The organism is Fumia xinanensis (assembly GCF_014384905.1).
Taxonomy (GTDB): Bacteria; Bacillota; Clostridia; order Oscillospirales; family Ruminococcaceae; genus Fumia; species Fumia xinanensis.
In genome coordinates this window covers 229827-345169 of the sequence record NZ_JACRSV010000001.1, presented here as the reverse complement: position 1 = coordinate 345169, position 115343 = coordinate 229827, and the positions used below count along the sequence as shown (strand labels likewise).

The window sequence follows — 115343 nt, the reverse complement described above, 5'->3', positions numbered from 1 at the left end:
ACGGTGTAATGGGCCACCATCGAATCAATGTTTCCCGACGTGACCATAAAGGCGTATTTTGGCCGGCCCAGCTTTGTGAAGTCCTTCTGGGACCGCCAGTTCGGCTGGGCGATAATCCCCACTGTGTACCCTTCCGCCTCAATGACGCGGGAGATGATGGACACCCCAAAGCTGGGGTGATCCACATAGCTGTCCCCGGTGACGCAGATGAAATCCAGCTGTTCAATCCCCTTTTGTTCCATATCTTCCCGGCAGACGGGCAAAAATTCGTTCATACAGTCTCCTTTATGATAGGCCCCATTACGGGGCAATACACATCTGTTTCAATTCTTCCAAAGCACCGTTAAAAACGTTTCGGTCGATAAACGGCTCCCTTCCATAGTAGCCCTTCATCCGATGGCGGGAGGAATACTGCCAGAAGGCCCATTCCCTCCCACCCGGCAGATTGGGACAGGAAAACACATCCCGAATCCAGATGGGGTATTCTTCGTATCCGCTATCTAAATACTCCCGGTAGGATTTCATCGTCGCATATAATACGGGTTTCATGCCGTAATAGGCTTCCAACTCGTCCAGCAATACATCGAGAATTCCCGCCGTCTCTTCTTTGGAGGGCCGGTTTTGCTCCCTATCCCCGTAAAACTCAATATCTACCACCGGCGGAAGCGTCCCCGTCGTTTTGGGAACAGCGGCAATAAAATTCTCCGCCTGGGTTTTACCTTCGCTGTCAAAGCTGAAAAAATGGTAAGCTCCAGTGAGAATCCCGGCCTTTTGGGCGTTTTCCCAGTTAAAAGCAAACTGCCTGTCCTGAAAAGAACTCCCCTCGGTTGCTTTCAGATAGGCAAAGTCTACCCCTTGCCCTTTGAGCGCCTCCCAGTCGATATTCCCCTGATGGGCGGAAACGTCCACTCCCTGAACAGGAAATTGAATCTTGGATGGATTGTTGAAATGGAGGATTCCCCTGTGCAGCAGGAAAATCTCAACGCCGCCCGCCAACAGGCAGAGAAGAAGCGCCGCCGGTATCCAAACCCGCTTTTTCATCTTCATCCCGTTCCCCTCAAAAGAAAACTCAGGCGGTTTGTCCCGCCGCCTGAGTCAAAGTTTTTTTGTAAATATCAGCTCCAAAGGTTCACCGGGAGGCGTAAAGCTCCCTACCGCAGTATATCCGAGCTTTTGATAGAAATATTGGGATGTTTCGGCAGAAGAAGTGGAGGTCATCAGCACAGAATACCCCTGCTTTTGCATTTCCCCTTCCCAAAAGGCCATCATTTGAGAGCCGAACCCTTTGCCTCGGTACCGAGGCAACAAGTGCATCATCGAAAGAAAGGGTGTGTTGTCCCAGAAAAGCCCCCACCGGAGCCATCCGGCAAAGGCGCCGCCATCGATACAGACTGCCGCTTCTCCCCGCTCGATTTTCCCAGAGAGAACATCTTTTGCAATCCACCGGTCATGGGCAAGGATTTGAGGTAAATCCTCCGCCTGCGCTAATCGGATTTCCATCTGACCGTCCCTTTCCCGTAGGCAGACCGGCTCCCGACCTGCTTGTCTTACCGATCCAAAATTAAATATCCCCTGCGTTCCGGGCGGAAATCTCCACCCACTGCTGTCTGGTGATGAGCACCTCACGGGGCTTGCTTCCCTCCAAAGGCCCGACGATGCCCCGGTCCTCCAGCTCATCCACCAGCCGTGCCGCCCGGGCGTAGCCCACCTTCAAGCGGCGTTGGAGATAAGAGGTAGAAGCTTGTCCGGCATCCAGCACGCAGTCCACCGCGTCGTTGAAGAGGGGGTCAGAATCCCCCATATCTTCGCCGCTCGCCTTGTCGCCTTTCTTCTTTTCCATGACGGCCTGGCGCTCGATTTCTTCCATAATCTTATCGTCATATTCCGCCGGCTGCTGCTTATTCTTGATAAAGTCCACTACCTGCTCCACCTCGGTATCGCTGACGAAACAGCCCTGGACGCGGACGGGTTTCGGATACCCGACGGGGTAAAACAGCATGTCGCCCCGGCCCAAAAGCTTCTCTGCTCCGCCGCCGTCTAAAATCGTTCGCGAGTCCACCTGTGACGAAACCGAAAAGGCGATTCTGGACGGGATGTTGGCCTTGATGACGCCGGTGATGACGTCGACCGACGGCCGCTGGGTGGCAATGATGAGGTGCATTCCCGCCGCCCGGGCCATCTGAGCCAGACGGCAGATAGAATCCTCTACCTCGTTGGGGGCAGCCATCATCAGGTCGGCCAGCTCGTCGATGATGACGACAATCTGGGGCATGGGGTCCATCCCCTCGGTCTTGCTGGCCAGTCGATTGTAGCCCTTCAGGTCACGAACATTGTTGTCGGCAAAAGCTTTATACCGGTTGAGCATTTCAGTGACCGCCCAGCCGAGAGCCCCCGCCGCCTTCCGCGGATCGGTGACCACCGGCACCAATAGATGAGGAATCCCATTGTAAATACCCAATTCTACCACCTTGGGGTCAATCATCAAAAACCGGACTTCCTCCGGTGAGGATTTATACAGCAAACTGATGATAATCGAGTTGACACAGACCGATTTACCGCTTCCGGTGGCGCCGGCAATCAGCAGATGGGGCATCGAGCCGATGTCACCCACCGTGATGTTTCCGGCGATATCCCGTCCCAGGGCCATGGTGAGCTTGCTTTTGGCCCCTCTAAACTCTTCGGAATCGACGATTTCCCGGATGGACACCACATCGGTTTTGCGGTTTGGCACCTCGATGCCCACCGCCGGTTTATTGGGGATAGGGGCCTCGATGCGGACTCCCGCCGTCGCCAGATTCAGCGCGATGTCGTCGGCCAAACCGGTAATCTTGCTGATTTTCACTCCCGCCGATGGCTGAAGCTCATACCGGGTGACTGTGGGACCTCGGCAGATGTCGATGATTCTGGTCTGAACGCCAAAACTCTTTAAGGTGTCGACGAGTTTCGCCGCATTGGCTTTAAGCTCCTCGCTCACGTCCAGGTTGCCGCTGCTCTTAGGCTGCTTTAAAAGACTGACAGGTGGGAAATGATAGATATTCTCCACAGGTGCTTCCACTGTGATATCCATGGGGATGGGAGCCTGTTTTTTCGGGTCTGGTTGGGCCTGAACAGTCGCTTCTCCCTCAGGTGCCGTCTGCTCCGCCATACCACTTCGTTCCACCTTTTCCGGCGGGGTCTTAAAGTCGTCTATGGCTTTGTTAATAAGGGCGTCCAAAGGCGTGTCGTCCTTCACCGTCTCCCCAACCGGCGCCGCGTCCACTTTGAAAATATCAGGATCGATATCCGGCGTATTGTCCTGTGGGCCGTTTTTGAGTATTTCGTCGATGACCTCCCCTGTCCGTGTATCCACCACCACTTTGTCAGGAATCGGGGCTTCATCCTCAAACACCGCATTAGGCGAGGATACAGGATGCTCCGGCATAGGCGGGTCTTCATCCAAAGGTACGTCAATGTTAAATCGGGATTTCCGCTTTTCCTCCCGCTGTTCCTTGAATAAGACGTAGCTTTCCTCCATCTGTTTGACCGGCTTGGCGCAGGTCTTGAAAAATCCCATCAAGGTGGAGCCGGTAATGAGCATCAAAAACACAAAGGCCGCCAGCAGCAGAATAATCGCCGCACCCGCCGTGCCGCAGTAACGCAAAAGAGGCCAGCCTAAAATGGCCGCCAGCACGCCGCCGCTTTGCAGAGAAACGCCGTCAAGGTATAGAGACGAAAACTGCCCCCAAAATCCTTCCCCTTGAGGCAAGCCGTAGAAAATCTGGGAAAATCCGCACAGCAGCACGATGAGCACTGCCGTCTGCCAGACCTTGTGGCGCACCTCCACATGCTCTTTGTCCACAGTGATAATCACCGCTGCCCCCACAATGAGCGGCCCTACCACGTAGCAGATCGGCCCGAAAATTCCCCGCAGACAGTCGTGTAAAAAGCCCCAGACAGCCGGGCCGTCGATGAGGCTCACCGCCACGAGAAAAAGCCCGATGGCGAACAGAATAATCGCATAAAACTGCTTTTTTCGCTGTTTTTGAAGCTGTGCCTTACTGGGTGCTCTGGAAGTTTTCGGTTTTGTCTTCCCCTTGGTTGTTGCCATTTGAAAATCCAATCCTTTCAAAACGCCTTTTTCTCTTTTTATTATCTGGAAAGTACTGTTTCCTTTATTTCGCAAAATACTGAACGATATTCATCCCCACAACATGCTCAAAAATGCCGATCCCCACGACCAAAACGCCCAAAATGGCGGTGTAAATCATGAAAATACGGAATTTATCGCTCTTGATGAGCCAGTTGACCAGTTTGATGGCCAGAAATCCCACCACCGCAGATACGACTACGCCGATGAGAATGGGAAAAATCCCGATGGAAAGGTCAGCCGGAGTCACGTCCAAAATCTCGCTGAGGCTGCCGCCCAAAATGGCGGGAATCCCTAGGATGAAGCTGAACTGAACAGCAGTCTCCCGGTCAAACCCGGCGATGAGCCCGCCCGCAATGGTGGAGCCGGAACGGGAAACCCCCGGCAATGGCGCCACCGCCTGCAAAAGTCCGACAATCAGCCCATCCCGGGGCTTGATGTCACCGGGACCCTTATGCCCTTTCACGCAGCGGTCGGCGATGAAGAGCAGCGCCGCCGTAATCAAAAAGCAGACGCCCTCCACAACAATGTCGTTGTCCGCCGCAATCCCGGTGTAAAAATCCTTGAACACCAGCACAAAAATCATGGGAATGCAGGCCACAATGAGCATCACCAGCATGTTCCGGTAAGGCCCCCGCTCCTTCCACTTGAATTTTCCCCGCAGAAGGTCCCAGATCATGCTGAACAGTTCCAAAATCAGCTGCCAGATCGTATGTCGAAAGGCAATGAACACTGCGATAAGAGTTCCCAGATGGAGCATCAGGGAAAAGAACACCCCCGATTCCCCGCTCTGCCCGGTGAAATGCTGGAAAAGGGACAGGTGTCCCGAACTGGACACCGGCAAAAATTCGGTCAGGCCCTGTAAAACGGCCTGCAAAAACGCTTCTATGTAAGACATGTCTTTATTCTCCTATTGCTATGTAGCCGCGGATTTGATCCGCGGTAAATCAGAATGTTTTCGGTTTCGTGTTGAGCATCGCCCCCGGCGCAAACCGGGGGTTGAGGTAGTCGTTTAGATCGGTAGAGATAATTCGGTCTATTCTGCACTCGGCCCCCTGTCCCCTGCATGCGCAGAGGCGGCCTTCAATCCGCCGGTACTGAGTGTTATTTTCTTGCGGCTGCATCATGACTTCCATCGGATCCACTATGGTGTGCAGAATCACAGCACTTCCCCTCCTTTTCAGGAGCGTCCTGAGGCGCGTCCAGCCCTCCTCTACACCCCTCTTCCTCCTCCTGCTCCTCAATCATGCGGTAGAGACATTCGATGGCGTCGGACAATCCACCTAATTCGTCAATCAATCCCTCTTTCACAGCAGTTTCCCCGTCAATGGAAGTACCTACATCCATGGCCAGCTCACCGGTTTTCATCATCAGTTCCCGAAACCTGTCTTCCGAAATGTCAGAATTTTGGGTCACAAACCGAACAATGCGGTCCTGCATCTTATCGAAGTAGGAAAACGATTGGGGCACGCCCAAAACAAGGCCGTTCATCCGAACTGGATGAATGGTCATAGTCGCAGACGGAACGATAAAAGATTTTTTCGCCGACACTGCCAGCGGCACACCAATGGAATGGCCTCCGCCCAATACAATGCTGACGGTAGGAGTCTGCATCCCGGCGATTAGCTCAGCAATTGCAAGTCCCGCCTCCACGTCGCCGCCCACCGTGTTCAGCAGGATGAGCAGGCCTTTGATCTCTTTGCTCTCCTCAATGGCCACTAGCTGAGGAAGTACATGCTCGTATTTTGTCGTCTTATTCTGAGGCGGCAGAATGTAATGTCCCTCGATTTGCCCGATAATGGTTAGGCAGTGAATGAGGTGCTTCCCATCCGCCGTCACTGACCCCATATCAACGATCTGCTTCTGCTGATTGTCCTGTTCGTTATCATTATCGTTACTATTATCGTTGTCGTTTTGTTCGGATTCCTGCTGGTCCTGTGCTTTCAAATTTTCTTCTGCCAAACCAATTCCTCCTGCTTTTTCATTTGGAATTAGTTTGCGCCTACGAGTTTCAAATATTCTACGGAAACCATATTACCCATTTCTTTGGTTTCTGAGTGAGTTAAAGACCATTTGTTTCTTCTAACATTATATACGCTGCTCTGAACCTTGTCAAACCTATAAAAAGTTTTCCACATACAAGGAAAGCCCTATTTTTCTGTCAAAACAGGCAATTATAGAACACTTATTCCCTGCTTTCTCCCGGATTTTGAACTATTATACCGTTTGTAATCATTTTTGGTGAGTATGCAGTCAAAAAGGTGGGGAAAACATGCGGACAAGTTTTCCTCTTCATGTGGAAAACTCGGTGGAAACGGTGGATAAATGCCCTGTTTTTGGTAATTCCGGTTTCCACATTGACAGGATTCGACAAATGGCTACTCCTTGTATAACCATTTTTGACCCAAACTTTATTCAAAATGGAAGAATTTTACAATTGCTTTACGGGTCGGTTCTAAAATCCCGGGCAGACAGCAGCGCTACCGCCCGCTCGATAGAATCTCTGGAATTTCCCCAGTCAGCATCCTTGCCGGAATTGCGGTAATCAAACATTTTGCAAAAGTGAGAAACATCTCCCAAAACCGCCTGCAGATGCTTATCGGCAAGTTCAATGGCCGCTTCGGTGAACTCCGGCAGCGCCTTCTTCGGCATTTCTTCCTCCGCCGCGCAAAGGATCGTTTCCAGATGAGGAAGGCAGAGATATTCCTGCTCTGAAAAGAGCTTTTTGAAATCGGCATCCACCTGATACTGCCGCAAAATGGTTGTTACCATGTTTCCCATTGCCCATTGAATGGTATTGCAGACGTAACAGGTATCATTGACCGTTTTGACACCATCCCGCTTTGCCTTTTTAGTCTTGGCCTTTTTCCGTATATCGCCGTATTTTCCCTTTTTCAGCTCCGTCAAGTGGCTTTCCAGCATCAGGGCCAGGGAAAGCCGGTTTTTAAGCTTTAACATCATCTCATAATGGTCGACGCAAAAGCCCTGTTCGTTTGTCTTGATACGGATATCCGGCTCCATCATGGCGGCCCCCATGATATAATCGATACATCGCTGCTCCAATGTATCCCGCAGTCGGCAGAGAGGACAATCAGATCTAGGCTCAAACACTTCGCTGACTGGTATGGTGTAGATGCTTTCTTTCATATACAAATCTCCGTTTCAAAAGAATTATTGTTTACAAAACAGCTGTTTAAATTATACCATAAAACTGCTATAATGGAAAGAAAAATGAGCATTTTTAGGCAGAAAGGAAAATTTATGACGATCACTGAAACAAGCGGCGGTATTCTCGTCCGTCTTCCATATTTGTCTTTGGCCGACACCTTGGACTGCGGCCAGTGCTTCCGGTGGGAAACAAGCGACAACTGCACCTTCCGCGGATGTCACAACGGGCATTTTCTCACCGTCAGTCAGCTAAAACTGGGCGCACCACAGGACGAATCGGCAATCTTTCTGCACCGGACCACTCGCAAACAATTTGAAACCATTTGGCGGCCCTATTTCGATCTGGATACCGATTACCACGCCATGCAACAGATTTTCCGAAACGACCCCACTCTTGCGCTGGCCTGCGATTACGCTGGAGGCATCCGCATTCTCCGCCAGGAACCATGGGAAGCGCTCTGCTCTTTCATTATTAGCCAGAACAATAACATTACTCGCATCAAGGACATCGTCACAAGACTTTGCGAAACATTTGGCAACCACACTGCAGACGGATACACCTTCCCCCGCCCCGAGCGGATCGCCAGCCTCTCCCTCGACGATTTATCCCCTCTACGGGCAGGATTTCGGGCTAAATACATACTGGACGCCGCCCAAAAGATCGCCGGCGGGGAAATCGACCTGCCCGCCGTCGCCGCCATGCCCATCGACGAGGCGAGAAAAGCCCTCCAAACCATCTGCGGAGTCGGCCCCAAGGTGGCGGAATGTGCGTTGCTGTTCGGTTTCTACCGTCGGGAGGCCTTTCCTATCGACACTTGGATCAAAAAGGTGCTGAATATTTACTATCCCAACGGCTTTCCCGATTTTGCCGTACCAGACGGCGGCGTGGCCCAGCAGTATCTCTTTCATTATGTCCGCAACCATCCGCTGCCAGCATAGCAGAAACCTCCGCTGTGCTATTCACTGCGGAGGTTTCTTTCCAATCAAAATCTTCTGTTTCAAATATGTGTATACGTTCCTTCCATCTGTTTTACAAAGCCTAAAAGAAGACGACCAATAAAAAACGGACGGTTAAACCGTCCGTTTTTTATTCTCAGCCCGCGTCCTCGTAAGAGCCGTCCCCATCATAGGATTCTTCATAAGTATCATCCTCGGCTGCCTCCACCTGCTCAAATCGAACTTTTTCTTCCATTTCCGCAGCGGTCAATTCCAAATTGTACGGGCCGTTCAAATCCATGGAACCGTAGTATTTGTCCCCATCGAAGTTGAAGCTCACATGCTCCAAAGGTATCTCCAGCACTTTTACCCGGTCCAAAATTTCCTTGCAGGATGCTGTAAAGGCTGCCTTATCGGCGTACCCACCTCGCAGGTTTACATGAAGGTTCACGTTATAATCCTTGCCATCCCGAATTTCCTCATAGGTGGGGACCTTGGAAAAATCGCCTTCTATACGGTTCCACCCGGCATAACGGTAGACGTTCACGTGGATGCTGTCAATAGTTTTCAGGTCTTTAGTCGTCTCGTAGATGGAATCTTCTATGTCGTCGTCCAGCCGTTCCTCAATCTGCGCCCATCCGACGGTGGCCCGAAAAACAGTGGGCACCATAGTGCCGATGATACTGCCGATAATTAGCAAAAAGCAGACGAACATACTGAGAAAGTCGTATTTGACCTTGTTTCCTTCACTGCGAAAATACCCCACGATCATCTCGATGCCCACTAGAATCAGGATAGCGGGAGAGAATTTTGCGATGGTGGCCACACTGAAGGTGGGTTCAAATAATGCCCAGATGAGCAGCGCTCCCACGACAATGAGCACTATTCCAAGCGTCACCGTTCCCACCCGGCGAATCTTCGGCTTGGAAATGGGCGTGTTGTCATAATTGTGAAAAGTATTCCCGCTAAAATCGCCGTTCTTAGGTTCCGACTGAGCCCCACGAGAAGGCTCTCCATAAAATGCTTCCGCCTGAGGCTCGCTGTAATCGGAAGGCCGGCTCCACTGTGCGGATTCTTCGGCGGGATTCTCCTGCGGGCCGTCGTTTACGGGTTCCATATCTGGGATCTGGTTGTTATCGTCCATGTCAATTTTCCTTTCTGAAGTCACACCGGCCCAACCGGCGCCGCGGTTCCTTAGTCAGCCGCAGCTACCCTGTAGAGATGGGCAGTTCCCATTTATTTTCCTTCATGGGAATGGGTCTCACCTTCCCCAATATAGAATTTCACGTCCTCTTTGCCGTCGCCGCTTTTCTTATCCCCGACAATAAACCTCACACCCAGGATGATGATGATGGCCGCAATGAGAATCTGAGGGATTTTACGATAAAGCTCATAGAGCCAGCTTCCCTGAATGAGGAATACCTCTTCCAAAAAACTGACGAGCTGGTACCCAAAGGTACTGTAAATGGTAGCGGCGCCGACTAAAATTAGTCCCCAGCCCAGCCAAAGATTTTTCTTTTTGAACCAGTCTTTGTGCTTGTTGAGACTGCTGTCCTCGCTGAACCATCCGAAAGCCCACTCGTCAGGCGCTCGCTCCAAAGAGCCGCTGTCCATGGCAGAAAGGTTCAGGCAGTCAAAAAAGGCGTAAAACCAGATAATTGGAAGTGCAAAAAGCGGCAGGGCAAAGCCCATGCTCCCACTGACACCGATGAGGCCCCAAAAGAGTATCATCAGGGTGAGCCCCCGCCTCATTTTTCCAAGATACATGTGTCCCGCTCCGGGCAGGAGTCCAAAAATAATGGCCAAACCCCTGTTTTTCATTGGTAGGATCATTCCTTTCGTCTATTTAAAAGTTATTTTTTCTCTTTGAGATTATCCCCTCGCAGGAAGGCGTTGAAGCTACTGAAAATCTGGTCGAGGCCCTCGTTGGCCCCCTGAAATGCCTGTTGGAGAGAGAAGGTCTTCTGATTGGTCGGCCCGAAGTTTCCTTTATCAGGCTGGACAAATCGAAGCTGAGACGCACCTCCCACCCAAATAATTAAGGCGAGGCAGGCCGCGATAGATACCCTTGCCGTCCGAGACAGAATGACCATCCGGGCACGGTGTTTCAGCTTTTCCATCACGCCTGGCGCAATTTCTTCCCGGGGAACCATCAGGCTGCTATCAGTGAGGAAGTCGGTGTACCGTTCTACGCAGCGGTCGCAAAAATCGAGATGCTCCGCCAGCTCGTAGCGCGGCGTTTCGTCCAGTTCTTCATTTACAAGCATCTGAAATGCCCGGTCGGTGATATGCCCTTCCGTATCAAAATATTTTTGCATCATGACAGTCCCTCCTTTATAATTTGCTGAAGTTTTAGTTTTGCGCGGTATATCTGCGTCTGCACCGTCTTTTTGGGGCGGTCCAGAATTGCCGTGATCTCTTCCACCGTTTTCTCCTCCAGGAAAAATAACTTCGCCACCTGGTGGTAGGGTTCTTCGAGATCCAGTATTTTGTCCCGTATGAGCCGGGCCGTATCCTGAGAAATGGCGAGCTGCTCTGCGGAAGTAGAAGTAGAGGAAATTTTGTTTTCCATTTCGTCGGTGGTATCCACTTTTCGAAAATAAGCGGATTTTAGGTAGTCTTTTGCTTTGTTGGATGCAATTCTGACGAGCCAGGGCTTATAGTTGTCACCCTGGTAGGCGTCGATGTGTGTGTAGGCGGAAAGGAAAGTCTCTTGTGTAAGGTTTTGTGCTTCGTGGTAGTCTTTCACCAGTTGGTAGCATACGGTGAAAACCAGTTTTTCATATTGCCGGACAACCGCCTCGAATTCCTGATCCTTCATCCTTCTGCTACCACCACCTTTTTCTTTCCTCTACGCTCATTAAAACGACGCTGTTTTTCCCATGACTTCAAGAAAAAACATTTTTTAAAGAATTCTTTTTTAGAAAATCATTCCATTTCAAATCAATTAGGGTTTGGCAGTAATAGAATACCCGGCATTTAGATTCTCATGATTGGATTTTACCATAATGCAGCTGCTTTTACAAATTTTAGCCAGTTACATTTGCCAGATTACCAGCTGTCAAATACTTTTCCTGCTTTTTTCCTTAAAAAGTTGACTAAAACAGGGAATTCATGTAAAATATATTAGATATGGTAAAAAGAGCCTGATAACCAAATAAGGGCTTGCATAAAAGAGGAGTTTTCCTCTCAAGAAAGGACATGGGTTACTATGAAACGGTTGGAACTTGCCGCCCTTTATAGGGATTTTACCGTTTACGCGGCAAAAGAAGTCACCGTCTGCGGATGGGTCAAAACGATCCGCGACAGCAAGGCATTGGGATTCATCGAATTGAACGACGGGAGCACCTTTAAAAATTTGCAGGTCGTTTTTGAAGAGAGCAAAATAAATAATTTTAAGGAAGTCACAAAATTCAACGTGGGCTCCGCTGTCATTGTCACAGGCACTGTAGTTTTGACTCCTGAAGCGAAACAGCCCTATGAAATTCACGCTGCCCAAATCACGCTGGAGGGTGCTTCCACCCCCGACTACCCTCTCCAGAAAAAACGCCACTCGCTGGAATTTCTTCGTTCGATTTCCTATCTGCGTCCCCGGACCAATACCTTTAACGCCGTGTTCCGGGTGCGGTCGGTGACCGCTTACGCTATCCATAAATTTTTTAACGAGCGCGGCTTCGTCTACGCCCATACCCCCCTCATCACCGCCAGCGACTGTGAAGGCGCCGGCGAGATGTTTAGAGTCACCACCCTCGACCCCGTAAATCCCCCCCTCACCGAGGACGGCCGGGTGGATTTCTCCCAAGATTTCTTCGGAAAGCCCGCAAACCTCACTGTTTCCGGCCAGCTGGAAGCTGAGTGCATGGCTATGGCCTTCGGTAATGTCTACACCTTTGGCCCCACCTTCCGTGCCGAGAAATCAAACACCACCCGCCATGCGGCGGAGTTTTGGATGGTCGAGCCGGAAATGGCCTTCGCCGATCTGGATGATGATATGCGCATTGTTCAGGAGATGATGAAATACGTCATCCGCTATGTGCTGGACACCTGTCCCGATGAGATGGCTTTCTTTAATCAGTTCTACGACAAAGAGCTGATTGCCCGCCTGGAATCTTTGGTGGAAGCGGATTTTGCCCACGTGACCTACACTGAGGCCATCGAGCTTTTAGAGCAGCACAAAGACCAGTTTGAGTACCCTGTTTTCTGGGGCTGCGATTTGCAGACCGAACATGAGCGTTACCTCACCGAGCAGATTTTCAAAAAACCGGTCTTTGTCACCGACTATCCCCGGGAGATCAAGGCCTTCTATATGCGCTTAAACGATGACCAAAAAACCGTCGCCGCCATGGACTTATTGGTTCCCGGCATCGGCGAAATCGTCGGCGGAAGCCAGCGTGAAGAGCGTCTGGATGTGCTTCTAAAGAGCCTCGAATACTTTAAGCTCGACCCCAAGGACTACTCTTGGTATCTGGACCTTCGGAAATATGGCGGCACCAAACACTGCGGCTTCGGCCTTGGGTTTGAGCGGCTCGTCATGTACATGACCGGCGTCTCCAACATCCGGGATGTGCTCCCCTTCCCCAGAACCACTGGTTCCGCGGAATATTAAGAAATTGTAAGCAGGCGGAACAATTTTTCCGCCTGCTTTTTTCATTAACATGGCAGAAAGGATTTTTCCATGGATGACAGAAAACTCACCCCTGCGGAAGAAAAGCGAAAAACGAAATTCAAAGCGCTGTCAGCTGAGCTAGAGCAGCAGGGTTACCAAAAAACCGATCTCTGTTTCAGCGTAACCAAGGCAAACGTCCTGGCAGTCGCTGTAACCTTTCCGATTTTGATTGCAGGCATCCTTTTATTTTTCTGGAAAAATGGCGGCTCTAACTCATTTTCCCTCAGCGGCTGGCGTTTTCTGCTCTTTCTCATTACTTTTTTGGCTGGAATTGCCGTCCATGAGTTGATTCACGGCATCACCTGGTCCATCTTTGCGAAAAAAGGTTTCAAAGCAATCGACTTCGGGTTCATGGCCAAATATTTGACCCCGTACTGCACCTGCGGGGAACCCCTGCCCTTCTGGAGCTATGCCACCGGTATCCTGATGCCCACTCTGATATTAGGCGTTGGCGTGTACCTTGTTGGACTGTTTGCGGAAAGCTACGCCTGGGCCCTGTGGGGACTATTAAACATTTTCGCGGGCGGTGGAGATTTAGCCGTCCTTTGGCGTATCCGAAAGCGCCGGAAATCCCTGCTCCTCGACCACCCCTATCAGATAGGATGCGTCGTCTTTGACAAAAACTAGTAAACCCGTACGCAGATGATTTACAGATAAATTTATCCCCTCACCGGACGTTTTTGCCGGTGAGGGGTTGCTTTTATTACGACAATTTTCTTTTCTGCGCCAACAGCGCCTGATACTCCGCCTCCAATTTCTCTCTGTCTGGTACGCCCGGTATGGAAAGCCGGGAAATCACCTCAGCGAGCTTTAACTCCAACAGCGCCTTTTCCGAATCGTCCGGCCGTTTTGCTTTCTTTTTGGAAGGCGCGCCTCCCTGCTCCAGTATTTTTCCGTTTTCTATCGTCAGCTTTCGGGTGGCTACAGAATCGCAAAACGTCCTGTCGTGAGAGATGAAAAGCACCGTGCCCTCGTATTCCCGCACCATCTCCTGCAACACCTCAATAGAGGAAATGTCCAGGTAGTTTGTCGGCTCATCCAAAAGCAGGATGTTGCAGGCAGAGCCGAAGAGCTTTGCAAAGCTGAGTTTTACCCGTTCCCCGCCGCTTAAAACTCCCGCTTTTTTGTAAACGTCGTCACGACGAAACAGCAGCCGCGCCAACAAATTCCGCATGGTCCGCTCCGTCTGGATCGCCTCGGCCATGGCGTTTTCGAGAACGGTTTTCTCCAAATCGAGCTGAGTGAAATCCTGCCGAAAGTACCCGATCCTCCCCTTTGGTGCAATACGGATCTGCCCGTCTCCTCCAACAATCAACTGAAACAAGGTGGATTTCCCCACCCCGTTTTTGCCTAAAACTGCTGTCTTGCTCCCGCCCGCGATCTGGAACGCGGCGCCGTCGAATATCGCATGGCTCTTTGCCCCCTTCCCGTAGGCAAAGGAAAGTGCCTCACTCTCGATGACGATTTTATTTCGCGGCGGGTCAGTCAGCGAAAAGTCAAAGGAAACCCGGGGCGCGTTTTTTGGCCGCTCCTTGGATTCCAGCTGGTGTATTCGAGATTCCAGCGCCTTGCGGGCATTGTGGATTTTCTCCTGTTTTTCAAGCGCCGCTCGCTTGTGGAGCCGCGCCTCAGAGTTTCCCATCCGAGACGGCGCTTTTTTCACTGAGTTGGCCTTTCGCTCCCGGTCGATAAGCGCCTCTGTAAGCCGCTTTTTCTCCCCGACATACTGCTCGTATTCGAATAACTGCCGCTCCCGTATCTGTTCACTCTGCTCCTTGTAGGAGGAATAGTTTCCGCTGTAGCAAGTAATTTGTCCGTCTTTCACCTCGACGATTTTGTCACATAGGGTATCGAGCAGCCAGCGGTCGTGGCTGATGAGCAAAAAAGTCTCAGTTCGTTGCAATTGACCGGACAACAGCTTCACTCCCTCCGCGTCCAGGTTGGAAGCCGGTTCGTCCAAAAACAGTACCGGCTTGTTTCCGCCAAAGGTCTCCGCCAGGCGAATCCGCACGTTTTCGCCGCCGCTGACTGTGTCCCGTCCGTCCAGTTCTAGGCTTCCGGCAAACCTTCTCTCCCCATCCGTCTCGGCGCACGCATCCCCGAACTGAGCAAAACAGGCGATTTCGCAATTTCTGCGCACCACGCCTTCGTCGGGCTGAAGCTCCCCTGCCAAAATGTTCAAAAAGGTCGTTTTCCCGCTCCCGTTCAAACCGACCACACCAACATGGTCACCTCTCAGCAGCTTGAAGTTTTGGCATTCCAGCACCTTGCGGTCAGCATAATATTTCACGATATTCTGTGCTTCCAGTAAAATTTCAGACATTTAAAAACCTCCCGTCCAAAACAAATTTGTTTTGTGCCGGAAGGCGCATCTACCCTGCTATTTTCCCATCATGCAGAAAAAACTCACGCAATGATAAGCCTCATCAATTGGGGCCTGCCCAAAAATGGACAGTAAAAAATACAGGTCGGCGCACTTTACCAATCCAACACAAAACAGAGCGTCTTATACGCCCCAAACAAACTGTTTTTGTGTTCAGACTAGCAAATTCTCATGAGCCTCGTACCTGTACCTTTCTTTCAATCTATCGGGTAGTATAGCATACCCTTTTGTTTTCGTCAAGATGTCATTTTTCCTCCTGGTTCCGATGGTGGTCCGGCGCGATTCCCAAATCGTTTTTGAGAATCTGGGCATAGGAAATGGAACCATGGCCGTATTTCCCCCGAATGCCGTCCACAGCCTGCTCCAGGCTTTTTTGCCTCTCGTGCTGGGCCCCGTTTTCCTCTTGCTCGAAAAGAGATAGCTGCCGTCCCCCTTCTCCTTCTCCGAAATGGGAGGCGGTTACAGTAATAGCCCGGATAGGCTTCTGAACGTCCCAAAAAGACAGCAAAAGCGCCATAGAAATATCGTAGATATCCTTGGTCAGATCGGTGGGGCTGTCTAAGGTAGTCTGCTTCTGCACTGTGTGAAACTGAGGATCCTTTACGGCAACGGACACCGTCCGGCACTGATACCCATATCGCCTCAGCCGCGCCGCCACCGAATCAGCGAGGTACAGCACCCCCGGCCGAATATCCTCCATCCCCAGGAGATTCCGCTTAAAGGTCATGCCGTTGCCCACCGATTTGGCCTCCTGTTTTTCGTAGACGGAGGCGACGGGACTATGGTCCTCCCCATTAGCGTAGGTATGGAGCTGTGCTCCGATTTTCCCCAGCTTTGCAGTGAGCACTTCCTCGCTTGTCGCCGCCAAATCACCGATGGTGCGGATGCCGAGTTTGCGAAAAACCTCCTGGGAAGCTTTTCCCACATACAAAAGCGCCTCCACCGGTAGCGGCCAAACGAGACTTTTATAATTTTGCCGGCTGACGATGGTGGTGGCGTCGGGCTTTTTGTAGTCGCTTCCCAATTTCGCAAACACCTTGTTGAAGGACACTCCCACCGAAATGGTCAGCCCCAGTTCCCGCTTGACTGTGTCCCGCAGCTCATCGGCGATCTTTTTGCCGCTCCCGAACAGCATTCGGCTCCCCGTCACATCCAGCCAGGATTCATCGATGCCAAAGGGCTCCACCTGCTCAGTATACCGGGCATAGATGGCGTTCATCTTTTTCGAAAACACCTGGTAAGCGTCGTGATGAGGCCTGACGAGCACCAAATCCGGACATTTTTTCTTTGCCTGCCACACCGTCTCGGTAGTGGTGACGTTAAACTGCTTGGCCAGCTCGTTTTTGGCTAAGATGATCCCCTTGCGGCTCTCCGGATCGCCGCAGACCGCCATGGGGACTTTGCGAAGTTCCGGATGGAAGACGCATTCCACTGACGCATAAAACCCGTTGCAGTCGCAGTGCAAAATGGTGCGTTCCATCGCCGTCCCCCCTTTTTTCAGCCTCTGTTACAGCCACTCTACAAACGCCGTTTCTCCCTCGCTGCTCAGTCCTGCCCGCTCGTAAAACCGCAGGGTGCTGTCCTTTTTGGTTCCGGTAATGAGCATCCGCTTGTAGCAGTTTTCCCTAACGCACAGCTCCCAGGCGTACCTAAGTACCGCGCCGCCGCAGCCTCGCTTCCGGTATTCGCCGTGGGTCACCACGTATTCGATAAGTCCAAACGGACGCAGCCCATGGGTGAGATTCCGCACGATGAGCAGCGTACAGGATGCTGCCACTTTTCCGTCTATCTCCGCCACAATGACATGGTGGTTAGGGTTTTTTAAAATCTCCATCCACACCTTTTCCGCCTTTCCGTCAATAGACGGAACCGACTTCTCATGCAGGTGGGTGTACAGCTGCAATAGTTCCTGAAGGTCCTCATACTGTGCTTCTCTGACTGTCATAATGTTCCCCGCCCCTCTCAAAATGTCGATACCGATTCCTATGCGGGACGCTTCCGGATCAGACCTTGCCTGCCAGCATCCCCAACACTTTTTTGAGCAGCTTCCATAACCTGAAGCAAGACTCCAGGTCCAAATGCTCGTTGGGGGTGTGGAAATCGTAAATAGCAGGGCCGGTTGATACGATATCGAGAACCGGCTTCTTCGCCTTGATGAGCCCGCATTCCAGCCCGGCGTGGATGGCCTCCATTTTCATAGTGCTGCCGTTCAGCTCCCGGTAACATTGAGCAAATACCTCCCGCAGCTTGGACTGAGGCTCGTACTGCCAGCCGGGATACCGGCTGTCGTGGCAATAAGAGCAGCCAAAAATTTTTGCCAGAAGCTCAAGCTTTAGCTGTGTGTCGTCCTGCAGGCTCTCCACTGAGGAGCGAGGGGCAAAGGTCAGCGTGACCTCGCTTCCCTCGGTGACGATTACCCCCAAATTGCAGGAGGATTCCACCAGCCCTTCCATTCGCGGACTCATGGTCAGAACCCCGTTGGGCGCCAGGTTCAAAAGGGCGATGAGCTCTTTTGAATCCCTGCTGTCCATCATTCCGGAAGGCATATCGCAGCTTTCGCAGCTCAAACGAACCCCGCCGTCCTTCACTCCCAATTCCTCTTTTATAATCGTCTCGAGATTCCCCACTATCCTCTGCACTGCCTCTGGATCAGCTGAGGCAATCACCGCATCGCATTCCCGAGGGATGGCGTTGTCCTTTCCGCCGCCGCAGATAGAAGCCAGACAGATTGCCGTTTCCTCTGACAAGTTCAGAAGCACCCGTCCAATGAGCTTGATGGCATTTCCCCTGCATTTCCCGATGTCGTCTCCAGAGTGTCCGCCAGCTAAGCCCCGAACCGAAATGCGCAAAGCTTCTCCAGAAAACGGGACGCAAGCAAACGTTTTGGTCAGATGGGTCCGCATTCCACCGGCGCAACTGATGAGAAGGGTGTCATCCGGGCCGGAATCCAGGTTGATCATCAGCTTAGCCCGGATGGGCGACGCGTCAAACCGCTCCGCTCCGATGAGCCCCGTTTCCTCCTGAACAGTGAACAAACACTCCAAATCAGGATGGAGCAAACTGTCATCGTCAAGGATCGCCAGCATATAGGCCACCGCCACACCGTTGTCAGCCCCAAGGGTCGTCCCCTGAGCGTAGAGAAAACCGTCCCGCTCCACCAGTTTAATGGGATCTTTCATAAAGTCGTGAACTGTTCCCACATTTTTTTCACATACCATATCCATGTGGCCCTGAATCAGTACCGCATCATCTACACGTGCCGATGCAAATGCCGGTTTGCGGATCAAAACATTCCCCACTTTGTCTCTGGTGCACTCTAGATTGTGGGAAAGAGCAAACCCCACCAGATAGTCCCCCAACGCCTTTTCGTTACCGGAACCTCTTGGAATGGCGCTGATTTCCTTGAAATATCGAAAAAACGCCTTAGGTTCCCGATTGAGCAAATCGCTCATAATCATCATCTTCCTTTCTGCTGTGCACCGCAATCAGTGTCAGCCAAACCGTTAAGGCGTCTAACTCTCAATGACGCCGATTTGCATGCATGATAACGCTATTTTTTGTTAAAAATAACGGAAATATACTTTTAACCGTAATAACTGCGTGACTTTTCAGAGACGCAAACTTTTCATCGCTGTTCGTCCAAGCTCTGATAGAATGCCGGAATGAAATGTTCTATAAAAAACTCCACTTCGGGAAGCCCCAATCCGTGAAGCGTATTCAATTGGCATTGTAGGGCATTTTTGAACTCACGATTTCCGGACTGTTCTTCCTGAATGCACTTAATAAGGGCAGAGAGCTTATCCGCCCCCTTGATATAAGGCCGATAAACGCTATCTTCTCCCTCAGAGGAAAATATGCTTGCATACACCTCCCGCATTTCCTCGGGAAGTTTTTGCAGCAGCTCGCCCGCCGCTTCCTTCTCCACATCTTTATAAAGCGCCCGCAAATTTTCGCTGTAATATTTGACGGGAGTCGGCATATCCCCAGTGATAATTTCGCTGGCGTCGTGATAAAGCGCCAAAACGGCGCAGCGCTCCGCATCCAGTTTTTTTCCGCAATAAGTGTTCCCGATTACGCAAAGGCAGTGGGCAATCACCGCGGTGTCCAGGCTGTGCTCCGCTAAGTTGTCGCTGAAGGTGTTGCGCATCAGCCCCCACCGGTCAATATGCTTCATTCGCAAAATAAGAGCAAAAAAACTGCTGTCCAGCATGTAAATCAACATTCCTTTCCGAAGGTTTTGACTGGTTTTGCACAACAAAATTGCCGCCGTGAATTTTGCGGCAAAGTCGCAAAACTTCATATTTAAAAGTGAACTTTCAAACGAATTCCCCTAACCTCTTCTACATTTTCCTGAAAAAAGGTGAATTTGCAAGAGAGACGGAACTTTTTTTAGTTTTTTGCCTCTGTTGATATGAAATGCTTACCACTTATTGTTATTTTATCAAAAATTATCACGAAAGTCCATTTTATTCAAAGGCAATGTGTGCTATAATATCCACAAATAGCACATCAGGTGTGCTATGCGCCTCTGGCGCGAAAGTTTTTGAGCATAAAAACTTTTTATGAATGATTATCACCACAACCAAGTCGCTTACAGGCTGTATTTATCTTTCAGATATTTTGCACATTTTTCCGGGTACGATACCCCATTATCAAACAAGAGGTGTATAGTAATTGGTTAATCTTCGACAGAAGGCAGTCAAGCAGTATTTTTGGGTTTTTGGGCTGGGACTGCTCACAAGTTTACTTTTCTTTCTCCCTTTCCTCATTATGGACAAGGGCCTTTTCGTCTATTACGGCGATTTTAACGTCCAGCAAATCCCTTTTTACCAGATGTGCCACGACGCTGTCCGCAGCGGGAACCTATTCTGGAACTGGACCACCGACCTGGGTGTCAACTTTCTCGGCTCCTACTCCTTCTATAACATCGGAAGTCCTTTTTTCTGGCTGACCATTCCTTTCCCCAGTGAGGCGGTTCCCTACCTCATGGCCCCGCTCCTCATGCTCAAGTTCGCGACTGCGTCCGTCACCTCATTTGCATTCCTTAAGCGTTTTGTGAAAAATCCGAACTACGCCCTCATCGGCGCCTTGCTTTACGCCTTCTCTGGATTTTCCATCTACAATATCTTTTTCAATCACTTTCACGAAGTCATCGCCTTTTTCCCGCTCCTGCTACTTGCGCTGGAAGAAAACGTCGTTAACCGTCGGAGGGGTGTTTTCGCCCTGATGGTCGCTTTGAGCGCCGTAATCAACTACTATTTCTTCTTTGGCGAAGTGATTTTCGTCACCATTTACTTCTTTGTCCGCCTTATTTGCGGAGGAGAGTTCAAATTAAACGTCAAGCAGTTCTTACTGCTGTTTTTTGAAGCGGTACTGGGCGTTTTGATTGCCGCATTCCTGCTTCTGCCATCTGTTCTGGCCATTTCCGGCAACCCCCGAACCGACAATTTTCTCCTTGGCTGGAACGGCCTTCTTTACAGCAGCGTTCAGCGTTATGGCCTCATCCTCCAGAGTTTTTTCTACCCGCCCGACATCCCCGCTTATCCAAACTTTTTCCCCGACTCCAACGCCAAATGGTCATCGGTTTCCATGTTTCTGCCGCTATTCAGCATGACCGGCGTATTCGCCATGCTGAAATCCCGAGAAAAGCATTGGACAAAGCCGTTGTTTTTCCTGTCTTTGGTCATCGCCTTCATCCCCTTTCTCAACAGCTCCTTCTCGGCATTTAACAACTCCTATTATGCCCGCTGGTTTTATATGCCCATCCTCATCATGTCGGTCATGACCATCGTGGCCCTGGAAAAATACCGGGAGAACTTTAAGTTCGGCGTCAAATGGACTGCCATTGTCGCCGGAGCTTTTCTCGTCATCAGCTTTTTCCCCTCCTATAAGGACGGAAAGATCGTATTTGGGCAGCTTCCCAAATATCAGGACCGCCTTTGGGCCTATGTGATGGTAGTGGTCATGGGGCTTATCCTCTCCTACGTTCTCACCCGCCTCACCAAAAAGGCCTTTTTCCGGGCGACGACTATCGCCGTCTGTTTTATGGCGATCCTCACCTCCATTTTGATGATGGCGCTGGGCAAGGGCAATTCCCTCACCACCCACCGTGTGGTGGAAATGGGCCTTCACGGCCGGGACAAGCTGACTTTCCTGCAACAAGACAAGGACGAATTTTATCGTATCGATATGTACAACAACGTAGACGACGACAAAAAATGCATGGACAATTTCCCCATGTATTGGCAGGTTCCCACTATCCAGGCATTCCACTCCGTCGTCCCCGCATCGATCTTTACCTTCTATGATTCCATCGGTTTTGACCGCGGGGTCGGTTCCCGGCCCGACGTGAAGTACAGGGGCGTCCGGGCGCTGACTTCAGTCAAATACCTTCTGACCTACGCTGGCGAAAAAGACGCCGACACCGAAGGTTTTTCCTATCTGACCACCGAAAACGAATTTGACATTTACCGAAATGATAACTACGTCCCCATGGGCTTTACCTATGATTACTATGTAAATGACAAGATGTTCGACGATTTCTCCGAAAAAAGCCGTGACCGGCTGATGCTGTCTGCTATCCACCTAAACGACGAACAGATTGACCGGTACGGCGACATTCTCGCAGAGCTTCCCCTCACCGAATACCCCATCATCAGCATGGAAGGCCTTCAGCAGGACGCCGCCAACCGTCGAAAAAACACCTGCTATTTCTTTGAAACTGACAACCTGGGTTTCACCGCCAAAATCGACACTCCTACCGACGAACTGGCCTTTTTCAGCGTGCCTTGGGAAGCGGGATGGACCGCCACCGTCAACGGCGAGCCTGCTATCGTCGAAAACGTCAACAACGGCTTTATGGCGGTCCGGGTACCGGCAGGGGATTCCACCATCCGCTTTGATTACATGACCCCCGGTCTGAAAACCGGTTTTCTCATCACACTGGGCGGACTGTTTCTTCTAATTGCCTATGTCATTATGATGAACCGAGTGGCCAAACGCCGTCCGGAATGGCGGCTCAATCCTTACGCCCATCAAAACCGGGAAGCTACCCTATCCCGCATCGCCGCTGGCGACGCTTACGCCGCCACAATCTCCCGCAAGGTACGGAGTATCCTTCATCCCCTGCCCTCTCTGGACAACCCGGAGGAAGAAATTCCCGACTGTTCCGACGAGCCGGAAGAGGAGACGGAAATCGTCATCCCCAAAAGCGAGGAAGACGAGCCTCCTGCTGAGCATCCGCTCCCAAAGGCGGAGGAAAGGGAACACCCCCTGCCCCAGCCAGACGAAGAGCAAACCGACGGTACTACTGAAAAATAAGCCAGACAAACTTTAAGATACAGAAAGGCAAATATCATGAAAACTCTCTATTTGGTGATTCCCTGTTACAATGAGGAGGAGGTCCTGCCGGAAACCTCTAAGCGCCTTTTGCAAAAAGTACACCACCTGGAAGCGCAAGGCCGGATTTCCCCACAAAGCCGCATCCTCTTTGTGGACGATGGAAGCAAAGACAACACCTGGACGCTCATTTCCGACCTCCACCGGCAGGATGAGCATTTTGCCGGGCTCAAGCTCGCCCACAACCGGGGCCATCAAAATGCCCTGCTGGCCGGGCTCATGACGGCGAAGGAACACTGCGACATCTGCATTTCCATGGACGCCGATTTGCAGGACGACATTGAGGCGGTGGACAAAATGCTCGACGAAAACGATAAAGGTAGCGAAGTGGTCTATGGCGTCCGCAGCAGCCGCAAAACCGATACCTTCTTCAAACGCTTTACCGCCCAGGGTTTTTACAAGTTCATGAAGCTCATGGGAGTGGACATCGTCTACAATCACGCCGACTACCGCCTACTCAGCAAAAACGCCCTGGAGGGCTTGGCGGAATACAAAGAAGTAAATCTTTTTCTTCGCGGCATCGTCCCCCTCATCGGATACAAAAGCTCGTCCGTCACTTACGAGCGCAGCGAACGGTTCGCCGGCGAGAGCAAATATCCCCTTAAAAAGATGCTCTCCTTCGCCTTTGACGGCATTACCTCCTTTTCGGTGAAACCTATCCGCTGGGTGACGATTTTGGGCTTCCTCATCTTTTTGGCCAGTATCATCGCCATCGTCTATACCCTGATTTCCAAGATCCTCGGCCATGCGGTGGCCGGTTGGACCGCTACCATGCTGTCCATCTGGATGATCGGCGGCATCCAGCTCCTTTCCCTGGGTGTAATCGGCGAATACATCGGTAAAATTTACACCGAAACAAAAGCCCGCCCCCGCTATCGCATCGAAGCGGTGGAACTGACGCTTGACACCGAAAAAGACACGTAATTTTCATAATGATTCTAACCTTTAAAAGCCTCGGCAAACCGTTTTGGTTTGCCGAGGCTTTTTTCTATGGGGAAACCTTTCACTACCGGAAAAACCGATGCCCTTCCAGTTCAAAAAGGTAATCGAGCTTGTTTTCAAACCAGGACGCCGTTTTCTCCGCCGTCCATCTGGGAGCGTAAAAATAGAGCGCCCCCTGGGACAAATCCTCGCACCGGCGGTTCAGCACTTCCTGTACCGCCCGCTTGGTGTCCTCGTCCGGTGGGTATTTCCGGTTATAGTAATTTTGCGCCGATGTAAACTGCCCTTTCTGAAACAGCACACCTTCCAAGGTATCGGGAAAAGAATCAGAATTGACCCGGTTGACGATGACATTCGCAATGACGCGCTTGTGTTTCAGGGAAGCGCCACGCACTTCCTGTTGGATGATGTACTCCATCATCGTCACTTCCTCGTCGGTAAAGGCACAGGCCCGTCTCGCTTTTGCTTTCTCGGCTTCCGCTTTTGCCTGTTCTTCCGCCCTTTTCTGCAAAGCGGCAGACGCCTTTTCCGCCTCGGTACGGATTCGGTGCCACTCGGCCACCGGCGTTTCCAGCAGAATAGGAGACTGGGCGTGTACCGCCTCTATGGTTGCGCTGTATCCCATTCCGGTCATCAGAACTGACGACAGCGTGACGGCGCAAAGGGCCAGCGCAATTTTTGATTGATGTTTCATTGATAATCCTCCTGTTTTTTGCGAGTCCACGGCTTGTCCGCAAAGAAAGAATATGTGAGGGACTTGCAATTCATTCCAGATTGGTTACTAATTTTTTCCATGGCAGTATTCTGGACCGGTTTTTAAGCCTTCATACAAATTAGAAAAAATATTTCTTTTTCGCCCTTTCAACTGGATTCCGCATATTCCGGCCGGAACAACAAATACCAATACAAAATCCCGATTTGTTGGAGAAACGCCATGAAAGTCAATGCTCTCAAAGTTTTAAAGATTTCCGCTGCTTGCTGCATTGCTATTTTTTTAGCAAATCTGCTGGGCCTGAAAAGCAGCACTTCAGCTGGGATTATCACCCTACTGAGTATACAGGACACCAAAAAGGCCACCTTTCAAATTGCAGGAAAGCGCCTTTTGGCTTTTGTTCCCGCCGTGCTGTTTTCCCTGCTGATTTTTTGGACGGTGGGTTTTCACGTCTTTAGCTTCGGGATCTTTTTATTCATTTTCATCCTCTTTTGCTATTTTGCAAAGCTCCACGAGGGCATCACCACCAACACCGTCCTCATCAGCCATGTCTTTGCCGCCAGCTCCCTTCACTACACCTTGGTGCTCAATGAATTTATCCTGCTCTGCATAGGGGTAGCCATCGGCGTTCTTGTAAACCTCTATATGCCTCAGATGACAAAACAAATCCGCCAGGATCAGCAGGAAATCGACGGCTGTTTGAAATGCATCATCGGTAGATTGGCAGAAAAGCTCCTAGGAAAGGAATCCGACCTCACCCCAAATTTTCAGACTCTGCAAAAACGGGTGGACGCCGCTCTCACCCGCTCTTACGACAACGCTGACAACTACCTTCGTACCGATATGCGCTACTATGTACGGTATTTCCAGCTGCGGATGGGACAGATTTCCCTGCTCCAGCGAATAGATGAAAGCATCCAAAAGCTTCGTTGCATCCCCGAGCAGGCAAATGCCTTAGCGGAATTTCTCAAAAAGGTATCGGACTCCTTTCACGAATACAACAACGCCGTCTCCCTCCTGGACGCCTTTGCCAAAATGCGCGCCGGGTTCAAAAACAGCCCCCTTCCGCAAAACCGGGAGGAATTTGAGGCCCGGGCGGTACTCGTCCAAATCGCCCACGACGTCGAAAACCTGCTGATGCAGAAAAAAGAGTTCGCCCTTTCCCTTTCCGAGGAAGAGGTGCAGCGATTTTGGAAAAATTAATTATTTTTTAAATTATATTTATACTGCAAACCGCTTCCCACTGGAAGCGGCTCAATCGATATTTTTACAAAAACAAAACCGTCGTCAGCGATAGAAATAATCCCGGAAACGCCGGTATTCTTTCAGGCGACTGGCCGCTTTCTGCGCACCGCCTGCCGCCTTGACATAATCCTCGCCAAAAACTCTCTGAAGCAACGCTATATTCTCCTTAGGCAGTTCACCGTTCGATAGCTCATAGGCGTAGGCCCGGCTGAAAATCCCCGACCAGTAAATTTTGTGGTACTGAAATTTCTTTCCGTTTGGGTCGTCGTTTAACCGGCTGAAATTTTTCAGCGCATTGACCACGTCGATATAGGAAAGCGCCTCCTTGCGATAGGACCGCAGCAAAAACGAGCTGTCCTTATACCGGAAGAAAGTCAGATCGGCGCTGTGAAAAGGGCGATAGTATCCTTCCGCATCCCGGTATTCCCGCACCTCCGGCATCACGGACTCCGGAAGAGCAAGTACCTCTCCCCGGCCGGGCAGATAGATCTCATCTCTCTCGTCAGATACATCTTGTTTGCGGATGCCGCAAATCTCTGGATTTTCTACCCCAAACCAACTGAGATACACCATCATCTTGACCGACTGATACACCGAACTGTCCTCTGTACCTGCTAAGTCCAGCATCATCTGCATCTCGTCCTTCAAATTCTGGAAAGTGGGAAAATAAGACTGCTTATACACTCCTGTCAAATCAGTGTCTTCATAGCCAATCTCCTTTAAAATCCCCAAAGGCGTTTTTCTGCCCCGGGCTTCTGCCCATTGCAAATAATCGGTCACAAAGCTTTTTAAAACCGAAAAACCATTTGCCACTGTGTTGGTAAACGACTGGAACAACCTTAAAAAGTCTTGCCGTTCAAATTGATACAGACTTTTTTGCAGCTCTTGTTCCAACGCCCCGATCTTGTTGAAACGGCGGACATAAATCAACATGGATTTGTCTGACATATTCCTGTACCGATCCAGTAAAAACTGTATTTTATCTTCTCTTTCGGGAACAGGACTCATCTTTTCTTCCACTAACTGCCGCATTTGCATCCATATCACCTCTTAGGGACAGTATAATCCAGAAGTAAAAACAAGTCAACATTATTTGTTAAATTATGTACACATACTATTTAAAAAACAACCGCAACCCATAAGCTGACAGGATCTTCCAGACCTTCCAATACTGTTCATCCTCCAATTCTTCACAGACAAAGGCGTTTAGAAGGCGTCTGCTCTCCAGTCCATACAGTCCAATGGAAAAGGGGGCTATTTCGTCGAGAGAAACGCTGTAGTAAACCGTCGTCTGCTCGAAAAAAGCCGTTTTGCAGCGGTCGAGAATTGTCCGCAAAAATCCTTCATATCTTATTTTTTGTCTTGGATTCATCCAACCAAGCTTATCTTTGTCAATAAGGACAACCGCTTCTCCATGTGCCAAAAAGCTTTTATCCCAATCAAAATACTCCGGGTCTGCCAGCGAATATACATCAAATTCTGCTAAATCACACATCTTTTCCATTTTCCGCCGAAGCCCCTTTCTAAGGAAGAAACAATTGTTCACAAAATCTTCATCAAATATTTGTTCTGCAAAGCTTGACAAATTATAATTTGTCTGATATGATTTGTTTACAATCTTTTTTATGTGATTACACTATATCACAATTTTTGTACTGTGTCAATACTCCATAATATACAATTTATATATTGTATCGAAAGGATTGGTCCTCAAATGGCATTTGGAGATAAATTGAAAGAAATCAGAGAGAAGCAAAACCTCAGTCAACTGGACGTAGCAAATGCTTTAGGGGTCTCCGACCGCACCGTCAGCGTCTGGGAGCGGAACCTAAAGATGCCGAATCTGGAATCCGCTATCCGGCTTTCCCATTTTTTAAATGTCTCGTTAGACCTGCTCATCGACGAGCAGGACGAATTTATTATGAAATCGGAAGCGGCCTACGGTTTACACGGCAAAAAACAGGCGGAGCAAATTTTGAAACAAGCGCAAGGACTCTTTGCCGGAGGTGAGCTGGACGAAGAAGACAGGGACGCTTTCTTCCGGGCCATGACCGATATCTATTTTGACGCCAAGGAAAGGGCCAAAAAGTATACGCCTAAAAAATACCGGGAAAAGTAGAGGGTTTTGTCCATGACAGATTACATTTTAGACACCGTGCATCGCCTCCAGAAAAAGCTTCGGACCAAAGATCCGTTTGAAGCCGCTAGAAATCTGGGGATTCACGTGCTGTACCGGAATCTGAACAACCTCAAAGGCTTTTACACGCTGCGCTGCCGGGAACGGTATATCGTCATCAACGAAAGCCTTTCCCAAAACGAACAAAAAATTGTCTGCGCCCATGAGCTGGGCCACGACCGGCTTCATCGGCATTTTGCTCAGTATACCCCCCTCCAGGACCTGATGATCTACGATATGACTCTCAAACCAGAACGGGAGGCGAACATGTTCGCCACAGAATTTTTGCTCTCCGACAGCGACATCCTGGACAACGCCGATAAAACCGTGGAGCAACTGTCCAGCTTTTTTGGTGTGGACGAACGTTACATTCAGCTCAAATTACAGCTTATGCTGAGGCGGGTTTGAAAAACCGCCGCTAAAAATTACAAAAACCGTCTAAAAGGCGGTTTTTAAATACAATATAATTTAAAAAATAATTAAAAGGATGTGATTTTATTTGCTTTTCGATTTAATCGGTACAAACACACCATAAATGGGTTGTTTCCCGTACCGAAATCCAGCCGCTTATGATTTTTGATTGGCCTGTTTGAAGCCTTCTTCAGAGAATAGGCTTTCGAATCTTTTATTACTGTTGCACATAGGTCAATCCAACACGAAGTACAAGATTCCAATGGCAGGAGACCATTCTTTCCTCCAAAGGACGGGGCCTTTCCCCTAAGATTCTGGAGTGATGTCTTCTGTCCAAAAAGCTTTATTTTAATTGGAGGTAACAATATGGCAAATCTCAAAAAACTCACTGTCTGCAAACAAAGTGTTCTGACGAAAATTTTAGCTTCTCAGTCCATCACTTCCCTGCTCAACGGCGGTACTCCCCCCGCCGACCCTCAAACTCTTCTCTATCAGTCTGTTTATCCCTATCTTTACGCACCAGAAGGCCCGGATGCTGCTCCGGCAAGCTTTCTGTGCTGCGACGCCACTTCCCCCCGCCCCGTCAACAAAACAGTGCTGGAAGTAAACATCACCCTCCTCGTTTACGCCCACACAAGCAAAATTAAGTTGGCGGACGGCAATTTGATTGACAAAATAGCCGAAAAAGCGGACGAACTTTTACAGGGATGCGGCATTGGAGCCGGCAAGTTGGATCTGATTTCCTCGGTTCCTTATTCGCCGGAAAAGAACTTCTTTGGAAAGATGCTGACCTATAAAACGACGATTCTAAACGGATAAACAGGTGATATCATTGGAAAAAATGAAAAGCCTTCTCATTGCCCGCAGTGTCCCCATCACCGACTTCTTATCAATTTACATCCCTACCGTGGGAGAGATTCTCTCCTCCGACGACCGGGAGTACTATCAAATGGTCACCACCTTGACCTCCTCTCCTTACGACCTGATGGTGCAGCTGGACGACATGGGGATCGACTACGAACAGATTACCGATTTCGAGCTGTTTATGCTGCTGTTTCAAAGTTTGCAGAACAAAGATTTATCCTTGATTTTTCCAGGGCTTGATCCTTCCCTGCTGAAGCCGGCAAAAAACAACGAAAACGGTCAGATTGTCCTGTGGGACGCCGAAAACGGAATCGTCATCGACGAGCTGATTTACAACGAAATCTGCGACGCTCTGAGAAAGATACATTTCACCGAAAAGCCTAAATACAAGGCGGGCAACAAAGAAGCAAAGGAATTTTTAATCGAACGGACGCGCCTCAAACAGAAGCGGCAGGCCAAAAAGCCCTATCGTTCCTTTTTAGAGGACTTGGTGGTGGCCATGGTCAACACCGAGGAATTCAAGTACAACTATGAGCAGACCATGGATCTGACCATCTACCAGTTTAACGCCAGCGTGCGTCAGATCCAGCGAAAAATCAACTACAATCATGTCATGAGCGGCTGTTACTTCGGTACGGTTGACATAAAAAAGATTGACCAGAGGGAACTGAACTGGCTCACCCAGGAGTAATCAAATTTACCGAAAGGTGAGCCGGCCCAGTCCCTAAAAACAAAATTTTAGGAGGAATTTTAAATGAGCACAATCAACACCGAAAAACTTTCCATCACAAGCGTAGAACTAATCCACGGCTACAACCTCGCCGGCGAGTGCGAGTTCATCCTGGACGAGGTCCAGAGCGCCACTGTTTCGAACACCGAGGAAAAAGTCAACATCACCGGTAAAGGCGGCCGCGTTTTGGGCTCCCTCAAAAAGAACAAAGCGGTCAAAGTCACCGGTTCCAACGGACTCATCTGCGGCGGCATGATGGCAGCCCAGACTGGCGGTGAAGTGATCAACAGCGAAACCAAAATGATCGTCCGCGCCACTGAAATCCTGGCCGTCGCTTCCACTACCGCCACCTTGACTTCGACTCCCGTAAAAACCGAGTCCGTCAAAGTTTATATCAAAAACAAAAACGGTACTTTGGGCACCGCTTTGAAAGCCGCTGCAGCAGAGACTCCCGCAGCAGGCGAATACAAACTGGCTGACAAGACGATCACTGTTGCCGCAGACGCTGCCGGCAGCGAGCTTGTTTGCTTCTACGACCGCGAAGTCACCGCAGCTAAGGTTTCCAACGCTTCCGACTCCTACTCCAAGACCCTGTCGGTTTACATGGATTGCCTGGCTTCCGATCCCTGCGGCGAACTGTACCGCGTCCAGTTCGTCTTCCCCAGAGCAGACTTCACCGGCAACTTCGACCTGGCCATCGGCGAGAATCCCGCTGTCCATTCCTTCGAGTTTGAGTCTGTCGCAGGCGGCTGCGGCGGCAGAGCAAACCTTTGGGATTGCATCATTTTCGGTGACGGAGCGGACGAATAATCCCATTCCCCTTTGGCCTCATCGGCCGTGAAAGGAAATGACAGCAGATGGCTGACAAAAAAATCCCCTGCAAAGTCTGCGGCAAGCTTTTTAGGCCCTGCCTCAGCTGCCAGGCACAGCAGATGCGCTCCTGGCGCACCTTTGCCTGCTCTCCCCAGTGCGGGCAGGAGTACTTCCGCAGAGAAATGGAGCAGAAAAGCAACCCAAAACCTTAACTTTGTTTTGAACCTACGATACCAATAACAGGGGAGGTGGAGAAACTTCTCCCCTCCCCTTATTTTTTATCACGAGACAGCAAGGAGGTGGCAAGCGGATGGACAAGGACCAGCAAAGACGAAGCTTTGACGGCATCGTGTTTGACAGCATTCTGGAAATGCGGTTCTACCGCGACGTAATCCGGCCGAAAATGGCGAGCGGCGATATCATCACCTGTCAGCTGCAAAAGGAATACGTCCTGCAGCCCATGTTCACCTACAACGGAAAAGTGGTGCAGCCCATTACCTATGTGGCAGATTTTTACCTCGTCTACAAAGATGGCCGGGAGGAAGTCATCGACACCAAAGGCTCCCCGTCCAGCACCGCCGTACTCAAGCGGAAGCTTTTCTGGCTGCAGTACCCCGAAATCACCTACCGCTGGTTGTCTTACACACAAAAAACCGGATGGATCTCTTACGACGAGCTGAAAAAAATCCGCCGGCAAGACAAAAATCGACAAAGGAGACAAAACCACTATGAACCAGAAAAAAACAGCAAGGAAAATCGGCGCCAACCGGTTTCAGGAAATCTATGAGCGCCAGAATCTCCCGGAAACGGTTACCTGCCGGTGCTGGGACGGAGAAGACGCCCCCGAAATGACCGTGAAAGTCCGACTGAGCCTCCAAGAGGCCGTCGACTTCGTGGCGGAGGCCGTCTCTCAGTGCGTGGACGCCGAAGACGGCGCCTACCTCCCCATTTTAAAAGAATTCGCCGTAAAGAGAAACCTTCTGCGCTACTACGCTTCCTTTAAGCTCCCCACCGACGCCCACAAACAGTACCGCCTCATCTACGGCACCCATGTCTGCCGCCGGGTTCTCGCCCTCATCGACTTGGAGCAGTATGAGGAAATCCTCGCCGCCATCGACAGCGGCATCGCCTTCGAGCAGCAAAAAATCCTCTCCGGCGAGCGGGCGGAGCTTACCCGGTTTATCCGGCAGATGGAGTCGATGAACGCCTACTTTGAGCAGACTTTTGGCAACGTAGATGTGCAAAACCTCGTGAAAAATCTGGGCCAAATCAAGGATATGGACGAGGAGAAATTGAAGGAAGTTCTAAAAAATTAGAAAAAGCCGCCCCTACGAGCGGCTTTTTTGAGCAGAATCAAACCCAGTTCATCTTCCACTTTAAAAGAAACGGAGGAATAAGATGAATGACAATCAAACGATTAACGTAACAGCACAGCTGGATACCACTGAAATCAAAAATTCTTTAAATCAACTTGAAGTAAGCATCAAGCCAATTAAACTATCCGTCGAAGTAGATCAGAAAGGGGTGTCCAGCGTTCAAACGCTGATAAACTCCCTTAAAAATCTGAACGGTGTTGGGAAAGAAACACAGCAAACACTGGGTATACTTTCGACAAAATACCAACTTTTTACAACCAGCGCTACAAAAGTAGTAACAAGTATTAATAATATATCTACAGCTATGTCCGCCTTTGAGAAAATAGGTAATAAAATATATGCCCGCTTTCCTCAAGCAGCCTAGTTGCAAGAGGGAGGTTGTACGATTTTCAAATTGCTGGAACAGGCCAAAGCCCGCCCGCCAAAACAGAGCCGGAAACGGCAGATGGACACGGAGGGAAAACCCGGAAAAAAGGGGCGGGATGGCGCAGGGTGAAACAAAAGCGATGAGTTTCCATCGTCCTAAACGCCGCAGTCCCCGGCTTGTGAGTTTACCGGGGCAACGCCCAATCAGCAGCCAAGCCCCTTCCCCGCATTTCGCGGAATGGGGAAGGTTCAACGACTGTAAGGAAATCCCGGCGGGATTCCTCGGAAATCCCGATGGAAATCCGATTCCCCCGCCGGTAAGAGACAGTCTGAACTGCGGGGAGAGCCCGCAGAGTTGTATTCAAGGATTGCCAGACCTTGAATACAGCCACAGTCATAGTATTAAATCATCTACCACTTGTATCCGCAGTTATTGCACTCAAACTGCTTACGTACGCAATCATAGATAGAAACCAATCCGCTTTCATATACGGTCGATATCCCTATTTCAGGCGCTTTCCTGATATCCGGGGAACCACAGGTGGGGCATTTGGGGATGTATCGGGTGTCTTTCAAGCTCTTTTCCACCGCCTCTATTCTTTCCTGACGTTTTAATTCCTGTTCGATTTCTTTTTGTTCTTCGGCTTCCTTTTGGCTTTGATTCCATTCTTCCAGATATTCTTGAACACTTTTTTGATACTTGTCATACCACTCAGCATTATAAGCAGGGTTACTAGTCGGGCAATAAGTCCTTCTAAGCTCTTCTCCAATTTTTACAGAATCTTCCGTTAAAGCGTATCCTATCCTTGTCGGTCCAACCACAATCATAGGCTGATAGCCGCAAAAGGGACATACTTTCTCTGAAATATCGTCATCATCCACACAACCACATCTGGGGCATACCCGATCGACAATCTGCACTTTGTTTTCCTCTTTTTTCCACTTTCCAAACATAAAAGTCACTCCCCTTGCCGTTCATTTTAAAATTTATGCACTACCACTGATATCCGCAGTTATTGCACTCAAACTGCTTACGTACACAATCATAGATAGAAACTAATCCGCTTTCATATACGGTCGATATCCCTATTTCAGGTGCTTTCCTGATATCCGGGGAGCCACAGGTGGGGCATTTGGGGATGTATCGCGAGTCTTTTACACTTTTTTCTATCTTCTGCATTTTCTCTTGCCACTCCAATTCTTTTTGAATTTCTTCTTGCTTTTGCTGCTCCTTTTCTTTTTGGTCAAGTTCAATTAAGTATTCCTGAATCCTCTTTTGGTACTTAGCAGCCCATTCTGCATCATAAGCAGGGCTATTCGTCGGACAATAAGTTGTTCTAAGTTCTTCACCCATGCTTAAAGTATCTTCCATTGTATCACAATAGAATACTTTAGCGGGCCCGACAATTACTACAGGACTATAACCGCAAAAAGGACAATTTTCTTTTGGTAAATCTGAATCTACCCATCCACATCTGGGACATACCATATCGACTTCCTGAACTTTTTCTTCTTTTTTCCGCTTTCCAAACATAAAAGTCACTCCCCTTTTTGATATTGTAACTTCATTATAGACAGGAAAAATTTCCCTGTCAATTGCATTTATTATGACTGTGTAACACACTGATATTTACTACTAATGAAAAAACTGGCAAAATGAACTTTTTTGGCAGGACGTTTGAGGACATCCAGAAAACCAAGGCGGCCCTCAAAGACCTGACCGGCAAAGGTTCTACCCTCAAAGGTATCACCACCGATTTATCCCAGCTGGAAAAAATAAAGGAAATCAACGCCCAGGATGAAAAAATACTGGAAACCTTTTTGTCCTCCCGTAAAGATCACGGAGATTGGCAGAAGCTTATCAATAATGAAAATGCTTCAAATATTTTGAAAGATTATGCCAATGAAGCCAAAAGAGCTGGTGTCTCGATGGAGGGGTTCCAGGAGGTCCAGAAAAAAGCCAACGCATCTTTGGTTGCCACTGCAAAAAGCGCTCCGGCAGCGGCAGCCGGCATGAAACTTTTATCCGCCGCCGCCCAGTTCGGCGTCATGCTGGCGGTTTCAATAGCTTTTGAGGCCATTGTTACCCTTATCACCAACATCGCCACCGCCAGCCAGCGGGCCATCGACAAAGCAAACGAAATTACCGAGGCCTATAAAAAAACCACCGAGGAAATCCAAAATAATATTTCCTCTCTGGAAGGCATGCAGTCGGAATTCAACCAGCTTTCCCAAGGTGTTGACGAATACGGAAACAATGTCTCCCTTTCCACCGAACAGTATGAACGCTATCAGGAGATGTTACAGGAAATCCTGAAAAACAATCCCTCCCTGATTGCGGGCTACGACGAAGAAGGCAAAGCCATTGCCAATAAAAACGGTCTGCTGGAAGAAAGCATCAGACTGCTGAAAGAAGAACAGGATTTGGCGCTAACCAGTCATGTTAGTTATGAAAACACCAAGACCATAGCCAAAGGGACTATTGAAAACTTTGAAAAAGAGGGAAACCGGGCAAAAAAAGAACTGGATATGCAGAGGGATTCTGCATATGGACGTATAGACGCGGCCGTTTTCCAGGGAGAAATGGATGATTACCTTGAAAGTAAATTAAGCAACCTATTTGGTCTGGACGATTTACGACATGAAGGTGAATCTCTAGGGGCTGCTTTCGTCAACAATATGGGCATAGCCTCGATGAATGTAGTTCGTAACGCAGAGCAAATCCGTGAGCTTCTGCCCATTGAAGCGGCGGAAGAATTGATAAGCGCCGCAAAAGACTACAACACCGCTGCCGAAGTGTATAATATGACCCTTGACAAAGCGTCTAAAGGCTTTAATGAGCACATGCTGTTAGCCGTATCCGACGCAGAAGGATACGACAAATTGACTGGTAAGCAAAAGGAATTTATGGCCAATTTTGTCAATGGATTCCGGATTACCGGGCAGGAAACAGATGAGGAACTCGCCAGAATTACCGACAGTTTTGTACTTTTTACCGAGCGTCTCGCTACAAGTCCCAAAGCTGCGTCTCTAGTAGAAGAACTCATGGCTTTAGATCCAAATTCTATGAACGCTGATGAATGGGAAACACAGGCGAATGAATTGGTTGACCAAATAGACGAGATCATGAATCTGTCAGAGGAAGAAAAAGCATGGCTAAAAATTGGCTTGAATATCGTAGTAGAACAAGACGGAAAAAACTATGACACGACACAAATCAAGGATGCCATTTCTGCACAGCTTCCAAATATCAGCCAAGGTTTATTAGATGCGCTTACAACTGAAGACATCCGTATTGCGTTTAACCTGCTTCCTACACTTAACGTTGAAACAGATAATAATGCCTTATTAGGCGCTATTGATGAAGCAAAAACGCAGGTTGAGGGTCTTATCGATCCCAATGATAAACTTTCAGAAACTGTTATCAAATTAAAGGATAATTACGGCGAACTATATGGTGCTTTAACCAAAGTCAGAGAAGGTCAAGCACTTTCATCCGACGAAGTAGTCTCTTTGGCAAACCAATATCCAGAACTAAATGACGAAATTATCAAAACGGCAAATGGATATACTATAGAAGAGGGTTCTTTAGCCGCTCTATACGAACAGAAAAAAGCCAGTTACAATTTAGACAAAGCAGCGGCGATAGAGGCCGCTAACAAGGTAGTAGAAGGTTGTCAACTAAGTATAGACGCTCGGACAGAAGATATTAAATCTATCAGAACAAAAATCGCAGCTAGTTTAGCTGAGTTAGAAGCTAGTGCCGTAACTTATACTAAAAACCAAAATAAATTAAAAGATTTATATACAACAACATATGGATTTGATGAATCTACCTTTTCATCAAATACTGAAGCTGGTTTAGCAAATATCCAGGCAAGAATAGATACAACCCAAAGCGCATTAGATAAGGTTGATAAGTATTTAGCTGCATCTGAAGGTTTTGACCTCTTTGAAAGTCTGTATGGGAACAACGGATCTAGCGGAAGTGGAGGAAGCAGTTCTGGTGGAAGTTCCTCCTCCGTAGACACCTGGCTCGCAGCCTACGACAAAGCAAAGGCTGACCTCGATTATCGCCGCAAGATGGGGCTAATCAGCGAAGAAGACTATCTAAACGAGCTGCGCGCCCTCAACGACAAATACTTTAAGGACAGGGAAAAATACCAAGATCAATATCGGAATAATCTGGTGGAAATCCGCGGTCTGGAAGAATCCCTTACTAAGGACAAAATCTCCGATATCAACGACGAAATCAGCGCCCTTGATAAAGAGGAAAACGCCTATGACGACCAGCTTGACCTGGTTTTACAGCAGCGGGACGCCATCAACGCCGCTATAGAAGATGCGCGGGCAAAAGGCTATGATATTGAATCTGAGTATTACAAGAGCCTTGAAAAATTGATGGATGAGAACCTGGAGAAAGAAAAATCCATCATCGATTCCAAACGGGAGTACGAACAGAAAGCCTTCCTCGAGGACATCGACGCCTCCAAAGACCGCATCGCCTCTTATAAAGACCGGGATCAGGGCGAAATCTCCGGCGAACTGATGGTCGAAGAGGCCGACGCGGCAATGAAAGCTATCAACGACCGCATCGAAAAGCTCCGCGGCGAGGATTCTGAGGCAAACAAAGAGTATATCAAGGAACTGCAAAAGCAGTACCAGGAGTTGTACGACAGCCGCCTGGAAGGCCTCCAGATGATCCTCGACGCAGAGAAAAAACAAATCGACGAAAGCATCAGCGCCGCCCGGGAGGCCCTTGAAAAAGAACGCAAGGCCACCGAGGAATTCCATAACGAGGAAATCAAAGCCTATAAGCGCAAACACGAGGCGCAGGAAAAGGTCAACACCCTCAAGGAAAAGGAACTGCAGCTGGAAAACCTGAAAAAGCAGCGGAACGTCCTCACCTACGTGGAGGGGCAGGGCTTTGTCTACACTGCCGACACTGAGGCAGTCGAGGCAGCACAGGAGGATCTGGATAAGACCAGAGAGGAATACGAGTATCAAGCTCAACTCCAACGAATGGAGGATGCCAAAGAAAAGGCGCTCAAGGCTATCGACGATGAGCTAGCAAAGCTGAATGAACAACAGGAATTCTGGGATCGGTATTTTGAAGACTTTGATCTAAATAGCAAGACTGCTCAGGACATTCACGAAGACTGGGTCAAAAAACAGGGCGAAAAATTTGTGGAGCAGACGCAAGCCGTAACCAACTACGCAGATACATACACCGCCCAGTTGGAACGGATGATTGAAAAAATCAGGGAACTAAACGCTCTGGAAAGTGGTAGAGAACTCAAAGGCGAACTGAAATCAGGTGCTTCGTCGGGCAAAGGAAAGGGTTATGCCTCCGGCTCGGCCTACGTTTCCAATTCCGGCACCTACCTCGTAAACGAAAACGGCCCCGAAGCCATTTTTAAACCTGGTACAGGCACCTACGAATATCTCCCTCAAGGCACCGTGGTTTTCAGCGCTGCGGCCACAAAGAATCTCTGGAATTGGAGCAAATTGAGCCCCGCCCATGCGTTCCGTTCTTCTCATCTTCCGAGCATCGCCGTACCACAGGTCAATTCTATCAACATCGGCGATGTCATCTTAAATGGCGTGCAGGACACCGACCGTCTGTCGCGGGAAATCGTTGACAGATTGCCTCTGGCGTTACAGCAGGAATTCTACAAACGATAAAATGCCGGGGCGAACCGCAATCCCTCAGTGTTTTACTCCGTTCGTCCCACATTCTTCCAGAAAGGAATCAATATGAAAAACAAACTGGATCCAATTGGCGTTTTATCAGAAAGCATCATCAAATATATAAAAGAAGCTCTGTCAAGCGCTTCTTTTGATAAAACGCAGAAAGGAATTATTACTGAGACACTATCGGACAACCGATACAAAGTAAAAATTGCACAGGCAGCTTATACTGTGCCGGCTGTCATTTCCGGAAGCTATGCAGTCGGCGATGAGGTTTACGTCATTGTCCCACAAAATGACCCTGATCAGATGTTTTTGCTTCCCGTCGGCATATCCGAGCTGGATCCCAGCACTACCGTCCTGTCGGTCAACGGAAAAACTGGCTATGTGAACCTCGGGATTCCAGATATTCCAAACCTGAACACCGAGCTGAATAACCGGGTCGTCAAGGAAACCGGCAAGGGGCTTTCCACTCACGATTATACTACAGCGGAAAAGCAAAAACTGGCCGGAATCGCCCAAAACGCCAATAACTATGTCCATCCTTCCGCTCACCCGGCTTCGATGATTACAGGGCTTTCATCGGTTGCGACTTCCGGTGCTTACGAAGATCTTGCAGGAAAACCCTCACTGAAAACAATCGCTACCAGCGGCAATGCTCAAGATGTTACTTTTTCCCCGCCTTCGGGAGTGACCGCTACCGACGTCCAGACTGCACTTACCGAACTAAACGCTAAAGCGGATGGAAAGGTAGACAAGGTAACCGGCAAAGGGCTTTCCACCAACGACTATACCGCGGCAGAAAAACAAAAACTGGCTGGAATTGCTCCTAACGCTAACAACTACACTCACCCCTCCGCTCACCCAGCCTCGATGATCCAGCTGAGCGACGGCAAAACCCTGCAGTCCGTCTTTGATGAAGCGATTTTCGTAACCGACTGGAATGACGCTGTAAAACCGGGTATGTATTTCAGTTTAAGTGATGCGGCCAACGAACCGCCCAGCCCAGTTGGTGATGACTGGTTCGGACAAGTATTTGTCTATCAAGGCCGGATTAAACAAATCCTAACTCACGCGAGCAGTGCGCCTATAGGAATTGAACGCTGGGCGCGCAGTTGGTGGGAATCCAGCCAGTCGTGGAGCGCATGGTCCCAGTCTTTTAAAAACGCTACCTCCAGCTCCAACGGACTGATGTCGTCGACAGACAAGACGAAACTAGATGGCGTAGAAGCAAACGCAAACAACTTTGTGCATCCCACAACTAGCGGCAATAAACATATTCCCTCCGGTGGAACGGATAAACAAATTCTTCGCTGGGATTCTGACGGAACAGCAGTATGGGATGAGGAAATCGACGCCTACACCAAAGAAGAGGCTAGGCAACAGTTTGCTAACGTCTTTGTAGGGAAGAAATCCGGACAGGCTGTTACCCTGTCAGATGTTTGTGAAAGCACTCTGCTCCAAAAGGCAGCAGTTCAGGGCGCGACGACGGAAGTCCTTGCAAACCCGGAGGCGGAGAAGTCACCGGATAATATCGCAACTATCAGTGGGACGGAGCCGACCGCATTGACGGTGTGCGGGAAGAACCTGTTCGATATGGACAACTGCTTTCCGGGGGATACCAGAGTATACAGAGGTATTACTTATGAAAAAACACCGGACGGAATCCTGGTAAACGGAACGGCCACCGCCCAGTCTTATACTACACCTCATGAAATGGCGGGGATTCTAAAGGTTGGAAAGACCTACACTGTCAGTATAAACGACCAACGGGCAGTACCGGTGATGCAAATTAATAAAGACACGGGAACGATATATGCACGAACATACACTGTGACAGGTGATGAAACAGGCATCGACGTCTACTTTTATTTCAGGGCTGACACGTTGGTAGACAATCTATTGGTGCAGTTTCAGTTAGAAGAGGGTTCTACTCCTACTGCATACGAGCCCTATTCCGGCACCGATTACCCTCTCCCCACCCTTGAAGCCCTCATGAGCCTGCCAAATGGCGTATGTGATGAATACGACGCGGTAACGGGGGTAGAGACGAGGAGGATCGGAAAAATGGTGCTGGATGGGACGGAAACATTTACTGTGGGAACGCACAGCAATGGACAGGCTTATGCATCATTTGTAATCCCCGTACATGCAAAAGCGGATAGTTTGCCCGTATCTACTCACTATCTGGCATCTCAGTGGACAAATCTAAATAACCGGATTTATGTGCCAAGCTACATGGGATTTGTGATTACGGACAGCCGATTTGTGAGCAAGGATGCAGCGACGGAAATTTTAGCCGCCCAACACGCCGCCGGAACGCCGGTTACCGTCTACTACGAGCTGGCCGAACCCGTAATCACTCAACACACTCCCACCGCTATCCTCGCAATCTATCCCACTACCACCGTCTATTCCGACCAGGGCAATATATCCGTTACCTATAACCGCGATAGTAATCAGGTATACGGAGAACTGACGGACAGTCTTATGGGAAAAGTTGACAAAGAAATCGGCAAAGGCCTTTCCACCAACGACTATACCGCGGCAGAAAAGCAAAAACTGGCTGGAATCGCCCAAAACGCAAACAATTACACTCACCCCTCCACTCATCCAGCCTCGATGGTGGTTTTCTCAGACGGCCACACCTTCCAGCAGAAACTGGATCAGGGAGAACTCAAAGGCGATAAGGGAGACAGTTTCAAAGTGGGCGAAACCTACGATACCGCCATTGAAAAAACATTCTTCTTCAAGCTCATGCCTTAACAGAAAGGAGGAAGCAATTTGGCACTTACGAAACCAGTTTTATCAAATATTCCAGCATTTGACGCCGATAAGCTTCGGGCAGAAAAAAGAAAAGTAACCGTTTCATTTCAATATACCGGTCCAAGTGAATCCCAGATCACTGGAAACCGTTTGATGATCTATAAAGGGTCCGATCTGGCCGAGGTATATGAAGCCCAACAAGCTATATCAGACTCTCAAAATCCCCCGTTGTATAACGAAACTATCACCCAGCTTAACCTCACCCACACAATCGACGTAGCGGCCAGCAATCTGCATAACGGATATGCTTACAATGCTGCGGTGACGGTATTTTCCGGCAGCGAAGAAAGCACACCCAGTGACACGGTTAGTTTTTACTGTTTCAGCACCCCTGTTCTCACGGTTTTGAATGAGGAGCTGCAAAACAAAGGGGTGATTCGGAATTCCAACTTTACTCTGAATTTTTCCTACCGCCAAAAGGAGGGAATTCCCCCCGAAGAGTACATCGTCAAGCTATATGACGAAGAAAAGAACCTCATCACCTCCACTCGGGAGAAAAACAGCCAATTGCCGGTATTCGATGCTACTTCTCAAACCTACAAAATGGATTTTTCAGTGCCCATCACCGGTCTTGTCAACGAACAGCGTTATTTTATCGGCATCCAGGTGGTCACCCGGTACGGCATGGTGGTTTCCCTGGGAGAAACCCAGTCTGACTCCATCGAATTTTCGGCTCAATATCTGCGCCCGTCCCGGCTGTTCGCCATTGTGGACCTAAGTAATCAGCCCGACGAGGGAAACATCCGCATTGCTTCAAACATCATTTCCATCGAGGGAACCAGTATCCCGGACCCAGCAGAATATGAAGGGCCAGCGGACAACCCCCGCAATATTATCCTCAATAAAGATGGCTATTCCGCCACCTTCAGCAAGGGCTTTTCCATTCGGGACGACTTTACCCTTCAGATGGTCTGCAAGAATCTGGTGGAATATGAAGTGTTTTGCGAACTATCAAACCAAAAGCAAAAAATTTCGTTCCGCTATGTGCGGGATCTGCCGAAAAAATCCGATCCTGCAGGCAACCCCCCCACCTATCACGTGGAAATGAAAGCCGACGACGGATTCTTCCCCACGGTGATTTGCAGCAATCGGATCACTTTGAGCGCTGCCTCGCCCTATCTATACCTTTGGTTTGAAAAACGCAATCACCTGTTTGACCTGAAAATCCGAAACAGCAGCGGAGAGGAGGCGGAAGCCGTATGATGTTTCTGGCAACAAGCTTTGCTTCCATAACGCCGGTTGCGCCCGTTGTAAACGGCACCTCAGCCTTGAGCTCCGTAACGCTCCGGCAGGGAACCTTCCGGGAATTATCCCTCACCGACCAGCTGTGGGACCGCACCCAATCGGACAGCTCCAAATTCCCGGAAAAAATCCCTCAGGAATGGGATTATGAGACCATTCTCCACGCCTATTTCGCGGGGAACCTCCTGGCAGGAAACGTCCAATTCGCCGCGAGAAACATCGGCGAAGTCCACATCCGCCGCCGGGAAAAAAATTCCTTCCAGTGGATCGATTTATTCCACATTCCCATTGAAACCGAAGAGGACTTTAAATTCGTCCGCTACGACCCCTACGCCCGCTCTCAAAAAGAATACTCCTACGCTCTAGTGGCGGTGACCAAAGAAGTAGAGGAAGAAGGGCTCAAGGGAGGCACCGAATACCCCAATGAAAAATCCATCCGCAGCGAGTTTGACGGCCTATTCATCATGGAACGGGATCTAGAATACCATTCACTGGTGCAGACTTCGGTAAACACCCAGAAAAACCGCCCTGCCGTCGCTGTCCCCACCCTGGGGAACAAATATCCCTTTGTTATCCTAAACGGCCTCAACAACTACTACAGCGGATCATCCTCAGGTATCTTCTTTAGAAAGGACGCCGCCAGCTGCGAGCTGAAATTAGAGGACGGCTGGACCTATCGGGAAAACCTGATGGAATTTCTCTGCAACGGCAAGAGCAAAATGCTGAAAAATTACGACGGCCGCATGTGGATGATCTCAGTGGTGGACAGCCCCACCGAGTCAGAGGGCGAACACGATTTTCTCCCCGTCACCTCCTTCAACTGGGTGGAAATCGGCGACTGCGACAGCGGCGACGACCTTCGGTACTACGGCTTTATTGATGACTTCCGCCTGACGAAGGGCAGGTGAGCGCCTTGTATCTTCCAACTGTAGATGATTTAAAAGTTTTAAAGCTGAAAAACAAGTCAGTCTATGTGAAAATCGAGCTTCTCGACCACAACTACCTGACCCTCGCTGAGTTAAACGGCGTCACCATCGACTTGAGCCTTTCCATTAACGCAAACTCTGACATTCGCCGGACGCTGAGTCTTACCATGACTGTCCGAGATGATTCCCTTCTTCTAGGAGAAAACCGAAAAATCTGGTTCGACCGCTATATCCGCGTCTATGCGGGCTATCTGAATACCCTCTCCCCAAAACAAGAAGTTTTGTGGTACAACATGGGCATCTATCTGTTCAACCAGACATCCTATTCCTACGATGTCTCCACCAAAAACCTCTCCCTTTCCTGCAGCGACCTGATGAGCGAGCTGACCGGCGCCCGCAACGGCGCCATCCCCGCCATAATGATGCAGATTTCCGAAGGAGCAAATATCCGTGAGGTGATGATCAAAGCCCTCACTCAGGATTATAACAGCGAAGGAGAGGAAAGTGTTCTCTTAAACCGCCCCTACATCATCGACGACATCGGCGGTGAAATAAATGTGCCGTCCGGTTCCTCTGACCCGCGCTGCGTGCCTTACGATCTGAAATTCAACGCGGGAGCCACCCGGCACCAGGTCATCGAAAAGCTCAGAGACCTGTATCCCGGCTGGGAAACCTATTTTGACGTAAATGGCGTTTTCATCTGCAAACGGATTCCAACCTGCAAGGACGACGCCGTGGCTCTGACCGATTCCGTTCTCTCCGAACTGGTCATCAGTGAGCAGCTCCAAAACAGCCTGGAGGAAGTAAAAAACGACATCCTTCTCTATGGAGTCCAGAAAAAGGACAACACCCAAATTGAAGCACGCTGCTGGGATCAAAACGAAGCAAGCCCTTTCTGTGTTCAAAAGTTGGGGCGGATCACCGAAGTGCTCAGCGGCGGCGAGTACGCAAAAATCGCTACCAATGATTTGGCCCTTCAACGGGCCAAATACGAGCTTTGGAAGCGAACTCGCTTAAATGACGGTTTGCAGCTTCAAACCATTACCATTCCCTGGCTGGATGTCAATCAAAAGATCCGTTACACCCCGAGAATCACGGGGAAAACCGAGGAGTGGATCATCAAATCCATTAACCACTCGGTTTCGTCGGGCACTTCCAGCTTGGAACTCATCAAATTCTACCCCCTATACCCGGATATTACATAAGAAAGAGGTGTCACAATGAGCACACAATACCCTTACCTTTATAATTCAAACTTTCCAGACGGACTTGACGAGATGACCGAAATGACCGATCCCTCCGAGGCCGATCTGCCAAAAATCGAGGCGTACAATGCCAAAATCGCCGCCAGAGACTGGGCGGGAGCCCAGCAGGTACTGAACCAGTACCCAGAACTGAAAAACATGATGTTCAATGCCGACCGGTGGAATAATCTTTATCACATGACCTACTCGGTTCAGGAATTTTTCCACGATAACATCGACAATTATCTGGAAAACCTCATCACCTATCAGGGAACTTACAGCTCCAGCAAACGATACACCAAATATGACGTGGTCATCTACCAGGGAATGTCTTACATGGCAACGAAAAAGACAATTCCCATGGGTGCTCTGCCGACAAACACCGCCTATTTTGTTCCCATGACGATTAAAGGTGAAAAAGGCGATCCCGGTGCAAATCTCAAATTCTGTGGCCACTGGAATTCATCTACCGCTTATGTAAAAGACGACCTGGTTGATTACAATAATGTCCTTTGGGCAGCGACTACAGCCAACACCAATTCTGCCCCATCCTTTACCAACTCCAAGTGGGCAAAGGTCGTGAGCAGCCGCCAGATAATTATCAGCGGGACCCAACCTGCTTCTCAGAATCAGGAAATTGGCGATATCTGGTATGAAATCATTTAACGGATAGGAGGAAAAAACATGGCTATTAAAATTCAACAGCGCCGAAAAATCGGAGTTGACACTTATGAAGAGATGTATCCCAAAACCCAGGCAGATTGCGTTTCGGTCAGCAGCGGCGGCAATTTACAGACAAAACTAAGCGACATTGATAAAAAGGTAACCTACGAACTCACTTGCAGCAAAACCGGCAGCACCTATGCGCTTTCCGAATTTCCCTCGGTGACCGGCCTCGTGTCCTGCGTTTTTAAGGCCGATAAGGACTATGCGGTTAATGATGGTTTTACCGTCAACGGTACTGACTATACCGTGCAGACGCTGGACGGAAAGGCCCTGACAGCAGGCGCATTTAAAGCGGGAGCAGTCGTCCCGATTATCATTGATACAGCGGGAAAAAAGATAAATTTTAAGCAGGCCGGAGGGCAGCTTTCCCTTCCGGCCGAAGCCTATGTGATGATCGCCTCGTATACTGCAAACGGCACGTTTACCGCTCCGGTATCTGGCAAATACCGAGTAACCTGTATTGCCCGGGGCGGCAGTGGAGGAGGAATATTCCAAGAAGGTTTGGCAGAGACACTGCACGGCATTAACGGGCCTGGGGGAGGGGCTGGCGGAGCCGGCCAGGTAACAACAATGCTGGCCGCAGGCAATACTATTACAATTACCGCCAATGGAAACGCCAGCTTTGGAACAATAATCTCCGCTGTCCCCGGAAACGACGGGGCCGTTCAACCATATGGATCATCTTATACCGCCGTTCCAGGAACAAACGGATATTGTACCGGGGAAGAGATCACCAGTTTCCAGCCAATAGCCGCTACCTCTGGCACAAACCAGTTTACTTCAGGTAATGGCACGGCCGATGGCGGAAACGGAGGCGCATACAATACCGCTCAAAGTAAATTCCTGTCTGGAGAAGGCGGGAAAGGAGGAGACGCTGATTCCTCTCTGGACGGAAAAACATCTGTCAAAGCGTCTTATTCCGGCACATTTCCCTTTGGAACAGGAGGCGGTGGTGGCGCCTACCGCTGCTTTTATACCCTTGTAAATGCTACAACCACAGAGTATGTATCCCAGGGAGGAACTGGTGCTCCGGGAGGACAGGCAGCAGTTATCATCGAGCTCATTTTAGACGAACAATAAATCTGAATACAACAGGTTATAAAAGAAAGGAAAATTTATTATGACAAAAAAATATGCGTTTATTGATTACGGCGGACAGGTATTATCAATTGAGACCAGGTGCTCCTGCATTTACTGCAAAGATAAGCAGGATGGAGAATTATCCATTGAAGACGTCGTTCATCCAAGTTTGGTAGGACGGTATCAAGAAATTCCATCCGGTATTTCTGTAAAAGAGGGGATGCTTTTCTCAGACGGGACATTCAAAGAAAACCCCATTGCCCCCAGTACCAAAATCACACAGTTGGAAAACAGAATGTCCGCAACCGAAGACGCCCTTTTGGCCTTCATGATGATGTAATTTAAAAAATAATAGAAGGAGAATCGCTATGTATCAATTTATTTTAAACTGCTGGACGATGGGCAAAATCAAGTCGGAAGCAGATATTTACAATTTTATCAGTAAAGGCTTTATCACAGAAGAAGAAGCCAATATGATCCTTTCCACTCCCAAAAAATAACAAAGCGAAGGTGATGGGGCGTTCCCCGCTCCATCACCTTTTATATGAAATATGGAGTGACACTATATGATAAATATAATTGAAATCCAAGATCGGGAAGGTGGCATTTACCATCCAGTTACTGACGCTAAAGCGGTTAAGCTGCAAAACGGGGATAACCTTCAGCAAAAGGCAGAATCTCTGGACACACAAGTCGCCGGCAAAGTGGATAAAGTTGCTGGCAAAGGCCTTTCCTCTAACGATTATACAACAGCGGATAAAAATAAGCTATCCGGCGCTGCATCTTTAGACTCCCCTGTCTTTACTGGAACGCCCCAAGCACCCACCCCGGACATGTCCGACAGCAGTGCGCAAATCGCCACTACCGCTTTTGTAAAAGCGCAAAATTACGCAGCAAGCAGTCACACCCATACTGCCGCTGAGGTCGGTGCTGTAGATCAAAAAAATGTGCTGTCCAATGCAGACATTGAAAAAATTATAAATAGCTAAAGAGAGGATATTTATTATGAAATATTTAGATCAAAACGGCCTTTTATATCTCTGGCAGAAGCTGAAAACATTGCTTGGCGGAAAGGTCGACAAAGTAGAGGGCAAAGGCCTGTCAACCAACGACTATACCACAGCGGAAAAAAACAAGCTCTCCGGTATTGCAAGCGGAGCCAATAACTATACCCATCCTACTACCAGTGGAAACAAGCACATCCCCGCAGGAGGAGTATCGGGACAGATCCTCCGCTGGAGCGCTGACGGCACTGCAGTTTGGGGAGCGGACAATAATACCACATACACCGACGCCACCACCGAAAAGTCCGGTCTGCTGTCCGCTTCTGACAAAACCAAGCTGAACGGCATCGAAGAAGGCGCCAATAAAACCACAGTCGACAGCGCCCTGTCCGCTACAAGCACGAACCCGGTCCAGAACAAAGCCATCAATACCGCCTTGGGCAACAAGGTGGATAAAGTCAGCGGAAAAGGCCTGTCTGCTAATGATTACACCACGGCGGAGAAAAACAAACTAGCGGGGATTGCAGTGGGCGCAAACAACTATGTTCATCCCGCCAGTCATCCGGCAAATATGATCGTTCTGGAAACAATTGGCGGCCAGATGACATTGGACCAATTTACCAACCGCGGAGTTTGGGCGGACGATTGGAACGACGCGGTTACCCAAGGATTTTATTGTGGATACGCCGATGCGCCAAACGCCCCTACATTTTCCAATGGGTCATCCAACATGTATCTGTTCGGAATTGTGCTGAAAAATCCCCATGGCCCGACCAAACAGTACATAACCACTCCAGATGGAGAAGAAATAAAATATCGCTGTGCTGATTTCTCGAACAGCGTTTTAACCTGGGGAGAATGGAAACCACTGATCTCGGACGCAACATCGGCCAAAAGCGGCTTGTTATCCCCCGCTGATAAAACAAAGCTGGACGGCATTGCCGAAGGAGCCAACAAAATAACGGTAGACAGCGCCCTCTCTTCCACTAGCACAAATCCGGTGCAAAACAAGGCTGTGAAAGCGGCTTTGGATGCGAAAGAAGCAAGCTTTACTAAAAACAGCGCTTTTAACAAAAACTTTGGCACCGCCGCCGGAACTGTCTGCCAGGGAAACGACTCCCGTTTAAGTGACGCGCGTCCCGCCAATGGCGGAAATTCGTCCACTGTAAACGGACACAACGTACTTTCGGACGTTCCTGCCAATGCAGTTTTTACCGATACCACTTATTCTGTGGCAACGGCGTCAAAGGACGGACTGATGAGCAAGGCAGACTTTTCAAAATTAAGTGGATTCAGCGCAGCAAGCAACTATGCGCTTAAGTCGGACATCACAGGGGTGTATAAGTATAAAGGATCCAAGTCCACCGAAGCCGATCTTCCCACTACCGGGAATACCCTGGGTGATGTCTGGAACGTAGAAACCGATGGTCAGAACTACGCATGGGACGGTCAAAAATGGGACGGTCTCGGCGCAGTATTTGAAATTATCTCTATCACAAACGCAGAGATCGATACTATTTTTGCAAGCTAGGGGGAAATGATATGCCTTATCTAGATCAGACGGGGCTTAGCCATCTCATACAAAAGATAAAAACTCTGTTTGATAAAAAAGCCGACCTTGCTTCCCCATCATTTACCGGGGCGCCCAAGGCTCCCACGCCCGCCAGCAGTAACAACAGCACCCAAATTGCGACAACTGCTTTTGTCAAAGCACAAAACTATGCATCAGGAAGCCATACTCATTCGGCAGCGACCACCAATACGGCCGGATTTATAAGTGCCTCGGATAAAACAAAGCTGGACGGGATTGCAGCAAATGCAAACAATTACGCTCATCCATCCACTCATCCCGGTACAATGATTACTACTTCTGACGGAAGAAACGTCGAAGAAATTTTTGCCAATGCAAAATCGGTTACAGATTGGAACGACGCAATAAGACCTGGGTGGTTTTACAGCAACAGCAGCGCAGCTAATAAGCCGCCCAGCCCTGTTTCTGATGATTGGTTTGGAGAAGTATTTGTTTATTTTGGAGATATTAAACAGATTTTAACACCAAAAATGATAAGCGCTGATGTAAGAATAGAAAGATGGGTTCGCACTAGAAATACAAGTGGAACCTGGTCCTCTTGGACACAAAGTTTTGCCGAAGCTACTACATCTAAGTACGGATTGATGTCTAGTGCAGATAAGGTAAAGCTGAACGGAGCAGCGCCTATAGCTTCTCCCGCTTTTACCGGCACGCCGACTGCCCCTACTGCGGCTACTTCTGCCAATAGTACCCAAATCGCGACTACCGCTTTCGTAAAAGCGCAGAATTACGCTGTGGGAAGCCATACACACTCTGCAGCGACCACTAGTGCAGCTGGATTTATGAGTGCCGCGGACAAAACAAAGCTAAACGGGATTGCAACAAACGCCAACAATTATGTGCACCCCACTACCAGCGGAAATAAACACATTCCTTCCGGCGGAAGTGCAGGGCAGATCCTTAAATGGATTGACGATGGTACTGTGGCCTGGGGCAATCTGGCAGGTTCGGAACCGACATTGGTGACCGACTGGAACGATGCCACAGAGACCGGTTTTTATTACAGCGCCAACAATGCCGCCAACTCTCCGCAGCTAAGCAGTTCCGATTACCTCGGCATCGTTATAGCTCGCGGCAATTATGTAAAACAGTATGTCACCTCTGCGGTGGGAATAGAATGTGCCGTTCGCTTCGATCATGGAGCCGGTTTTTATGCATGGCAGTCCCCACTTCCAAATGCAACAACTGCGAAAAACGGTCTCATGTCCTCTTCTGACAAAGCAAAAGTAGACGGCGCAGCACCTTTGGCGTCCCCCACCTTCACAGGTACTCCCAAAGCGCCAACACCCTCAGCTTCTACAAACAGCACCCAAATTGCCACCACCGCTTTTGTCAAAAGTCAAGGGTATGTGACAAGCAGTCATAGTCACAGTGCAGCGACCACAAGTGCGGCAGGCTTTATGAGTGCTGCGGACAAAATAAAACTAAACAGTGTCACCACTTTCGTTTATAATAATCCTACCCTTTCCTCCCTTGGCAGCGACATTTTAATGAAAATCACCGCAGCCTCAAATCCCAACAATGCAAAAAGTGTAAAAATTGTAGTGACCGGCAACGTGACGCTGGGGACATTGAACGCGAACAAAGCGTATATGGATTTTGGAAGCAGCTTGGACATCCCTGTTCATATTGATTGGAGCAACGCTGTTTTTCCACAGATGAACACCAACACAGAAAACATCACTCTCATTCGTCACACCGGCGTCAATACCGTTTACCATGAGGGGCTGACTATTCGTGCTGCGGCAAATGATTCTTTGAATAACGGGACAACTTGTATCGAAAATGCAGGCGAGGGCGATATTATCATCTATAATTGTGATTTGACAAGCGTGGATACAAGGGGGGCACTGACTGGTGGAGTTACTATTCGCCACACTGGAGCAGGCAAAACATTTGTCGATAACTGCCGTCTCCAATACTATAAGTGGGGGAGAAACATTGCAGTAAATCATGCTTCTGCTCAAGTTTTTATTCACAATTCCATATTGAAACAGTTAGTGGAGCTATCCGGAAAAGGAATTGACATTTCCAGCGCTGAAAAAGTATGTATCAGTAACTGTGTCAGCGAAGGCGGCCTAGAGGCCAGCAACTGTAATTTATCCATCATCAATTCAGCCATCCATCATGGTACAGCCGTCAGCGCAACTGCTACCGCAAACATCGATAACTCATGGTTATATCACTATAATGAAAACACCGCTTACAACGGTGTAATGGCGGGGCTGAGTGTGGCAGGAAAAGCTAATATTACAAATTCTATATTTATAGGAAAATCATCGTATAATAGCTCTAATTTATCCAATGGGGGCTGCGGTGTATACCTGAACGGCGCTACGGCGAAGTTATCCGCCTCCAATTGTACCTTCCGAGGCTATAAGCACTCCTCCAATACAGCCGGCTTTGGCTTAGGAATTGGAGCCTCCTCTAACATTACCGCAAACACCTGTATAGTACTGCATGGATGCCGGTTTGACCGTGTCGCTATCAGCAGCAGAACGCAAACAGCCGACATCACAGTGGGAACTTCCTCCGTTTGCCCTAAATACAACATTGTGGGCTGCAGCTTTTATAGCTCCACCGTTTCCTTAGGGGGTTCCAATATTTCTTCCACCACTACCACCAATAAGTACATGCCCTCCTACTCAAACTTTTTCTCCCAAACTTCATAAGGGGATTCTGCCATGATTGAATTTATTACACATTACTGGCTGGAAGCCGTTTTCAGTGCTACGCTCGCAGGTTTCGGCATCGCCTACCGAACACTCTCCAAAAAAGTGAAAGAGCAGGATGCTATCAAGCACGGTATCGTCGCACTTTTGCGGGACCGGATCATTCAGACTTACAATCATTACATGGACAAAGGGTACTGCCCCATCTACGCCCTCGACAACATCCACAGCCTCTACGAACAGTACCAAAACCTTGGCGGGAACGGAACCGTCACCCGCCTGATGGAGGAAATTGAAAAAATCCCCACTGAGCGGAGAGAGGAGCAACTGTGAGATTTTTATGGGAACGGCTGAACCGCCTTCTGACCATAAAAAGTATCATTACACTGGTTTTGACGGCAGTTTTCGCTGTGCTCACCCTGAAAGGAGCCGTAAACACTGAACAGTTTATGACGGTTTTTACCACTATCATCGCCTTTTATTTCGGAACGCAGGCAAAAAAGGACTAACCCGTTGTCATATCTGCACGAGGAGGTGCAACCAATGAAAACTATATTCTGTGGAACATTCAAAGTAAGCCAGCCTTACGGTCCCGGGCATGGGGGCTTAGATATGGTCGGTATCGACAGTCCCGACATCATTAGCCCTGTTACGGGTACCATTATGTCTTCCACCATCATCCCCAAGTCAAGCGGAAACATTACTTGGGAATGGGGGAACTACGTGAGGGTGGACGACAGTTCCGGCAACCGGTATTATTTCTGTCACATGGATTCTCGGGCCGTCAAGGTCGGAGATAAAGTGAAAACCGGTGACAAACTTGGTGTAATGGGGAATACTGGTCTGAGCTTCGGCAATCACTGCCATTTTGAGACTCGCACCAAGGGAAATATCCGTACAAACCCCGCTGCTTTTTTGGAAATTCCAAACAAATGTGGTACTTATACTCCCGACGAGGAACCCATAAAATGGGTGAAGACAGCAGAAGGCTGGACCTATGGGGGACTGAAAAACGCTTGGAAAAAAATTGACAATCGTTGGTACTGGTTTGACAAAAACGGAATTGCTGTCACCGGTTTGCAGCTCATCAACGGAAAGGCTTATGCCTTTGCAGACAAGTCCTTCCGCAGCACTGTCAAGGAGTGCCAGCTCATCATGACCGATCAAAACGGCGCAATCATTTAATAATAAAATCGGGAAGCAATGTGTTTTTGCTTCCCGATTTTTGATTTTGTTTGTCAGCATTTTCTCCATAATCTAGCAAATATTTATTTAAAAAATTTCCTCTCTTTCCATCAAACTCATATTGCATGAAAGCGCACATAATGTTAAAATAATAACAAGAATAAAAAGGAGGAGCATCATGAGAGGAATTTATTCATCCGTTACCGATATACGCCGCAAAGTTTTCACCGAAGTCGCCCGTCTCGCCTATGAGGGCGGCGACTATTCCCGGATGGAAGAACTACCTTATAAGATTGTTCCCGGCGAAGTTGCCACCTACCGGGACAGTATTTTTTTGGAGCGGGCCATTGTCGGCGAGCGGCTGCGGCTTTCCATGGGTCTCCCCCTTCGCCCTATTGACGAGCACGCGCCGATTTCAGAGGGAGTTAATGAAAGCGCCATCGCCGAAAAGTATTACGATCCGCCGCTGGTAAACATTATCAAGTTTGCCTGTAATGCCTGTCCGGACAAAGTGTTTAAAGTCACCGATTGTTGCCAGGGCTGCTTAAACCACCCCTGCACCGAGGTCTGCCCTAAAGGTGCTGTCAGCATTCGGCACGGCAAATCAGTCATTGACCAGGACAAATGTATCAAATGTGGCCGCTGCAAAGATGTCTGCCCCTATGGCGCCATCCTTAAAATGGAGCGTCCCTGCGCCAAAGCCTGCGGCATGGACGCAATCGGTTCCGATGAGCTGGGCCGCGCTGTGATCGACTACGATAAATGCGTGTCCTGCGGGATGTGCATCGTAAACTGCCCCTTTGGTGCCATTTCTGACAAGGGCCAGATTTTCCAGCTCATCCATTCCATCAAGGCTGGCGATCGGGTCATCGCCATCGTCGCCCCCGCTTTTATCAGTCAGTTTGGGCCGGATATGACTCCGGAACGGCTCAAAGGTGCTATGAAGCAGTTGGGTTTCGACGACGTGGTGGAGGTAGCAATCGGGGCCGACCTCTGCACCATCGAAGAGGCCAAGGACTTCATCCGAGATGTGCCAGAAAACCAACCTTTTATGGCAACCTCCTGCTGCCCTGCCTGGTCGGTGATGGCGAAAAAGCTTTTTCCCGAATTGGCTCCCTATATCTCCATGGCGTTGACTCCCATGGTGCTCACCGCCCGCCTGATGAAAAAGGAGCACAAAAACTGTAAGGTTGCTTTCATCGGCCCTTGTTCTGCAAAAAAGCTGGAGGCCAGCCGTCGTTCGGTTCGCAGCGGTGTGGATTTCGTACTGACCTTCGAAGAAATTATGGGCATGTTCGAGGCCAAAGGGGTAAAATTTGATCAAATTGATACTTCTCATCCTCTGGAGGAGGCTACCGCCGCAGGAAGAGGCTTTGCAGTCAGCGGAGGAGTTGCCAGCGCCGTCGTTGACGCGGTGAAGCGTCTCGACCCCACCAAAGAAATCCCTGTTCAAGCTGCGCAGGGCCTTCACGACTGCCGCAAGATGCTCATGGTGGCCAAAGCTGGAAAATTAAATGGCTATTTGCTGGAAGGAATGGCCTGCCCCGGCGGATGTGTCGCAGGTGCGGGAACGTTACAGCCTATCAACAAGGCCACCGCCAGTATCAACCAATACAAAAAGCAGGCCAAGGACAAAAACGCCCTGGATAACAAATACAAGATCACCCTAAGTCTTTTGGATTAAAAGCATTGCCGCCGGTTCTGTAAAAGAACCGGCGGTTTTTTCTTAATACACATTACTGTTTGGCCAATAATAGGGTAATTACATCACAATAAATAACAATGCAGGCATGGCATTCGCAACGCAGCAACCGCATCTGTGACATTTCCATACAAAAACGGATGAAAAGCGTTTTCTGCTTTTCATCCGTTGGCTTTTTAGTTCTCCGTTACTGGTTTTTTCTTACTGCTGCGGCCAAAACCGCCTGTTTGAGTTCTCCCTCCATCTTCTGGAGTTCCTGCTCGGCGGCCAGCCGTTTGGCCTTGCCCTCGTCCTGAATCCGCACCACCTCATTGATGGTGGTGATGAGATCGCTATTGGTCTGACGCAAGGTCTCAATATCTACAATACCCCGCTCGCTCTCTTTGGCAATCTCGATGGTGCCGGTTTTCAACATCTCACTGTTTTTCTTTAAAAGTTCGTTTGTCATATCGGTCACTTGCCGCTGGGCCTGCAAGGCAGCCTTTGCGTTATTGAGGCCCAGTGCGATGACGATCTGGTTCTTCCACAGGGGGATAGAGTTCATAATCGTGGACTGGATTTTATCCGCCAGCTGGGTTTCGTTGCTCTGAAGCATCCGGATCTGTGGTGCCATCTGAATGGAAATCATACGGGAAAGCATCAAGTCATTTAGCTTTTTGTCAAACCGTACTACCACGTCCTTCATGTCCCGTAATGCCTGCAAATCATTCTGATCACCGGTCGCCTCAGCCTTGGCCGCAAGTTCCGGAATCGTCACATCATTGATCTCTTTAAGCCGCTCTTTTCCCGCAATGATGTAAAGAGAAATCTCCTTAAAATACTCGGCGTTTTTTTCGTAAAGCTGGTCAAACATAGCCACGTCTTTAATGAGCTGTCGCTTGTGATCCTCCAGCTTATGGACAATGGTATCTACGTTGGCATTGACTTTATTGTATTGGGCCATAGTTTTCTCAAACTGGCGTTTCATACTGGTAAAAAAGCCCTTTTTCTGCGCTGCCGTATCAAATTCCCCTATTTCCACCACCAGATCCGTTAGAAGCTTGCCCTGCTCGCCCAAATCCTTGGTACGGTAGTTGTTGAGCATCGAATCAGAAAAAGCAGAAATTTTGCTTTGAGCGGGTGCGCCGTACTGGACCAGAACCGTCGAATCGGTCACATCAATGCTTTTGGCGAACTCTTCCACCATTTTCCGTTCTTCCGGGGAAAGATTTTTGATGTCGAGAGAACTTTCCGCCTTTTCGGCAACCAATTCTCGGGGCTCAGGATTTACTGTTTCCATAGTCGGGAGCACCAGCTCCGGCATTTTTGCTTCGCTCATTGTCTTTTCTCCTTACTCTGATGGATTTTGTTATTTCAAACACCAAGAAACGAGAATACCGGCGGCTACAACAGCCAAAAACACGGCAGTTCCCAGCAAAATTCGCTTTGTTTTTGAATTCATCGTCCGTTTCCTTTCTGTTGGGAAGGCCAATTGCTTCCTATCAGTCCCGCACTTTGCAGGGACTGGTTCATCACCTTGATGTCGGCAGACAGATCTAGGATATCATTTTCAAACAGACTTTCCCGCAGCCGTTCCATGGCTTCTCCGATATCAAAAAAAACTTTTCGCACCATTTCCTTACTTTCAGATTCCACACGGTTTTCCTCAAGTTTACTGTAACGGGCCAGGATACTTCCAAAAACCGGTAAATAGTAAGAAAAAAAATCTGCAGCTGGATGGATGCGTTGTGGCTCTTCCTCCAGTGTACTCCAGATTCTTTCCATCTTTTCCCGGACTGAGGCAGCCTCGGCATAGACAGACTCATCCTGAATCTTGGACAAGTAGTCGTCAATGAAGCAGAGCTGTTTTTTACCTTCTTTTAAAAGGGATTCCTCATCAGCTCCCTCTGAAGGCTTCACCGCAACTGTCACCGTCCTCTGCGGACGATTGATAAACCAAAGGAGCAAGAATAAAATCATTCCACAGACGATAGATACCATCATATTGCCGCCGAACAAGTAAATTAATGCCCCGCCAACGATACCCAGTGCACCCGTCGCCAAAAGGGCCTGCCGTTTCATCCTCCCGCCTCCTCATAATTCATTGATTTTATGTGTTTGTCCGAAGTTAAATACATATCATTTCTAGTTATTATACCATACTTATTTTCTATGCAAGAAGCCCGGTTTTGATCGTCCTTCGGCAGGCAAAATTGAGAACGAAGTCCTCAAAGCGATTTCTTCTTGATAATCGCAGTTTACTGCGATTATTATACCACGCCTAAATTTCGATATCAACTACCCCTTGCCGCCTTTTCTAAACCCTAGGCATACCAAAAAGGAGACGGGATTTGCTCCGTCTCCTTTAAAATTCTAGTCTGCAAGGTAGGATTTCACCATTGCCTGCAACAATTCGTCGCGGTCGATTTTGCGAATCAAGCTTCTTGCGTTGTTGTGGGTGGTGATATAGGTCGGATCCTCCGACAGAATGTACCCTACGATCTGACTGATGGGGTTGTAGCCTTTTTGTTTGAGAGCATCGTAAACCTCAGTAAGGATGCGGTGCATTTCCAGCTCTTTGTCATCCGGTACCGTAAAGGTCATCGTCTTGTCGTACATAATTTCACCTCGCAAAAATTTGACAGCAGCGTCATCCGCTACAAGATACACTTTTTCTGCACGACAAACATCGTACATCTCTTTCATTATAGCGCATCTGTTCTCCATTTACAAGGGGACTACTGCCTCAAATTCACATTTATTTTTGAAAGTTCTTTAAAAATTTTGTTGACAGCACCATCACATTCCTCTACTGTCAGCGTTCTGTCGGAAGCCCTCATCACGATGGAATAGGAAACGCTTTTTTTACCTTGCGGCACCTGAGCGCCCTCATATACGTCGAAGAGCTTCACTTCCTCGAGAATATTGGGAATGGCACGTTTAATTGCTTTTTCAATTTCGATGATTGGCAGGCCTTTATCGGCTAACAGTGACAAATCGCGGCTGGAAGCCGGGAATTTGGGCAGCGGCTTGTATGTTTTTACACCATCTGCCAGACGGAACATAGCCTTCAAATCAAATTTGCCCAAATACACCTTAGTACCGATATCGTAGTTCTCCGTCACAGCGGGATGCACCTCGCCAAAGATACCAAGCATTTCCCCATCCTTCAAAATACGGGCAGTACGACCGGGATGAAAGGTGGGATCGTCGGTAACAGGCTCGATATCCCAACCTTTAATGTCACCGGCGTCCAGAAGGCCTTCCACAATGCCTTTCAGGGAATAGAAATCCTCATCTTCGCCGTAAAGGCCGATAGTGACCTGGGGATTCTCTTCTGGAAGGGTATCGTCTCCGGTGGGAATATATTCGTTGCCGATTTCATAAAAGGCACCTTGGGCATTTCTATTATTGTAGTTTGTTTTGATGACTTCCAGCATAGAGGGCAAAACAGATGTCCGCATAACACTGGTGTCCTCACCTAGAGGATTTAGAATTTTTACTGACTCCCGAAGCTTGCTGTCAACAGGCAAATTCATCCGATCGTATTCCTTGGGGCTGACAAAGGAAAAGGTCATCACCTCGTAACAACCCAGAGCCAACATATTCTGCTCAATGGTACGCTGGTACTTCTGGGAGGCGCTGAGGCTTCCCTCGCTGCTGCCGCGGAGCTTAGAAACGGGGATTTTATCGTAGCCGTAGATGCGGGCCACTTCCTCGGCAATATCGGCTTTGTTATGGATGTCGATGCGGTAGCTGGGGGAAACCACCTGATTTCCGTCAAAGGTAAAGCCCAGGCTTAGGAGAATCTCCCGCATCCGGCTCTCCGAGATGTCGGTACCCAAAAAGCGATTGATGCCGTCTGGGTCAAAAGGAACTCTTGGAGCGGGCAGCATATTGCCCTTTTCGTCGATGACGCCGTCCACTACTTCGCCGCAGCCCAACATCTCAATAAGCTCACAGGCGCGAAGCAGCGCGTCCATGGTTCCTTCTGGATCCAGGCCCTTCTCAAACCGGGAAGAGGATTCGGTCCGCAGACCAATAGCCTTAGCGGTACGACGAACATTAGCGCCGTGGAAACAAGCCGATTCGAACACAACAGTGTTTGTATCATCGTTGATGCCGCTATACTCGCCGCCCATAACGCCTGCTACAGCGGAAGGTTTCTCCTCGTCGGCGATGACGAGCATGGATTCGTTCAAAGGACGCTCGATGCCGTCCAGAGTGGTGATCGTCTCACCCGGCTTTGCATTGCGGACGACGATTTTGCCGCCTTTTACATATTTCAGGTCAAAAGCGTGCATAGGCTGGCCGTATTCCAGCATGACGTAGTTTGTGATGTCCACCAAATTGTTGATGGGCCGCACGCCGCTGGCACGAAGCCGCTCCCGCATCCAGCGGGGAGAAGACTCGATTTTAACGTTTTTCACCACTTTGGCGCTGTAGCGATAGCAAAGGTCTTTGTTATCCACTGTGACGGATAGATAGTTTTTGATATCGCCGCCTGCACCCTTTACCTCTGGCGCTTTGATATTGATGGGCAGGCCGAAGGTCGCCGAAGCCTCTCTTGCAAGGCCGATAACTGACAGGCAGTCGGGACGGTTAGAGGTAATCTCAAACTCAACGCAAGTGTCGTTCAATCCGATGGCGTCGGCAACGTCGTCGCCGGGTTTGCAATCCTCTTCAATAAGAAAAATACCGTCTTCGATGGCATAGGGGAAATCGTGGGCCGTCAAATTGAGTTCCCCTAAAGAACACATCATCCCCTGGCTTAAAACGCCGCGGAGCTTGCCCTTCTTGATTTTTACGCCGTTTGGCAAAGTGGAGCCATCCAACGCGCAGGGCACCAAAGCGCCGGGTACGACATTGGAAGCGCCGGTGACGATCTGGATAGGCTCGTCCCTGCCCACGTCAATCTGGCAAATTACCAGTTTGTCGGCGTCGGGATGTTTTTCTACGCTCAAAACTTTTCCGACCACAACATTACAGATCTCGTCATTTTCACTGGCATAACCCTCCACTTTGGAACCGCTCATGGTCATGGCGTCGGAAAATTCCTTGGGAGTTCCTGTATAATTTACATAGTCTTTTAACCATCTCATGGATAAATTCATGTTAATATTCATTCCTTTCTGGAAATTAGAGTTTGAAAAACCGCTCTCAACCCCCGTTCTTTAGGCTTCGGCAATTATTAGAACTGATTGAGAAAACGCAGGTCGTTTTCGTATAAAAGACGCAAATCGTCGATGGCATACTGCCGCATGACAACGCGCTCCAACCCTAAGCCAAACGCAAAGCCGCTGTAAACCTCAGGGTCGATACCACAACCTTTTAATACGTCGGGATGCACCATACCACAGCCTAAAATCTCAATCCAGCCCTCACCTTTGCAGAGGCGGCAGCCCTCGCCGTGGCAGGCAAAGCACATGATGTCAACCTCAGCTGACGGCTCGGTGAAAGGAAAGTGATGAGGTCTGAAGCGGAGCTGTGCTTCCTCCCCGTAGAGCTTTTTAAGAAAGGTTTCCAGAGTACCTTTCAAATCCGCCATAGTGACGCCCTTGTCAATGACCATGCCCTCAATCTGATGGAACAAAGGCGAATGAGTGGCGTCCACAGCATCGGAACGGTAAACCCGTCCGGGAGAGATCATCCGGATGGGCGGCTTCTGATTCTCCATAACGCGAATCTGCACCGGAGAAGTCTGAGTGCGCAGCACGATGTTGTCTGAGACGTAAAAGGTGTCCTGGGTATCACGCGCAGGGTGGTCTTTAGGGATATTCAATGCCTCGAAATTATAGTGGTCGTATTCTACCTCAGGGCCTTCCGCTACAAAAAAGCCCATTCCCAGAAAAATTTCTTTAATTTGGTTCATCACGACAGTGTTAGGATGAGCTTTACCGAGCGCACGTTTTTTGCCCGGCATGGTCACGTCCAATGTCTCTTTCTTGAGCCGATGGTTCAGTTCTAGCTGGGCCAGTTCCTTTTGGCGGGCAGCAAGAGCTTCCTCCAAAGCGGAGCGAACCTCGTTTGCCACCTGTCCGATGACAGGCCGCTCCTCGGCGCTCAATTTACCCATTTGTTTCAAAATAGCGGTCAGTTCGCCCTTCTTGCCCAGTATTTTGACCCGGATGTCGTCCAGTTCTTTTGCGTTTAAGCAGCTTTTGAGTTTTTCAAGACCCGCCTGCTTGATTTGTTCCAGTTGTTCGCGCATCATAATCACCATTCCTTTTCAAATTGTTGCGGTTCGCAGTATTTTACTGCGAATTTGTCCCCTTTTTGTGGCGAAAGAAACAAATTTTGCTGCAAAAATATTTCACAGCATTTTTAATACTTCGTGATTTTGCTATTTGCCTTTTTTGCAAACAAAAAAGCCCCCGTCCCACATGGGACGGAAGGCTCTGCTTTCCGTGGTACCACCCAAATTCCCGTTCAGCACAGAAACGGGCACTTCGAAAGCCCTGTAACGGGGGCAATACCCGTCATCCCCTACTGCAAAAACTTCAGGGACGCCGCTCACAGGCGAAATTTCACGCAAATCCTCTGCTTAAACGAGCTTACAGCCGATGACCCGCTCTCTCTGGAAGAAGGAAGGCGCTACTGAACCTGGTCGATGCGTTTCAATATTAGATTTATTATAGCACTCCGGCGTGGAAAAAGCAAGGGATTTTTATATATTATACCTTTCCAGGAACATTCCGGTAGATTTTGGGTTATGGGGCTGATGCTTACGATTTTACGATCGGTGTAAGGTATGGGCCATTGCAAACAGCTCCTAAGTTAACAAATTGTATTCTGTTTTACCTGTTATGCCGTCTCGGAAGACTCCGGAGTGCTCTGCTGAGAGTCCTCTGATACGGATTCCGGGCCATCCGAAGTCTCATCGGACGAAATGCCGCTTGCATCCGGGGCGTTGTCGTTGCCCGGCTCCAAATTCGAAACATCGTTGTCCGGCTCGGTGTTCGACGGCCCATCGGTGACGGCGTTTGCCACCGCATAAATCTGATACTCGCCCTTGTCGTTTTCCTTAAGGGTGTACTGCATAATTTTTTCCGGCTCTGGCTCATATTTCTTGCCGGTGACGTCTCCCTGCCACGCCAATCCGGGCGGAATGTATCCCACCGTCAGCAAGTAGCTGTCCTCCACTTTTTTCACTTCCTCCACCTTGGGGGTGTAGGGCAAAACGTGAGGTGTGGCCGGGAAAATATAACTTTTCGTCTCCGAGTTATAGGTAATCATCAGTTCAGTGTCCCCCACCGTCTCGTGGGTGTACTGCACGTCGCCAAAGAGCTGCTTGATCTGCACCTCGATGTCGCTTTGAGGCACTGTGATAAAATTGAATTCGTCGATAGGGTATTTGGATGTGTCCTGTGTCATGATAAACCGCCACACACCTGCCGTGATGATGGTGGTGTTAGTTGCCTTATCCGGGCTCTCAAAGGGTGGGGGATCCTGCATGACCACCGGACTGATAAACCAGGCCATTTCTTCTTTTTCCTTGGAACCACTGGCTATGTTTCCGATAAAATTAGCAGCAAAGATAATACTAGCTATAAGGCCGATGACGGCAAAAATCAAAACGACTCCGCCAAATATCATCTTTTTGTTGATGGGCTTTCGTGTTTTCGTTTCCAATGGTTTTCCTCCTATTGGACGGGGCTACCGAATCTGGCCGTCCCCGAGAATTTTATACTTGATGGAAGTAAGCTCTTTTAATCCCATAGGGCCTCTCGCATGGAGCTTCTGAGTGGAAATGCCGATCTCGGCTCCCATGCCGAATTCACCGCCATCGGTAAACCGGCTGGAAGCATTCACATACACCGCCGCCGCGTCAACTTCGTTGAGAAACTTCTCAGCGGCGCTCAAATTGTTCGTCACAATGACCTCAGAGTGGCCAGTACCGAACCGGTCGATATGAGAGATGGCCTCGCTGACCCCCTGAACCACTTTGACTGAGATGACATAGTCGAGAAATTCTTTACCGTACTCCTCATCGGTGGCATCCAAGGCATCCGGAACAATAGCCCTCGTTTTCTCACAACCATACCATTTGACGTTGTGGGCGTCCAGGCGTGTCTTGACAAGGGGCAGAAACGCCGCCGCGATGCTCTCGTCCACCAAAAGGGATTCCTCGGCGTTGCAGACCGAAACCCGATCAGTTTTGGAATTTTCCACGATGTTTGCAGCCATCTGCAAGTCGGCCGACTGCTCTACATAGACATGGCAATTGCCCACGCCAGTCTCGATGACCGGCACTGTCGCATTCTTGACCACCGCCTGAATGAGCCCCGCCCCCCCTCTGGGGATAAGAACATCCAGATAACCGTTGAGCTGCATCATGCCGTTTGCCGTCTCCCGGGAAGTGTCCTCCACCAGCTGGATAATATCGGCGGGCAGGCCGCACTGGGTCACCGCCTGCCGCATGACGTAGCTGAGGGCTTTATTGGAATTGATAGCCTCCTTGCCACCTCTGAGGATCACCGCATTGCCGGATTTGAGACAGAGCACCGCCCCATCCACTGTGACGTTAGGGCGGCTTTCGTAAATGATGCCCACAACCCCCAGAGCCACCCTGGTTTTCAGAATCTGCAGTCCGTTGGGGCGGGTAATACCACTTTCGACCACACCGACCGGATCGTCCAGTGCGATGAGCTTCCGCACTGCCTGGCATATCCCATGAATGCGGGGCTCGGTCAGGGTCAGCCGATCGATAAGGCCTTCGCTCATCTCATTCTGCCGCCCATTTGCGATATCTACGGCATTTTGCTCGAGAATATAATTTCTCTGTTCCCAGAGGGCAGACGCAATGGCCTCCAGGCAATCGTTTTTCCGTTTGGTGGACGCATTTCCAATGGTTTTGGAAACCTCCTTGGCCCTGCGGCCCAATTCTTCTATGTAAGTCATTTGGTCGCTCCTTTCTTGCCGCCGATGAAAGTACCGATGGCTTCGCCGTCAAACAGTCGATAGAGCGCTTCCGGGCTGCTTCCTTTCATGATGACGGTGGGAAATCCTTCGTCCAGTCCGATTTGAGCAGCACTGAGCTTTGTCACCATGCCGCCGGTGCCCAGATGGCTCCCTTCCCCGCCGGCCAAGGCTTTTACTCCGTCGTTGACCTCCTCAATCTGGGAGATCAACTCGGCATCGTCGTAAACCCTGGGATTTTTGGTAAACACTCCGTCCACATCGGTGAGGATGACGAGCAGATCGGTCTGACAGAGGCTCCCCACAATAGCCGAAAGGGTGTCATTGTCGCCGAACTCGATTTCCTCGGTAGAAACAGTGTCGTTTTCGTTGACGATGGGGATGATGCCGAAGTGGAGCAAGTTCATCAGGGTGTTGACAACGTGAGTTTTACGATTTTCGCAGTCTATGATGTCCCGTGTCATGAGCACCTGGGCCACCGTGTGGTTATACTCGGAAAAATACTTGTCATAGCAGTACATCAGCTCGCACTGGCCAATGGCTGCACAAGCTTGCCGCACCGGGATGTCCGCTGGCCGCTCCTTGAGACCTATCTTCCCCGCTCCGACACCGATGGCGCCGGAGGAAACCAGAATGATCTCTTTTCCCGCGTTTTTCAGATCGGAAAGAACCTTTACCAGCCGCTCCATCCTCTGGATATTTAAAAGCCCTGTTTGATGAGCCAAAGTGGATGTCCCCACCTTGACTACAATTCGTTTGGCGTCCGCTGCTTGTTCAATCATGATTTTTACTCCTTTAGGAATTTCGTTCTAGTTTTGTCATCAGATATTTCGCGTAAATGGCAAGCGATGCCTGCATATACGGATTGATAAATAAAAACGGCACCAGAAGCGGCACCAGAAGCAGCCATGGTACAAAGGAAAGGTAGACCGACAAAGTGAGCTGAATATTCCCCTTCATGCCCCGCACAGACAGCTTGAGGCACTCGGAGACGCTTTTATGGCTGCTGACGAAAAGGTATCCCGCCAAAAAATACCGCAGGGAAAAGCCAAATACAAATAGGGCTGCCGCTAGTGAGATCAGACATAGCAGGGGAATCATCAGCAGCCGGGCGATCACTGCGCCGGGCGACTCATAGCCTCCCATATATCGGATTCCCACAAAGATAGCAAAAGACGGCAGATACGCTAGAACCCCTACTCCAAGCACCCGTACTCCAATAGCCAACTTTAAAAGCAGCGAACGGAAAAAACGCCGGATGCTGTGAAAACAGTCAAAAATAGTGGAAAGTGCCGGCGAGTCGCCGCTCACCTGCCGCAGATACCACTTGGTGGCGCCGTAGTGGAGAGGTACCGTGACGATGAAGCTGATGAGGGCGAACAGCGCCGCCATCAGAACAAAGGGCGTTCTCACTTCCAAAGTGCCCCTGTAGAGATCCAGCTTTCCTCCTCCGCTCAAAAAATCGATGTGGAGAAATGAGCCAAAAAACTGCTCCAAAAGCAGAAACAGCAAATGAACGCCGCAAATAAACAGCAAAATTGCAGTGGCCTTTCCCCAGGAATTCCGAAGGCTTACTAAGGCGTCTTTCTTGATTTTCTTACGCAATTCCATGGTTAGTATGGTTCCTTTCCTGGGTTATTCGTTTGGCGAGCCGTCTGCTTCCACGTCGAAAATCCCGTAACCCATCGGTTCTGAAAAATCGTCTCTTTGATAAGGGAGCGGGTCGAATACCTCAAAGATGTGATCCCGCTGCCAGAGCTGTGCATTTAAAAGCGCCGTGTATCCGTGTCCATTTTCCACCGTCCAATAGAGGGGTTCCCTTTTGGGGTATCCAAACATGGACAGCAGGTTCATCATCACGCCGCCGTGGGTGACGACCGCCGCCTCCCGAACGTGGTTTTTCATCATATCGGCCACCACTTCATCGAGGCCCTCTCCGCAGCGAGCAATAAAGGTCTTCATATCCTCGGCTCCTTCGGGAACCATTTTCATTCCGCCCTGTGCCCACCGGACAAAATCCGGATCGCTTTTCAGCTCCTCAATGGACTTTCCTTCGAAGCGTCCGAAATCGTACTCCCTTAAATTGGAGACTATGTGTATCATACGGTCCGGATACAGCATCTCAGCCGTATCTAAACAGCGCTGCAAAGGCGATGTATATACCTTCTGTACGTCAGGATATTCACACTCCGCCTGTAGCTTATGAAGAGCTTCCTTTCCTTCCCCGCTCAATGGGAGATCGGTAGAACCGATATAACGTCCCTCTTCGTTGCCTTCAGTCAATCCATGTCGTATGAAATAAATTTTATAGGAAATCAAGTTGTCAGCCTCCGTCGACTGGGAGCTTTCATAAGTCCCATCTATTTTTATGCCTGATTGACAGACTCCATAATATTATAATATATATGGCACAAAGCCGCAAGCATTGCAATGGTTTAAAATGGCATTTTATCCCCAATAACCGCACAGCGGCTATTCCATTAGACATTATTATAGTACAACATCAACAAAAAACAACGCCTTCACCAAAAATTCAGCAAAAATTAATATCATATTCGACAAAAATTTTTTAATGTGTCGAAACCTCTTTACATTAGGTAGGCTTTGTTATATAATTTACTGTACGTTGACCTGTCGAATTTTACAACCTAAACGCACCATTGAGAGATAACAAACGATTTTTGTAAGATGCCGCGTCAATTGGAATCCATCACAAAAACTGGAGGACTGCTGTCATGAATTCTGACTTTCCGAGAATACTCACTCTGCTGAGAAAAGAGCGCGGGATCAGCCAAAAACAGGCGGCTTCGGAACTTAGTATCTCTCAGGCCCTGCTTTCCCATTACGAGAAAGGCATCCGTGAATGCGGACTGGATTTCGTTGTGCGGGCGGCCGACTATTACCACGTTTCCTGTGACTTCTTATTGGGTCGCTCCCCGGAACGGACCGGGGCCACCTTATCAGTTGAGGATATTCCCGAGCCGGAAAACGCATCTCAAGACAACCGTATGCGCGGAAGCATTCTCCCCACCTTGAATAAAAAGCTGATTTTTAACTCTCTCAATATTTTATTCGATTTTCTTCAAAAAATCAACTGCAAAGAATTGACCTCTAAAATTTCCGACTTTTTAATGCTTTCCGTCTACCGGATGTTCCGGTCAGTTTACGGCGTCAACCCGAAAAACGAGCAAAGCCTTTTCACTATCTCCAAGCACTTGTACAGCGCAAAATCTCTGGCCGCTATGGCGGAACTGGAGGCAGAAATAAATGCCCTGGCTTCTGGTGAGGATCATAAGAAGCTTATTCCGGCCGATGTGCGGGAGAGTCTGAATGTCACTACTGAAAACCTCTCCTCCGATTATCCACAGTATGCGACCTCGCTGCTGAATTTAGTGCAGAACACCGAAAATAAAATGAAATCATAAAATAAATTTTTGAAATTTTGATGCTTCCTTGAAAATAATTTTGAGGAAGCATTTTTGATTCCAATAATTCCTACCGGGTAAAATTATGCTAAGAGGATATACTATTTCCGTGTCATCGGTATGGATGTTTTTCGGATATCCCGCCGGATTCAGACACAAAAAGGAGTGTACCTTCACATGAAAGCAATGAAAATTCTTTGTGCAGGTTTAGTCGCCGCCATGATGTTTACCGGCTGTAAAGCCGCAGGAAACGGCGCGTCCGACCTGGGAAGCGACATCAGTTCCGGCATTTCCGATGTGGAATCCGGCGTAAGCTCCGGTATGTCCAATCTGGAGTCTAACGCAAGCTCCGGTATTTCGGATGGGAAATCGGATCTGAGTTCCGCTTTGTCCGATGGGAATAGTGACAACAATAATTCTTCAGAGAGCGCGCCGGCATCCGGCGCCTCATCTGAAGTAGCTGCTGAAATCCATGTTTCTCCCGCCACTGTAGACCTGTCCTCTTTGGATGGCACCAAACAGGGCTGGGGACAAGGTGTTCAGCTTGACGACCAGAACCGTCCGATTTCCTCTCTGCAGTTCCAGGAAAAGTACGGAAAATATGACGCTTATTTTATCGGCAACGACGAAAAGGTGATCTATCTGACCTTTGACGAAGGATATGAAAATGGATATACAGCAACCATTCTCGATACATTAAAGGAAAAAAATGTACCCGCAGTTTTCTTTGTAACCATGGATTACGTAAAAAAAGAACCTGATCTAGTCAAACGGATGATAGACGAAGGCCATGCCGTTGGAAATCACAGCGACAAACACGTATCTTATCCCACTGTCAGCACCGAGCGCTGCGAGCAGGAAACGATGAACCTTCATCATTATATTGACGAAAATTTTGGATATAAAATGACCTTATTCCGACCACCTATGGGGGAATTTTCTGAGCGGGTACTGGCGCAGACCCAGCAGCTAGGTTATAAGACCATGCTATGGAGCTACGCCTATAAAGACTGGGACCCAAAAAATCAAATGGATAACACGAAAGCTTTAGAAAAAGTCAACGGCGCTCTGCATAACGGTGCGATTTATCTCCTCCATGCAGTGGGCAGCACCAACAACGATATTTTAGGGGACTTTATTGATTATGCCCGTTCTCAGGGATATGAATTCAAACTGTTTCAATAAATTGGATAAAATGCAAGAAATTAAACAAATGTTTTGGCAAAAACGATAAATTTTTATTTTATATGCATTTTTTGTTGATTTTTAGAAAATTTTGTATTATAATTATCATCGTTGTCACTGGTGGACAACTTCATAAATTATTAAAATTAAATTCATTTTGCTTTTTATCGTCCTCGCAATAGTGAGGGCGATATTTTAATGTGCAAAAACTCCCTGCCAAGGGCAGTACCGGCAATCAAATTCAAAACCGGGTACAAGCAAAAAGGCAGGGAGCTTTTAATACTTTGGATACAATTGTATTTTACTGAAATACTATTTTCACAACTTACCCGCTTGACCTACCAAATACTTCCTCATTTGCTTTAATTTGTCGAATGTCTTTTCCGACAAAACGCAGATAGGTCAGCAACGAAAACAGCCGGGATACCAGCCGGCGGGAATATCGATCTTCCAATTCTTTAGAAGTTAGGTTTGTATTGATGATAGTAGGCTTTTCCCGGTTACAGCGGGTATTGATTAAATTGTAGATGGCAGAGAGGTTGAACTGGGACATAAACTCCGCTCCCAAATCGTCGAGAATCAGCAAATCCACGTCCAGTAAGGTATTAAGAGTATCGTTATTCTCGGCGCGGCCGAAATGCTCTGCCTCGATTGTTCGCAAAAAATCCTGAGCAGAACCATACGCCACCGCGTATCCTTTTTCAATGATCGTTTTCGCAATTGCCAGCGACAAGTGGGTTTTGCCAAGTCCTGTCTCCCCCACCATGAAAATCCCTTTGATGCGAGGAGTAAAATTCTCAGCGTATTTTTGACAAAAGGTGTAGATGTCGGACATAATCTGTCGCGGTACCACGCGGGTAGCCGCATCCATTTCATCGCTGTAGTAACGCAGGTCGAAGCTTGAAAAATCGCACAGCTTAAGAGCAGACACACTGTTAATGGCCTCAATGTTAATCTGCCGCATCAGGTTATTTAAACAAGAGCAGCGTTCATTTCCTACATAACCGGTATCTCCACACTTTTTGCAGGCGGGATGAACTTCGAGATAATCAGCTGGAAAACCGCGAGAAATGAGAAGCTCTTTTTCCATTCTTTGCAGATTAAGATTCGATTCTTTGAGTCTTTCGAGTCCCTCGGTGATATCGGTTTCCTTGGATAGAATAAGCTTTGTGAGCCGCACCGATGTGAGAGCCAACTCTTTTCGAACATCTATGACCTGAGGAAGCTTTTGATAGATTTCATCCAGATGGGCGGCCTGTTCAATGTCCGCTCGCACACGGCGCTGCTCCAGCACCTTAAGTGCTTTGGAAAGAATTTCATTTTTCATAGGTTACTCCTTTTAATGGATCCGAAAACAGCCTTATTTGGGCACATGAAAACCCAGACGCTCAAATTCGTCCAAGTCGTAGGAAGCATCCGGCTTCTGTCCCTTCTGATAGGAACGCGGGGACTCTTTGGTAGTTAAATCGGTTGGCGCAAAAATGCCGTTCTCTTTCCATGACTGCAAAATCTTATTAATATAAGGGAAGGAAACCTTGTTGATTCGATCAACTGTACGCTCATAGGCGATTTTGATCATCTCGATGTCAAAGCCATCGTCGAACCACTGATTGATATACTTCTTATTAGCCGCTGTCAGCGCCCTTTCCTGGATTCCGAAAGCGGACCGCACCATTCCTTCCCGGCTTTTATAGGAGGAAAGTTGTTTGATGGCCGCTTCTGCGCGGGTATGGGTGTTGATTTCGTCATCTGCCCACTGGGCACACATCTTTTGTATGTAATTAAAATGTGGCTTTTCAATGGAAATACAGTATTCCACCGCCATAATAATCACATCGGCGGGAAGCCCCATATACTCATGAATATAGACGAGGCCTTTCTGCTCCGCAGATGTTAGCGGGCGGCCGTAGAGACATTCGGAGGTACAGAGCAAAAACTTGATCTGCGGGTCGTGCTCAGACTGCTCTTCCACTGTGGCAGCACTGATATCCTCAGGGGTCATGGCAATGGGCTGGGTCCTCCGTTTCGGTGTTTTTTCAGCGGCAGCAGGAGCCTCTGAGAACTTCTGAGAAGAGGGAGACTCGTCCAGTACACCATTTGCTTTCCAGTAGCCGACGGCCTCCTTCACGTCACTCTCTGGAACGGCGAGGAGCTTTGAAAGTTTTTTGGAATCAACGGCATTGAGGCGAATGACCGCTAACAACACCTTGATATAAATACCGCTGGCGCTTGCAAGATGCTTGTCTATCACATCAGCGGGCACAGCTATGAAGGAGGAACAGTTTCCCCCGTTTAATTGTATTCCCACAGTATTACCTCCAAAATTATCGATCTAAAAGGAAAGACTTCACAAGGGCCAGACCCTCTCTGGTATAAAAAGACGGTATTAGAAGGGGATGGGTCCCGGCGCCGTAAGCCGTTACCTGAGTATAGCCATGACGTTTCGCAATCATTTTGGCCCGAAAACAGTGGTAATCACTGCTGATGATTTTTACCTTCGAATCAGAAAGATTCATTCCACTGTTGGTCTCGATTATTTCCTTCGCATTATCTAGGTTTTCGTTGGTATCGGTAGATTGGCTTTCCACCAAAATGCGTTCTTCTGATATTCCCTGTTCAACGAGATACTTTTTCATGGCCACAGCTTCTGGAATTGTCTCGTTCCAGCCCTGCCCACCGGTCACAACAATCATCTCCCCCTGTTCGCACGAAAGCGCCGCATCAAGTCGCTGTTTCAGGGTCAGGCTCAGCTGATCGCCGCGAAGTCCAGCTCCTAATACCACGATGTAATCTGCTTTGGTGCGGTCCTTTTGGACTGCGCCCGTGATGACAACCGCTTCCAACATCACAAAACAGATTAGCGCCGCGATAGCAATTGGTATCAGCATTTTTTTCAGCTTGATGATTTTGCTGAGATGTCCAAATTTACGGTCCAACAGCCCTAAGACCGTTAGCAAAATCCCAAAAGCCAGTAAGACGGCACTGAATGAAACAGGTCCCAAGGCCAGAGTCGAAACCATATAATAAAGGATGAGAAGTCCGCCAATAATGAAAAGAACCAAATCGAGTATCATATTTTACCTTCCTACTTTACTGGTTTTATAAGTAAAAATTCATTTTTTATCCAAAGTAAAAGCTTGTCTTGTTATACTAAAATACTATCGACCCATCTGTCTTTCAATCCACTCGGATGAGTCGTCTGCCTGTAGAGATTATTAAACATTATTTTATCATGCTAAATTCCAAAAACGGCGTATCCGCAAGAGGAAAAAACTCAAATTTCAATAAATTATTCTCTCAGGCGTCCGAAGACTTGCTTCCCAACGATTCGGCTCACGCCGTGAGGTCACTATCCCACATCCACAAATTTCGAAGAAATTCGGAGGCGGGTTTACCCGCCGTAGTTCTGCTGTGGCAGAACTGGGTGATGACAAAATAAACGCAGTTTTACTGCGTTTATTATACCATAAAAAGTCTTATGAAAAAAGTTCTTTTGGAAAAAACAAGAGCCGGCACGTAAAATTCGTACCAGCCCTTATAAAATTTTGGAAGTTTACATGTTATTAGATAACGCCCTGGGCAATCATCGCATCGGCAATCTTCTCAAATCCTGCAATATTAGCACCCATAACCAGATTTCCCTCATGGCCGTAGGTCTTAGATGCATTATAGGCATTGTGGAAGATATTGACCATAATCCCCTGCAGTTTCGCGTCGACTTCTTCGAAAGTCCAAGAATAGCGCAAGGAATTCTGGCTCATTTCCAAGCCGGATGTAGCAACACCACCTGCATTTGCCGCTTTTGCAGGGCCAAACATAATACCTGCTTGGAGGAATGTCTCGACAGCCTCAGGAGTAGAAGGCATGTTGGCGCCCTCTGCAACAGCAATCACGCCGTTTTTGACAAGGGTTTTAGCCGCTTCACCGTCCAGTTCGTTTTGGGTGGCGCAGGGCAGAGCAACGTCACAGGGAATGGTCCAGATGCCTTTGCAGCCTTCATGGAAGGTCGCGCCGCTAACACGATTTGTGTACTCGACGATGCGTTTGCGCTCCACCTCTTTGATCTGTTTGATGACATCCAGCTTGATGCCGTCCGGATCGTGAATATATCCGCTGGAATCGGACAGAGCAACTACCTTTGCGCCCATTTCCATTGCCTTTTCAGTAGCATAGATTGCTACATTGCCGGAACCGGAAATGACAACTGTTTTGTCCTTCATTGAATCGTTCTTCATAGATTTTAGCATTTCCTGAGTAAAATACAGCAAACCGTAACCAGTGGCTTCTTTTCTCGCCAAAGAACCACCGTAGGTAAGACCTTTACCCGTGAGAACGCCGGTAAACTCATTGCGAATTTTTTTATACATACCATACATAAAACCGATCTCGCGTGCGCCTACGCCGATGTCGCCAGCAGGAACGTCAGTATCAGGACCAATGTGGCGCTGAAGCTCCGTCATAAAGCTCTGACAAAAACGCATGACTTCGTTGTCAGATTTTCCTTTGGGATCGAAATCGGAACCACCTTTTCCACCGCCCATAGGAAGACCGGTCAAAGAGTTCTTAAAGCACTGCTCAAATCCCAAGAATTTAATAACCGAAGCGTTTACAGAAGGATGGAAACGCAATCCTCCTTTGTAAGGGCCGATTGCAGAGTTAAATTGTACGCGAAAACCGCGATTAACCTGAACTTTTCCGCTGTCATCTACCCAAGGAACGCGGAATTGAACAAAACGTTCAGGCTCCACAATTCTGTCGATGACCCCTTTTTCAATCAAGTCGGGGCGCTGTTCCACAACAGGCTCAAAAGATTCCAAAACTTCCTGAACCGCCTGAATGAACTCAGGCTCGTTGCCGTTACGTTTTTTAACGGTTTCCATTACGCTGGCAAGATATGCGTTTTTAAATGCCATGAGTGACTCCTCCTTATATTTGTGGTACTGTACCAAACTAGAACTTATTATACACGATACCATTATTACATTCAAGTATTTATGCAGCAATTTTTCCATAAAATTGCATATTTTACAATTTAAACATATTTTTTTAGATTTTAGACTTTAGTAAATGCTTTTTTTGCAGGATTTTTTTAAATTGTTGCAGTCAAATTCAATTGCTTTTCATTAATTTCATCAGTACGATATTGTTCCCCGTAGACAGAATAAAAAACTCCTGGCAAAAGCCAGGAGTTTTAAAAACCAATAACAATTAGTTGTTGATTTTGGAAACAACGCCGGAACCAACAGTTCTGCCGCCTTCACGGATAGCAAAACGGAGGCCTTCTTCAATAGCGATAGGAGTGATGAGCTCTACATCAAATTCCAGGTTGTCGCCAGGCATAGCCATCTCAGTTCCCTCGGGAAGAGTGATAATGCCAGTTACGTCAGTGGTTCTGAAGTAGAACTGGGGACGGTAGTTATTGAAGAAAGGTTTATGACGTCCGCCCTCTTCTTTTTTCAGGACGTAAACAGAGCAATGGAATTTGGTATGAGGATGAATGGTGCCAGGTTTGCAGAGAACCTGACCTCTTTCGATTTCAGTTCTCTGAACACCACGGAGCAAAGCACCGATGTTGTCGCCAGCTTCAGCATAGTCCAGAATTTTTCTGAACATTTCGATACCAGTAACAACAGATTTCATCTTCTCATCTTTCAGGCCAACGATCTCAACTTCGTCACCGGAATTGAGCTGACCTCTTTCAACTCTACCAGTAGCAACAGTACCACGACCGGTGATGGTGAAGACGTCCTCAACAGGCATCAAGAAAGGAAGATCTGCTTTACGCTCGGGAGTGGGGATCCAGGAATCAACTGCATCCATGAGTTCCAAAATAGGTTTGTAAGCTTCGTTGGAGATATCATCGGGAGCCTCCAAAGCTTTCAAAGCAGAACCGCGGATGATGGGGGTATCATCGCCCGGGAACTCGTACTCATTGAGGAGTTCACGAATTTCCATCTCAACGAGATCGAGAAGTTCTTCGTCGTCAACCTGGTCAGCTTTGTTCATGAAAACAACGATGTAAGGAACGCCAACCTGACGGGACAGAAGGATGTGTTCACGAGTCTGAGGCATGGGGCCGTCAGCAGCGGAAACAACCAGGATAGCGCCGTCCATCTGAGCAGCACCGGTGATCATGTTCTTAACATAGTCAGCATGGCCGGGGCAGTCAACGTGAGCGTAGTGACGGTTATCAGTCTCGTACTCAACGTGTGCGGTATTGATTGTGATACCACGCTCTCTCTCTTCGGGAGCCTTGTCGATCATATCATAAGCTTCATACTGAGCTTTACCCTGCAGAGCCAAAGTTTTGGTGATAGCAGCGGTCAAAGTGGTTTTACCGTGGTCAACGTGACCAATGGTACCAATGTTAACATGGGGCTTGTTTCTTTCAAATTTAGCCTTTGCCATTAGAAATTTCCTCCTTTTATCAATACGAAAATATTGTTTTTAGTTTATCAGAACTGAACTAAAATTTCAATAGATGAATGGTAAATTTTTTCAAATTCTGTAAAAATCCACTGAAAAGTTAGTTTTTCGCTCTCTGGGAAATAATTTTTTCCGCAATAGACTTGGGGACTTCCACATAGTGGCTCGGTTCCATAGTATACTGACCGCGGCCCTGGGTCTTAGAACGCAGGTCGGTGGCGTAACCAAACATCTCGGACAGCGGAACAAATGCTCTGATCTCCTGAGCACCGGATCTTGCTTCCATACCCTGAATCTGACCACGACGAGAGTTCAAATCGCCGATAACGTCGCCCATGTAATCCTCTGGAACAATGACGACGACTTTCATAATAGGCTCCATAATGACGGAGTTCGCTTTTCTCAAAGCTTCTTTCAAAGCCATCGAACCAGCAATCTTAAAGGCCATTTCAGAGGAGTCTACCTCGTGGTAAGAACCATCATACAGTTCGACTTTGATATCAACAACGGGATAGCCCGCCAGAATACCGGTCTGCATCGCACCCTGGATACCCTGGTCGACAGCGGGAATATATTCCTTGGGAATATTACCACCGACGACTTTGTTGATAAATTCATAGCCTTTACCGGATTCGTTGGGCTCAACACGAATCTTAACATGACCGTACTGGCCCTTACCGCCGGACTGACGGGCGTATTTGTGGTCGACATCCGCATTACCGAGAATGGTTTCTCTATAGGCAACCTGCGGTTTACCGACGTTTGCCTCAACTTTAAATTCGCGGAGCAGACGGTCGACGATAATTTCCAGGTGAAGCTCACCCATACCTGCGATAATGGTCTGTCCAGTCTCATCGTCGGTGTAGGTTTTGAAAGTGGGGTCTTCCTCAGCGAGTTTCGCCAGAGCGATGCCCATCTTTTCCTGACCGGCTTTGGTCTTGGGCTCAATGGCAACACGGATAACAGGCTCCGGGAATTCCATGGACTCGAGGATGACCTCGTGTTTGGGATCGCAGAGGGTGTCACCGGTAGTGGTTTGCTTGAGGCCTACCGCAGCGGCGATATCACCGGCGTAGCAAGTTTCAATATCCTGACGGTGATTTGCGTGCATCATCAGGATACGGCCCATTCTCTCAGATTTTCCTTTTACCGAGTTATAAACGGTAGAGCCGGCATCGACTGTACCGGAGTACACACGGAAGAAACACAGCTTACCGACAAAGGGGTCGGTAGCGATTTTAAAGGCCAAAGCGGAGAAAGGTTCGTCATCGGAAGAATGGCGTTCAGTCTCCTCGCCGGTGGCAGGATCCACACCTTTGATAGCAGGAATATCCGTAGGAGCCGGCATATAGTCAACAACAGCGTCGAGAAGCTTCTGGACACCCTTATTTTTATAAGCGGTACCACAGGTAACAGGAACAATGGTATTGGCGATCGTCTCTTTACGAATTGCTTTTTTGAGCTCATCGATGGTGATCTCTTCCTCTGCGAAATATTTCTCCATCAAATCGTCATCGTTAGTAGCAACCGCTTCAATAAGCTCGGACCGATATTGTTCTGCTTTTTCCTTCATATCGTCGGGAACGTCGATAACGGAAATATCGTTGCCCAAATCATCATTATAGATATAGGCTTTCATTTCCAGCAAGTCGATGATGCCCTTGAAGTCTTCCTCAGCACCGATAGGCAGCTGAATCGGAATCGCGTTACATTTCAGACGGTCTTTCATCATGTCGACAACATTGTAGAAGTCGGCGCCCATGATATCCATCTTGTTGACGAACGCCATTCTGGGAACTTTATAGTTATTCGCCTGATGCCAAACGGTTTCAGACTGAGGCTCAACACCGCCCTTCGCGCAGAAAACGGTCACAGAACCGTCCAAAACGCGGAGAGAACGTTCAACTTCGACAGTGAAGTCAACGTGGCCGGGGGTGTCGATAATATTGACTCTATGGCCTTTCCAGAACGCCGTCGTCGCAGCGGAAGTAATGGTGATACCTCTTTCCTGCTCCTGCGCCATCCAGTCCATCGTCGCGGTACCCTCGTGGGTGTCACCGATTTTATGCGTTCTACCAGTATAGTAGAGGATACGCTCGGTGGTGGTAGTCTTACCAGCGTCGATGTGGGCCATTATACCAATGTTACGAGTCATTTCCAGAGATACGTCTCTTGGCATAATTTCCTCCTAATTTACTAGAGTCCTCTCCACTCCCGGAGAGCCGGAAGGGAAAAAGGTTCGGAATAAAACATACTCATGGTAAGTATGTCCAATTTTTCTTGAGATAGTAAAATTACCATCTGAAATGTGCGAAAGCTTTGTTGGCTTCTGCCATCTTGTGAGTATCCTCACGTTTTTTGCAAGCTCCGCCGGTATTGTTGAGAGCATCCATGATTTCGCCTGCGAGACGTTCCTTCATGGTTTTCTCAGAACGGTTTCTGGAATATGCAGTCAACCATCTCAAGCCCAGAGTCTGTCTTCTTTCGGGACGAACCTCCATGGGGACCTGGTAAGTTGCACCACCGACACGGCGGGATTTGACTTCCAGAACGGGCATAATATTCTCAAGGGCTTCATTGAAAGCCTCCAGAGCATCTTTGCCGGTCTTTTCGTTTACGATTTCAAAAGCACCGTAAACAATTTTCTGAGCGACACCTTTCTTACCGTCCAACATAATGTTGTTGATCAGCCGGGTCACCAGTTTGGAATTGTACATAGGATCAGGCAAAACATCACGCTTTGCAATACGACCTCTTCTTGGCACTTTACTTCCCTCCTTCACATAATGATATCATCGGTACTCGAAAGTAAAATTTCCCCCGTTCAGACCAGTAAAAGGCCGCAACATCTATTTGTTGGGACCATTTGACAGCCTTTACGAAATAACGGAATGATTACTTTTTCGCACCAGCTTTCGGACGCTTCGCACCGTATTTAGAACGGGCCTGCATTCTGTTATTGACGCCCTGGGTATCCAGTGTACCGCGGATAATGTGGTAACGAACACCAGGAAGGTCTTTAACACGTCCGCCACGAATCAGAACAACAGAGTGTTCCTGCAGGTTGTGTCCTACTCCAGGAATATAAGCTGATACTTCCATTCCGTTTGTGAGTTTGACCCTCGCTACTTTACGCAGAGCAGAGTTGGGCTTCTTAGGGGTCATCGTTCTAACCGCAGTGCAGACACCTCTCTTCTGAGGAGAGTTCTGATCGGTTGCTTCTTTCTTCATGGAGTTAAACCCACGATTCAAAGCAGGAGCGGTAGACTTGTTCGCCTGAGTAGCTCTTCCTTTTCTAACAAGCTGGTTAAAGGTTGGCATATGGCACCTCCTTATTTCAATATCTATGCTTTCACAGAGCATGGCCCTATTACCAGCATACTTGCTTATTGTATCATTATTAAATTTTGTTGTCAACAATTTTTTCTGAAACTATGGTTTCTTGTGAAAAGCGCTTACATTGTTCTATTAAAAGGACAAATATCATGGTTATTTTTTCATTTTATCCAGTACAAACACCTCGAAAACTTAAGAAAATCGAAAGCACATGGCTTTCGATTTTCTGGTTTATTTTATTAAATTATCGGTACAGTTTCCACCATTTCAACACTCTCAGAAACCTCGGGTTTTGTAGGGATGACCTCTACATCGTTGTAGCAGGACATACCGGTACCAGCCGGAACCAACTTACCGATAATGACGTTTTCCTTCAGGCCCATCAGGTGGTCAACCTTGCCTTTGATAGCGGCTTCGGTGAGAACCTTGGTGGTCTCCTGGAAGGAAGCAGCCGACAAGAAGCTCTCAGTGGCCAGAGAAGCCTTAGTGATGCCGAGCAGCACAGGCTCAAAGGTGATAAGCGCGAGTCCAGCCTCCCCTGCGTCCAGACGTTCCTGAATCCGCTGGTTCTCTCGGTAAACGTCTCCGCGTTCCATGACGGAGCCGGAGAGCAGCTCGGTGCTGCCGGGACTGACGATGCGGACTTTCTTCATCATCTGGCGGACGATGACTTCGATATGCTTATCGTTGATGTCAACACCCTGGAGACGATAGGTCTTCTGTACCTCTGCGATCAGGTAGTTCTGAACCTCCTGCTCGCCTTTGACGGCCAGAATATCGTGAGGATTGATGCTTCCCTCAGTGAGAGAATCGCCGGATTGGACTTCCTGTCCCTCCTGCACCTTGATCTTGAATCCGTAAGGAATAGTATACCGTTTGGATTCCTCGGTGTTCGTAACCTCGATGACCCGCTGACGTTTTTCCTCGTCAAAGCGAACTGAGCCGCCAATTTCGGTGATGATGGCGCTATTTTTGGGCTTTCTACCCTCAAACAGCTCAACGATTCTGGGAAGACCCTGTGTAATATCCTCAGCGTTTGCGATACCACCGGTGTGGAAAGTACGCATGGTCAGCTGGGTACCGGGTTCACCGATGGACTGAGCAGCAATGACGCCGACAGCCTCACCGACAGCGATGGGCTTGCCGTTTGCAAGGTTAGAACCGTAACATTTCGCGCAGATTCCCTGAGGTGAACGACAGGACAGAATGGAACGGATTTCCACGCTTTGAACGCCGGTATCGGCGATCTTCTGAGCGTCATGTTCGTCCATGATCTTGTCTTTCGACACCAAAACCTCACCGGTGTTGGGGTCGACAAAATCGTGAACCAGATATCTGCCCTGGAGACGCTCGGTCAAAGGTTCGATCATCTCGTTGCCTTCGCGGATGTCGTGTACCAAGATGCCCTCGTGGCAGCCGCAGTCTTCCTGGCGGATGATAACGTCCTGGGAAACGTCGACAAGACGTCTCGTCAGGTAACCGGAGTCCGCTGTACGAAGCGCGGTATCGGCCAGACCTTTACGTGCGCCACGGGAAGAAATGAAGTATTCCAAAATGTTAAGTCCTTCACGGTAGTTGGACTTGATGGGGATTTCGATGGTAGTACCGGCGGTATTTGCAATCAGTCCGCGCATACCGGCCAGCTGTCTGATCTGGTTGATGCTACCACGAGCTCCCGAGTCCGCCATCATGTAGATGGGGTTGAACTCGTCGAGGTTTTCGGTCAGCGCATCAGAAACTTTGTTGGTGGTTTCGTTCCAGATTTTGATAACGTGGCCTTTCTTTTCCTCTTCCGTGATCAGACCGCGTTCGTACTGACGGGTGACCTTGAGGACAGCCTCGTCCGCCTGCTCCAACAATTCCTTTTTCTGAGGAGGAATCACTGCGTCGCAGACCGCGACGGTAATAGCCCCCTTGGTGGAGTATTTGAAGCCCTGTGCTTTAACACGGTCCAGCACTTCAGAGGTTTTCGCGGTTCCGTGGATGCGGATGCAGCGGTCGATGATTTTACCCAGCTGCTTTTTGCCGACCAAAAAGTCGATTTCCAGCTTGAGCTGGTTTTCCGGCAGGCTTCTGTCCACAAATCCCAAATTTTGAGGGATGGGGTCGTTGAAGATCAGCCGGCCAACAGTGGTGTCCACCATGCCGGTGACATTTCCTTTGGTCATGCGAACCTTGATTTTCGCATGGAGGGTGACAACGCCGTCCTGATAGGCCATCAGCGCTTCATTGACGTCGCGGAATACCTTGCCCTCGCCCATATCGCCGTCTTTGACCAAAGTGAGGTAGTAAGAACCGAGAACCATATCCTGAGTCGGCACGGCAACAGGACGTCCGTCGGAAGGTTTTAGCAGATTGTTAGCCGCCAGCATGAGGAAGCGGGCTTCCGCCTGGGCTTCCGCTGACAGAGGCACGTGAACAGCCATCTGGTCGCCGTCAAAGTCGGCGTTATACGCGGTACAAACCAGCGGATGGAGCTTTAATGCACGGCCCTCGACCAAAACCGGCTCAAATGCCTGAATACCCAGTCTGTGCAGGGTAGGCGCGCGGTTTAAGAGCACCGGATGGTCTTTGATGACGATTTCCAAAGCGTCCCAAACCTCGGGGCGGGCTCTGTCGACCATCTTTCTGGCGCTCTTGATGTTGTTGGCAGCACCGGTCTCCACCAAACGTTTCATGACAAAGGGCTTGAACAGCTCCAGCGCCATCTCTTTGGGCAGACCACACTGATACATCTTGAGTTCCGGGCCGACGACGATAACCGAACGGCCGGAGTAGTCGACACGTTTACCGAGAAGGTTCTGTCTAAAACGGCCCTGTTTACCTTTCAGCATATCAGAAAGGGATTTGAGGGGGCGGTTGTTTGGCCCAGTGACCGGACGGCCGCGGCGGCCGTTGTCGATCAATGCGTCAACTGCTTCCTGAAGCATTCTCTTTTCATTGCGGACAATGATATCGGGAGCTTTCAGTTCCAGCAGTCTCTGTAGACGGTTGTTTCGGTTGATAACCCTGCGGTACAGGTCATTCAAGTCGGAAGACGCGAAACGCCCACCGTCCAGCTGTACCATGGGACGGATATCCGGAGGAATGACCGGGATAACGTCTAGGATCATCCACTCGGGCTTGTTGCCGGAAAGGCGGAAGGCTTCGACGCATTCCAGCCGTTTCAGGATACGAATTTTTTTCTGTCCGGTGGCATCGTTCAGCTGCTGTTTGAGATCCACAGACAGTTCTTCCAGATCGAGATCCTTGAGAAGTTCCTTGACGGCCTCAGCACCCATGCCGGCTTTGAAATCGTCTTCGTATTTTTCCCGCATATCAGCATATTCTTTTTCGGAAAGGAGCTGACCCTTTTCGAGAATGGTGCTGCCGGGATCAATGACGATATATTTTGCAAAGTAGAGCACTTCCTCGAGCCTTCTGGGAGAAATATCGAGAATCAGGCCCATACGGGAAGGAATTCCCTTAAAATACCAGATATGCGACACAGGCGCCGCCAGTTGGATGTGACCCATCCGCTCTCTTCTGACTTTGGAACGGGTGACTTCGACGCCGCACTTGTCACAAATTTTTCCTTTGTAACGCAGACGTTTATATTTTCCACAATGGCATTCCCAGTCCTTGGTCGGCCCAAAAATGCGCTCACAGAAAAGGCCGTCGCGTTCCGGTTTGAGTGTGCGGTAGTTGATGGTTTCGGGTTTCTTGACTTCGCCGTGAGACCACTCGAGGATCTGTTCGGGGGAAGCTAAACCTATTTTTATCGACTCAAAAACGTTAAATTCCAATTACGACCCCTTCTTCCATTAAAAATCTTCGTCTGCATCGTCGCCATCCAACTCGAAGGCGTACTCCTCTTCTTCCACTTCGTCCTCGTCGTCGGAATCGCTCAAAACATCTTCAGCATCCGCAGTGGTGTAGCCTTCCATTTCGCCGTCTTCCACATAGTTGAATTCGTCGTCAAAATGGCGGTCGTCTACTTCCGCACTGTTGAAGGTGATGTCTTCGTCGTCCTCAAAGGTCTGTTTGAGGTCAATTTCGTTCTGGTCTTTGTCGAGCACCTTAACGTCCAGACCCAAGGACTGCAATTCCTTGATGAGAACCTTGAAGGATTCCGGAATGCCGGACTGGGGTACGTTGTGGCCCTTGACGATTGCTTCGTAGGTCTTGACACGGCCGACCACGTCGTCGGACTTAACAGTCAGGATTTCCTGAAGGGTGTAAGCGGCGCCGTATGCTTCCAGCGCCCAAACCTCCATCTCACCGAACCGCTGTCCGCCGAACTGGGCTTTACCGCCCAGAGGCTGCTGGGTGACAAGAGAGTAAGGGCCTGTGGAACGAGCGTGGATTTTATCGTCGACCAAATGGTGAAGTTTCAGGTAGTACATAATACCGACGGTAACGCGGTTGTCAAACTGTTCGCCGGTACGTCCGTCGTAGAGAACGGTCTTGCCGTCTTCCGGCATTCCCGCTTCTCTAAAGCAGGCGCGGATGTCTTCCTCGTGCGCGCCGTCGAAAACAGGGGTCATGATCTTCCAGCCGAGCGCCCGGGCGGCATAGCCCAGATGGACTTCCAGCACCTGGCCGATGTTCATACGGGAAGGTACGCCCAGCGGATTCAGCACGATGTCCAATGGAGTTCCGTCGGGCAGGAAAGGCATATCTTCCTGAGGCAGAATTCTCGATACAACACCCTTGTTACCATGACGACCCGCCATCTTGTCACCGACGCTGATTTTACGTTTCTGAGCCACATAACAGCGGACGACCATGTTGACGCCGGCATTGAGTTCGTCGCAGTTTTCGCGGGTGAAGACCTTGACGTCGACGATGATGCCGTATTCGCCGTGGGGAACGCGCAGAGAAGTATCGCGAACTTCTCTTGCCTTTTCGCCGAAAATAGCGCGCAGAAGGCGCTCTTCCGCGGTCAGCTCGGTCTCGCCTTTCGGGGTAACTTTACCGACCAAAATGTCACCAGAGCGGACTTCGGCACCGATGCGGATAATGCCGCGCTCGTCCAGGTCCTTGAGGGCATCCTCGCCCACGTTGGGAATATCGCGGGTGATTTCTTCCGGCCCTAACTTGGTGTCACGGGCTTCGGTCTCGTATTCCTCGATGTGGATGGAGGTATAGACATCGTCACGGACGATTTTTTCGTTAATTAGAACGGCGTCCTCATAGTTGTAGCCTTCCCAGGTCATAAAGCCGATGAGGGCGTTTTTACCCAGAGAAATTTCGCCGTCAGAAGTTGCAGGGCCGTCGGCAATAACCTGACCTTTCACGACCCGCTCACCTTTATCGACGATGGGGCGCTGGTTGATACAGGTACCCTGGTTAGACCGCATAAACTTGATGATGGGGTATTTATGGAGTTTACCCTCATCGTCTTTGATGATAACTTCGTCGGCGGAAACCCGGTCTACAACGCCATCTTCTTTAGCCAGTACACAGACGCCGGAGTCGACGGCCGCTTTGTATTCCATACCAGTTCCCACGATGGGAGACTCGGTTTTCAGAAGTGGAACCGCCTGACGCTGCATGTTCGCACCCATCAGAGCGCGGTTAGCGTCGTCGTTTTCGAGGAAGGGAATCATCGCAGTTGCGACGGAAACTACCATCTTGGGAGAAACGTCCATGTAGTCAACTTTACTCCGGTCAACTTCCATGATTTCGTCGCGGTAGCGGACGTTAACGCGGGGACGTGCCAGCTTGCCGTCCTCTGTGAGGGGCTCGTTAGCCTGCACAACAACCACTTCGTCCTCCACATCGGCAGTCATGTATTCGACCTCGTCGGTGACGACGCCGGTTTCCTTGTCCACCTTGCGATAAGGGGCCTCGATGAAGCCATATTCGTTGATCCGGGCAAAAGTCGCGAGATAAGAGATCAGACCGATGTTGGGACCTTCAGGAGTCTCGATGGGACACATTCTGCCGTAATGGGAGTAGTGAACGTCACGGACTTCAAAGCTCGCTCGGTCACGGGACAAACCGCCGGGGCCCAATGCGGACAGACGTCTTTTGTGAGTCAGCTCGGCCAGAGGGTTATTCTGGTCCATGAACTGAGAAAGGGGCGAAGAACCGAAAAACTCTTTGATCGACGCCACAACGGGACGGATGTTGATGAGAGCCTGCGGAGTAACGACTTCCATGTCCTGCGCCTGCAAAGTCATACGCTCGCGAATGACACGCTCCATACGGGAGAAGCCAATGCGGAACTGGTTCTGCAAAAGTTCACCCACAGGACGAATGCGGCGGTTGCCCAGATGGTCGATGTCGTCCACAGTGCCCAGACCATATGCCAAGCAGTTCATATAATTGATGGTAGCGATGATGTCGTCTTTGATGATGTGTTTTGGAACCAAACGGCCCACGTTTTTCTTGACCAGTTCAATCCGCTCAGCGTCGTCCTCGGTCTCCTCAAGAATTTCCTTGAGGATTTTGAAGCGGACTTTTTCGTTGATACCCACTTCTTCTTTGTTAAGGTCAATAAAATCGGTAATTTCTACCATGCCGTTGGAGATGACTTTAATGTCCTTCTCCTCAGTGCGGATGTATACAGTATCTACACCGGCTCTTTCGATCTCCCAGGCCTTGTCCCGAGTGAGGAGCTCATTTTCTTCGGCGATGATTTCACCGGTAAGTTCGTTAACAACCGGCTGGGCCAGAGTGTGTCCCATAATACGGACGGCAAGGCCTAACTTTTTGTTGTATTTATAGCGGCCAACACGAGAAAGATCGTAACGATGTTCGTCAAACAGCAGAGGAACCAGGTGTTTAATAGCGGATTCCTGTGTAGGCGGTTCGCCGGGACGCAGCTTACGGTAAACTTCCAGCAGCGCCTCGTCGCCGGATTTCGTAGTATCTTTGCCCTGCAAAGTGGTTACAATAGTATCGTGATCGCCAAAGATCTCCAAGACGTCGGCATCAGTGCCCTCGTTATCGGTGAGAGCCACCTTGAAGTCGTCCTGGATCTGCTCAATGGTCACATCGTCACGAATGCGCAGCAAAGCGCGGATAAAGACAGTAATCGGAATTTTGCGGTTTTTATCGATACGGACATAAAAAATGTCACTGGAGTCGGTTTCATATTCAAGCCATGCGCCGCGGTTGGGAATGACGGTAGACTTAAACAGTTTTTTACCTGTTTTGTCAAAGGCATCGGAATAGTAAACGCCGGGAGAACGAACCAACTGAGAAACGATGACACGCTCAGCGCCGTTGATGATAAAGGTACCGCTTTCGGTCATCAGCGGGAAATCGCCCATAAAGATTTCCTGCTCCTTGACTTCACCAGTTTCCTTATTGAGAAGGCGCACCCGAACCCGCAAAGGAGCCGCATAGGTCACATCCCGTTCTTTGCACTCAGTGACCGAATACTTGGGCTCCTTTTCCAGGCGGTAGTCGACAAAGTCGAGCACCAGGTTACCGGTATAGTCGGTGATGGCCGACATATCGGCAAACACTTCTTTGAGCCCCTGTTCCAAGAACCACTTGTACGAATTGATCTGAACCTCGATCAAGTTCGGCATCTCGAGCACTTCGTTGATTCGGGCAAAACTCATGCGGGTGTTCTTTCCGAGCTGCACAGGCTTGACATTCACCATAGGCTTAATCACTCCATTCATCTATTTAGGCGGTTTTAAAATCGGAACCTCCATTTTTGCGCAAAAAATAAAATTTCCGAATTTAAAAGACGCCCCGTCCATTCCTTTGTGCAATAAATACAAGTTTCTTTTCAAAGTCAATTGATTTTTTGCACAAATTAACACTATAAAACTGTACCTTTTGAACATTTTCAGCCTTCTAAAGGCGCAAATATCCATTTTGATACAGTTTATCATTATAGTACAGTCAAGGGATTTTGTCAACTAAAACTTTCAATTCCAACAGAAAATTGGCTTTTTAACCATATTTTGGACAAATTTTATTTGCGCCATACACCAAATGGAAAAATTCCCCATATATGGGCAAAACCGCCATTCCTCAAACCTCTTGAGGAATAGCGGTTTTCTTCTATTATAACATAGCGCGGCTCTTGGGATTTATGTACCGCCCAGCAGCACATATCCTGCTTTGCTTTTTATTATGATTTTATTCTCCTTTGATGCAATTGGTCGCATTATGGCCAATCTGCCGTTTGAGGAATTTTCCGACGATGAAGCCGCCCACAGCGGTGATAATGATTTCGGGAACCATGTAAAGGCCGTTGTAAATCACCGAGTACACGAACATCAGAAGGTTACCTTGGAGTTTTTCAAGGATGGCCTGTCCCCAGCCACTCTGACTGAAAAACCACTCGGCGTAAGTTCCAAAAAGGACATATCCTGAAACAATGTGAACCACGTACCGCGCCGCAAGGCCGATCACAGCGCCAACGCCCAACGCACCCGCCGTACTCTTCATAAATTTGGGTGTCAGTCCTGCGATGCCGATAACAGCAAAAGCTAATATGTAGTCTAAGAGTACCACAAAGATAAACTTTTTCCAGCCTTCGTTTTCTTGGACCATTACAGCCAGTCCCCCCGACCGAAATCCTGAAATCAGCATGGTGATGAGCCCGTGGGCCACACCGGAAAGGCATCCCCACAGAACACCGTATTTGTAAGCGATAATAACGAGAGGCAGCATAGCGAACAGAGTGACGGAACCGCCATACGCCCAGATGCCGTCGATTTTAAAGAATGTATCAAGGATGATACCCAGTGCCAAGAGCAACCCTGTCTCTACAAGGCGGATAACTTTGACGTTTTGATTTTGCATGATGAAACCTCTTTCAAAATAGATTTCAGGGTTTGCTTTTAACCATCAAAAAGCCGCAGGGAGTTCCCCGCGGCTACAGATTTGATATAAATGGCCTGAAAGCCAGGCGTTTTTACAAATCTTCCTACGCTGGTATTACCCAAACAGGTTAAAAGGGTTAGAACACTTTGTTCCTCTCAGCCGGCTTGTGCCAGCACCCCTGATTCGACAAATATTGTACACCATCGCAGAAAGATTGTCAAGTTTAGTTCATCGGGACATTGGTGAGATAGAGAAATCCCGATTGAAATTCTCCAACTTCGGCGGCAACGGCAGTCGTTTGGGCTTCCTTCATGCAAAGCCCGGACATCAGGCCGATGACCGCTAAAAGCAGGGCGAAAAATTGATGGTCTTTCATTTTAAAATCCCTTCCTTTCTGGGAATTGAGCCGTTTTTAGGGGCTTTGCCAAAAAATTGCCGTCATCATCTTTGGCGGCAAAAAGCTGTAAAATCAAGCTGCTCTTGATTCGATAGCCTATTTTCAAATTACCGCCTCCATTTCTAAAAGATTACAATGGTATTATTTCCTTTGCGGCTTCCGTTATTCGACACGGAGATTGGCAAATCATTGAAGAATTTTTTCTCACATAGTCTTTTTTTAGGGATTTTTCGTCAGATAGTGCCTATATAACTATTAATTACAGCCAATTGTTTTTCGTCGTTTTCTCTGTTACGATGCAATCACTATTCAGAAGAAGGAAAAATGTGAAAAACTTTACCCTGAGAATCGACGAAACACCCCTAAAAAATTAGCGTACATCTCCAATAGCGACGGGCGGACCAATAACCGTCAGCTTTTTCACTGAATTCAAAAATATATTATAACTTTTTGGCAGCTGCATGGCGAAATCAAACTGCCCACAAAAAATCAGGCGGGGATTCATAAGAATCCCCGCCTGATTTTTCTCGTATGTAATTTATCCCAGTTTGTTCACTTTAATAGCCTGCCGTTTCGACCGAAGTTCGTTTAGATTCTTCGACAGCTGCTCCTCGCTGGCGCGGAGCATGGCGTCCACATAATCGCTGGTGGCCTTTTTGAGCTCTCTGGCCTGCAACTGGGAGTTACTGAGAATCTCGTTGGCTTTGGCCTGAGCCTGCTTGACGATTTCGTTTTGATCGGTGAGCTTTTTCGCACGCTCTTCCGCCACGCGGATCACCATTTCGGCTTCTTTTTTAGCATCGTCCAAAATAATTTTCCGGTCGTTGACGATTTCCTGCGCCTTGCTGATTTCCACGGGGAGGTGCAGACGGATATCCTCCACAAGCTCCCTGAACTTGTCCACATCGACCATGCATTTTCCGTGGGACATGGGAATGCTCCAAGCGCTGTCCAGCATTTCTTCCATCATCATCAAAATACTGTCAATATTGTTGTTCATGGGTTAACTCCGTTTCTCCGCGCGAAAAATCTTCTGGTTCGCTGCCCGCGCGACGGCATTGATACTTTTGGCATACACAGAAAAGCCTTGCGGCTAACTTCTGCTTCTCATCAGCCTTTTTTTAATATCCTCAGCGATGCATTCCGGCACAAAGCCGCTGATGTCGCCTCCAAAGCTCGCAATCTGCTTGACCAGACTGGAGCTCAAATACATATTTTCCCCCGCCGCCGTCAAAAAAATGGTTTCAGCCTCAGGGTTCAGCTTTTTGTTGGCCAGAGACATCTGAAATTCGTATTCAAAGTCGGAAACAGCTCTTAGGCCCTTAACGATGGCACAGGCGCCTTTTTTTTTCAAATAATCCGCCAACAGCCCGTCGTCAGAATCCACAACCGCATTCTGCAGATGGGCGGTAGCTTTTTTCGCCAACTCCACCCTTTCTTCTTTGGTAAATACAGAGCGCTTGGCCGCGTTTACTGAAATCAGAACAATCACTTGATCGAACAACTTGGCAGCTCGGTTGATAACGTCGATGTGGCCCAGAGTGATAGGGTCGAAACTGCCCGGGCAAACTGCAATCTTCATCGTCATACTGCAGGCCGTATAAACCGGCCTTCCTTTCTAATTTTCATCCGGCTTGCGGACATAGGAGCTGACCATGGTCCGCCCATAGCGGTACCGTTTTTTTAAAACAAGGTCCTCCGTCTCTTCAGGAAGCTCTTCCTTTTTGTCATGCTCATAGAGAACAACGCCGTTTTGGGAAAGAGGCTTCCCTAAAGTTGGCAGGAGTTTATCCGGATACCCTTGATTATAGGGTGGGTCGAGAAAAATAATATCATATTTCTCCACTGCGTTATTTAGAAAGCTCTCGGCGTCGCCGGAGAGAACCTTGGCCTGCTTTGCAAAACCTGTATTCTGTACATTTTGCTTAATGACATCCAGAGCCTTGCGGGAACTGTCGACAAATACTGCTTTGTTTGCGCCGCGGCTCAATGCCTCAATACCCATCTGCCCCGAACCTGCAAACAAGTCCAGCACATTGGCACAAGGCACAATAAAATGGATGACGCTAAAGACGGCCTCCTTGACCAAATCCGTGGTGGGACGGGTGTCCATCCCATCAGGAGCCAGGAGTTTCCTTCCCCGCGCTGTACCAGTAATGACTCTCATTTATATAATATCAGCCTTTCGTTGGTTGATTTTTGATTAGCTACGCCCTTTATTGAAAGAATACACGCTCATCACCAGCCCCATGGAAACAAATGAGGTGATGATGGAGGTTCCTCCGGCACTCATAAACGGCAACGTAATGCCGATGACAGGCAGTACACCCAGAACCATTCCGATATTGATAATAGACTGGAACATAAACATGCCGAACACACCGACGCAGATGTAGCATCCCAGAGGATCCGACGAAATTCGCGCTGTCAGTAGTATTTTAACACAAATCGCCGTTAATAGCAAGACAACAAACGCACACCCAACAAATCCCAGTGTCTGCCCTACGTGAGCCAGGACAAAATCGTTTTCCAAAGCGAACACCCAGTTGAGATCATCGGAAAAAAGCCCTTTTCCAAAAAGCATACCGGAACCTAAAATCCGCCTGCCGTTTAACTGCTGATGGCCGAAGCCCAGCGCGTCGCTGGATAAGTCCCCCAGAATGGTAAACCGTTGTTTCAGGTAATCAGGCAGCAGTCCACTGAACCAGATTACCGGTGCCGCAATGGCCATAAGCCCCATTCCCGCAAAAACATATTTATAGGAAATACCCGCCGCAAAAATCATGCAGAGAAAAATGAAAAAGAACACCAGCGCTGAGCCCATATCACCTTGAATGAAAATAAGCAGGCAAGGTGCCGCACCGTGGAGGCACAAAAACAGTAGATTTTTGGGTTTATTCAGTTCCTCCCGCACCCTAGACAGATGAAGCGCAAAGGTCAGGATAAAAGAAAATTTTAAAAGCTCCGATGGCTGAAGAGAAAGGCCCGCAATCCGCAACCAGGCCGTATCGTCCGATCCGGGCGGCTGATAGACAATAGGAAGATTCGTAAAAGTCAGAAGAACCAGCCCCAGCGTAATGGGCAGGTGAATAAACCAAATTTTCGCCATAAAACGATAGTTGATTACCGACATGACGAGCAACGCTGCGATTCCGATTATAGCTGCAATGACCTGCATGGTAAATGGGTTGAATCGCCGTGATCCGGTGGAGATAAAGCCGGCCCGCAGTTCGGAATAAAGGATGAGACAGCTAAACGAGACGGCGATCAGACAGAGCAGGAGCAGCACTTTGTCCAGACGCCGGAAATACCCTTTGATGGCAAGCCAAATGTTTTTCATATTTACTATCATACCCTTGCTGTCGCAAAGAACTCCTTTCGTCTGGATATAAACCGCTTGGATGGATATAAATAGGAAGCTTTTCTCAAAAATACAGCAATTCCACAAAAGGCGGCGGCAAACTGGCTGCTCTTTTGTGGAATGGCCAAATGATGTGCCGGAAAGGACTCACCACAAACTGTTTTGCAATTAGAACAGTCCGGAAATACTTCCCTTTTCATCCACGTCGATGAGCTCAGCGCTTGGGCGCTTGGGCAAGCCCGGCATTGTCATGATGCTACCGGTAAGAACGACGACAAATCCCGCTCCCGCCGATACCTTTACCTCAGAAACGTGGATGATAAAGCCGGTTGGGCGGCCTAGTTTCTTCGGGTCATCAGACAAAGAGTATTGGGTCTTCGCCATGCAGACAGGAAGATTTCCAAACCCCAAATCGGTGATTTCAGCAATAGCCTTTTTGGCCGCAGCAGAATACTCGACCCCGTCAGCTCCATAAATATTTTTGCAGACTGCCTCGATTTTATTCTCAAGAGGCTGCTTGAGTTCGTAAATCGGTTTAAATTCACATTGACCCTCGGTTTTTTCCAAAACGTCCAAAACCGTCTCGGCAAGTTCGATGCCGCCTTCTCCACCCTTGGCAAACACCTCGGACAGAGCATAAGGAACACCCATCTCCTTACAACACTGATCCACTACGGCAATTTCGGCCTCGGTATCAGTGTGGAAACGGTTGATAGCAACCGCAACGGGGACGCCGAACTTCCGCATGTTCTCCACGTGGGCCTTGAGGTTAACAATGCCCTTTTGGAGCGCTTCTACATTTTCGCTTGCAAGCTCAGCCTTGGGGATACCCCCATTATACTTTAACGCGCGAACCGTCGCCACGACGACAACACAGTCGGGAGAAAGTCCCGCGTACCGGCATTTGATATCGAAAAATTTCTCCGCTCCCAGGTCGGAGCCGAAGCCTGCCTCGGTGATGACGTAATCCCCTAACTTCAGGGCCAATTTCGTCGCCCGGACGGAATTGCACCCATGGGCGATATTAGCAAAAGGTCCCCCGTGCATCAGTACAGGGGTATTTTCCAGCGTCTGCACCAAATTGGGTTTCAAAGCGTCTTTGAGCAAAGCAGTCATAGCGCCCTGGGCGTTTAAATCCCGGGCGAATACAGGCTTATTGTCATAAGTATACCCTACTAAGATACCAGCAATGCGCTTTTTCAGGTCATTGAGATCATCGGCGAGGCAAAGAATTGCCATAATCTCACTGGCCACCGTAATGATAAAGCCGTCCTCCCTAGGAATACCGTTCATCTTGCCGCCTAAGCCGACTATTATGTTCCTGAGCGCCCGGTCGTTCATATCGAGGCAGCGCTTAAATAAAATACGGCGAGGGTCGATGCCCAGCGCATTCCCCTGCTGCATATGGTTGTCGATAAGGGCGCAGAGCAGGTTATTGGCTGCCGTGATAGCGTGCATGTCGCCGGTAAAGTGGAGATTGATGTCCTCCATGGGAACCGCCTGAGCGTATCCGCCTCCTGCGGCGCCGCCCTTTATGCCAAACACCGGCCCCAGAGAGGGTTCCCGAAGGGCGATAACCGTTTTCTTGCCCAGCTTATGCATAGCCTGCCCCAGTCCAACCGACGTAGTGGTCTTCCCTTCTCCGGCGGGAGTAGGATTGATGGCAGTGACCAAAATGAGCTTTCCGTCTTTGCGATTCTTACACTTCTCAATGAGCTCGTCGGAAAGCTTTGCCTTGTATTTGCCGTAAAACTCCAAATCGTCGGCATCAATTCCCAAATTTTCTGCAACCTTCGCAATGGGCAGCATTTTTGCACGCTGTGCAATCTCGATATCAGACAGCATAATTAACCCTCCAATAAATATCCTGAGAACGGCATCCGCCTATTCTTTATTGATATGACCGATAATAGGTGCGTAGAAACAATCATTTATGGATATTAAACCACCATTTGATTGCGCAAAACGCAATCAGTGGCGATAGCCCCAAATTGTGATAAAATGTTCTCTCAGGCGTCCGAAGGCTTGTAGAACAAGGCTTCGGCTCACGCCGTGAGGTTATTATACCACAAAATCCCAATGCCACGCAACTGCAAATTAAAACAAAATCCCGGCGTTGCACCGCCGGGATTTGACTTTCCACTATATATTTTTGATATAGGTATCCATATCGATCATCTCACCATTGTGAATACGGGATTCCTCCAGTGCCAGTGAAATGTAGTGACTCTGGGTTGACTTATCGATAGAGGTGAGGGCCGAACCGGGAGCACATTCGTTATGCACCAGATCGAGAAGGTCTTTGACGAGCCTCTTATCTCCGCCGCCGTGGCCGCTGAAATCGGAGGCAAGTTTCGTCACATCTATAATCTCGTGTTCACCGCCGAATTTGCAGACATCGATGATATTATCATCATTGTTGGCCTCGATATCGCCTAAGGTGCCCATCACCTTGATGGCGCGGCCTGTTTTGTTTGTAAAGGCGCACATGGTAAAGTTTATGGTGGAGCCGTCCTCCATCTCCAGGTTTACTACCTGATGATCCACTACATTATTGTCGCAGTGATAGACACAGCGCCCATAGGGACCGGTCTTTAAAGCTTCTCGGACAGTCTCTTCACTAGGTTCCAATGCAAGAATATCGCAAGGCCAGCCGGAATTTTCGTGAAGAATACCGGTGTTTTCATTGGTAATATAAATTTTCTCGGCGTCGAAAGGGCAGCTTTCTTTGACCTTACATCCGTCCACACAGCGAAGAGTGGAGCCTTCCGGCGCTCGATCTTCCCGGAACAAGGTCAGAGAACCGAAAGAGGATACCCGTTTGCAGTTTTTGCCGGAAAGCCAGACGAAAATGTCCATGTCGTGGCAACATTTCTGCAAAATCATCGGGCTCGTCATATCCGAGTTGCGCCAGTTTCCACGAACGAAACTGTGTGCCTGGTGCCAGTAAGCCACATTCTCGATGGCCTGAATCGAAACGATTTCCCCAATGGTGCCGGAGTCGATGATCTCTTTGATTTTCTGGTAAAAAGGCGTATACCGCAGCACGTGGCAGACCACTACATGACGGTTATGGCGGTTAGCGATTTCCGCCAAACGTTTACACTCGGCTGGATCGGGGGAAATGGGTTTTTCCAGCAGCAGATGATAGCCCTTTTCCAACGCGGGGATAGCATGGCCCACATGCTGCCGATCCTGGGTGCAGATAAACATCACATCAGCTAAACGGTCTTCCTTCAGCAGCTCCTCGGCACTGCTGAAACAGCGCTCCTTGGGAATATTGTACTTCTTGGCCCACTTCTCCACCTTTTCTGGGATAATGTCGGCAATTGCCACGATTTCCATCTCTTCGGAATAAAGCGCCTCACACTCTGCGTAAACGCTTCCCCGTCCGCCCAGGCCTACTACTGCTACCGTTACTTTTCGTTCCATATGTACCCCATCCTTTTTACAATAAAATGTACTTTAATACCTTTTCATTATAGAATTCTCATGGTATAATAAAAAGAGAAAATTGGGGTTAATGTTTGTACTCATGTTGTTTTTGAAGGGATGAGAGTATGCCGAACTTTGTTGGTAAAATCTATGTCATCGACCAAAAGCCCAGCCCTATCCTTGCGGTGTACCAGTGCGGCTGGCAGCAATGCGGCCCTAACCATTCCTACGGTCCGGGCATCTGGGATCACTACGTCATCCATTACATAATCAAAGGAAAGGGAGAATTCACCTACGGCGGAAATACCTATCCTATCCAGGCGGGCCAGGGATTCATGATTTCTCCTAATACCACTGCTTATTACCGGGCTGACAGTGACGATCCCTGGGAATACCACTGGGTAGGCTTTAACGGCACCGAAGCTCGAAAAATGCTCGAAAAGGCAAATCTCACCGAAAAAAATCCCGTATTTTCCTGTGGAAATTTTCCTCGGGTGCAGGAATATATGGAAAAGCTTTACAATGCCTCCAAAGATACCGGTTACAAGGAATACGCCATGATTGGTTACCTTTATCTAGTTTTTTCCTGTATCATTGAGGAAACCGTTGCCTGGGGACGCCCGGCCCAGGATTATATCGAAAGTGCCGTCCAGTATATAGAAGATCGATGTTTCTACCATCTGACGGTGGAAGATGTCGCTGACCACGTGGGCGTGGAGCGCTCCTACCTCTATCGGATATTCAAACGGGAGCTGGGATGCTCGGTCTCAGAATACATTCAGAAGCGGAAAATCAACAAGGCCCAGGCACTTTTACTGGAGAGTAACATCACTGCTACCGAAATTGCCAATTCCCTCTGCTTTGACAGTGTCTCCCACTTTTCCAAGGCCTTCAAGCGGTTTACCGGCTTTACGCCTACTGAATACCGAAAAAAGGCAAAAGAAAAAGAAGTATAACAAAAGCCCCCGAAATTCGGGGGCTTTTGTGATTTTACTTACTTGATTTTATTGATGATCTCTTTAGTATCCCGGGCAATTAGTAACTCCTCATTGGTAGGAACGATCCAAACCTTGACTTTGGAATCGGGAGTAGAAATTTCGCCCTCTTTGCGGTTTAAATCCAGGTTCTTTTGAAGATCCAGTTTTATCCCAAGGTACTCCATGTGGTCGCAGGCCCCTTCCCGGACTGGAGCAGAGTTCTCTCCAATGCCGCCAGTGAATATCACAGCGTCCAATCCGCCCATAGCAGCCGTATAAGCACCAATATATTTCTTGATGCCATAGCGCAAGATATCACCGGCTAACTGAGCGCGTTTATTTCCTTCTGCGGCTGCTTTGCGGATATCGCGATCGTCGTTTGTAAAACCGGAAATACCCAGATAACCGGATTTTTTATTAAGATAATCGCTCATCTCTTTGGGGGTAAAACCTTTCTTCTCCATCAGGTAGAGAACCAAAGAAGCATCGATGCTGCCCGATCGGGTACCCATAATGACGCCGTCCAAAGGGGTAAAGCCCATGGAAGTGTCAATAGATTTACCACCGTTGATGGCGGTAATGGAAGAACCGTTGCCCAAATGGCAGGTAATGATTTTTAAGTCCTTGATATTTTTGCCAATCAATTTAGCATATCTCTGAGAAACATAGCGGTGGGAAGTGCCGTGAAAACCGTATCTTCTCGCATGGAATTCCAGATAATCTTCATAGGGAACGCCAAAGGTATAGGCGTAATCAGGAATGGACTGATGGAACGCGGTATCGAAAACGACGACTTGTGGAACCGACGGGTCGAATACTTTCTGGCAGGCTCTCAACGCCAGCACATGGGCAGGATTATGAAGGGGGGCCAACTCAGAAATAGAACTGATTTTCTCGATGACTTCTTCGGTGACGAGAACCGACTCGGAAAACAGCTCTGCCCCCTGTACGATGCGATGGCCCACTGCGGAAATCTCGGAAAGGTCGTCTAACACTCTCCCTTTACCGCTGGTCAGAACTTCAACCAATTTTTCAAACGCTTCAGTATGAGTGGGGAACTCACAGTCAAGCTTGATTTCCACTCCATCAGCGGTTTTGTGGGAAATCCTTCCTCCCTCTGCACCGATTCTCTCACAGTTTCCCTTTGCGATAACATGCTCGTCCTCCATATTAATGAGCTGATACTTCAATGAAGAACTTCCCGCGTTAATAACCAAAATTTTCATGGGTTTTCCCTGTCCTTTCGGCGGCATCCCCAAAACCGGGAATAACCGCTAATATTTTATCGTTCCAATTATGAAATTTAACTAAATTGGACTTTCTGGGAAAAGTCAAGGCACTTGCGCTATTGACTTTCCGAATACTATTTTATATATTAATATAATAGAATTCAAATTTCAAGTATTTCTTTCCATTTCCTGAAAAATGGCAAAGCTGTTACAGTGAGGACGACATATGAAAACTGCGGGGATTATTGCAGAGTACAATCCTTTCCACAACGGGCATTTTTACCACATCAGGCAGACCCGGGCCGCCGGTTACAGCCACATCGTCGCCGTCATGAGCGGTAATGTAGTACAGCGGTCAGAAGTCGCCTGTTTTTCCAAGTGGACCCGGGCGTCTGCCGCCGTAAAATCGGGAGTTAATCTGGTCATTGAACTGCCTGCCGTCTACGCCGTCGCCAGTGCGGAAAAATTCGCATCGGCCGGCGTTTCCCTTTTGAACGCATTGGGTCTCGTAGACGGATTATCTTTTGGCAGCGAATCAGGAGATTTGCAGGAACTATACCGTTGTGCGGAAGCCTGTACGAAAATCAATGGTTCCGCCGAGCTGTCCAACTTTTTGGATCAGGGGTTTTCCTTCCCCAAAGCTCGGGAAAAGGCGGTAGAACAAATTGCTGGATTGGAAGTATCCCGGCTTCTCCGCACGCCCAACAACATTTTAGGCATTGAATACTTAAAGGCGCTCCAGATGACTGATTCTTCCATGGAACCTATCACTTTTCGGCGAAAGGGACCGGGACATGACAGCAAAGAATTTTCCGCCCGATACGCCAGCGCGTCCCTCATCCGTGAAACCCTCCAGCAACGGGATATTTATGATCTGAACCGTTTCTTCCCTGAGGAAGCGTTTCATCTGTTTCGACAGGATTTCGCTCTCAAAACAGGGGGGGCATCTATGTACGAGCTGACTACGGCGGTCCTTTATAAGCTTCGTACCATGACTCCGGAGGATTTTGCCCGTCTGCCGGATGTTTCTGAAGGACTGGAATATCGTCTTTGTTCCGAGGCAAAAAACGCTGTCTCCATCGATGATTTTCTCAAACGGGTTAAAACCAAGCGTTACACCATGAGTCGCCTGAAACGCGTGATCATCTGTGCGCTGCTGGGCATCGAGAAAGAATTGATGGATACCACCCCCTCCTACATCCGGGTCCTGGCCTTCGATTCCAAGGGAAAAGAAATTCTTCGGGAGGCAAAGAAAACGGCGACTCTCCCCATCTACCACTCTTTTGCAAAGCTCCAGGAAGATTTTCCTGTTTTAGCTGAAAAGGAAGCTCTTGCCACTGACCTATTCCGCTACGCCTGCCCCAAAATCCCAGCGGGGAACTCGGAGTATCAGGACAAGCGCCCCTTCGCTATCCGCACAGGAGGACGGAAATAAGAACCTGACCCGTTTTCGCAATCAAAGATTGCGGACGGGTACCCCAGAACCTTGTTGTTATAAGAACCTGACCCGTTTTCGCAATCAAAGATTGCGGACGGATTCCGAACGGACGCCGTCCCCGCAACCTGGTTTTTCTATATTAAACACCTATTAGAAAGGAAGATGCTCGATGATTTCGATTGCAATAGACGGTCCCTCCGGCGCAGGAAAAAGCACCATTGCAAAAGCGGTCTCCAAAAAGCTGGGATTTATCTACGTAGACACCGGAGCGCTCTACCGTTCCATTGGCCTATACGTGCTCAACAAGGGTAAAGATACGGCTAACCAGATGGACGTGGCTGCCCTCCTGCCGGAAATCAATGTACAAATCCGTTATGTGGACGGCGCACAGCACGTATATTTAAATGAAAAGGACGTTTCCGACGACATCCGCAGACCCCCTGTGTCCATGGCTGCCTCCAATGTCTCAGCCCACCCGGAAGTACGAGAATTTCTTTTAAATCTTCAACGGCAGTTCGCCAAAGAGAACAACGTGGTCATGGACGGTCGCGACATCGGAACCGTTGTCCTGCCAAATGCCGATATCAAAATTTTCCTCACTGCTTCTTCTGAAGAACGAGCCCGCCGCCGATACAAAGAGTTGACCGAAAAAGGCGAGAAGGTGGAATTTGAGCAAATTCATGAGGAAATCAAGCAGCGGGACTATAATGACAGCCACCGGGCTATCGCCCCATTAAAACAGGCTGACGACGCAATCTTAGTGGACACCACAGAATGTACTTTGGAAGAGTCTATCGATAAACTGGAAACCGTCATCCGTTCCCGGATGAAATAACCCGCAGAAGGAAGAATACCATGAGCTTTTATAACTTTGGGCGTGCTGTGACCAACGCCTTTGTCCACCTCCTCTATCACCTGAAGTTCGAGGGCCTTGAAAATATCCCTGAGGATAGGGGCTTTATCCTCTGCTCCAACCACATTTCGGATTTGGACCCGATTTTGGTTGCTGTCCGAGTGAAGCCTCAGTGCTTTTTTATGGCCAAAGAGGAGCTGTTTCACATTCCTGTCCTCGCCTCCATCGTCCGCGCTTTAGGAGCCTTTCCTGTCGCACGCGGCAAAGGAGACACCGCTGCCATCGACCGGGCCGTCGAGGTGGTGAACAGCGGCCATGTTCTGGCTATTTTCCCAGAGGGAACCCGCACCAAAGACGGCAAACTTTTAAAACTTAAGTCCGGCGCAATCGTCGTCGCCTCCAAAACCGGCGGCGACTTGCTTCCCTGCGTCGTCAAAAAAGGCAAACGGAAAATTCTGCGGAGAACCGTCACCGTCAAATACGGCAAAGTGATCTCCAACCAAACCCTGGGCATCACCGGTACTTCTCCAAGTGAGCTGAAACAGGCCAACAAGCTGTTGACTGCCACCCTCACCGGTATGTTGGAGGAAATCCATGACTAAAATCACCGTGGCAAAATCGGCGGGCTTCTGCTTTGGGGTTGCCCGGGCCGTGGACAAAGCCTTCGACCTGGCGGACAGCGGCGTAAATGCCGTGACCCTTGGCCCCATCATCCACAATCCGCAGATCGTCAAGAGGCTGGAGCAAAAGGGGATCCGCTCCGTGGCCAGCGTGGACGACATCGAAAATGGCCAGACGGTCATCATTCGTTCCCATGGCGTTCCCCTTTCGGTTTACGACGCGTTAAACGGCAAAGAAGTCGTCGACTGCACCTGTCCCTTCGTCCTGAAAATCCACCGCATCGTCGCCGAGCAGTCGGCTTTGGGCCGCGTCATCCTCATCGCCGGCAACAAAGAGCATCCGGAAGTGCAAGGTATCAAAGGCCATTGCGGCGGCCCGGTCTTCACCTTTGAAACTTTGGAAGAACTCACAGAAATTTTGGACAATTTAAAACAGAATCGTGAAAAACCTGTAGCGATTGTAGCTCAAACTACTTTTAATCAAGAATTATGGAGAAATTTCCAACAAAATATCGAAAACCTCTATACAAATGTTTCGATATTTGATACAATATGTAGTGCGACTAGTTGTCGCCAGCAGGAAGCAGTAGAAATCGCACAAAAGTCCGACTACATGGTTGTCATTGGCGGAAAAGACAGTTCCAACACAAGGAAACTCTTTCAGATATGCAGCCGGTACTGCGAAACGGTTCTGATTGAAACAAAATCAGAACTTGACAAATTGCAGATTTTACGCCATAATAGTATAGGCGTTACTGCCGGTGCTTCTACCCCGGCTGATATAATCAAGGAGGTTCTAAATACCATGAGTGAAATTATCAAAGACCAAGGCGAAGAGCTCGACTTCGCGGAACTTTTGGAGCAATCTCTTAACGAGAAATTATATACAGGGAAAAGGGTAAAAGGCATCGTCACCACCGTCGCTCCGAATGAAATCCACGTGGATGTCGGAGCAAAACAGGCCGGAATTGTTCCCGCCTCTGAAATTTCCGACGACCCCAACTACGACTTTGCAACCGAAATCAAAAAAGGCGACGAGATCGAGCTCGTTGTCATGAAAGTCAACGATCAGGAAGGTATCGTCACCCTGTCCAAGAAGCGCTGCGACGCAGAAGCGGGCTTCGATGAAATCTGCAAAGCTTATGAAGATCAGGCCGTTTTGACCGGTGTTGTCACCGATGTCGTCAAAGGCGGCGTTTTGGTCCTCACCAACAATATCAAAATCTTTGTTCCTTCTTCCATGACTTCCGACCGCCGCGTCGAAGACTTAAACACCCTGCTCAAGAAGGAAGTACAGTTCAAGGTAATCGAAATCAACGACAGACGCCGTCGTGCAGTCGGTTCCATCAAAGCTGTACTCATGGAAGCGAAGAAAGCAAAACAGGAAGAATTCTGGGCGAACGTGGAAATCGGCAAGGTCTACCACGGCGAAGTCAAATCCATCACCTCTTACGGTGCATTTGTTGATTTGGGCGGCGTCGACGGTATGATCCACATCACCGAACTGAGCTGGACCAGAATCAAATCCCCTGAAGAAGTGGTTCACGTCGGCGACAACGTCGAAGTATACATCAAAGACATCGACACCGAGAAGAAGAAAATCTCCCTGGGCTACAAGAAGAGCGAAGACAACCCCTGGGAAATCTTCAAACGCGACTACGCCATTGACATGGTCGTTCCGGTCAAGATCGTCTCCATCACCACTTTTGGTGCGTTTGCACAGATCATCCCCGGCGTTGACGGCCTGATTCACATCTCCCAGATCGCCAACCAGCACATCGCAAAAGTTGCTGATGTCCTGACTGTCGGCGACATGGTCAACGCGAAGATCATCGACATCGACTTCGACAAGAAGAAAGTCAGCCTTTCCATCCGCGCTACCCTGGAAGAGGAAGCTCCCGCTGCTGAGGAAGAAGCTCCCGCAGAGGAAGAGCCCATTTCCGATTACGCTGCCGACCTGGAAGGTATCGAAGGCGTGACCATCGAATAATTTTTAAAAGTTATCCCCCGCTTTGTAATAAAGCGGGGGATTTTTTCGTTCAATCGGAATGTTCCGGTGACCGCGATGTCTTATCGCCCCGCGGTTACCGGAAAACCTATATAAAACACGGGCGGAGCAGAGCCCCGCCCCTACCTATCCTTCTAATATTCCCGAAAAATTGTAGGGGGCGATGAGGGCATCGCCCCGCGGACAACAAAATTCATGTGTAAAAACGCGGACTCACAAAAGACCGCCCACGGGCGAACACAGTTCGCCCCTACTGCTTATTGGCAGTTCCTTTTTTAGTTCTCAAACCGACGTAGGATGTAGGGGCGGGGCTCTGCTCCGCCCGCGATTTTATATAGCAATACCCTAGGACAGTAACCCCCACGGGCGAACACTGTTCGCCCCTACGGATACCTGAAAGGTTGGCAGAGCCTGTTGGAAAAGTTGGAATAAAGCTATTGACTTTTGTCGGTAATAAGTATATAATACTTTTGTCGGTAGAAAGGAGGTGCGTTATGCCGACCAAAAAAATGGGGCGGCCGACTGACGACCCTAAAACCATCCGGCTGGATATCCGCATCAGCGAAAAAGATGCAAAGATATTGGACGATTACTGTGAACGCACAGGAAAGCGTCGCCCGGAAGGTATTCGGGAAGGCATTCGCTCGCTCAAAGACAAATAAAAACAGGAAACGGCGCAACTGTCGGTAAACATTACACGCCGTTCCCCACACCAACAAATCCTGAAAGGAACTTGTGGCATAAATATTGTATCATGTGTTGCAATTTCTTTCAAGGGCTTATTGGAATCTAACCCGTCTTAAAATGTTGGCAAAGCATTTTGGAAAAGTTGCAATAAATTCATTGACTTTTGTATGCAATAGTTGTATAATAGTTTTGCATACAAAAAGGAGGTGAACTTTTGTCTGCAAAAAAAATGGGCAGACCCACCGAAGATCCCAAACCCCATCGTGTGCAAACCAGAGTCAACGACGAAGATTTTGCAATCCTGCAAGACTACTGTAGGCGCAAAGAAAAAACGCAAACGGAAGCGGTGAGGGATGGCGTCCATGCCCTAAAAGACATAAAATAACGGAAGTGGCGCATGTCCGTCAAAACAACACCACTTCCCCACACCAACAAATCCTAAAAGGAACTTGCGGCGTAAATATTATACCATGCGTCACAATTTCTTTCAAGGGCTTATTGGAATCTAATCCGTCTTAAAATGATTTTCCTCTTGACAACTCTAGGCCCAAGATATATAATTAACTTGTGCCTAAAGTTAGAAGGAGGTGATCCATTGACGGCACGGAAAAAACCTGGGCCTCATCCGGAAAAGCCTTTGGAAATCGAAGTAAAGGCCAGAGTGGACAAAGAAACTTTTGAACAGCTCCGATACTGTCAAGACAAATTAGAAGTCAACCGCTCTGAAACCATACGTCGAAGCATCAAAAGCTTATACCATGAGCTTCAGGACATAAAATAAAGGAAGTGGCTTCCTCTCACAAAAGAAACAGCCACTTCCCCACACCAACAAATCCTGAAAGGAACTTGCGGCGTAAATATTATACCATGCGTCACAATTTCTTTCAAGGGTTTGCTGGAATCTAAACTTGAAAGGAAGAACTCAATGATTATCCGCGACTTAAAAAAAGACCGCTACGACTATCTCTGCGGCCGCCTCAACCAAAACGCCGCCCTGGAACCGCTTTGCGCCAGCTACACCGTCACTATGCAGGTGGGAAAATATGACTACGCCATGAAAATTCAGCCGGAACGCCACTGCCGTATGGCCATTCTACAGGCGCTCCAAATCGACCGTCAGGACGATTACCCGGATTTTACCCTGATTACAAGCGGAAAGCTGCTTTCCTCCCTCTTAGAGTTGTTCATCGAACAAGGAATTTGAAACAAAAAACGGAGCCTCATTTGGCTCCGTTTTTTCAACGATCAGTATTTGAGCTTCCGGTCTTTGAGCTTCTCGCCCCCCAACCCCTCTTTGTTCACCTGCCGCGCCCGGGCGATGGCGAATCCCTCGTCGGGCAAATCGTCGGTGATGGTGGAGCCCGCTGCGATAAAGGAATTGTCCCCCACCGTCACCGGAGCGATCAGATTGGTGTTGCAGCCGATAAAAGCGTTGTCCCCCACCTTGCAGCGTGCCTTGTGTACCCCGTCGTAGTTGACGGTGACGCAGCCGCAGCCAAAGTTCACGTTCCGCCCGATGTCGCTGTCGCCCACGTATGTCAGATGGGACACCGACACCCCTACATCCAAAGTCGAGTTCTTCACCTCGACGAAATCGCCGATCTTCACATGGTCGGCAATATCCGAATCGGGGCGGATGTGGGAAAACGGCCCGATTTTCACTTCATCGCCAATTTTTGAACGATAGCACTGAGACGCGTTGATAATCGTTCCATCTCCAATAATGCAATCCTCGATGCGTGTGCCGGAAGTGAGGGTGCAGTTCTCTCCAATTATAGTTCCGCCCTTCAGGACGACACCCGGGTAAATTACCGTCCCCTTCCCCACTTCCACCGTGTCATCGATAAGCACGCCATCTAGCGACAAAAACTCTACGCCTTTTTCAAACAGCCGCTCTAAAATTTTCAGCCGTTTTTTCTCCTTTTTTTCCATCGTCTTCAAAAAATCTCCCATTGTAACGCTTCCTCCTTTTCTGTCAAAGCAATTTTATGAACCATACTACCATACTATTATCCCAATTTTTATGCGGTTTGTAAAGTACAAGGAGAAAAATGTTCAAAATTCTGGGTAATTGTGAAAAAAAAAATAAATTTTATAGAATACTGGAAAAATCATATTAAATTTGATATAATGATACGGGAATGGAAAAATGCTCCTTAAATTGCATAATTTGGCTTTTTCCTGACCAAAATTACAATATCGTGTAACCATTCTTGTTCGCGGACCTTTTCCCTTTTTCGAGAAATGTTGTCAGCGGACTTGTAATTGTGTATAAAATTTTGGAGGTAGATAATGATGCAGAAAAAGTATGTTTACCTGTTCTCAGAAGGTAACGCAACCATGCGTGAGCTTCTCGGCGGTAAAGGTGCAAACCTGGCAGAAATGACTCACATCGGTCTTCCTGTTCCTCAGGGCTTCACCGTTACAACTGAGGCTTGCACACAGTACTACGAAGACGGCAGAAAAATCAACGATGATATCCAGGCTCAGATCATGGAATACATCGACAAGATGGAAAGCATCACCGGCAAAAAATTCGGCGACAAAAATAACCCTCTCCTCGTTTCCGTTCGTTCTGGTGCGCGCGCTTCCATGCCCGGTATGATGGATACCATCCTGAACCTGGGCCTGAACGAAGAAGTTGTCGAAGTAATGTCCGAAATGTCCGGCAATCCCCGTTGGGCTTGGGACTGCTACAGAAGATTTATCCAGATGTACTCCGACGTTGTTATGGAAGTCGGCAAAAAGTACTTTGAAGAGCTCATCGACAAAATGAAAGCGGAAAAAGGCGTTACTCAGGACGTTGATTTGACCGCTGACGACCTCAAAACCCTCGCTGGTCAGTTTAAAGCTGAATACAAATCGAAAATCGGCCAGGACTTCCCCTCTGACCCCAAAGAGCAGCTCATGGGCGCAGTTGAGGCTGTATTCCGCTCCTGGGATAACCCCCGCGCAAACGTATACCGTCGTGACAACGATATTCCCTATTCCTGGGGTACCGCTGTCAACGTGCAGATGATGGCATTCGGCAACATGGGCGACGATTGCGGTACTGGTGTTGCATTTACCCGCGACCCTGCTACCGGCGAACCCGGCCTGATGGGTGAGTTCCTCACCAACGCACAGGGCGAAGACGTTGTCGCCGGCGTTCGTACACCCATGCCCATCGCTGAAATGGCTGACAAATTCCCGGAAGCGTTCAAACAGTTTAATGAAGTTTGCGCTACTTTGGAAGACCACTACAGAGATATGCAGGACATGGAGTTCACCGTTGAACACGGTAAACTCTTCATGCTCCAGACCAGAAACGGTAAGAGAACTGCAAAAGCCGCTCTCAAAATTGCCTGCGACCTGGTAGACGAAGGCATGATCGACAAGAAACAGGCTGTCGCCATGATCGACCCCCGTAACTTGGACACCCTGCTCCATCCTCAGTTCGACACCAAAGCTTTGAAAGCCGCTACCCCCATGGGTAAAGGTTTGGGCGCATCTCCCGGCGCTGCTTGCGGTAGAGCTGTATTCACCGCTGAAGATGCAGATGCTTGGAATGCAAGAGGAGAAAAAGTCGTTCTCGTCCGTCTGGAGACTTCTCCTGAAGACATCACCGGCATGAAGGCTTCTCAGGGTATTCTCACCGTTCGCGGCGGTATGACTTCTCACGCTGCTGTTGTCGCCCGTGGTATGGGTACCTGCTGCGTATCCGGTTGCGGCGACATCATCATGGACGAAGCAAACAAAAAGTTTACTCTCGGCGGCAAAACCTTCCACGAAGGCGATTACATCTCCATCGATGGTTCTACAGGTAACATCTACGACGGCATCATCCCCACCGTTGACGCTGAAATCGCCGGCGAATTCGGCCGCATCATGGCTTGGGCCGACGAGTTTAGAACCCTGAAAGTCCGCACCAACGCCGACACTCCTGCTGACGCTAAGAAAGCAAGAGAGCTGGGCGCTGAGGGTATCGGTCTTTGCCGTACCGAGCACATGTTCTTCGAGGCGGAAAGAATCGCTGCTTTCCGTGAAATGATCTGTGCTGATACCGTAGAAGAAAGAGAAGCTGCTCTCGCTAAGATCCTCCCCTACCAGCAGGGCGACTTTGAGAAGCTCTATGAGGCTTTGGAAGGCAATCCTGTCTGCATCCGTTTCCTCGATCCTCCTCTCCACGAGTTTGTTCCCACCGAGGAAGCCGACATCGCTGCTCTCGCAAAAGCGCAGGGTAAAACTGTTGAGGATATCAAGAACATCATCTCCAGCCTCCATGAGTTCAACCCCATGATGGGTCATCGTGGATGCCGTCTGGCAGTAACCTACCCCGAAATTGCAAAAATGCAGACTGCTGCTGTCATCCGCGCTGCTATTAATGTGAAGAAAGCGCATCCTGATTGGAACATCGTTCCCGAAATCATGATCCCCCTGACCGGCGAAGTAAAGGAAATGAAATACGTCAAAGACGTAGTAGTTGCTACTGCCGATGCTGAAATCGCTGCAGCAGGCGCCGATCTCAAATACGAAGTCGGCACCATGATGGAAATTCCCAGAGCCTGCCTGACCGCTGACGAAATCGCCACCGAGGCTGAATTCTTCTGCTTTGGCACCAACGATTTGACTCAGATGACCTTCGGCTTCAGCCGTGACGACGCTGGCAAATTCCTTACCGCTTACTACGACAAAAAGATTTACGAAAATGATCCTTTCGCAAAACTTGACCAGAACGGCGTAGGTAAATTGATGAAGATGGCTGTTAAACTCGGCAAAGAAACTCGTCCCAACATTCACTGTGGTATCTGCGGTGAGCACGGCGGTGACCCCGTTTCGGTTGAGTTCTGCCACAACATCGGTTTGGATTACGTTTCCTGTTCTCCTTTCCGTGTCCCGATCGCTCGTTTGGCTGCTGCTCAAGCTGCTATCAAAGCGTCTAAGTAATCGGAATACGTTGAACCCCAAAAATATCTAAAATAATAAATAGAGCGTGCCCTCAAAACCACGGGAATTGAGGGGGCACGCTCTATTTTTATACTATGGAAGAACTCAGATCCATGCGACAGAGGGTAAAAAAGTGATTCCGAAATATCAATCCAATTTTTGTGGATAATATGCCTTGACATATAATTTTTATTATGCTATCTTCTACTAGATAAACCCAAATTTGATTATGACAGTAGAGGGCGTGTATCAAAATGGAAAAAAATTCCGACGCTTGGAACGAACGATTCGGTTGGTACTGGTACGGTGCAGAGAAGATTTTTCAGTGGGATAGTGAAAGATTTGAAAAAGATGCTAAGGAATACAAGGAGAATGGGATTACAACCATCATCCTCTTCGGCACCCACTTCAGATATTCTTTCTGGGCCTATTGGGACGACATCGTTGAAACAATTGGCAAAATTACAAAGGCCTTTCACAAGTACGGAATCAAGGTAATCGAGCATCATAGCACCCATCTCACTTATGAACCCATACACTGGGAAGTGGTGAAGAAAGGGCAGGCCCACAAGGATTTGGAAGATTTTCCGAATTTCTTTGAAACATCCCAGGCAAATCCCATACTGGGCGGCGCAAGAATGGATGATTTTGCCCAGATAGACGGTAGTACCGGAAAAAAAGCCCTCAGCTCCTATATTCACACCGAAGGGAAAAACATGGATTGGATTTTCAAGCACTATAACGGAAACGCCCACTGCTTCAATCATCCGGCCTATGAAACCTCCTATAAAGAACACTTGGCAAAAATCATTGCCACCGGCGTAGACGGCATTATGAACGACGATGTGCAGTGGTTTGGTGGAGGCACTGCCTGCACCTGTGAATACTGCCGAGAAAAATTTAGAAACGAAACCGGCTATGAACTCCCCTCGCCGGAAAACTGGGCTGCTTTTTACGAAAATTACAGCGATCCTGCCTATATTGCCTGGAAAAAATTTAAGAAACAGAGCAGCGCCGATTTTCATTTCCGACTGGACAAATTTTATAAGAGCTTAGGCTTTGACCCCATGCGTCCCGCGTATTGTGCGGAAGTTCTGCCCTTTGATACGACTTGCTACGGCTTTGAGGGCGGCGCACCCCTTTGGGATTATATTTTCCAGGAATGCTGCGGTATTATTCGGGAGTCGTATGTCTGCTTCGCCGGCGAAGCGGTTCATCGCTATGCTCTTGCCCGCCGCTACAATGTCCCCTCCATGGCACTGATGTATCCTTCGACCAAGGACAGTACCTATGCAGGATGGGCACTCTCCCGTTCTTGGGGACAGCTTTTCACGGGCACCCACGGCACCATTCCTACCCTCTTTGATAAGGATTATCGCGTTTTTGAGAAAAAGAACGAGGAATTCTATTTCGAGCCAGATAAGCTCAGCGATATTTCTTTCTACTTCTCGAAAAAAACCCGTGACTGCTGTGATCATGATGCCCCGAGGAAATTCATGAAGCCGCTCATGAGTTATATCGAATCCGCTTATGTATCCGGCATCGGCTGTGATATGGTTTTTGAAGAGGATACTGTAGATGTGCTGTGTCAGAACAAAATGATTGCCGCTGTCAGCGTCGAGGCAATGGATCATGCCGAATTGCTGAAGCTGAAAGAATATGTTAAACGGGGCGGCACTCTCTATGTTTCGGGTGTTTTCGCCGAAAAGAACGATACCTACCAGCACCGTGATTTAAATACAGCCCTCAAAATTTTGGGGATGAAATCTAAAGCAGCTCCCTTCCACGCCAAAACGCCGGTTACGGTGCGTTATGACGGGAAAACCTTGGAGCTCAAACAAGCACTGGTTTATAACATTTTTGTAGAAACAAATGGTACTACCTTCGCCGAGACAAAAGACGGATTCTGTGCGGGCGTCATCGAATCCATCGGCAAGGGAAAAATTATTTTCTTCTCCGGTGAAACTGGTGACAATCCTATCCAGCCCGCCGCCTGGAAGAATCCAAACCCAGATGAAAAAACGTTTGTGGAAGGTGCCCAAATCGATGCTATGAAGCAGGAGAACGGCGGAATGGTTTCCCTTCTGGCCGGAAAAAGAATCTCTGTCGTGGGTGCTCCTAACATCGTTCCCACTCTGTATCGAGTGAATCCCGGAATGGCGCTCCATCTGGTGAATACAGCTAACATGGTTTCCCAGACGGACAGTTACGTAGAGGTAGATGAGCCTCTTCCCCAATTTATGGATACGGATCCGGATCGTAAACTTCTCCCGGAACTTGTGGTAAAACTGGATCGTGTTCAATTGGGAGAGAATGTAAAGGCAACTATCGCTTCTCCTGAAATAGACGCAGAACAGGAAATATCCATTTGCAAAATCGGTGAAGATGAATATCAGATCACCATCCCTGCAGATTTGTTCTCAGGCTATGCATTGGTGAAACTCTGCTTTTAAACAAAAAGCGACTGTTACATTTTAAGATATCGGTTTATCAAATACTATAACCATTCTTCAAGGAAGTGAATCATGGAACTGGAACAAATCCGATTTCAAATCAACGAGCTCAACACAGAACTGCTGCATCTTTTTGAAAAGCGGATGCAGCTCTGCGGACAGGTAGCAGAATATAAAAAAGAGCATCATATGGATATTTTCGTCCCCGCTCGAGAAGTAGAAATCCTCGAATGGGTGAAGGCGAACTCAAAGAAGGAATTTGCCACCTACGACTTGGAGTTTTTCAACTGTTTGCTGAACCTGAGCCGCAGTTATCAGCAGTCCATTGTGGGAGAGGGGGCGGCAGCCCCTATCCCCGCCGTCAGAACCGAACGGCTGCTGTTGCTGCCCCTGTCCCTGGAGGATGCCGAACCGGTTTTTTCTCTCACTTCAAAGCCTGATATCACCAAATACATGCGGTTTGATACTCATAGCTCTATAGAAGAGACTCGTAGCCTCATCGCTCGTTATTGTGAGCCAGGTAACTTGGCTTATAAGGTCTTGTTGGCACAGACCGGTGAATTTATTGGTGTCTTCGCTCTTAAAATCTCAAAAGAGGTCCCCGCCGCAGCCGACGTGAGTCTGTTTCTTTCACCTGAAAGCTGGAACCTCGGTTACGCCGGAGAAATTCTTTGCGTTGCTGAAGACATGGCCTCCAATTTTATGCAGGCGGATTCTCTGCTGGCTTATGTAGTTGCTGACCACATTGCTTCCTGCCATACGCTAGAAAAAGCCGGTTACCATGTGCAAAAGACATTGTTCTTTGGCGAAGGGGATGCAACTTTGAATGTTTATCAATTATCGCTTCATTCAAAAAACAACTAACTAAAAAGGAACGGATTTTCATCCGTTCCTTTTATGCATTTTCCTTTAAAATCCGGCCATCCCGCAGAAGGCCCCGCAGGCCTTCTGCATCCTGCCGCTCCAGCGCATTCCGGTATTCCTGCAAATGTTCGATTACAGTATTCAGCTCAAATAGAAGCGGCTGTTGGTTCATAAGGAACAAATCCGTCCACATATCCTCATTGAGTTTCGCCACCCGGCTCAAGTCCTGATAACTTCCAGCTGAGAATCCACTCTGATTTTGCAGCGTAGGGCTTTTGACATAAGCGTTGGAAATTACGTGAGCAATTTGAGAAGTAAACGCGATTGTTTCATCATGTGTCTGGCAATCTGTGAGGACAATACGTGAAAAGCCGAGCGCTTTCGCTAAGTTCCTCACCACCTCCAGCTTTTCAGAATCGACATCCGGTGAGGGAGTCATAATAAAGCTCGCCCCCTCATACAAATCCGGCAATGAGTAAAAAAATCCAGAAAACTCCCGGCCCGCCATGGGGTGAGCACCGATAAAAGTGACGCCATTCTGTCGAAGCGGATCTTCAACCGCTTCGACTACTGCTGTCTTGATGCCACAGGTGTCTATGACGATTCCACCCTTTTTAAAATCACCCGCATGTTCGGTCAAAAATGAAATAGTCTGTTTTGGATGAAGGCAGACGATGACTAAATCACAGTTCTGGAGTTCCTGCACTTCTAAAATTCCGTCTATAGCCCCTATTTTTAGTGCCTCTTCAAGCACATTAAAATCCTGATCCAGCCCCAGACACTGATGGCGTGTCTTTGCTTTGACCGCCCGGCAAAAAGAGCCCCCTATAAGCCCCAGTCCTACTACACCAATTATCATGGATTGTTTCCTTTCCAGCAGTATAACCACAATTTCTCTCGCTTTAAAGTATAGCAACTTTAAAGCGATAAGTCAATGGCGTTATAAGATTGTATCGACAAAAGTATACCTTCATAAAAATTGACCACTCGAAACATCATTTCTAATATCACCAATAGACAAGCCGGCCGCTTGATCGGCCGGCTTTAAAAAATTCAAGTACTAAACTGCCTTGATCTTGCTGCGCTGTACAATTTTCACCACAACTGTCAACACAATAAACAGCAATGCAATCTCAATAGGCAGCAAGGTAAGATTTTTGATCACCCGTGTACCTAGGATTCCCCAAAACGCTTTGTTGTATAGGATAGCGCTCCACAGTGTTCCAAGGACGATATTGACGAAAAAGGTAACAGTCACCTTGGCACCGATGGCTTTGGGCAAGCTGGGCTTCATTTTATAGAAAAACAGACCGTAAATGACGCCTCCCAAAATTGCGTTCAGGGTGTATCCGGGGAAAAAAGCGCCGGTAGGGTGTATCATATATTTGATGATGTCCCCTGCTCCAGCAGCTAGTCCCCCGGCAACAGGGCCGTACATCATTCCCAGAAGCGCCGTAACGATAAAGCCGAGCCCGATCTTAAGCGTCGGTATGGGGTTGATGGTGAAAAACGACAACACGATACTAAGCGCCAGCAACAGGCCCATTCCGGTCAGGGACCGCAGTCGTTTGAATTCCATAGCGGAATCGGCGAATTTTCTCCCCAGGGTTTTAAAAAAGCATAATACACTCATAGCAGATACCTCCTTACATAAATTTGCTGCACATCGCAAAGAGGTATTTGCCTCATTTTAGATTGTAACAGCGGGATGCGACAATCAGACCGCAAGCGATATCGCTTTTCGTCCCGGCAGCAACTCCCCGTCTGCCAGACACTTAACGCCTGTTTGTCTACTCTGCTCATGTAAAAATAATTATAGCAGGAAACAGCTTTGGAATCAATAGGAGTAAGAAAATTCTTCCACAATTTCAAAAAACTATTATTCTAATCCCAGCTTTCGCCGAATTTGCTCTTCGTTGAAGATGACATTCTCTTTCATCCGAATATTGTCCCGATTTTGCAGATACCACTGATAACTCTTTTCCAGTCCCTCAATGTAGTCCGTTTCGTTAGGGTAGATTTCCTTTATGCGGGATACGTCCAGCACATTGTCATAATCGTAAAAAGGAAAAAATTCCCGTACGGTACGTCTATCCCGCCGGTAATTGTAAAATGCGCAGTTCACCGCCAAGCCCGCAGCTTTAGCGCAGCACTCTACCCACTCCCGGCAGGATACTGCTTTCCTATTCCCCACATTATAAATCGAATGTGCCAAACAAGGGCTTTTCAGCAACCGGCAAACAACATTCGCCAAATCCTTGACATAGATAAACTGCAGCTTCACATTAGAATCTGGCAACAAAACCGGCAACTCTTTTAGAAGGTGGTCGAACACAAAGCTCTCCCGCTGGGCGTAGTTGTGTTCTCCATACACATAAGGCGGCCGCAGAATCGACAGCTGAGTGGGAATATTGAAAAAATGTTTCATATAAACCGCCTCGGTATCGATTTTGTCCTTTCCATAAAAGGTCCAATATCGGTTTTCTCCGATGGCATCCGTTTCCCTAAAAGGAGGCTTTAGATTTTCTATGTCATATACTGCGCTGGAACTGAGAAAAATGAACTTTTCGGGGCCTTCTGCCGATAAAGCCTCGCATAAAATTTCGGCTTGCCGGCCATTAAGTCCGGACACGTCCACAACATAGTCAAAACGATGGGGCCTGAGAATCTGTTTGAGCCGCTCTTTGTCCTCTCTATCGCAGACAAGGTTCTGGATTCTCACATCCCATACGGGACGGCTCCCCCGATTAACCGTGAAAACGTCGTACCCTTCCCCAAGCATATGATCTACTAAGGTTCTGCCGATAAAGTAACTGCCGCCCATGATCAAAACTTTTTTCATTACGGTACCTCCTCGTCAGAAAACAGTTTACCTGCCATAAAAAAGGAAGCGTACAAGCACGCTTCCCCTATTTGCCCAATATTTTTTGGATATATTTCGGTCGGAACCATTTGATATATGCAGTGATAAGCCTTGTGAGTGCTATGTCATAAATCACAAAAACCACATTCAAGAAGAGCCATCCCAGGGCCAGGAGCCAAACGGAATCCTGAAGTATTTCCACATAGTCGTTTAACCGAAACAGATAGATTGCCGCAACAAGTCCCATGCCAATGGAAAAATTAAAAATTAGTATCTTCCACATCCATTCTAATGCTGGCTTTCTGATGTTTTCCAACTTCGACTTGGCAATGGGATACCAGCCCAGAAACGCTGTAAAAAAGACGGCACTGTCTTTACTCGGCGCCAGCAGCAAAGAAAGAATCGCCACGGCAATATACACAAGAAAGGCCCACTTTGGACTGATCTCTACAACCAGCATAATCAGCAGTACGCCAGCCAGTGCCGGAAGGGCAAACTCTGCCATAGGGAGCAGCCCGGTAAGCATCATCAAAACGATGCACAGCGCGGCAATCATTCCGCCCAAGGCAATCTTTTTTACGGATTTCAACGGACGACCGACCTTTCTTAACAACAGGGAATCAAGTCCCCGCCGCAACATTCACAGCAGCAGTCTGCACAAATCAGACCAGAACACATATCGCAGGCCGAACAGCCCCCTGCGTTGGGTACGTTGCCCGTACGGTACGGGCCATTTGGAGTGCCCATATTGCCTTGGCGCTGCCACATCATCCGGTTCATTGCTGCACGATATTCAGGATTGTTGGGACTCAACCGGCAGGCAGTGGAGAAATGGTTCATGGCGTCATCCAGCCACCCACGCTGGAAATAGACGCTCCCCTTTAAGAAATACCACTCCCCATCACGAGAAGCAGCCGGAATACCGTCCAGCAGTTCTTCCGCCTCCACCAGCCTGTTTTCCTGTATCAGACGGCGGATATCCGCCAAATTGGACGACTGATATCCCCGTTGCCCGGCAGTATTATAGCCGGCATAGCCGTTGTTTGGCTGTCCGGTGCCCGCTCCCCCTTTGCTGGCCCGCAAGCTGGTGATAATAGAATCATACGCTTCGTTGATTTCCTGCATCTTTTCGTTTGCAAGATCAGCTAAAGGGCTGTCGGCATAGTTGTCGGGATGATATTTTTTTGCCAATTCCCGATAGGCAGTTTTTACTTCTTCCTCGGTTGCTGTGTTCGGAATCCCCAGAATTTTGTACGGATCTCCTGCGGGCATATTGACCTCCAATCACTGGACTCATAGCCAGTACTGTGAAAATTAAAACTCACCTTTGTGTTTTTTATCTTTTTCTCCTGACAGAACGCTGTCTGCAGAAGCTTTTAATCCTAAATAAATGATGTTATCCAAAATAGTCTTATAGCGGTAAAGTTCCAAAAGCTCATAAGTGGTTCCCATCTCGGCAACGGTAATGTTGAGTGTGCCCTTTCCATAATCGAGAATCTCTTTTATTTCTTCTTCACTCAGGTTATCAACGCTGAATTTTAGAAGAAAAGGATTATAGGACCCAGCTTTTAAGTCGTCCTCCAAGTCATCCAGGGCATCTAAAAGATAAACCCAACGGCCGAGCAGATACCCAAACCGAGATAGTACCCGTTTTTCGGTTTCTCCATCCCCTAACATGGAAAATACCGCCTGCAAGGCTTTGGCGGTGGGCTCCGCCGCCGCGTCTACACTGACGGTCTTGTCTTTCTCCAATTGGAACTGATCTTTCATCATTTCGGCAAAAATTTGATCCAACTCTGGATAGAGTCTCACAGCTTTTTTCCTTGCAGATGAGGCGAAGGGAAGTAAAATATAACATCCGAGCTTCTTCACTAATCCGCTGTCGTGGATATTGTCCTTTACCTTGTAATAAAGCATCACCATGGCACAGCTGCTGACAAATTCCATATCCTCTCCGGGAACGGCACAAGTCTTTTTTTTAAGGGGATTCGCCATGCATCGGGTTTTCTGAAAACCACAAAAATTTTTTCGCAGCGCCATGGAAAGCACTGCTACGAAAGTAAAATCGTAGCTGAGGGTCATTTTTGCAAAAGGCCCAAAGGCTTTGCCCAGCTGGTGGCAAAGACCGCAGTAAACGGCCTGATAAGTGTCAAATTCTTTGATTTTCAATTCAGGTTTAAAGGGCTTGATATAACCAAACAATGAAAACCCGCTTTCTATGCTGAAATAGCGGCTATATGCCTATATTTCATGCATCCATACTTGTGGTGAACATATTTTACCCTATTTTCCCCTCTAATTAGTGTATAAAATGTAAAAAAAGCTCGAAACCTTGGTAAAAACTGCCGGAGAAGTGGGGAAAATACACTTTTTCTGGCGTCTAGCAAGCAGTCCCACCTATGGCTTTTGAAGTTATTATAACCTTGATTCATTTCTAATTTGTGTGTTGTATCTTAAAAGCAATTAAACAATTGCAGCAAGTCTATTGGTTTTGAGTATATATTAGAGGTTATAGCGCAGTTGGACCGCTTGCTTTAAGGGGAAGGTTGTACTATACTATAAGAAAAAATAGGGGGTTGAAATGATGAATGAAAAAGTAAAAGTACCTCTCAATTGCTTATTTCAGGGGTGTTATAATCCCGTATTTGAAGAAGAAATCAGCAAATGTAAAGATAAATGCTACCAGTATAATCAACTGAATCCCAACGATCGAGAAACCCAGCGTAATTTGCTGGCTCAAATACTGGGTGAAATGGGTGAAAACGTAATATTTACTCCGCCGTTTTGGTGTGATTATGGGTATAACATTTCTGTGGGAAACGATTTTTATTCAAACCACAATTTGATTATCACGGACGGTGCAAAAGTATCCTTCGGCAACAACGTGTTTATCGGGCCTAATTGCTGCTTTACAACTGCAGAGCATGCTATTGATCCGGAGCAGCGCAAAGCCGGTATGGAAATCGCTAAACCCATCACCATC

103 protein-coding genes, 2 riboswitches and 1 other annotated feature (2 of these 106 cut by a window edge) are annotated in these 115343 nt (G+C 48.5%); of the genes, 45 read left to right on the top strand and 58 right to left on the bottom strand.

Annotated features, from left to right (window positions below; translation table 11 throughout):
- The 8 genes from H8710_RS01625 to H8710_RS01590 all read right to left on the bottom strand — a co-directional run.
- Nucleotides 1-275: the beginning of a YgiQ family radical SAM protein gene (locus tag H8710_RS01625; RefSeq protein WP_249293643.1), read on the bottom strand. 1696 nt of this gene lie to the left of the window's left edge; 275 of the gene's 1971 nt are visible here — the first part of the coding sequence; it begins with the start codon at nt 273-275; its stop codon lies beyond the left edge, outside the window.
- Between the two features lie 25 nt (nt 276-300).
- Nucleotides 301-1041: a GH25 family lysozyme gene (locus tag H8710_RS01620; protein ID WP_249293642.1), complete on the bottom strand. Its 741-nt coding sequence runs from the start codon at nt 1039-1041 to the stop codon at nt 301-303.
- Nucleotides 1042-1095: 54 nt separating this feature from the next.
- Nucleotides 1096-1500: a GNAT family N-acetyltransferase gene (locus H8710_RS01615; protein WP_249293641.1), complete on the bottom strand. Its 405-nt coding sequence runs from the start codon at nt 1498-1500 to the stop codon at nt 1096-1098.
- Between the two features lie 61 nt (nt 1501-1561).
- A complete protein-coding gene (locus H8710_RS01610; RefSeq protein ID WP_249293640.1) occupies nt 1562-4087 on the bottom strand; it encodes an FtsK/SpoIIIE family DNA translocase in 2526 nt (841 codons plus the stop codon).
- 64 nt (nt 4088-4151) lie between these two features.
- Nucleotides 4152-5024 carry an undecaprenyl-diphosphate phosphatase gene (locus H8710_RS01605; protein WP_249293639.1) on the bottom strand — a complete coding sequence of 291 codons (873 nt, stop codon included), beginning with the start codon at nt 5022-5024 and terminating at the stop codon, nt 4152-4154.
- A gap of 49 nt (nt 5025-5073) precedes the next feature.
- Nucleotides 5074-5253: a YlzJ-like family protein gene (locus tag H8710_RS01600; RefSeq protein WP_249293638.1), complete on the bottom strand. Its 180-nt coding sequence runs from the start codon at nt 5251-5253 to the stop codon at nt 5074-5076.
- Complete coding sequence (locus tag H8710_RS01595) at nt 5231-6088, bottom strand: ClpP family protease (RefSeq protein WP_488154042.1); 858 nt, start codon at nt 6086-6088, stop codon at nt 5231-5233. The genes H8710_RS01600 and H8710_RS01595 overlap by 23 nt, the downstream gene beginning before the upstream one ends.
- Nucleotides 6089-6568: 480 nt before the next feature.
- Entirely contained in the window at nt 6569-7273 is a 705-nt protein-coding gene (locus H8710_RS01590) for a DUF6062 family protein (protein ID WP_249293637.1), read from the bottom strand.
- Nucleotides 7274-7387: 114 nt separating this feature from the next.
- Between H8710_RS01590 and H8710_RS01585 the strand changes: the two genes are divergently transcribed.
- Nucleotides 7388-8233, top strand: coding sequence for a DNA-3-methyladenine glycosylase family protein (locus tag H8710_RS01585; protein ID WP_249293636.1), 846 nt, complete (start codon nt 7388-7390; stop codon nt 8231-8233).
- 154 nt (nt 8234-8387) lie between these two features.
- Here the strand turns inward: H8710_RS01585 and H8710_RS01580 are convergent, their stop codons facing one another.
- The 4 genes from H8710_RS01580 to H8710_RS01565 all read right to left on the bottom strand — a co-directional run bounded on the left by H8710_RS01580 (nt 8388) and on the right by H8710_RS01565 (nt 11051).
- On the bottom strand, nt 8388-9374 hold the full coding sequence (locus H8710_RS01580; protein WP_249293635.1) for a DUF308 domain-containing protein: 987 nt from the start codon (nt 9372-9374) through the stop codon (nt 8388-8390).
- Between the two features lie 92 nt (nt 9375-9466).
- Nucleotides 9467-10051: a hypothetical protein gene (locus H8710_RS01575; protein ID WP_249293634.1), complete on the bottom strand. Its 585-nt coding sequence runs from the start codon at nt 10049-10051 to the stop codon at nt 9467-9469.
- Nucleotides 10052-10083: 32 nt separating this feature from the next.
- A complete protein-coding gene (locus H8710_RS01570; protein WP_249293633.1) occupies nt 10084-10551 on the bottom strand; it encodes a hypothetical protein in 468 nt (155 codons plus the stop codon).
- Nucleotides 10548-11051 (bottom strand): RNA polymerase sigma factor, encoded by a 504-nt coding sequence (locus H8710_RS01565; RefSeq protein ID WP_249293632.1) that lies wholly within the window; start codon nt 11049-11051, stop codon nt 10548-10550. The genes H8710_RS01570 and H8710_RS01565 overlap by 4 nt, the downstream gene beginning before the upstream one ends.
- A 390-nt stretch (nt 11052-11441) precedes the next feature.
- Between H8710_RS01565 and asnS the strand changes: the two genes are divergently transcribed.
- The gene (asnS, locus tag H8710_RS01560; RefSeq protein ID WP_249293631.1) at nt 11442-12836 is read left to right on the top strand and encodes an asparagine--tRNA ligase; all 1395 of its coding nucleotides are present in this window, start codon (nt 11442-11444) and stop codon (nt 12834-12836) included.
- Between the two features lie 69 nt (nt 12837-12905).
- Nucleotides 12906-13523, top strand: coding sequence for a DUF3267 domain-containing protein (locus H8710_RS01555; RefSeq protein ID WP_249293630.1), 618 nt, complete (start codon nt 12906-12908; stop codon nt 13521-13523).
- 76 nt (nt 13524-13599) lie between these two features.
- On the opposite strand, the gene abc-f is transcribed toward H8710_RS01555, so the two are convergent.
- From abc-f to yfbR, 5 genes are all read right to left on the bottom strand, one after another.
- Nucleotides 13600-15219, bottom strand: a complete 1620-nt coding sequence (gene abc-f / locus H8710_RS01550; RefSeq protein WP_249293629.1) for a ribosomal protection-like ABC-F family protein — start codon at nt 15217-15219, stop codon at nt 13600-13602.
- A 304-nt stretch (nt 15220-15523) separates the two neighbouring features.
- Nucleotides 15524-16759, bottom strand: a complete 1236-nt coding sequence (gene dinB / locus H8710_RS01545; protein WP_249293628.1) for a DNA polymerase IV — start codon at nt 16757-16759, stop codon at nt 15524-15526.
- Between the two features lie 27 nt (nt 16760-16786).
- Nucleotides 16787-17224, bottom strand: coding sequence for a GNAT family N-acetyltransferase (locus tag H8710_RS01540; RefSeq protein WP_249293627.1), 438 nt, complete (start codon nt 17222-17224; stop codon nt 16787-16789).
- Nucleotides 17225-17282: 58 nt separating this feature from the next.
- Nucleotides 17283-18731: an aminoacyl-histidine dipeptidase gene (locus H8710_RS01535; protein ID WP_249293626.1), complete on the bottom strand. Its 1449-nt coding sequence runs from the start codon at nt 18729-18731 to the stop codon at nt 17283-17285.
- A gap of 173 nt (nt 18732-18904) precedes the next feature.
- A complete protein-coding gene (yfbR, locus tag H8710_RS01530) occupies nt 18905-19501 on the bottom strand; it encodes a 5'-deoxynucleotidase (RefSeq protein ID WP_249293625.1) in 597 nt (198 codons plus the stop codon).
- A 452-nt stretch (nt 19502-19953) separates the two neighbouring features.
- Between yfbR and H8710_RS01525 the strand changes: the two genes are divergently transcribed.
- A complete protein-coding gene (locus tag H8710_RS01525) occupies nt 19954-22599 on the top strand; it encodes a YfhO family protein (RefSeq protein WP_249293624.1) in 2646 nt (881 codons plus the stop codon).
- Between the two features lie 33 nt (nt 22600-22632).
- Nucleotides 22633-23601 carry a glycosyltransferase family 2 protein gene (locus H8710_RS01520; protein ID WP_430413306.1) on the top strand — a complete coding sequence of 323 codons (969 nt, stop codon included), beginning with the start codon at nt 22633-22635 and terminating at the stop codon, nt 23599-23601.
- An 82-nt stretch (nt 23602-23683) separates the two neighbouring features.
- On the opposite strand, the gene H8710_RS01515 is transcribed toward H8710_RS01520, so the two are convergent.
- A complete protein-coding gene (locus tag H8710_RS01515; protein ID WP_249293622.1) occupies nt 23684-24313 on the bottom strand; it encodes a cell wall hydrolase in 630 nt (209 codons plus the stop codon).
- A 240-nt stretch (nt 24314-24553) separates the two neighbouring features.
- Between H8710_RS01515 and H8710_RS01510 the strand changes: the two genes are divergently transcribed.
- A complete protein-coding gene (locus H8710_RS01510) occupies nt 24554-25534 on the top strand; it encodes an aromatic acid exporter family protein (RefSeq protein WP_249293621.1) in 981 nt (326 codons plus the stop codon).
- 84 nt (nt 25535-25618) lie between these two features.
- Here the strand turns inward: H8710_RS01510 and H8710_RS01505 are convergent, their stop codons facing one another.
- Together H8710_RS01505 and H8710_RS01500 are read right to left on the bottom strand one after the other, a co-directional pair.
- On the bottom strand, nt 25619-26614 hold the full coding sequence (locus tag H8710_RS01505) for a phage lytic cycle repressor MrpR family protein (RefSeq protein WP_249293620.1): 996 nt from the start codon (nt 26612-26614) through the stop codon (nt 25619-25621).
- Nucleotides 26615-26690: 76 nt separating this feature from the next.
- Nucleotides 26691-27080: a hypothetical protein gene (locus tag H8710_RS01500; protein ID WP_249293619.1), complete on the bottom strand. Its 390-nt coding sequence runs from the start codon at nt 27078-27080 to the stop codon at nt 26691-26693.
- A 210-nt stretch (nt 27081-27290) separates the two neighbouring features.
- Between H8710_RS01500 and H8710_RS01495 the strand changes: the two genes are divergently transcribed.
- From H8710_RS01495 to H8710_RS01455, 9 genes are all read left to right on the top strand, one after another.
- Nucleotides 27291-27695, top strand: coding sequence for a helix-turn-helix domain-containing protein (locus tag H8710_RS01495; RefSeq protein ID WP_249293618.1), 405 nt, complete (start codon nt 27291-27293; stop codon nt 27693-27695).
- A gap of 12 nt (nt 27696-27707) precedes the next feature.
- Nucleotides 27708-28160, top strand: a complete 453-nt coding sequence (locus H8710_RS01490) for an ImmA/IrrE family metallo-endopeptidase (protein ID WP_249293617.1) — start codon at nt 27708-27710, stop codon at nt 28158-28160.
- A 369-nt stretch (nt 28161-28529) separates the two neighbouring features.
- The gene (locus H8710_RS01485; protein WP_249293616.1) at nt 28530-28982 is read left to right on the top strand and encodes a hypothetical protein; all 453 of its coding nucleotides are present in this window, start codon (nt 28530-28532) and stop codon (nt 28980-28982) included.
- Nucleotides 28983-29004: 22 nt separating this feature from the next.
- On the top strand, nt 29005-29718 hold the full coding sequence (locus H8710_RS01480; RefSeq protein ID WP_488154044.1) for a hypothetical protein: 714 nt from the start codon (nt 29005-29007) through the stop codon (nt 29716-29718).
- Nucleotides 29719-29781: 63 nt separating this feature from the next.
- Nucleotides 29782-30567 (top strand): hypothetical protein, encoded by a 786-nt coding sequence (locus H8710_RS01475; RefSeq protein ID WP_249293614.1) that lies wholly within the window; start codon nt 29782-29784, stop codon nt 30565-30567.
- A gap of 47 nt (nt 30568-30614) precedes the next feature.
- The gene (locus H8710_RS01470) at nt 30615-30782 is read left to right on the top strand and encodes a hypothetical protein (protein ID WP_249293613.1); all 168 of its coding nucleotides are present in this window, start codon (nt 30615-30617) and stop codon (nt 30780-30782) included.
- 98 nt (nt 30783-30880) lie between these two features.
- Nucleotides 30881-31357, top strand: a complete 477-nt coding sequence (locus tag H8710_RS01465) for a DUF1064 domain-containing protein (protein ID WP_249293612.1) — start codon at nt 30881-30883, stop codon at nt 31355-31357.
- Nucleotides 31299-31886: a hypothetical protein gene (locus H8710_RS01460; RefSeq protein WP_249293611.1), complete on the top strand. Its 588-nt coding sequence runs from the start codon at nt 31299-31301 to the stop codon at nt 31884-31886. Before H8710_RS01465 ends, H8710_RS01460 begins: the two co-directional genes overlap by 59 nt.
- Nucleotides 31887-31968: 82 nt before the next feature.
- A complete protein-coding gene (locus tag H8710_RS01455) occupies nt 31969-32310 on the top strand; it encodes a hypothetical protein (RefSeq protein WP_249293610.1) in 342 nt (113 codons plus the stop codon).
- A 413-nt stretch (nt 32311-32723) separates the two neighbouring features.
- Here the strand turns inward: H8710_RS01455 and H8710_RS01450 are convergent, their stop codons facing one another.
- The gene (locus H8710_RS01450; protein ID WP_249293609.1) at nt 32724-33266 is read right to left on the bottom strand and encodes a hypothetical protein; all 543 of its coding nucleotides are present in this window, start codon (nt 33264-33266) and stop codon (nt 32724-32726) included.
- A 40-nt stretch (nt 33267-33306) separates the two neighbouring features.
- Nucleotides 33307-33846, bottom strand: coding sequence for a hypothetical protein (locus H8710_RS01445; protein ID WP_249293608.1), 540 nt, complete (start codon nt 33844-33846; stop codon nt 33307-33309).
- 122 nt (nt 33847-33968) lie between these two features.
- Here H8710_RS01445 and H8710_RS01440 point away from each other — a divergent pair, with 122 nt between their 5' ends.
- The 16 genes from H8710_RS01440 (at nt 33969) to H8710_RS01370 (ending at nt 54183) form a co-directional block, all read left to right on the top strand.
- On the top strand, nt 33969-37997 hold the full coding sequence (locus H8710_RS01440; protein WP_249293607.1) for a coiled-coil domain-containing protein: 4029 nt from the start codon (nt 33969-33971) through the stop codon (nt 37995-37997).
- 72 nt (nt 37998-38069) lie between these two features.
- A complete protein-coding gene (locus H8710_RS01435) occupies nt 38070-40769 on the top strand; it encodes a hypothetical protein (protein WP_249293606.1) in 2700 nt (899 codons plus the stop codon).
- An 18-nt stretch (nt 40770-40787) separates the two neighbouring features.
- Nucleotides 40788-42032: a hypothetical protein gene (locus H8710_RS01430; protein ID WP_249293605.1), complete on the top strand. Its 1245-nt coding sequence runs from the start codon at nt 40788-40790 to the stop codon at nt 42030-42032.
- Nucleotides 42029-42979: a hypothetical protein gene (locus H8710_RS01425; protein WP_249293604.1), complete on the top strand. Its 951-nt coding sequence runs from the start codon at nt 42029-42031 to the stop codon at nt 42977-42979. The genes H8710_RS01430 and H8710_RS01425 overlap by 4 nt, the downstream gene beginning before the upstream one ends.
- A 5-nt stretch (nt 42980-42984) precedes the next feature.
- Nucleotides 42985-44202: a DUF5048 domain-containing protein gene (locus tag H8710_RS01420; protein ID WP_249293603.1), complete on the top strand. Its 1218-nt coding sequence runs from the start codon at nt 42985-42987 to the stop codon at nt 44200-44202.
- A gap of 15 nt (nt 44203-44217) precedes the next feature.
- Nucleotides 44218-44907, top strand: a complete 690-nt coding sequence (locus H8710_RS01415; RefSeq protein ID WP_249293602.1) for a hypothetical protein — start codon at nt 44218-44220, stop codon at nt 44905-44907.
- 18 nt (nt 44908-44925) lie between these two features.
- Nucleotides 44926-46047, top strand: coding sequence for a hypothetical protein (locus tag H8710_RS01410; RefSeq protein ID WP_249293601.1), 1122 nt, complete (start codon nt 44926-44928; stop codon nt 46045-46047).
- A 40-nt stretch (nt 46048-46087) separates the two neighbouring features.
- A complete protein-coding gene (locus tag H8710_RS01405; RefSeq protein WP_249293600.1) occupies nt 46088-46387 on the top strand; it encodes a hypothetical protein in 300 nt (99 codons plus the stop codon).
- A 28-nt stretch (nt 46388-46415) separates the two neighbouring features.
- On the top strand, nt 46416-46547 hold the full coding sequence (locus H8710_RS13305) for a hypothetical protein (protein WP_283242743.1): 132 nt from the start codon (nt 46416-46418) through the stop codon (nt 46545-46547).
- A 66-nt stretch (nt 46548-46613) separates the two neighbouring features.
- Entirely contained in the window at nt 46614-47036 is a 423-nt protein-coding gene (locus tag H8710_RS01400; protein WP_249293599.1) for a hypothetical protein, read from the top strand.
- A 16-nt stretch (nt 47037-47052) separates the two neighbouring features.
- On the top strand, nt 47053-48582 hold the full coding sequence (locus H8710_RS01395; RefSeq protein WP_249293598.1) for a hypothetical protein: 1530 nt from the start codon (nt 47053-47055) through the stop codon (nt 48580-48582).
- A gap of 11 nt (nt 48583-48593) precedes the next feature.
- On the top strand, nt 48594-51314 hold the full coding sequence (locus tag H8710_RS01390) for a pyocin knob domain-containing protein (RefSeq protein WP_249293597.1): 2721 nt from the start codon (nt 48594-48596) through the stop codon (nt 51312-51314).
- Nucleotides 51315-51326: 12 nt separating this feature from the next.
- On the top strand, nt 51327-51647 hold the full coding sequence (locus H8710_RS01385; RefSeq protein ID WP_249293596.1) for a hypothetical protein: 321 nt from the start codon (nt 51327-51329) through the stop codon (nt 51645-51647).
- Entirely contained in the window at nt 51644-51823 is a 180-nt protein-coding gene (locus H8710_RS01380; protein WP_249293595.1) for a hypothetical protein, read from the top strand. Before H8710_RS01385 ends, H8710_RS01380 begins: the two co-directional genes overlap by 4 nt.
- A gap of 34 nt (nt 51824-51857) precedes the next feature.
- Nucleotides 51858-52499 carry a M23 family metallopeptidase gene (locus H8710_RS01375; RefSeq protein WP_249293594.1) on the top strand — a complete coding sequence of 214 codons (642 nt, stop codon included), beginning with the start codon at nt 51858-51860 and terminating at the stop codon, nt 52497-52499.
- A 178-nt stretch (nt 52500-52677) separates the two neighbouring features.
- Nucleotides 52678-54183, top strand: coding sequence for a 4Fe-4S dicluster domain-containing protein (locus tag H8710_RS01370; RefSeq protein WP_249293593.1), 1506 nt, complete (start codon nt 52678-52680; stop codon nt 54181-54183).
- Nucleotides 54184-54388: 205 nt separating this feature from the next.
- On the opposite strand, the gene H8710_RS01365 is transcribed toward H8710_RS01370, so the two are convergent.
- The 10 genes from H8710_RS01365 to H8710_RS01320 form a co-directional block, all read right to left on the bottom strand.
- Nucleotides 54389-55519 (bottom strand): toxic anion resistance protein, encoded by a 1131-nt coding sequence (locus H8710_RS01365; protein WP_249293592.1) that lies wholly within the window; start codon nt 55517-55519, stop codon nt 54389-54391.
- Nucleotides 55520-55638: 119 nt separating this feature from the next.
- The gene (locus tag H8710_RS01360; protein ID WP_249293591.1) at nt 55639-56262 is read right to left on the bottom strand and encodes a 5-bromo-4-chloroindolyl phosphate hydrolysis family protein; all 624 of its coding nucleotides are present in this window, start codon (nt 56260-56262) and stop codon (nt 55639-55641) included.
- A 291-nt stretch (nt 56263-56553) separates the two neighbouring features.
- The gene (locus H8710_RS01355; protein WP_249294684.1) at nt 56554-56799 is read right to left on the bottom strand and encodes an IreB family regulatory phosphoprotein; all 246 of its coding nucleotides are present in this window, start codon (nt 56797-56799) and stop codon (nt 56554-56556) included.
- Nucleotides 56800-56918: 119 nt separating this feature from the next.
- Nucleotides 56919-59294, bottom strand: coding sequence for a phenylalanine--tRNA ligase subunit beta (pheT, locus tag H8710_RS01350; protein WP_249293590.1), 2376 nt, complete (start codon nt 59292-59294; stop codon nt 56919-56921).
- 77 nt (nt 59295-59371) lie between these two features.
- Nucleotides 59372-60391 carry a phenylalanine--tRNA ligase subunit alpha gene (gene pheS, locus H8710_RS01345; RefSeq protein ID WP_249294683.1) on the bottom strand — a complete coding sequence of 340 codons (1020 nt, stop codon included), beginning with the start codon at nt 60389-60391 and terminating at the stop codon, nt 59372-59374.
- Nucleotides 60392-60561: 170 nt separating this feature from the next.
- Nucleotides 60562-60800: a binding site (T-box leader), on the bottom strand.
- Nucleotides 60801-60984: 184 nt separating this feature from the next.
- A complete protein-coding gene (locus tag H8710_RS01340; protein WP_249293589.1) occupies nt 60985-61812 on the bottom strand; it encodes a hypothetical protein in 828 nt (275 codons plus the stop codon).
- Between the two features lie 24 nt (nt 61813-61836).
- The gene (locus H8710_RS01335; protein ID WP_249293588.1) at nt 61837-63081 is read right to left on the bottom strand and encodes a glutamate-5-semialdehyde dehydrogenase; all 1245 of its coding nucleotides are present in this window, start codon (nt 63079-63081) and stop codon (nt 61837-61839) included.
- Entirely contained in the window at nt 63078-63881 is an 804-nt protein-coding gene (gene proB / locus H8710_RS01330; RefSeq protein ID WP_249293587.1) for a glutamate 5-kinase, read from the bottom strand. Before proB ends, H8710_RS01335 begins: the two co-directional genes overlap by 4 nt.
- A 13-nt stretch (nt 63882-63894) precedes the next feature.
- Nucleotides 63895-64710 carry a DUF975 family protein gene (locus tag H8710_RS01325; RefSeq protein ID WP_249293586.1) on the bottom strand — a complete coding sequence of 272 codons (816 nt, stop codon included), beginning with the start codon at nt 64708-64710 and terminating at the stop codon, nt 63895-63897.
- Between the two features lie 24 nt (nt 64711-64734).
- Entirely contained in the window at nt 64735-65418 is a 684-nt protein-coding gene (locus H8710_RS01320) for a histidine phosphatase family protein (RefSeq protein ID WP_249293585.1), read from the bottom strand.
- A gap of 416 nt (nt 65419-65834) precedes the next feature.
- Here H8710_RS01320 and H8710_RS01315 point away from each other — a divergent pair, with 416 nt between their 5' ends.
- Together H8710_RS01315 and H8710_RS01310 are read left to right on the top strand one after the other, a co-directional pair.
- Nucleotides 65835-66524 carry a helix-turn-helix domain-containing protein gene (locus H8710_RS01315; RefSeq protein ID WP_249293584.1) on the top strand — a complete coding sequence of 230 codons (690 nt, stop codon included), beginning with the start codon at nt 65835-65837 and terminating at the stop codon, nt 66522-66524.
- Nucleotides 66525-66701: 177 nt separating this feature from the next.
- On the top strand, nt 66702-67709 hold the full coding sequence (locus H8710_RS01310; protein ID WP_249293583.1) for a delta-lactam-biosynthetic de-N-acetylase: 1008 nt from the start codon (nt 66702-66704) through the stop codon (nt 67707-67709).
- A gap of 325 nt (nt 67710-68034) precedes the next feature.
- Here H8710_RS01310 and H8710_RS01305 read toward each other — a convergent pair whose 3' ends face one another.
- The 18 genes from H8710_RS01305 to H8710_RS01220 all read right to left on the bottom strand — a co-directional run bounded on the left by H8710_RS01305 (nt 68035) and on the right by H8710_RS01220 (nt 93439).
- Entirely contained in the window at nt 68035-69036 is a 1002-nt protein-coding gene (locus H8710_RS01305) for an ATP-binding protein (protein WP_249293582.1), read from the bottom strand.
- A gap of 33 nt (nt 69037-69069) precedes the next feature.
- Entirely contained in the window at nt 69070-70017 is a 948-nt protein-coding gene (locus H8710_RS01300) for a DnaD domain protein (protein WP_249293581.1), read from the bottom strand.
- Between the two features lie 16 nt (nt 70018-70033).
- Nucleotides 70034-70783, bottom strand: a complete 750-nt coding sequence (locus H8710_RS01295; protein WP_249293580.1) for a YdcF family protein — start codon at nt 70781-70783, stop codon at nt 70034-70036.
- 489 nt (nt 70784-71272) lie between these two features.
- Nucleotides 71273-72622: an NADP-specific glutamate dehydrogenase gene (gdhA, locus tag H8710_RS01290; RefSeq protein WP_249293579.1), complete on the bottom strand. Its 1350-nt coding sequence runs from the start codon at nt 72620-72622 to the stop codon at nt 71273-71275.
- Nucleotides 72623-72917: 295 nt separating this feature from the next.
- Nucleotides 72918-74117 (bottom strand): elongation factor Tu, encoded by a 1200-nt coding sequence (gene tuf / locus H8710_RS01285; protein WP_249293578.1) that lies wholly within the window; start codon nt 74115-74117, stop codon nt 72918-72920.
- 118 nt (nt 74118-74235) lie between these two features.
- Nucleotides 74236-76314 carry an elongation factor G gene (gene fusA, locus H8710_RS01280; protein ID WP_249293577.1) on the bottom strand — a complete coding sequence of 693 codons (2079 nt, stop codon included), beginning with the start codon at nt 76312-76314 and terminating at the stop codon, nt 74236-74238.
- Nucleotides 76315-76429: 115 nt separating this feature from the next.
- Entirely contained in the window at nt 76430-76900 is a 471-nt protein-coding gene (gene rpsG / locus H8710_RS01275; RefSeq protein ID WP_249293576.1) for a 30S ribosomal protein S7, read from the bottom strand.
- Nucleotides 76901-77030: 130 nt separating this feature from the next.
- Nucleotides 77031-77456, bottom strand: a complete 426-nt coding sequence (gene rpsL, locus H8710_RS01270; protein WP_249293575.1) for a 30S ribosomal protein S12 — start codon at nt 77454-77456, stop codon at nt 77031-77033.
- Nucleotides 77457-77710: 254 nt separating this feature from the next.
- A complete protein-coding gene (rpoC, locus tag H8710_RS01265) occupies nt 77711-81256 on the bottom strand; it encodes a DNA-directed RNA polymerase subunit beta' (protein ID WP_249293574.1) in 3546 nt (1181 codons plus the stop codon).
- Nucleotides 81257-81274: 18 nt separating this feature from the next.
- Nucleotides 81275-85072: a DNA-directed RNA polymerase subunit beta gene (gene rpoB, locus H8710_RS01260; protein WP_249293573.1), complete on the bottom strand. Its 3798-nt coding sequence runs from the start codon at nt 85070-85072 to the stop codon at nt 81275-81277.
- A gap of 487 nt (nt 85073-85559) precedes the next feature.
- Nucleotides 85560-86228, bottom strand: coding sequence for an energy-coupled thiamine transporter ThiT (locus tag H8710_RS01255; RefSeq protein ID WP_249293572.1), 669 nt, complete (start codon nt 86226-86228; stop codon nt 85560-85562).
- 104 nt (nt 86229-86332) lie between these two features.
- A riboswitch (TPP riboswitch) is annotated at nt 86333-86439 on the bottom strand.
- Between the two features lie 33 nt (nt 86440-86472).
- Nucleotides 86473-86625, bottom strand: coding sequence for a hypothetical protein (locus tag H8710_RS01250; RefSeq protein ID WP_249293571.1), 153 nt, complete (start codon nt 86623-86625; stop codon nt 86473-86475).
- Nucleotides 86626-87184: 559 nt separating this feature from the next.
- The gene (locus H8710_RS01245) at nt 87185-87646 is read right to left on the bottom strand and encodes an ATP synthase subunit B family protein (RefSeq protein WP_249293570.1); all 462 of its coding nucleotides are present in this window, start codon (nt 87644-87646) and stop codon (nt 87185-87187) included.
- A gap of 93 nt (nt 87647-87739) precedes the next feature.
- Entirely contained in the window at nt 87740-88228 is a 489-nt protein-coding gene (gene coaD / locus H8710_RS01240; protein ID WP_249294681.1) for a pantetheine-phosphate adenylyltransferase, read from the bottom strand.
- Between the two features lie 36 nt (nt 88229-88264).
- Nucleotides 88265-88813 carry a 16S rRNA (guanine(966)-N(2))-methyltransferase RsmD gene (rsmD, locus tag H8710_RS01235; RefSeq protein ID WP_249293569.1) on the bottom strand — a complete coding sequence of 183 codons (549 nt, stop codon included), beginning with the start codon at nt 88811-88813 and terminating at the stop codon, nt 88265-88267.
- A gap of 36 nt (nt 88814-88849) precedes the next feature.
- Nucleotides 88850-89986 carry an FtsW/RodA/SpoVE family cell cycle protein gene (locus H8710_RS01230; protein ID WP_249293568.1) on the bottom strand — a complete coding sequence of 379 codons (1137 nt, stop codon included), beginning with the start codon at nt 89984-89986 and terminating at the stop codon, nt 88850-88852.
- A 189-nt stretch (nt 89987-90175) separates the two neighbouring features.
- Nucleotides 90176-91852, bottom strand: coding sequence for a formate--tetrahydrofolate ligase (locus tag H8710_RS01225; RefSeq protein WP_249293567.1), 1677 nt, complete (start codon nt 91850-91852; stop codon nt 90176-90178).
- A 297-nt stretch (nt 91853-92149) separates the two neighbouring features.
- Nucleotides 92150-93439: a Gfo/Idh/MocA family protein gene (locus H8710_RS01220; protein ID WP_249293566.1), complete on the bottom strand. Its 1290-nt coding sequence runs from the start codon at nt 93437-93439 to the stop codon at nt 92150-92152.
- Nucleotides 93440-93567: 128 nt separating this feature from the next.
- On the opposite strand from H8710_RS01220, the gene H8710_RS01215 reads away from it, so the two are divergent.
- On the top strand, nt 93568-94398 hold the full coding sequence (locus tag H8710_RS01215) for an AraC family transcriptional regulator (RefSeq protein ID WP_249293565.1): 831 nt from the start codon (nt 93568-93570) through the stop codon (nt 94396-94398).
- Between the two features lie 38 nt (nt 94399-94436).
- Here H8710_RS01215 and H8710_RS01210 read toward each other — a convergent pair whose 3' ends face one another.
- Nucleotides 94437-95645 (bottom strand): acetate/propionate family kinase, encoded by a 1209-nt coding sequence (locus H8710_RS01210; protein ID WP_249293564.1) that lies wholly within the window; start codon nt 95643-95645, stop codon nt 94437-94439.
- 229 nt (nt 95646-95874) lie between these two features.
- Between H8710_RS01210 and H8710_RS01205 the strand changes: the two genes are divergently transcribed.
- The 7 genes from H8710_RS01205 (at nt 95875) to H8710_RS01175 (ending at nt 102458) form a co-directional block, all read left to right on the top strand.
- Complete coding sequence (locus tag H8710_RS01205; protein ID WP_249293563.1) at nt 95875-97083, top strand: nucleotidyltransferase; 1209 nt, start codon at nt 95875-95877, stop codon at nt 97081-97083.
- 172 nt (nt 97084-97255) lie between these two features.
- Nucleotides 97256-97921 carry a (d)CMP kinase gene (gene cmk, locus H8710_RS01200; protein ID WP_249293562.1) on the top strand — a complete coding sequence of 222 codons (666 nt, stop codon included), beginning with the start codon at nt 97256-97258 and terminating at the stop codon, nt 97919-97921.
- A gap of 20 nt (nt 97922-97941) precedes the next feature.
- A complete protein-coding gene (locus tag H8710_RS01195; RefSeq protein ID WP_249293561.1) occupies nt 97942-98541 on the top strand; it encodes a lysophospholipid acyltransferase family protein in 600 nt (199 codons plus the stop codon).
- Nucleotides 98534-100549 (top strand): bifunctional 4-hydroxy-3-methylbut-2-enyl diphosphate reductase/30S ribosomal protein S1, encoded by a 2016-nt coding sequence (locus tag H8710_RS01190; RefSeq protein ID WP_249293560.1) that lies wholly within the window; start codon nt 98534-98536, stop codon nt 100547-100549. The genes H8710_RS01195 and H8710_RS01190 overlap by 8 nt, the downstream gene beginning before the upstream one ends.
- A gap of 512 nt (nt 100550-101061) precedes the next feature.
- Nucleotides 101062-101229, top strand: coding sequence for a hypothetical protein (locus H8710_RS01185; protein WP_249293559.1), 168 nt, complete (start codon nt 101062-101064; stop codon nt 101227-101229).
- Between the two features lie 239 nt (nt 101230-101468).
- The gene (locus H8710_RS01180) at nt 101469-101639 is read left to right on the top strand and encodes a hypothetical protein (RefSeq protein ID WP_249293558.1); all 171 of its coding nucleotides are present in this window, start codon (nt 101469-101471) and stop codon (nt 101637-101639) included.
- 540 nt (nt 101640-102179) lie between these two features.
- A complete protein-coding gene (locus tag H8710_RS01175; RefSeq protein ID WP_249293557.1) occupies nt 102180-102458 on the top strand; it encodes a hypothetical protein in 279 nt (92 codons plus the stop codon).
- Between the two features lie 41 nt (nt 102459-102499).
- On the opposite strand, the gene H8710_RS01170 is transcribed toward H8710_RS01175, so the two are convergent.
- Nucleotides 102500-103207 (bottom strand): GlgC family sugar phosphate nucleotidyltransferase, encoded by a 708-nt coding sequence (locus H8710_RS01170; protein ID WP_249293556.1) that lies wholly within the window; start codon nt 103205-103207, stop codon nt 102500-102502.
- Nucleotides 103208-103549: 342 nt separating this feature from the next.
- Between H8710_RS01170 and ppdK the strand changes: the two genes are divergently transcribed.
- The 3 genes from ppdK to H8710_RS01155 all read left to right on the top strand — a co-directional run bounded on the left by ppdK (nt 103550) and on the right by H8710_RS01155 (nt 109497).
- The gene (ppdK, locus tag H8710_RS01165) at nt 103550-106180 is read left to right on the top strand and encodes a pyruvate, phosphate dikinase (RefSeq protein WP_249294679.1); all 2631 of its coding nucleotides are present in this window, start codon (nt 103550-103552) and stop codon (nt 106178-106180) included.
- A gap of 254 nt (nt 106181-106434) precedes the next feature.
- Complete coding sequence (locus tag H8710_RS01160; RefSeq protein ID WP_249293555.1) at nt 106435-108633, top strand: beta-galactosidase trimerization domain-containing protein; 2199 nt, start codon at nt 106435-106437, stop codon at nt 108631-108633.
- Between the two features lie 72 nt (nt 108634-108705).
- Entirely contained in the window at nt 108706-109497 is a 792-nt protein-coding gene (locus H8710_RS01155) for a GNAT family N-acetyltransferase (protein WP_249293554.1), read from the top strand.
- Between the two features lie 31 nt (nt 109498-109528).
- Here H8710_RS01155 and H8710_RS01150 read toward each other — a convergent pair whose 3' ends face one another.
- The 6 genes from H8710_RS01150 to H8710_RS01125 form a co-directional block, all read right to left on the bottom strand.
- A complete protein-coding gene (locus H8710_RS01150; protein ID WP_249293553.1) occupies nt 109529-110356 on the bottom strand; it encodes a prephenate dehydrogenase in 828 nt (275 codons plus the stop codon).
- A 201-nt stretch (nt 110357-110557) separates the two neighbouring features.
- Complete coding sequence (locus tag H8710_RS01145) at nt 110558-111130, bottom strand: folate family ECF transporter S component (protein WP_249293552.1); 573 nt, start codon at nt 111128-111130, stop codon at nt 110558-110560.
- Between the two features lie 66 nt (nt 111131-111196).
- A riboswitch (THF riboswitch) is annotated at nt 111197-111297 on the bottom strand.
- Nucleotides 111298-111376: 79 nt separating this feature from the next.
- The gene (locus H8710_RS01140) at nt 111377-112339 is read right to left on the bottom strand and encodes an NAD-dependent epimerase/dehydratase family protein (RefSeq protein WP_249293551.1); all 963 of its coding nucleotides are present in this window, start codon (nt 112337-112339) and stop codon (nt 111377-111379) included.
- A gap of 67 nt (nt 112340-112406) precedes the next feature.
- Nucleotides 112407-112949 carry a hypothetical protein gene (locus H8710_RS01135; protein WP_249293550.1) on the bottom strand — a complete coding sequence of 181 codons (543 nt, stop codon included), beginning with the start codon at nt 112947-112949 and terminating at the stop codon, nt 112407-112409.
- Nucleotides 112950-112966: 17 nt separating this feature from the next.
- Nucleotides 112967-113632, bottom strand: coding sequence for a J domain-containing protein (locus H8710_RS01130; protein ID WP_249293549.1), 666 nt, complete (start codon nt 113630-113632; stop codon nt 112967-112969).
- 42 nt (nt 113633-113674) lie between these two features.
- The gene (locus H8710_RS01125; protein WP_249293548.1) at nt 113675-114562 is read right to left on the bottom strand and encodes a DUF5685 family protein; all 888 of its coding nucleotides are present in this window, start codon (nt 114560-114562) and stop codon (nt 113675-113677) included.
- A gap of 379 nt (nt 114563-114941) precedes the next feature.
- Here H8710_RS01125 and H8710_RS01120 point away from each other — a divergent pair, with 379 nt between their 5' ends.
- Nucleotides 114942-115343, top strand: the 5' portion of a protein-coding gene (locus tag H8710_RS01120; protein ID WP_249293547.1) for a sugar O-acetyltransferase. 198 nt of this gene lie beyond the right edge of the window; only the first 402 of its 600 coding nucleotides appear in the window; its start codon is at nt 114942-114944; its stop codon lies off the right edge, out of view.

Excerpts from the sequence above, each read along its gene's own strand:
- H8710_RS01620 (WP_249293642.1), bottom strand. The coding sequence starts at position 1,041 with ATGAAAAAGCGGGTTTGGATACCGGCGGCGCTTCTTCTCTGCCTGTTG.
- H8710_RS01615 (WP_249293641.1), bottom strand. The coding sequence starts at position 1,500 with ATGGAAATCCGATTAGCGCAGGCGGAGGATTTACCTCAAATCCTTGCC.
- H8710_RS01610 (WP_249293640.1), bottom strand. The coding sequence starts at position 4,087 with ATGGCAACAACCAAGGGGAAGACAAAACCGAAAACTTCCAGAGCACCC.
- H8710_RS01605 (WP_249293639.1), bottom strand. The coding sequence starts at position 5,024 with ATGTCTTACATAGAAGCGTTTTTGCAGGCCGTTTTACAGGGCCTGACC.
- H8710_RS01600 (WP_249293638.1), bottom strand. The coding sequence starts at position 5,253 with ATGATGCAGCCGCAAGAAAATAACACTCAGTACCGGCGGATTGAAGGC.
- H8710_RS01590 (WP_249293637.1), bottom strand. The coding sequence starts at position 7,273 with ATGAAAGAAAGCATCTACACCATACCAGTCAGCGAAGTGTTTGAGCCT.
- H8710_RS01585 (WP_249293636.1), top strand. The coding sequence starts at position 7,388 with ATGACGATCACTGAAACAAGCGGCGGTATTCTCGTCCGTCTTCCATAT.
- H8710_RS01580 (WP_249293635.1), bottom strand. The coding sequence starts at position 9,374 with ATGGACGATAACAACCAGATCCCAGATATGGAACCCGTAAACGACGGC.
- H8710_RS01575 (WP_249293634.1), bottom strand. The coding sequence starts at position 10,051 with ATGAAAAACAGGGGTTTGGCCATTATTTTTGGACTCCTGCCCGGAGCG.
- H8710_RS01570 (WP_249293633.1), bottom strand. The coding sequence starts at position 10,551 with ATGATGCAAAAATATTTTGATACGGAAGGGCATATCACCGACCGGGCA.
- H8710_RS01565 (WP_249293632.1), bottom strand. The coding sequence starts at position 11,051 with ATGAAGGATCAGGAATTCGAGGCGGTTGTCCGGCAATATGAAAAACTG.
- asnS (WP_249293631.1), top strand. The coding sequence starts at position 11,442 with ATGAAACGGTTGGAACTTGCCGCCCTTTATAGGGATTTTACCGTTTAC.
- H8710_RS01555 (WP_249293630.1), top strand. The coding sequence starts at position 12,906 with ATGGATGACAGAAAACTCACCCCTGCGGAAGAAAAGCGAAAAACGAAA.
- abc-f (WP_249293629.1), bottom strand. The coding sequence starts at position 15,219 with ATGTCTGAAATTTTACTGGAAGCACAGAATATCGTGAAATATTATGCT.
- dinB (WP_249293628.1), bottom strand. The coding sequence starts at position 16,759 with ATGGAACGCACCATTTTGCACTGCGACTGCAACGGGTTTTATGCGTCA.
- H8710_RS01540 (WP_249293627.1), bottom strand. The coding sequence starts at position 17,224 with ATGACAGTCAGAGAAGCACAGTATGAGGACCTTCAGGAACTATTGCAG.
- H8710_RS01535 (WP_249293626.1), bottom strand. The coding sequence starts at position 18,731 with ATGAGCGATTTGCTCAATCGGGAACCTAAGGCGTTTTTTCGATATTTC.
- yfbR (WP_249293625.1), bottom strand. The coding sequence starts at position 19,501 with ATGTTGATTTACATGCTGGACAGCAGTTTTTTTGCTCTTATTTTGCGA.
- H8710_RS01515 (WP_249293622.1), bottom strand. The coding sequence starts at position 24,313 with ATGAAACATCAATCAAAAATTGCGCTGGCCCTTTGCGCCGTCACGCTG.
- H8710_RS01510 (WP_249293621.1), top strand. The coding sequence starts at position 24,554 with ATGAAAGTCAATGCTCTCAAAGTTTTAAAGATTTCCGCTGCTTGCTGC.
- H8710_RS01505 (WP_249293620.1), bottom strand. The coding sequence starts at position 26,614 with ATGCAAATGCGGCAGTTAGTGGAAGAAAAGATGAGTCCTGTTCCCGAA.
- H8710_RS01500 (WP_249293619.1), bottom strand. The coding sequence starts at position 27,080 with ATGGAAAAGATGTGTGATTTAGCAGAATTTGATGTATATTCGCTGGCA.
- H8710_RS01495 (WP_249293618.1), top strand. The coding sequence starts at position 27,291 with ATGGCATTTGGAGATAAATTGAAAGAAATCAGAGAGAAGCAAAACCTC.
- H8710_RS01490 (WP_249293617.1), top strand. The coding sequence starts at position 27,708 with ATGACAGATTACATTTTAGACACCGTGCATCGCCTCCAGAAAAAGCTT.
- H8710_RS01485 (WP_249293616.1), top strand. The coding sequence starts at position 28,530 with ATGGCAAATCTCAAAAAACTCACTGTCTGCAAACAAAGTGTTCTGACG.
- H8710_RS01480 (WP_488154044.1), top strand. The coding sequence starts at position 29,005 with ATGAAAAGCCTTCTCATTGCCCGCAGTGTCCCCATCACCGACTTCTTA.
- H8710_RS01475 (WP_249293614.1), top strand. The coding sequence starts at position 29,782 with ATGAGCACAATCAACACCGAAAAACTTTCCATCACAAGCGTAGAACTA.
- H8710_RS01470 (WP_249293613.1), top strand. The coding sequence starts at position 30,615 with ATGGCTGACAAAAAAATCCCCTGCAAAGTCTGCGGCAAGCTTTTTAGG.
- H8710_RS01465 (WP_249293612.1), top strand. The coding sequence starts at position 30,881 with ATGGACAAGGACCAGCAAAGACGAAGCTTTGACGGCATCGTGTTTGAC.
- H8710_RS01460 (WP_249293611.1), top strand. The coding sequence starts at position 31,299 with ATGAACCAGAAAAAAACAGCAAGGAAAATCGGCGCCAACCGGTTTCAG.
- H8710_RS01455 (WP_249293610.1), top strand. The coding sequence starts at position 31,969 with ATGAATGACAATCAAACGATTAACGTAACAGCACAGCTGGATACCACT.
- H8710_RS01450 (WP_249293609.1), bottom strand. The coding sequence starts at position 33,266 with ATGTTTGGAAAGTGGAAAAAAGAGGAAAACAAAGTGCAGATTGTCGAT.
- H8710_RS01445 (WP_249293608.1), bottom strand. The coding sequence starts at position 33,846 with ATGTTTGGAAAGCGGAAAAAAGAAGAAAAAGTTCAGGAAGTCGATATG.
- H8710_RS01440 (WP_249293607.1), top strand. The coding sequence starts at position 33,969 with ATGAACTTTTTTGGCAGGACGTTTGAGGACATCCAGAAAACCAAGGCG.
- H8710_RS01435 (WP_249293606.1), top strand. The coding sequence starts at position 38,070 with ATGAAAAACAAACTGGATCCAATTGGCGTTTTATCAGAAAGCATCATC.
- H8710_RS01425 (WP_249293604.1), top strand. The coding sequence starts at position 42,029 with ATGATGTTTCTGGCAACAAGCTTTGCTTCCATAACGCCGGTTGCGCCC.
- H8710_RS01415 (WP_249293602.1), top strand. The coding sequence starts at position 44,218 with ATGAGCACACAATACCCTTACCTTTATAATTCAAACTTTCCAGACGGA.
- H8710_RS01410 (WP_249293601.1), top strand. The coding sequence starts at position 44,926 with ATGGCTATTAAAATTCAACAGCGCCGAAAAATCGGAGTTGACACTTAT.
- H8710_RS01405 (WP_249293600.1), top strand. The coding sequence starts at position 46,088 with ATGACAAAAAAATATGCGTTTATTGATTACGGCGGACAGGTATTATCA.
- H8710_RS13305 (WP_283242743.1), top strand. The coding sequence starts at position 46,416 with ATGTATCAATTTATTTTAAACTGCTGGACGATGGGCAAAATCAAGTCG.
- H8710_RS01400 (WP_249293599.1), top strand. The coding sequence starts at position 46,614 with ATGATAAATATAATTGAAATCCAAGATCGGGAAGGTGGCATTTACCAT.
- H8710_RS01395 (WP_249293598.1), top strand. The coding sequence starts at position 47,053 with ATGAAATATTTAGATCAAAACGGCCTTTTATATCTCTGGCAGAAGCTG.
- H8710_RS01390 (WP_249293597.1), top strand. The coding sequence starts at position 48,594 with ATGCCTTATCTAGATCAGACGGGGCTTAGCCATCTCATACAAAAGATA.
- H8710_RS01385 (WP_249293596.1), top strand. The coding sequence starts at position 51,327 with ATGATTGAATTTATTACACATTACTGGCTGGAAGCCGTTTTCAGTGCT.
- H8710_RS01375 (WP_249293594.1), top strand. The coding sequence starts at position 51,858 with ATGAAAACTATATTCTGTGGAACATTCAAAGTAAGCCAGCCTTACGGT.
- H8710_RS01370 (WP_249293593.1), top strand. The coding sequence starts at position 52,678 with ATGAGAGGAATTTATTCATCCGTTACCGATATACGCCGCAAAGTTTTC.
- H8710_RS01365 (WP_249293592.1), bottom strand. The coding sequence starts at position 55,519 with ATGAGCGAAGCAAAAATGCCGGAGCTGGTGCTCCCGACTATGGAAACA.
- H8710_RS01360 (WP_249293591.1), bottom strand. The coding sequence starts at position 56,262 with ATGAAACGGCAGGCCCTTTTGGCGACGGGTGCACTGGGTATCGTTGGC.
- H8710_RS01355 (WP_249294684.1), bottom strand. The coding sequence starts at position 56,799 with ATGTACGACAAGACGATGACCTTTACGGTACCGGATGACAAAGAGCTG.
- pheT (WP_249293590.1), bottom strand. The coding sequence starts at position 59,294 with ATGAATTTATCCATGAGATGGTTAAAAGACTATGTAAATTATACAGGA.
- pheS (WP_249294683.1), bottom strand. The coding sequence starts at position 60,391 with ATGCGCGAACAACTGGAACAAATCAAGCAGGCGGGTCTTGAAAAACTC.
- H8710_RS01335 (WP_249293588.1), bottom strand. The coding sequence starts at position 63,081 with ATGACTTACATAGAAGAATTGGGCCGCAGGGCCAAGGAGGTTTCCAAA.
- proB (WP_249293587.1), bottom strand. The coding sequence starts at position 63,881 with ATGATTGAACAAGCAGCGGACGCCAAACGAATTGTAGTCAAGGTGGGG.
- H8710_RS01325 (WP_249293586.1), bottom strand. The coding sequence starts at position 64,710 with ATGGAATTGCGTAAGAAAATCAAGAAAGACGCCTTAGTAAGCCTTCGG.
- H8710_RS01315 (WP_249293584.1), top strand. The coding sequence starts at position 65,835 with ATGAATTCTGACTTTCCGAGAATACTCACTCTGCTGAGAAAAGAGCGC.
- H8710_RS01310 (WP_249293583.1), top strand. The coding sequence starts at position 66,702 with ATGAAAGCAATGAAAATTCTTTGTGCAGGTTTAGTCGCCGCCATGATG.
- H8710_RS01305 (WP_249293582.1), bottom strand. The coding sequence starts at position 69,036 with ATGAAAAATGAAATTCTTTCCAAAGCACTTAAGGTGCTGGAGCAGCGC.
- H8710_RS01295 (WP_249293580.1), bottom strand. The coding sequence starts at position 70,783 with ATGATACTCGATTTGGTTCTTTTCATTATTGGCGGACTTCTCATCCTT.
- gdhA (WP_249293579.1), bottom strand. The coding sequence starts at position 72,622 with ATGGCATTTAAAAACGCATATCTTGCCAGCGTAATGGAAACCGTTAAA.
- tuf (WP_249293578.1), bottom strand. The coding sequence starts at position 74,117 with ATGGCAAAGGCTAAATTTGAAAGAAACAAGCCCCATGTTAACATTGGT.
- fusA (WP_249293577.1), bottom strand. The coding sequence starts at position 76,314 with ATGCCAAGAGACGTATCTCTGGAAATGACTCGTAACATTGGTATAATG.
- rpsL (WP_249293575.1), bottom strand. The coding sequence starts at position 77,456 with ATGCCAACCTTTAACCAGCTTGTTAGAAAAGGAAGAGCTACTCAGGCG.
- rpoB (WP_249293573.1), bottom strand. The coding sequence starts at position 85,072 with ATGGTGAATGTCAAGCCTGTGCAGCTCGGAAAGAACACCCGCATGAGT.
- H8710_RS01255 (WP_249293572.1), bottom strand. The coding sequence starts at position 86,228 with ATGCAAAATCAAAACGTCAAAGTTATCCGCCTTGTAGAGACAGGGTTG.
- H8710_RS01250 (WP_249293571.1), bottom strand. The coding sequence starts at position 86,625 with ATGAAAGACCATCAATTTTTCGCCCTGCTTTTAGCGGTCATCGGCCTG.
- H8710_RS01245 (WP_249293570.1), bottom strand. The coding sequence starts at position 87,646 with ATGAACAACAATATTGACAGTATTTTGATGATGATGGAAGAAATGCTG.
- coaD (WP_249294681.1), bottom strand. The coding sequence starts at position 88,228 with ATGAAGATTGCAGTTTGCCCGGGCAGTTTCGACCCTATCACTCTGGGC.
- rsmD (WP_249293569.1), bottom strand. The coding sequence starts at position 88,813 with ATGAGAGTCATTACTGGTACAGCGCGGGGAAGGAAACTCCTGGCTCCT.
- H8710_RS01230 (WP_249293568.1), bottom strand. The coding sequence starts at position 89,986 with ATGAAAAACATTTGGCTTGCCATCAAAGGGTATTTCCGGCGTCTGGAC.
- H8710_RS01225 (WP_249293567.1), bottom strand. The coding sequence starts at position 91,852 with ATGCTGTCTGATATCGAGATTGCACAGCGTGCAAAAATGCTGCCCATT.
- H8710_RS01220 (WP_249293566.1), bottom strand. The coding sequence starts at position 93,439 with ATGGAACGAAAAGTAACGGTAGCAGTAGTAGGCCTGGGCGGACGGGGA.
- H8710_RS01215 (WP_249293565.1), top strand. The coding sequence starts at position 93,568 with ATGCCGAACTTTGTTGGTAAAATCTATGTCATCGACCAAAAGCCCAGC.
- H8710_RS01210 (WP_249293564.1), bottom strand. The coding sequence starts at position 95,645 with ATGAAAATTTTGGTTATTAACGCGGGAAGTTCTTCATTGAAGTATCAG.
- H8710_RS01205 (WP_249293563.1), top strand. The coding sequence starts at position 95,875 with ATGAAAACTGCGGGGATTATTGCAGAGTACAATCCTTTCCACAACGGG.
- cmk (WP_249293562.1), top strand. The coding sequence starts at position 97,256 with ATGATTTCGATTGCAATAGACGGTCCCTCCGGCGCAGGAAAAAGCACC.
- H8710_RS01195 (WP_249293561.1), top strand. The coding sequence starts at position 97,942 with ATGAGCTTTTATAACTTTGGGCGTGCTGTGACCAACGCCTTTGTCCAC.
- H8710_RS01190 (WP_249293560.1), top strand. The coding sequence starts at position 98,534 with ATGACTAAAATCACCGTGGCAAAATCGGCGGGCTTCTGCTTTGGGGTT.
- H8710_RS01185 (WP_249293559.1), top strand. The coding sequence starts at position 101,062 with ATGCCGACCAAAAAAATGGGGCGGCCGACTGACGACCCTAAAACCATC.
- H8710_RS01175 (WP_249293557.1), top strand. The coding sequence starts at position 102,180 with ATGATTATCCGCGACTTAAAAAAAGACCGCTACGACTATCTCTGCGGC.
- H8710_RS01170 (WP_249293556.1), bottom strand. The coding sequence starts at position 103,207 with ATGGGAGATTTTTTGAAGACGATGGAAAAAAAGGAGAAAAAACGGCTG.
- ppdK (WP_249294679.1), top strand. The coding sequence starts at position 103,550 with ATGCAGAAAAAGTATGTTTACCTGTTCTCAGAAGGTAACGCAACCATG.
- H8710_RS01160 (WP_249293555.1), top strand. The coding sequence starts at position 106,435 with ATGGAAAAAAATTCCGACGCTTGGAACGAACGATTCGGTTGGTACTGG.
- H8710_RS01155 (WP_249293554.1), top strand. The coding sequence starts at position 108,706 with ATGGAACTGGAACAAATCCGATTTCAAATCAACGAGCTCAACACAGAA.
- H8710_RS01150 (WP_249293553.1), bottom strand. The coding sequence starts at position 110,356 with ATGATAATTGGTGTAGTAGGACTGGGGCTTATAGGGGGCTCTTTTTGC.
- H8710_RS01145 (WP_249293552.1), bottom strand. The coding sequence starts at position 111,130 with ATGAGTGTATTATGCTTTTTTAAAACCCTGGGGAGAAAATTCGCCGAT.
- H8710_RS01140 (WP_249293551.1), bottom strand. The coding sequence starts at position 112,339 with ATGAAAAAAGTTTTGATCATGGGCGGCAGTTACTTTATCGGCAGAACC.
- H8710_RS01130 (WP_249293549.1), bottom strand. The coding sequence starts at position 113,632 with ATGCCCGCAGGAGATCCGTACAAAATTCTGGGGATTCCGAACACAGCA.